Raw genomic sequence first — 115,343 nt, forward strand, 5'->3', positions numbered from 1 at the left:
ACCGGCGTTGACCACGATCTGACGCAGAGGGGCTTCCATTGCGCGCAGCGCAACTTTGATACCCACGTTCTGGTCTTCGTTGTCGCCTTTCAGCGCGGCGATTTTGCCTGCAACGCGGATCAGCGCGACGCCACCGCCGGCAACCACGCCTTCTTCCACTGCAGCGCGGGTCGCGTGCAGGGCGTCTTCAACGCGTGCTTTCTTCTCTTTCATTTCAACTTCAGTCGCTGCGCCAACCTTGATAACGGCAACGCCGCCGGCCAGTTTCGCTACGCGCTCCTGCAGTTTTTCACGATCGTAGTCAGAGGTCGCTTCTTCGATCTGCTGACGGATCTGAGCAACGCGGCCCTGGATGGTCGCTTCGTCGCCCACGCCATCGATGATGATGGTGGTGTCTTTGTTGATGACAACGCGTTTCGCCTGACCCAGGTCTTCCAGGGTGGCTTTTTCCAGCTCCAGACCGATCTCTTCAGAGATAACGGTACCGGCAGTCAGGGTAGCGATGTCCTGCAGCATGGCTTTACGACGGTCGCCGAAGCCAGGTGCCTTAACGGCAGCCACTTTCACGATGCCGCGCATGGTGTTGACCACCAGGGTCGCCAGCGCTTCACCTTCAACGTCTTCAGCGATGATCAGCAGCGGTTTGCCTGCTTTGGCAACGGCTTCCAGCACCGGCAGCATTTCGCGGATGTTGGAGATCTTCTTGTCAGCCAGCAGGATGAACGGGCTTTCCAGCTCAACAGAACCGGTTTCCGGCTTGTTGATGAAGTATGGGGACAGGTAACCGCGATCGAACTGCATACCTTCAACCACGTCCAGCTCGTCTTGCAGGCCGGTGCCTTCTTCAACGGTGATAACGCCTTCTTTGCCCACTTTCTCCATCGCTTCCGCGATCAGTTTACCCACGGTTTCGTCGGAGTTGGCGGAGATGGTGCCGACCTGAGCGATAGCTTTGGAGTCGGAGCAAGGCACGGACAGTTTTTTCAGTTCTTCAACCGCAGCGACAACCGCTTTGTCGATGCCGCGCTTCAGATCCATCGGGTTCATGCCTGCAGCAACCGCTTTCAGGCCTTCGGTGATGATGGATTGAGCCAGTACGGTTGCAGTGGTGGTGCCGTCGCCCGCCGCGTCGTTCGCTTTGGAGGCCACTTCTTTCACCATCTGTGCGCCCATGTTCTCGAACTTGTCTTCCAGTTCGATTTCACGCGCAACGGAAACGCCGTCTTTGGTGATGGTCGGTGCGCCGAAAGATTTATCCAGCACTACGTTGCGGCCTTTCGGGCCCAGGGTCACTTTTACTGCATCAGCGAGAACATTCACGCCGCGGAGCATTTTCACGCGAGCGTCATTGCCGAATTTTACGTCTTTAGCTGCCATTGGTATTTCCCTTCAACTCGTTCAGTTCAGAAGATAAAGCGCAATTACGCTTCAACAATTGCCAGAATGTCGCTTTCGGACATGATCAACACTTCTTCATTGTCGATCTTCTCTGCTTTCACGCCGTAGCCGTCGTTGAAAATCACGATATCGCCAACTTTCACATCCAGCGGTTGGATGTTGCCGTTTTCCAGCACACGCCCTTTACCCACTGCAACCACTTCACCGCGAGTGGATTTACCCGCAGCAGAGCCAGTCAGGACGATGCCGCCAGCAGATTTTGATTCAACTTCTTTGCGCTTGACGATAACGCGGTCATGCAATGGACGAATACTCATTGAACGCTCTCCTGTAAGAAGGTCTCTATCAGATTTAGGGTTGTACACCGGGTGGTTGTTATTACCGGCCTCGTGGCATTTGAGATGGGGGCGTTCCAGCCCCCTTCAAGGGGGCTAGCGAAAAAAATTTCGCATTTTTGGTTCGGCGAGTGCCGCAGAGATGAAAAACGCGGCCTGGGCCGCGTTTGCTTAACGATCGTGAGGTTTGCGATCCTCGTCCGGGCGATGTTCCAGCACCGGGCGCTCGTCGTCCTTGCGCTGGAATTCGCCGTCAAAGGTGTTGCCGTTGGCGGCGTCGCCGCCCGTCCAACCGCCGGGGCGATACACCGACAGATGCGGCATCAGCTTCAGCGTCAGCGATTTTTGCACCGGCGGCAGCAGCAGCAGCAGGCCGAGGAAGTCGGTGAAGAAGCCCGGAATCAGCAGCAGGAAGCCCGCCAGCACCAGCGAAACGCTTTTCACCATTTCCGCCGCCGGGCTTTCGCCGGCCGCCAGTTTTTGCTGCATCTGGACGAAGGTTTTCATGCCCTGATTGCGCACCAGCGAAATGCCGACGCAGGAGCTGAACACCACCAGCAACAAGGTGACAGCCACGCCGAGCACGGCGGCGACTTTGATAAAGATGGATATTTCTATGTAAGCCAGCAGAAATATCAGCAGTAGCGGTAACCAGCGCACCTGGTTCTCCTATCGGTAGGTAAAGCGCGGCCGCCACGGGGGCGACGGCGCGAAAAAAGAGGCCGTAAACGGCCGACACCATTACAATGAGGGCATCCCCCCACCATTTCAACCGAGAGCCGGTTTTTATTGCTAAAGTTCACAAACGTGAAAGAAGTCACAGAACCGGAAAAGGGCATATCCTTAAACGCCATAAGGTGATCTGGATTCAGTCATTTCTTATCAACCAGCATATGATCTGGGCAGCAACGGGCGATTTGGTTAATCGTTTCACGCCCCAAGCCTTCGGCAATATTAATTTAGGCTGTGCCCTTTAGCCTTGACCTGACAAATTATTAATTCGGCAGCAACACATAGAGAAGGTTCTCATGTCAAACAACATTCGTATCGAAGAAGACCTGTTAGGAACACGTGAAGTCCCCGCAGACGCTTACTACGGAGTTCACACTCTGCGTGCGATTGAAAACTTCTACATCAGCAACAGCAAAATCAGCGATGTCCCCGAGTTCGTTCGCGGCATGGTGATGGTGAAAAAGGCCGCGGCGATGGCCAACAAAGAACTCAAAACCATCCCGCGCAAAATCGCCGACGTGATCATCCAGGCCTGCGACGAGGTGCTGGATAAAGGCAAGTGCATGGATCAGTTCCCGGTGGACGTATTCCAGGGCGGCGCGGGCACCTCGCTGAACATGAACACCAACGAAGTGCTGGCGAACATCGGCCTGGAGCTGATGGGCCATCAAAAAGGCGAATACCAGTACCTGAATCCGAACGATCACCTCAATAAATGCCAGTCCACCAACGACGCCTACCCGACCGGATTCCGCATCGCGGTGTACGCCTCCAACCAGAAACTGATCGACGCCATCAACCAGCTGCGCGAAGGCTTCGATCGCAAGGCGAAAGAGTTCGAAACCATTCTGAAAATGGGCCGCACCCAGCTGCAGGACGCGGTGCCGATGACCCTCGGCCAGGAATTCCACGCCTTCAGCGTGCTGCTGAACGAAGAGACCCGCAACCTGCACCGCACCGCGGAGCTGCTGCTGGAAGTGAACCTGGGCGCCACCGCCATCGGCACCGCGCTCAACACCCCGGAAGGCTATCAGCCGCTGGCGGTGCAAAAACTGGCGGAAGTCAGCGGCCTGCCGGTGGTGCCGGCGGAAGACCTGATCGAAGCCACCTCCGACTGCGGCGCCTACGTGATGGTGCACAGCGCGCTCAAACGCCTGGCGGTGAAACTGTCCAAAATCTGCAACGACCTGCGCCTGCTCTCCTCCGGCCCGCGCGCCGGCCTGAACGAAATCAACCTGCCGGAGCTGCAGGCGGGATCGTCCATCATGCCGGCCAAAGTGAACCCGGTGGTGCCGGAAGTGGTCAATCAGGTGTGTTTCAAGGTGATTGGCAACGACACTTGCGTTACCATGGCGGCCGAAGCGGGCCAGCTGCAGTTGAACGTGATGGAGCCGGTGATCGGCCAGGCGATGTTCGAGTCGATCCACATCCTGACCAACGCCTGCTACAACCTGCTGGAAAAATGCATTAACGGCATCACCGCGAATAAAGAAGTCTGCGAACACTACGTCTTCAACTCGATCGGTATCGTCACCTATCTGAACCCGTTCATCGGCCACCACAACGGTGACATCGTCGGGAAGATCTGCGCCGAAACCGGCAAGAGCGTGCGCGAAGTGGTGCTGGAACGCGGCCTGCTGACCGAAGCCGAGCTGGATGACATCTTCTCCGTGGAGAACCTGATGCACCCGGCCTATAAAGCCAAACGCTATACGGATGAAAATGAACAATAACAGACCTACCCGGTAGCCCTGAAAGGCACGCTAAATCCTCTGGATAGCGTGCCTTTTTACTTTTAGGCGCCCACAAAATTTTAACGTTTTATTTTCAATTTACACCCTAAATCATTGGGACTGCATCAAGGCGGCAAGAGCGCAAGTCCCCAGGAGCTTACTCAAGTAAGTGACTGGGGTGAGCGCTCGCAGCCAACACCGATGCAGTTTCAAGGATGACGGGAAATCTCATTTTAAGGAGTAAACACTATGCTAGCCGTAGAATTGGTTATCGTTCTGCTGGCCATCTTTTTAGGGGCCAGGTTGGGCGGTATCGGTATCGGGTTCGCGGGGGGATTGGGCGTTCTGGTCCTGGCGCTGATCGGCGTCAAGCCGGGCAGCATTCCTTTCGACGTGATTTCCATCATCATGGCGGTGATCGCGGCGATCTCCGCCATGCAGGTCGCCGGGGGGATGGATTACCTGGTGCAGCAGACCGAAAAGCTGCTGCGCAAGAACCCCAAACATATCACCATTCTCGCTCCTATCGTCACCTACTTCCTGACCATCTTCGCCGGCACCGGCAACATCTCGCTCTCGGCGCTGCCGGTGATCGCCGAAGTGGCGAAAGAACAGGGCATTAAACCTTGCCGACCGCTGTCGACCGCCGTCGTCTCCGCCCAGATCGCCATCACCGCCTCGCCGATCTCCGCCGCGGTGGTGTACATGTCTTCGGTGATGGAAGGCCACGGCGTCAGCTACCTGCATCTGCTGATGGTGGTGATCCCGTCCACCTTCTGCGCGGTGCTGGTGATGTCGCTGCTGGTGACCTGGCTGTTCGACTCCAAACTGTCTAACGATCCGGTGTACCTGAAACGCCTGGAAGAAGGCCTAATCACCCTGCGCGGCAACAACGCGCTGGCGATCAAACCGCGCGCCAAAACCTCGGTGCTGCTGTTCCTGCTGGGTGTGCTGTGCGTGGTCGCCTACGCCATCATCAACAGCCCGGGCCTGGGCCTGGTGGCCAAGCCGCTGATGAACACCACCAACGCCATCCTGATCATCATGCTGAGCGTCGCCACGCTGACCACCCTGCTGTGCCGCGTCGACACCGACATGGTGCTGAACTCCAGCACCTTCAAGGCCGGCATGAGCGCCTGTATCTGTATCCTCGGCGTCGCCTGGCTGGGCGACACCTTCGTACAGGCCAACATCGACTGGATCAAAGAGACGGCCGGCAGCGTCATTCAGGCGCACCCGTGGCTGCTGGCGGTGATCTTCTTCTTCTGCTCGGCGCTGCTGTACTCGCAGGCTGCCACCGCCAAGGCGCTGATGCCGATGGCGCTGGCGCTGAACGTGTCGCCGCTGACCGCCGTCGCCTCCTTCGCCGCCGTTTCCGGCCTGTTCATCCTGCCGACCTACCCGACGCTGGTCGCCGCGGTGCAGATGGACGATACCGGCACCACGCGCATCGGCCGCTTCGTGTTCAACCATCCGTTCTTCATTCCCGGCACCATGGGCGTGATCTTCGCGGTGGTATTCGGCTTCCTGCTCGGCAGCGTCATGCTGTAACGCTTCGACCGGGGCTGCGGCCCCGGTTTTCCTTTTGGCGATAAACTCGCCTTCTAGCCAATCCGCCTTCAGGGTATAGTGCCCATTCGAACCGATGAGAGGGCTGAAGATGTCTGATTGCGAAGCTGTCGTCATACTCTGTACCGCACCCGATGAAGCCAGCGCCCAGGAACTGGCGGCGCGGGTCCTGGGCGATAAGCTGGCGGCCTGCGCCACGCTGCTGCCCGGCGCCACCTCGCTGTATTACTGGGAAGGGAAACTGGAACAGGAATACGAGGTGCAGATGCTGTTCAAAAGCGATCGCCGCCGTCAGCAGGCCCTGCTCGACACCCTGAAACAACATCACCCCTACCAGACGCCCGAGCTGCTGGTCTTGCCGGTGATGGCCGGAGATAAAGACTACCTGTCATGGATCAACGCTTCATTAAACTGATTTTGCTGCTGTGCAGCCTGTGCTTCCTGCCGCAGGCGGCGCAGGCTTCGCTGTTCGCGCCGAAGGGCGGCAGCCAGTTCGTGCCCGTCGATCGGGCCTTCGCCTTCGATTTCAAACAGCAAGGCGGCCTGGTAACGCTGAACTGGCAGATCCGCCCCGGCTACTACCTGTATCGCCAGCAGATCAAACTGGTGCCGCAGCAGGCAACGCTCGGCGTCTTTACCCTGCCCGAAGGATTGAGCCACAAGGACGAGTTCTTCGGCGAAGTGGCGATTTTCAAACAGCAGTTGAATCTGCAGGTGCCGCTACAACAGGCGGCGGCCAACGCCAGCCTCAGCGTCACCTATCAGGGCTGCGCCGAAGCCGGTTTTTGCTACCCGCCGGAAACCCGAACCATCCCGCTGGACGCGGTCAGCGCCACCGCAGCCGCGCCGCTCTCAGCCTCTGCACCGGCTGAAGCCCCCGCCGTACCGGCCAGCCTGCCGTTCTCGCCGCTGTGGGCATTGCTGATCGGCATCGGCATCGCCTTCACCCCGTGCGTGCTGCCGATGTACCCGCTGATCTCCGGCATCATCCTCGGCCGCGACCGGCCGCAAAGCAGCGGCCGCATTCTGGCGCTGGCGGTGGTTTACGTGCAGGGTATGGCGCTCACCTACACCCTGCTGGGCTTGGTGGTGGCCGCTGCCGGATTGCAGTTCCAGGCGGCGCTGCAGCATCCTTACGTCCTGATTGGCCTGTCGGTGCTGTTCATCGCGCTGGCGCTGTCGATGTTCGGCCTCTATTCCCTGCAGCTGCCCTCGGCGTTGCAAACCCGGCTGGCGAACTGGAGCAACACCCAGCGCGGCGGCTCGCTGACCGGCGTGTTCCTGATGGGCGCTCTGGCCGGATTGATTTGCTCGCCCTGCACCACCGCGCCGCTCAGCGCCATCCTGCTGTATATCGCCCAGAGCGGCAATCTGTGGGCCGGCGGCGGCACGCTGTACCTGTACGCGCTGGGGATGGGCATTCCGCTGGTGATCGTCACCCTGTTCGGCAACCGCCTGCTGCCGCGCAGCGGCCCGTGGATGCAGTACGTGAAAGAAGCCTTCGGCTTCGTCATTCTGGCGCTGCCGGTGTTCCTGCTGGAGCGGGTGATCGGCGATCTGTGGGGCATGCGCCTGTGGAGCCTGCTCGGCCTGGCGTTCTTCGGCTGGGCCTTCGCCCTGAGCCTGAGAAGCGCACGTGGCTGGGCGCGCGCCCTGCAACTGCTGTTGCTGGCGGCGGCGGTGATCGCCGCACGGCCGCTGCAGGACTGGGCTTTCGGCGCCGACCAGGCGCAGCAGGCGACTCAGCCGCACCTGGCCTTTACCCGCATCAACAACGTCGAACAGCTCGATCTCGCGCTGCAACAGGCGCGGGGCAGGCCGGTGATGCTGGATCTGTACGCCGACTGGTGCGTGGCCTGTAAAGAGTTCGAAAAATACACCTTCAGCGACGCCGCGGTGCAGGCAAGCCTGGCCAAGGCGGTGCTGCTGCAGGCGGATGTGACCGCCAACGGTGCGGAACAGGCGGCGCTGCTGAAGCACCTGCAGGTGCTGGGGCTGCCGACGATCCTGTTCTTCGATCCGGCAGGCCGCGAGCTGACGGCCGAGCGTGTCACCGGTTTTATGAAGGCGGAAGCCTTTAACGCGCATTTGCAGAAAGTGATGCGATAACTGACACTGAAGATCGGAAGCGAATGGGAGGAAGCACAAGTGCAACGTGAACACGTCCTTGATACCGCGCTGGGCCTGTTGGAACAACAGGGTCTGGCGACCGCCACATTAGAGATGCTGGCGGAAAAACTCGACGTTCAGCCCGGCGATCTCAAACGGTTCTGGCCGGATCGCGAAGCGCTGCTGTACGACTGCCTGCGCTACCACGGCCAGCAGATCGACACCTGGCGCCGCCAGCTGCTGCTGGATGAAAACCTGAGCCCGCAGCAAAAGCTGCTGGCGCGCTATGACGTACTGGCGGAATACGTGCAGCAAGACCGCTATCCCGGCTGCCTGTTTATTGCCGCCTGCAGTTTCTTCCCAGAAACGGATCACCCGATCCACCAACTGGCAGAGCAGCAAAAGCTGACCTCGCTGGAGCTGACCCGCGAATTGCTGCGTGACATGGACGCCGACGACGCCGACATGGTGGCACAGCAAATGGAGCTGATTCAGGAAGGCTGCCTGAGCAAACTGCTGGTAAAACGTCAGCTCCAGGACGTATCGGTCGCCAAACGACTGGCGGAAGACATCTTGCAGGTAGCACAGTGCCGCCGCAACGGGGCGTTGAGCTGAATCGGCAGGGTTGGCGGCACAGCCAACCCAAGGTGATAGCCTGGACAGGCGCATTTTTTGCGCCCTTTGCCTGAAAAGCCAGCAACCGGAGGCATTTTAACGTCTTTCATGCATAAAGCCGTTGACGGCTTTATGCCAATACGGTTTAATGCTGCCCGTTGCCCGGATAGCTCAGTCGGTAGAGCAGGGGATTGAAAATCCCCGTGTCCTTGGTTCGATTCCGAGTCCGGGCACCATATTTAGAGAACCCAGCCTATGGCTGGGTTTTTGCTTTTCAGAGACAGGACTCTCCATCGAACTGCGTTCGATTATTCGGCCAAGGGCCTCACCCTGCGGGCCAGCGCTAAAGCGCTGTTCAACGCGGCGCCAGCGCCGGTTGTCCGAGTCCGGGCACCCTATTTAGAAGAACCCGCCTATGGCGGGTTTTTCGCTTTCTGGGGGACTGACTCTCCATCGAACTGCGTTCGATTATTCGGCCAAGGGCCTCACCCTGCGGGCCAGCGCTAAAGCGCTGTTCAACGCGGCGCCAGCGCCAGTTGTCCGAGTCCGGTCGCCCTATTTAGAAGAACCCGCCTATGGCTGGGTTTTTGCTTTTCAGAGACAGGACTCTCCATCGAACTGCGTTCGATTATTCGGCCAAAGGCCTCACCCTGCGGGCCAGCGACACAGGACGAATGCTCCCTTCTCTGCTTGCATCCCCCAAGAACGTTGGCTCCAGGGGCAACCGGATTACCGCATTCTCGGCATTAGGCGTGAAAGTAACGGTGCCAGGCGAGCAATATCCAATGTTGTTGAGGCGGATACTCACTCTCTGGTAAAAAACGCTACCTCATACAATGTGCAGCAGCGTCAATGACGCCGCCATGAAGCCAATCGGCGGGAAGAATGGCCGTAGTCTTGAATAGACAACTGCCTTTTCTTCATATGCTGCGCATGCTTATAGAATGAATAAATGCTTAAGCAGAATAAAAACATCGCGAAATAGAACAAACTCACTTCACCTTTCCCTTGGTGTAGATAATACCCAACGTAAATTACGCACAGCTACCATCACTGCCAACGATAATAATTCACCGAACTTATGCTTTGAGTCGGAACAACAGGCTATTTAATCAATAGTCACAAAAAAAGCAGGGAGGATAACCCTGCTTGTCATTTTAAAATCAATATTACTGACATAGCGGCAAATACTTCTTCATAAACGGCGATTCGCAGAACGCATTCATGACTTCGCCTTTATCTTTAGGCTTGGCGCCTGAGTTGGTGTTGCCTGCACATTGCCCGCCATTTTTCCCCTGGCCATTGATGCATTGGCCAAAATCGCTATTGCCGGCGCCGCTGGCGTTGCCATGATTCCCCTGCACATTCTGATTGCCGTTAAAACCGGCGTGCGCATAAGACATCATCATGATGCCAGCGCCAATAAGTAAAGCCGCTGTCGTTTTCATAACTGTCCCTTTGTGTTATTTAGCAAATGAATAAAAAAATACTTAACATTCCCTTGGGGAATGTTAATCACAATTCATGATTTTTTAGCGTTATGAAGATATCAGATGAGAATAATTTAAATTATCCCCCATCACGGTTAGGAATACTCTGCCTCTGGTGATAACAACCAATAAATAAAATCATGGCTGCGGTTTAGCATCAGTTTGCCCATCACCGAACGTTTATGGCTGTGCACCGTTTTAACGCTCACCCCCATCACTCTGGCGGTTTGTGATTGATCCAACCCGCGCCGTAAATAGCCGATAACCTGCCGCTCACGGGGAGTCAACAGCTTAGCGGGAAATCGACATACCGGCTTCGGATTAACCAACGTATCAGACAGCAGCGCAAACAAGCACTGCTGATCGTCGGTGCGGTACAGCACCCGGTTCGCGCGCCCGGAGGCAACGGTCTGCTTTTCCTTAATGGTGACGACATGCGCCCCGGAATAGGCTGCCCAACGCCGGGCACGCCGGGCCGGAGAGGTCAACACGATGTCAGGCCGCTCATCGCTGCCCGACGGCAGAAAATGCGCGATTTTATTATGCTGCTGCGCATATGTCGCAATGCTTAACCGCAAGCCGGCGGCAAAATAGCGGTTTTCGTCATCGATGACGATATTGAGTGGTTTCATTACCCCCTCCTAATTTATCCATCATTCTATTTAGATTAAAAATTTAATAGAAACACGATTGACAGCTGCATTGCTCCGTCATTATCACCTGTTGTTTCAACGCATTTTTATAAACCTAAGTTTATAAATCAGGGAAGGGTCAGCATAATGACCTTATACCCCTGAAAATCGCCAGTACCGCCTCTGTAGCCGCTTAATGTTGACGTCAGCGTGAGAGTTTTCCCTTCAGGGCCAATCCGGTCGAGATAACCAGAACCAATATCGACACCATTTATTTTAAGATGACTGATAATGCCACCTCCAAGAGAGACGGAACCATTTTTATCCACAGCGATGATAGCCAAGCTAAATGCATTATTGCAGGCAACGCGAAATTGCTTCGCTGCAACACTCCCATTAACTGAGTTAGTGTCTATCGTGCCGTGATTCAGCTCGATAAAAGAATCGGCAATGCTGCAATAGGTTGGATCTATTTGTGGTGCAAAGCATTCAAACTCGCCGCCTGGCAAAGGAACATAAGCGTTCGACCCGCCACCACCATATACCGGATAACCCAAACCCAGACAAGGCTCCGGGTATAGGCCGAATTGCGATTTGAACTCCCGATTGATATAACCTTTCCGTGCAAATAGCTGGGCTAACTCTCCCATCGTCTTTAAATCTGACGCCTCAGGCATATCTATTTCGACAAAATTAGAGATAGCATGTGTTCGGTTAGAGTACGTATAAGTCAGCTGACAGGCACCAAAAATCCTGCAATTTTTTAATGGATTCGGCGCAGTATCGTACTCATCCCACCTAATGACTTTCACGATAAACCTCTTTTGAGACGGCGAGTATTGCGCATCCATCACCCAACTGGCAGCTACCTGAGGCACGTGCAACAACAACCATAAAAAGAGTATTTTTTTCATCTTTCCTTCCCGTTATCGAGCTGGCGATTTTCACATTTACATTTCAGAGCGTTGCTGCCCGACGTCAGCGAAAGCGGTTTGCCGCTCACGCCCAGCGCTTTTCCAACAGCAGGTTATCCGCAATGGTCGGCGGCAACCCTATCACGCTGGCCAAACTGAGCTGCGCCCATAAATCGGCCGCTTATTTCCGTATATAGTCGCACTAAACACCTAGCTCACATGATTCTCAGGCGGGTTCTATCACCATAATGGCGCTGCCAAAATAACTTCCGGCATTATTCACGCCAAATAATTTACTTGTTAAATTAAGCACGTTAACACCGGCCAACAGATTAAACACGCCACCAATCGCATAACCATTTACGCTTATATACGCAAGCCCTGCAGGTGAGAGATTGATATAAGGCTCATCATTAATGAATCGCACCCTTACTTTTGTTCCCGTGCTGCATTGAATTGAAACCTTTCCTTCCGCTATGGAGCTCTCAGCTTCTTTAATAGAAAGAGTGCCATGATCAATTTCCACTTTCGGTGTTATAATGTTGCACCATTGCTGGGGGGGAGGCACTATCAGGCACATGCCCGCAGGATAGAGAGTACCGCTCCAGGGTGTTAAAACACGACTCGCGGCAGCCACATACCCCAAACATTCAGGAATATCGCCCCCCAGATAACCGCTGTGAAGAATGGCATTATTTTGTTTCCCTCTATAAACCTCCATAGCAAGATCACTGATTGTTCGCACACCATTACCTGACACATTGCCAAACCCTTCAATTCTTGCAATAGGATTGCTTGACTTAGACTCATAGTGTTTATGCGCAATACCTACGAACCATTTATCAGGTACAACAACATCCCCCGCACTACCGATCTCGATGACTGACTCTGTGTATTCATACTTCATATATCTTGAGGCGCCATTATCCACAATAGTGCTGGAAATAGAGCTCACAATAGGATAAGGGCTGGCGTAGCCATATGAGACAATTAATCCGGCAACGATACCAATAATATGCTTTATAATTGACACCCATCCCCCTTACCGGTCAAAAAACCAAGAGCAAAATAAAATGAATAAAGAGAACGATATAGATCATCCGTGAAGACCCATTCTTCATAGCGAATATGTCAGCAAAATCGACTCATAATAAGCTACTTGAAAATTAAATTTGGCCCACCAATTATCCGGTTTTAATCGTAATTGAGGCTAAAATCCACTGTTGCCCCAAAACTCCCCGCCCGCAAAGGCGCGCCGGTACGTTCAGCCATCACGCTGTAGTTCAACACGTTGCTGCCCGGCGTCAGCCACAGTGGCTTGCCGCGGCTGCCCAAACGAATGTCTTCGCCCTGGGCATCCAGCAGGCGCAGCCCCATACCGCTCACGCCCTGCGCTTTCACCAACTGCGGGTTGTCCGCATCAGCCGGTGCACGGAAGCTCACCCGCACCGCCGGCTGATCCGCCGCCCAGCTCAGCGCACCGGTGCGTTCATCCCGGTTCGCCGCCGGGCTGCGCAGGCAGTCGCGCAACCGCAGCGCAAAGCGCACCGCCGCGCCGCGATCGCCGGTTTGTGTCAATGACCCGGTCGCTACCTCACCCAGCCAAATTTCCTGCCGCAGGCTGTCCATCTCCAACCGGCAGGCGCTTTCGGTCAATGCCCCCCTGACATAAAGCACACCGTTAGCGCCATCCACTTCCCAGTTATCTACCGCCTGCGCCGCCGGCAGCAGCCACATCATGGCCGCCAAACTGAGCGGCGCCATCAGCGCCAGGCCGCCCAGCGAGGCGTAATAGCCCAGTTCACCGCGCAGGTATGCCCAGTCACGCACCGTCTGTTTCCCTGTCATAGTTCTCTCCTGATAAAATGGGGGCTTAGGGCCGTTTGCCGTCACGCTAAACATGCTTACTCATATTCCAGGCCGAAAGTCGCCACGGCGGAAAACGCTCCCAGGCCAATGCTCTTCTGCGCTAGCGCCTGCGGTTCCCCTTGCACATAAACCTGCAGCTGCAGGCTGTTGTTCCCCTTGGCGATCGAATAGCTCTCGCTCGGTTTATTCATCGCCAACGGCTCACCCGTCGCCGTCTCCAGCCCCAAAGCGATCCCGGTCGCCATACTGGCGCCATCCGGTTTTAGCAACCCTGGCAGCGCACCGCTTTCGGCACCGGTGAAGGTCACCTTCACCGTGTTGCCCAGGCTGATGTCACAGTCCTGCAGCACCAGACTGAACGCCTTGCCGGGAGTACGGCCATAGGTATACAGGTACTTATCGATCACCGTACCGAAATCCAGACGGATATCCTCATCACCCGGCCGCAGCGTGCAAGGCTCGGCGACCAATGCGCCGCTGAAATGCATATTGTCAGCGGCGGCCCAACACCCACTCGCGCCGATCAGTAACCCCACGCCGATAACGCCTCGCCACATCGCCGTTTTACTCATCCTCTCCATGCGCTTTTCCTCTTCTTTCTTCCGGTCCGTGGCTCAAAGGTAATTCGCCTGCAGCGTCGCCGTGGCGGCAAACGCACCTTCTTTCAATGGCACACCCGCTTTGGCAACCGGCACCGCTTCCAAACGCGGCGGATTCGCAGGATCGATTTTGATGCTGCTGTTCGGGGCGAACGGTTTGTCATCCCGGTACAAGCGGATACCGAGGTTACCGTTATCGGTTTGCAACGCGGCGTTATCAAAGGAGGCAGCGTTGCCCTTAAAGGTCAATGTCAGCTCCCACGGCAAGGCTCCGGGCAAATCACATTGGATGCGGTAATTCACCGCTTGCCGGTAGTTGACACCATCGACTTTGTTGATACCGACGCGCTGGCCAAACGCCACTTCGATCACGCCGCCATCGTTGATGCGGCAGGGCGGCGGTGCACGCAGCGTCCCTTTCAGGTGCATGGCGACCTCTTCGGCAGCCTGAACGGAATGGCCGAACAGACTACTTGCACACAACAGCATCACGGCAACGCCCTGTTTCATGTTCGCCTCCCGGTTCATTGATAATCGACACGCAACGTGGCGGACGCTGTAAATTCTCCCGTCGGCAGCGTCGCGTTCGCCTGTTTCACGGGCACCGCCTCCAGCTTCGGCAAGACGGGAAAGGTGAAATTCTGCCAACTGTTCAATTCGATACGTGCATCGTTGTTTAAAAACGCAATGCCCAGGCTGCCGACATTGGTCTGGAGCAGCTTGCCATCGAATCCCGCTCCGGTGCCGGCAATCAACAACCGCATGCCGTTCTTTTCCGGTTTGTCGCAGGTCACCGAATAGTCGACGAGCGTGCGATAATTTTCGCCATCGACGCGCGTCGTCATCACCTCATCGCCAAAATTCACCTCGATCGGCTGATTACCGTTGATCACGCAAGGCAGCGGCGCCAGCACGGTCACTTTGACCGATACCGTGGTGGCGGCTTGCGTCACTCCAGCCGCAAACAGGCAGAATGCGCCGGTCAAAAAAAGCATGCATGTTGTGTTAAATAAGCGGTTCACCTTTTTGCCCATTCCCTGTTGTGTACTGCCCATGATGTTCCCCATCACGTCGGGCGATACGATAATGAGGACGTTTTGCCCATCCGCGCCGCAAACGCCCGCCGTAACATCAAGACGCTTTCTTCTCCGGCACCACTTTGCAGACCGTACCCGCACAATTGAAGCTCAACTGCGGGCGGCCGCCGTAGTCGTTGATATAGGTCAACACCGGGCTGTTACCCAAACTCCCGGCACTCACCGCCAGCGGCGCGCTGCCCTTCGGCTCGATCATTAACGGTTCGAACCCCTTGGCGCCTTCAATGCCTTTGCGGCTGGCGGCGTCAATCAGCGTGACGTAAAACGGCGTCGGGTTGTTCACCACATACTTGTCGCCCTGTTTACTGAGGGTGAGCTGCTCCTGCCACGGCGCCGCGTTGCGCTCCGGCGCGATCGCCGCCGGGCGGTAGAACAGCTTGATTCGCGTTTGCAGCGCGATTTGCAGCGAGTTCGGTTTGTTGCTCTTCGGCGGGATCTCGCGCAGGTTGAAGTAGTACAGCGTCTCCCGGTCCTGCGGCAGCATCTTCGCCGCCGGCAGTGCCTGGATCTTCACCTGGCTCGGCTTACCCGGCTCGATGCGCTGCACCGGTGGCAATACCGTCAGCGGACTCTGGATCTTGTTGCCCTGCGCGTCTTCCAGCCAGCCCTGCGCCAGATATGGCAGCTGTTTGTTCTGGTTGCTGACGCTCAGGCTCACCGACTGCACGCCGCCGTCGAAAATCACCCGGGTGCGATCCAGCGCAATAGCCGCCTGCGCGGTTGGCGACAGCGCGCCGGCCAGCAACGACGTGGTGGCCAGCAGGCCGATGGCGTTACGTTTGCTCATCATAAAAAACTCCTTAATTCAGTGTTCGTCGCCGCCCGCACCGGCGCTTAACGCCCGGCACGGCAGCAGTAAATTGGCTGTCAGCATCTCGGCCGGCAGCGGTGTCGGCATGTGCACTTCGCACTGTTCGGTGCCGTTCCAGCGCACCGTCATCCGCTCCCCGGCGTTGATGCCGCTCAGGTAGACGCTGCCGCCGTCGTTGACGATACCGGTCTCCTGTTTACGGGCATTCAACACTGTCGCGCCGAACGGCGGTTCACTGCCGTCCGCCAGCTTAATCACGGCCATCGCCTTCTCCCCGGCGATCACCGCAAACTTGCGGTAACCGATGGCGCCTTCGGTCAGCGTCGCCTGCACCACCGAGGTAGTGGCCTCGGCGTTATCGTCCAGCTTGTCCAGATCGATGCTGGCCTTGTTGCGGTAGTAGCTGTTGACGTCCGTCACCACCGCCTTACCCCAGCGGTTGGTCGCCATCGTGCTGCCGTATCCGCGTACCGGTACCCCGGCCACCCCTTCGGTATCTAACAACAGTCGGGTCCCGCCAGCCATACCGGTACGGTGCAGCGCGCCGCCTTCGGCGGTCAGCGTCATCCCGCCCTGCAACGAACCGCCGATGGCGCTGTACCGGTCCTGTTGGTAGCTGGCGTTGGCGCTCATCCGCGCCAGATCGCCATCGCGGTTGTAGTAGCCGCTCAGGTTGGCACCGCTGCGCGAGCCGCCGGCGCTGATCTGGTAGTTGCTGCGATCGTCGATGCGGTCGTAATACCCCACCCGGTGGGTGCTGTCGTCACGGTTCACCGTTGCGTTGTAGCTCAGCGTGGCGCCGTTGCCCCACGGCACCGACAGCGACAGATACATGCCGTCGTCGTTGGTCTCGTTGTAGCGGTTGCGGTAAGCCGACAGCGACAGACTCAGGTTTTTAAACCGGCCCAGGTCGAAATAGCGCGACATCGTCAGGCTGTAGCGATCGTTGGCCGGCCGATCCCAGTAAGTCTGGTGGCTAACGTTGAGATACGCGCTCAACCCGATATCGCGCAGCTGCTGGTTGTAGGTGATGGTGTACATCTCCTTGCTGTTGCCGAACCGTTGCCCGAACTGGCGCGCGTCCAGATACTCGCTCATGCTCATAAAGTTCTGCTCGGAGAAGCGGTAGCCGGCAAAGGTCACCTGGCTGTCCAGCTCGTCGAAGCTTTTCGAGTAGCTGAGGCGGTACGAGCCACCGCTCAGCGTCTCGCCGTTGTACGGCAGTTTGGCGCGCGACTGGGTGACGTCGAACGACAGCGCCCCCAGCAGCATCAAATCGCGGCCGATACCCAGTGCCGCCGCGTTGTAATCGCCGCCCAGCAGCCCACCGCCGAACAGCGACCAGCCGTTGCTCACCCCCCAGGAGAACTCGCCGGTGCCGAACATCGGCCCCCGGTAGCGGTGATCCATATCCGACGGCTTGCCCGCCGCCAGCTTGTAGCGCAGCGAGCCGGGGCGCGTCAGATACGGGATGCTGGCGGTGCTCATTTTGAATTCCTGCACACTGCCGTCCTGCTCTTCCACCCGCACGTCCAGATCGCCTGTAACCGCATCGTTTAGATCCTGGATACGAAACGGCCCGGCGGCGACGGTGGTCTCATACAGCACCCGCCCCTGCTGGCTGACAGTCACCTTGGCGTTGCTCTTCGCCACTCCGCTGACTTCCGGCGCGTAACCGCGCAGGTTCGGCGGCAACATGTTGTCGTCGGAGCGCAGGCTTACGCCGCCGAAGCGAAAGCTGTCGAACAACCCGGAATCCAGGTAGTCCTCGCCCAGCGTCAGCTTGGATCTCAGCGCCGGGATCGCCCGGTAGGCGTAGTAACGACTCCAGTCCAGTTGCTTATCGGTTGACTGCCCTGAGCCGGTCTGGTGGTTCAGGTTCCCTTGCCAGTCGGCGCGCAGCCGCCAGGCACCCAGGTTGGCGCCCGCCACGCCGTTACCGCTGGCGCTGTAACCCCGTGAACCTGTCTGCAATTGATGCTGGGTCTGCATATTGACGTTGTAATCAAACAGCAATCCCGGTATGCCCTCGTCCCAGCGGGCCGGCGGATCCCAATCCTCAGAGACATAGTCCAGATAAGCCTGGGGGATGCTCAGATACAGCGCCGAGGTGGCTAAATCCCCACGCACTTCCATACCCGGCAGACTGGCCTCGTCCAGACAGGCGCCTTCGCGCCACCAGGTTAACTTTTTCAGCGCCTCAGCCCTGATACCCAGCTGCGCCACCAGCTCCGGCGATAAGCAGGCACGGCTGCCATTGGCATCGTCGTCCGGTGCATAAAACGCCACCGGCTGTTCCGGCAACGTGGCTTTATTGATATGTACCGCCATGCCGTACTGACCGGGCATGATGTAACCGCCACGCGAGAACTGGCTCAGATCGATGTTTTTGCGGTCGTTCACGTCCAGCACGTCGGTATTGAACTGGATGTCTTCCACCGCGCCGGCTTTGCTCGCCAGGCTGCCCAGCACCAGCGCCACGCAGGCGCTGAGAATATGCAAACGAAACGGTTTCCCGGCAGGTAAAAACATCATTTCCAAGACCTTTTAATTTATTGATTTCCCTGACTCATCAGCCGGCTCAGTAATAATCCATTTTGAAGCGCACTGATGAGAAATAGTCCCCGGCCTTCAATGGCCGCTGGTTACTGATTAACGTCATGGCGTAATTCAGACGGTAATTCCCCGGCAATATATTTATCGACGGAAGAGATTTCCCAGGTGTGGCAATATTTCCGTCGGCATCGGTTATTTTCAGTGCAATACCGGAGGCATTACCGCTAACGCCAAACATTTCGCCATCAACATGGCCATCAAATGTAATCTGGAATTGTTTCCAGTCCGGTAAGTTTTTATCGGCGCGTTCGAGCACGCAATTAACCAATTCAATACTAAATGGTACCGACCGACCTCTGCCGTCGCGCGCAATATCTGAGACAGGCATAATATCCATATCGATAATTTGCTCTCGGCTTTCCGTTGCTATTGCACAGGCAGTGTCAATAATAGCCCCTTGCATATTGACGCGCCCTTCACCTTGCACGGCAGAGAACGCCTGCTGGGAAATAAAAAATGGCGCCAGCAATAGGCAAAAAGCCCCTATTTCTTTTATTTGTTCACTCATTGCCATTCCCTGGTGAAATCATGCTGCCTTGAAAATGGCATGCGGGGTGCCCCGCATGCCCGATAATCACACGTATTTCGTCAGGTAACGACTTACTGGTAAGCCAGGGTAAAGTCGGCTACGGACTGGAACTCACCCGGGACGATCACGGCGGTGGAAGCCGAGCTGCCCTGCAGATAAGCGGCGAAGCTCAGGGTGTTGGCACCGTTTTGCAGCTCACGCGCTTTGGAAGGTTTGCCCAACTCGATGTTGGTGCCTGCGCCGTCGGTGATGGCGATGCCAGCGCCTTTAGCGGTACCGGTGATGCCCAGCAGTTTGCTGTCGGCTTCAGAAGCGGAACCGGAGAAGGTCAGCGCAACGCTGTTGTTTTTGCCTGGATCCTTGGCGGTCAGCTCACAGTTTTCCAGTTTGATCTGGAAGTTGCGCGGGGTAGATTTACCGCCGTTTTTCAGCGCCACGTTAGAGATTGCTCCCAGTTCAACAGTCTGATCCAGAGATTCAGGCGCGATTGAGCAAGGAGCGTCAATGATAGAACCGCTGAAGGTCACTTTACCGTGCCCTTGGTCAGCAGCGTGCGCCAGAGAAGAAACACCCAATGCCATAACGGCGGCCAGCATAATTTTATTCAGTTTCATATAAATCCCTTACATTCCTTAGTAAGCAGTGGAGTAAATTAAATCCGTAAGTCACGCATGCAATGCCGCAGCTTTATTCCTGAGCGTTGTATTCGTGGCTAATACATAGCGTTTTTGCGCTCCGTATCAGTGGGAACAAATTTACACCCTCCGATCTCATTTTGAAATGTTATGTCGCAAAAATACAAAAACACAGGATTATTATCGATAAAATAATAATTAAATAGATTTTAACACTAAAAAATAGAATTTAATTATCAATATTTATTTAAAAAAACTTGTAAGCAGATAAACATTTCATATCAATTATACGGATAGAGAGAAAAATCCTATTTACACACAGCGTGAAGGATTGAAAAAAGCCGCATCAGGTCTCAGAATAATCCCTCGACAGGAAAGTTGACGGGTAAATGAAATGATTTTTATCATAAATGAAGACATCCTCTTTAATGAGGATGAGGGCACGCTGTCGCATATTGATAATGCCAGCAATAAAATAGTTTTACTTAAACCGACCGGCAGATTGCTTTCGTTGTTTATTCGCAATAATGATAAGCTGCTGCTGCGAGAGAGGTTGCTTAATGATGTCTGGGTTGAGCATGGGCTCAAAGCCTCCAATAACAACCTGAATAATTACGTTTCCGGCCTGCGTAAGTCATTGGCGCAGTTCGGCGTAGAAGATATTATTGTGACCTACCCCCGCCAGGGGTTTAAATTTAATGCCGCAAGCATTCAACAGATGGATATAAAAACCAATGAGATTAATAATAATGATTATAGCGAAACCGAAATAGCGTCAACGCCGCCGCCGGCAAGAACGCCGAACTTTCGCCGCTCGGTACAGCGCTTAATTATGATCATGGCCGCTTGTTTAGTGCCGTTTGCCGCGATTGTGCTTTACCAAAACAGCACGCGCATCAGCGTTTATCCGTTGGGCAATGAGCAAAATTGCCAAATTTACACCATGCGGTTAGGCAGCGGCGAGCTGGCAAACATTAAGCGAGAGATACGGCAAGCCGGCTTCAACTGCCAATACCGGGCGGATGTCTATTACTATGACAACATTCGCAATGAGGGCACTGAAAAGGACGAACAGTGGTTAACCTATTGCCCGCGGGCGAGCAATAGCCCGTGCATTAACAATTACATAAAATAACGATATCTAAATTCATTTTAAAATAGCACCTGGGTTATGAATCCATCCTTGCCCCTCGGTCGTGCCGGTGCCGGGGGCGCAGGTTGCTGTTATGATGACGTCACGCAGACATAATACGGTGCATGGTTATCCACAAACAGATAATGGCGTGCATCCATGCGTTCAATACGCAGGTGAATCGTCTGCCCTTCGATGGGTAAACTGCGGTTCAGCGCCTCATCTTGTAGCGTGTCCTGCGGTTTTCGGATATTTTCCCGCACCTGAAATTCGTAGTTCCCCCCCCATTTTCGGTAATCGACCCCCATGGATCGTTCAATGATGTAACGCTTGCCATCGTAAAACACACTGCCGTTAAACAGTATGGTGGCATGCCTCACCCCATCAGGGACCACGCTTATCAGCAGCGTTCTCTCCAGCATTTTTCCTTCATATTGGTTGACGAAACGTTCAACCGCCGTACATTCCGGAATTTGTGGTTTAAAAAATAAAAAATAAGCAGAAACGCCGCAAACCAGCACGGCCACCGCCGCGGCAATCGCATAGCCGTGGCGGCATACTGAGCTATAGACCCCTGATTTCATAGTAGTTCTCACATTGTACCTTACCCGAGGTCATGGCCTCCTGCGGACAATAATAGAAATAAGACGCTCTGACCCGCCCGCTGGCATTTGGCACCAGGACCTGGCTGTCATAATAAAGCAACGTCGCCGGCTCGCCGCAGGTTGCCGTTTTCTTCTCTTGCAACATGTTCTTCAGGTGGTTCAGGTCGATCTCGCCAGGGCCGACATTGTGATAGGAAGTGACAAATTGCACATTGCAGCTCCCGATCTTCCCCACCGTCATCAAACTGGCCGAGGGATACCCCGTCTCCTGCCAGGCCAAAATCCCGCTTCCCGCCGCCAGCAGCAGCAACGCGGCCAACCCGAAGCGCTTAAATCGTTGCACTCGCAGCGGCCTGGTCGGCAAGGGGTTTTCTGCAGCCGCCAGGATCGGCATCTCCGGCAAACTCTCCGCCAGGCTGTCCGTCGTCTTCAACGAAGCGGCGGTAAACATGAATCCCTGGCGCGGCAACGTGACGATAATGTCGTCCTCGCCCATGGCGGCGAACATCTTGCGCAGGATGGAAATGGTGTTATTGAGGTTATTGCCGGAGGCCACCTGGCCGTGCGCTTCCCATACCTGCGTCAGCAGGGTATCGCGAGAGATCACAAGGTTATTGTTTCTGACCAACGCGGACAGCAGGCGGTTCAACGTGGCGGTGAGCGGTTGAGGCGGCAGCTCAGCGTTGAGATCCACCAACTCTGATCTATCTTCATGATATTTAATCTTATTATTAATTATGTATCTCATTATTCCCCGCTCAAAAAACTAATTAATAATAATTAGCCCTTGTTAAACATGAGAATAGTAGCACACGGCATGAGTTAAGAAAATTCCTAGAAAAACGCATAAAAAGCTAAATAAACATAAATTATGAAATAACATTGTGCTGTCTCACAGGGTGAAAAATATTTAACTGATGATTGTCGATTTTTATCATGTGGACATTAAAAATGCCGCCCGGCAAATACCGGGCGGCACGAGAAATATCCATTTTCACCAGGCTCAACCGCCACCGGGCTTACGCCTTTAAACGCCGCAGTTGCCGATCCTGCCAGCCACCAAACAGCCATTGGCCGGCTATCGCGCCGAGCAAGGCGCAGAACATGTCGGACTGCGTGTCCCACGGGTCGCCCTGGGTGCCGAGAAACTCATCGGCGCCCTGGCCCAGCGCCAGCGCCGCCCACCACTCGATAAGCTCATACACCGCGCTGATCGCCAGCGCGATACAGCACACCACGAAGCCCAGCATTTTGCGGCCCTGCACATAACCGCCGCGTAGCAGGATCTCGCGCGCCGCCAGCGCCGGCACCAGCCCCTGGAAGAAATGCCCCAGTTTGTCGTACGGGTTGCGGCCAAGATCCAGCCACTGCTGCACCTCAAACCCCAGCGGCACGCGGGCGTAGCTGTACATGCCGCCGAAAATCAGGATCAGCGCGTGGAAGAAAATCAGCGTGTAGAGCAGCGGCGTCAGCGGGTAACGGCGATGGGTCAGCCACAGCAGCGGCAAAACGATCAATACCGGCGCCACCTCCATCAGCCAGGTGGTGCGATCGTAAGGGCTGATGCCGCTGTGGATCAGCGCGGTCAGCAGCAGCAAGGTGATAATGGACAACAACAGCGGAGAGCGTGAGACGGGCATATCCAACGTTCCTTCGGGTCAATAATGCAATCCCCTCTTTATACCGCAGATCGCACGGCGAAAAAAAACAGGCGGAGCGTCGCCGCTTCGCCTGTTCGGTATGCGCTTAACCAGCGAGGGATTATTTCAGCGCTACGCGGATCACGTCGTCCGGCGCGGTCGCTTCTTTCTCGCGGCTGGAAGCCTGCTTGACGCTGACATACAGCGTCTGGCCGTCCGGCGACAGCGCCAGGCTATTCGGGTGGGTCGGCGTCTTGATGGTGTTCAGCACCTTGTAGTTCTTGGCGTCGATCACGCTCACTTCGCCCGCCTGGCGGTGGGTCACGTAAACTTCATTGCGCGCCGGGTTGAACAGCACCGCCAGCGATTCCGGCACGTCGATCTTGCTCAGGATGTTGCCGTTGCGGGTATCCACCACCAGCACCTGCGGCTGCTTGGAATCGGTGATGAAGGCGCGGTGAGTGGCGGTATCCAGGCTGAGGTTCAGGAAGAAGTGCTCTTTAGCCTCATCCAGCTTCTTGCGCGACAGCACCTTGTTGCTCTGGGTATCGATGGTCACCAGCTCGCCGTCGGCGTTGGTGACGTACAGGCGCTTGGCGGCGGCGTCAAGCGCCAGGCCGGTGCCGTATTTGCCGGTGTCGGTCACGGTGGCGCGCAGGGTCAGATCCTTGCCGTCCACCACCCACACCACGCTGGATTCACCCAGCCCGGTAATGTACAGGGTATCGCTGTCGGCATCCGCCACCAGCTCGCGCGGCGCCAGCGGCTTGACGGTCTCGGAGCGCTGGCGCGCGTCCAGCACCAAGCGGCCTTTCACGTCGCCGGTCTTGGCGTCGATGGCAGTCACCGAGTTATTGACGGTGTTGCCGAAGAACAGCGTACCGGTCTTGGCGTTGACGGCTGCGCCAAACGGCTTGATGTCGTTATGGATAATCTGGGTCACGTCCAGCGTGGCCGGATCCAAACGGTAGACGATGCCGCCCTTGTCCAGCTTGCGGCTCTGCGAGGTGGCCAGGTAGAGCGCGTTCTCGCTCGGGCTGTAGGCCATTTCATAGGCGCCCTTGCCGACCGGCTTGCGCAGCACTTCCGGCGCGGTCTGCGCCAGCAAGGTGTTGGAGAACAGCAACGTAGACAGCAGCATCAGCGGAAATGCCGCACGTTTTCCCTTGGTGATCAAAGTATTCATCAAAATCTCCTTATAGAGCCAACAGGGCGGCCGAACGGCCGCCCTCTGCTCGTGATTAAAATCAGGCTTTCTCTTCGGAAAGCAGCGCCCACCAGCTGTCGATGGTCGGGTTGCGCGCCAGCGCGATAAAGTCGATGTCGCTGCGGATCTTGCGCCAACGGGTCGCCAGTTCCATGATGCGCACCGAATCCAGCCCGTAATCGATCAGGTTTTCATCGTTGCCCATGTCTTCGCTGTCTTCGTCCAGCAGCGGCAGGATCTGCTGACGCAGCGCATCGATGCTGGCGATACCGGCCGCCGGCAGCAGAGACGCGGTGGTCACCACCCGGCCGCAACGGCCGGCGGTGTAGCGCAGTGCCATCAGGTGTTCGTCGCGCGAGAAGTCCGCCAGGCCGTCGGCCACCATGAACGGCTGGATGTTGCGCATGAAGGCGTCGATGGCGGTGGTCAGGCAGCCGATGTGCGCATACACGCCGCAGATGATCAGCTGATCGCGGCCGGACTCCTGCAGGATCTCCTGCAACGGCGAGCGATGGAAGGCGCTGTAGCGCCATTTCACCAGCACCGTGTCGTCTTCGTCCGGCGCCAGCGCGGCAGTCACCGCCTGTTGCTCAGGGTGTTTGTTCAGGCCCGGCCCCCACATGTCGTTCAACAACGCGCGATCTTCATCGCTCTGCTGGTTCGGCTGTGCGGTATAAAACACCGGGATGCCCTGCTGCTTGCAGTAGCGGCGCAGGTTGGCGATGTTCTCCACCACCTGTTTAATCAGCGCGCTGTCCTCGCCCCAGAAGTTGAGGAAATACTGCTGCATATCGTGGATCAACAGCGCGGCGCGCTGCGGCTCCACCTGCCAGGTGACTTTATTTTGCGGCAGTTCGTCCGCCGTCGGCAGCGCGTAGTCATTAAGTTTTGGAATGGCCATCGATTAATCTCCCTGAGCCTGAGTCTGTAGTTGCGCGTCGAGCTGCTGGCGCAGCCGTTTTTTGTCCACTTTGCCGACCGGGGTCAGCGGCAGGCTGTCCACCTGAATAAAGCGATCCGGCAGCTTGAAGTCCGCCACGCCCTGCTCACGCAGGTGGCGGCGCAGCACCACCGGCTTCAGCGGCGCGTTGGCGATGATATAGGCACAGCTCTTCTCCCCCATCAGCGCATCCGGCATCGACACCAGCGCGGCGTTGATCACGTCCGGATGACGCAGCAGCAGGTTCTCGATCTCCTCGGCGGCGATCTTCTCTCCGCCGCGGTTGATCTGGTCTTTTTGCCGCCCCTGAACGGTGATGTAACCGTCTTCGCTGATGCTGATCAGATCGCCGGAGCAATAGAAACCGTTGGCGTCGAAGGCGTCAGCGTTGTGCGCCGGGCTCTGGTAGTAACCGCGGAAGGTGTAAGGCCCGCGCGTCATCAACCGCCCAACCTCGCCCGCCGGCAACGGATTGCCGTCGTCATCCGCCACCCACACCTCGTCGTCCGGTGACATCGGCCGCCCTTGCGTCGTCAGGATGTGGCGTTCGTCGTCGTCCAGACGGGTGTAGTTCACCAGCCCTTCCGCCATGCCGAACACCTGCTGCAGTTGGCAGCCAATTTCGTTCTGAATGCGCGCCGCCAGCGTTTCGCCCAGCTTGGCGCCGCCCACCTGCAGCAGTTTCAGGCTGGCGAGCTGGGCATTGCCGCCCCACTCTTCGATCGCCTGCAGCCACAGCGTGACCGCCGGCGGCACCAGCGCCGTCACGTTGATTTGATGCTGTTCGATCAGGCGAAAGCACTGTCCGGCGTCCGGATCGGCGGCGAACACCACCCGCCCGGCGCCATAAAACACGCCCAGCACGCCCGGCGAACTCATCGGGTAGTTGTGCGCCACCGGCAGCGCGCACAGATAGCGGGTCTGCGCGTCGAAACGGCAGATCTCCACGCTGCGGCGAATGCTGTAGTAGTAGTCATTGTGGGTGCGCGGGATCAGCTTCGGCGTACCGGTGCTGCCGCCGGAAAGCTGGAAGAACGCCACCTGGTCGGCCGCGGAAGGCTGCGCGACAAAACCGTCGCTCGCTTCGTCCAGCCAGGCGGCCAGCGCCAGCTCGCCCTCAGGCTGACTGCGCAGCGCCACGACGCGCAGCGAAGGATGCGCAGCGCGGAAGGCGTTCAGGAATTGATCGTCGGCAAACAGCCCGTGCTGGCGATCGGCGATCAGCAGCGCCGGTTTGATCTGCTCGGCATAGGCGTTCAGTTCGCTGCGCTGATGGCTGAACAGCGCGTTGACCGGCGCCACGCCAATTTTCAGCAGCGCAAAGAACACGATATAGAACTCCGCCACGTTGCCCAGCTGCACCAGCGCGGTATCACCGGATTTTACGCCGCGGCGCAGCAGAGCGGCCGCCAGACGATCGGCGCGCTGCTGCAGCTCACGGTAGGTCAGGCTGCCCTGGGCATCGATAATCGCCGGGGCGTCGTTGTCGGCCTGGCGGTCGAGGATCTCGGTCAGCGGCTTGTCTATCCAGTAGCCGCGCTCGCGATAGCGGCTGGCGAACTCCGCCGGCCAGGGGGTAAAGGCAATGCTCATCTTGTCGTTATCCTTGATTTATACCAAAGGCACGCAGAATAGTGCTGAGTTTGGTGCCTGTTTCATGCCATTCAGATTCGGGTGAAGAGTCTTCCACGATGCCGGCGCCGGCGAACAGCCGCACCCGGTTGCCGTCAACGGTGCCGCAGCGGATAGTCACTACCCACTCGCCGTTGCCTTCGTCGTCGCACCACCCGACGATGCCGCCGAACAGGCCGCGATCGAACGGCTCCAGCTTGCCGATCAAGGCGTGCGCCTCGGCCGTCGGCATGCCGCACAGCGCCGGCGTCGGGTGCAGCAGACAGGCCAGCGACAGGGCATTTTCGTCAGGAGACGCCGCCTCGCCGTCGATCGGCGTGGAGAGATGCCACAGCGTCGTGGTGGTCAACAGTTCAGGGGTGTGCGGCACGTTCAGGTAGCGGCAGCGGCCGGCCAGCACGTCACGCATGCTTTCGGTAACGATGCGATGCTCGTGGCGATCTTTCGCCGAGGCCATCAACCGCTCTCCCACTTCGCGATCGCGCTCTGGGTCGGCCTCGCGCCGGGCGGAACCGGCCAGCGGGTTGGAATAGAAACGGCCGCCGTCCTGGCGCAGCAGCAACTCAGGGCTGGCGCCCAACAGCGCGCCCTGCTCCAGCGGCACATGGAAATGGAAACCGTGCGGGTTCTGGGCGATCACGCGCGCCATCAGCGCATGGCGATCCACCGGCTGGCGCGTTTCGATCTCCAGCAGGCGCGACAAGACCACTTTGTCCAACTCACCGGCCTTCATCGCGTCGACGGCGTCGCTGACCATGTTCATGAACGGCTGCTGCGGCGGCAGTTCCGTTACGCCGGCCAGCTCCGGCCCATCCGCAGCCGGCCTAACGCCGGCCATAAAGGCGGCGCGATCGAACCAGCGGCTCTGCTGGGGAATAAACAGCGCCGAAGGCTGCCGGGTATCGAACGGAATGGCGCCGCACAGCAGCGGTTTTTTGATGCCGGCCTGGCGGGCCTCGGCAAACGCCTGCCGTACGCTGCGCTGGAACTCGCCGTTCAGATCGGCGCCGTCCGCGGCCGGCAGGCGAATGCGGCTGAAACAACCGGTGGTGGTCAAGCTGCGGAAAGGGGAGGTAAAGAAGAAGCCCGACGCCGGAGAAAAATCAGCGGCGAACCGGTGTTCTTCGCGCTCCTGCATTTCCTTTCGATTGATGTCGTTCACGGCAGTATCCATCGCTTCGCCCTCAATAATTTGAAGTGATAACCAATATAATAATGATTATCATTTGAGTTAATTCCGCGCTAAATTACTCGCCGATATTTGCTATGTCAATAAACGTAAGCACTTCTTTCATTTCGAAATCATGACATAAACGCTGTGGGTTTTACGCATGCCGATGATAAGCATTGCTATTTGATCCCACAGCGTCGCATTAGCGCATGACGTTACTTTTCGCTGGCTGGTTGCGCCTCGTTATGCGGCTCCGGTTTGTGCAGCGTGACCTGGCGCAAACCGGTCATGGCGAACAGCAACAGGATGCCGAGCAGCGCCGCGCCGAAGCCGAAACCGCTGGCGCTCATCGCCGGCAGCATGAAGGCGCCCATCGCCCCCAGCAGCAACGCGCCCAGCGCATCGCCCACCACGTTTTGCGCCGTCCACAGGCCGTTGATGCGGCCAAGGAAGTTATCCGGCGTCAGGCTCTGGATCAGGCCGTATTGCAGCAGCGAGTTCAGCGCGCTCAGGTAGCCGAACGCCACCAGGCACAGCAACGCCAGGCTGTACCACGGCATCAGACCGAACAGGCCAATAGAGGCGAAAGCCGCGATCGCCGTCAGCAGCATTACCCAACCGGGGCGCGCCACGTGCGCCACGCGCCCGCTGGTGAACGCACCGATGGCCGCGCCGAGCGGCACGGCGGCGTACATATAACCGAGGTGGGCTGCGTCGATGCGCCAGCTTTCCGCCATCGCCGGGTACAGCACGCGCACCGCGCTGGCCATGGTCAGCAACGCGCCGATCAGCGCCACCATACCTATCACCTTGTTCTGGAACAGGAAGGCGAAACCGCCCGCCAGCGCGCGCAGCGGATGTTCCCGCGGCTGCGGCGGCGGCATCAGCTGCGGCAGGCTCAGCAGCGGCAACAGCGTCAGCAGGGTGCCGAACGCCGCCAGGCCGTAGTTCCAGGCGATGCCCATATGAGCGATCACCAGGCCGCCAATCGCCGGGGAAAGAATCGAGCCGAAGCGCACCGTCAGCATGCTGATGGCGCCCGCCTGCACGATGTTTTCGCGGCCCACCAGCGCCGGCGTGGCCGCCAGCAGCGCCGTCACCCCCACCGCGCCGAAGAAGCCGTCCCATACCGCCAGCAGATAAATGGCCGCCAGCGAAGGCGACGGCAACAGGGCGTTGAGGCACAGGCCGACGAAGCCGACGCCGCAGGTGGAGCGCGCAAACAGAATCAGTCGGCGCCGCTCATAGCGATCGGCCAATACGCCCCCCATCAGTAGCCCGGCGAACATGCCGCCGCCGGCCAGCGTCACCGCCAGCCCGACCTGCAGGGTGGAACCGGTCAGCGCCTGGATCTGCACCGGGATGGCGATCGCCATCAACCCCAGCGCCACAATGGAGATAAAGCGCGCGCAGAACACCGCGCGGAAAGCCCGGTTGGTTTTCAGCAGGCTGAAATCAAGCAGGATGGAGGGTTTGCTACTCATCGGTTGTTCACCACATCTTTAAACGGGGATTCTGCAGTTGCGGAGCGCTATGCTAGCACAGATGACGAAATCAATAATGATAATAAAACTCATTGATATTCAATTGTGAGCGACCGCAAGAAACGCCGCCAAACGCGGGACAATCCCCGTGCCTGGCGGCGGGATGAGGGCGTAATTACAGCGTGCGCAAGATCCGGTTCAGCAGCGGCCCCAGCACTTTGAACGACGCCGGCGAAACGATATCGACGTGTGCGCAGTCCAGCTCGTGCGCCTGCAGCGCATCGACGTACTGCGACCAGGTTTGCTGCACGTCCATCCCGTCCTGTAGCGTGCGCTTGGCGACGAACAGCGTCGCCTGGCCGTGGAAACGGGCGGTCCGCGTGTGCGACAGCAACCGCACCGAATCGGCGTAGTTGGCTTCAATGTTGTCGAACATCGCCGTGCGCGCCTCACCCAGCGCCGGATCGAGCGTGTCCTGCGACACCGCCAGGAACTGCTCGCGCTCACGCTGCACTTCCTTCAACACGTTGTCGTCCAGCATCACGTCCCAGTTTTGGGTCTCCGGCGGATAGGTATCCAGCAGGCCGAGGAACGCCACCTGCTCGCCGCGCGCCTGCAGCCGGGCGGCAATGCCCTGCGCCAGCGTGCCGCCCAGCGAGTAGCCGATGAAGTGATACGGCCCGTGCGGTTGCACCTGCAACACCGTCTGCAAGTGGGCATCCACCACCTGATCCATATCTTCGCTCAGCGCCAGCGGGCCGTCCGGCCGCGGCGACTGGATGCCGACCAGCGACCAGTGCTGATCGAGATAGCGTGGCAATACGCTGAACTGCCAGGAGAAACCGGACGCCGGGTGCAGACAGAACAGTGTCGGCCCCTCGGTGACGCGCAGCGGCAATACGCTGTCGAAGCCGCTGCGATCGGCCTCTTCCTGCGTGCGATCTTCCGCCAGCAAGGCAGCCAGTTGCTCAACGCGCGACGCCACCATCACCTGGCCGACGGACACCGCCTTGCCCAGATCGCGGCGCAACTCCGCCGCCAGGCGCATCGCCAGCAGCGAATGGCCGCCAAGCGCGAAGAAATCGTCGTCGGCGAACACCTGCTCGCGCTGCAGCAAACGGGCGAATACCGCAGCGATCTCGCTTTCCAACCCGGCCTGCGGCGGCCGCCCCGCCTTGCGCTCACCGCCCTGCGGCTGCGGCAAAGCCTTGCGATCCAGCTTGCCGTTGGCGCTCAGCGGCAAATCACTCATTTCCACCAACGCCACCGGCACCATGTGCGGCGGCAGGCGGTCGGCCAGCGCCGCGCGCAAAACTTCCGCATCCCAGCTCGCGCCGGGCTGCATCACCAGATAGCCCACCAGCTGGCGCGCATCGCCGCCGGCGTCCACCGGCGTGCCCTGCAACACCAGCGCATGCGTCACCGCCTGGCGCACACCCGGCAGCGACAGCAAGGCGTGGTCGATTTCACTCAGCTCGATACGCTGCCCGCGGATCTTCAGTTGATCATCGCTGCGGCCCAAATATTCCACCGCGCCGTCCGGCAGCCAGCGCGCCACGTCGCCGGTGCGATACATCCGTCCGCCCTCGCCGAACGGGTCGGCGACAAAGCGGCTGGCGGTCAGATCAGGCCGGCCAAGGTAGCCGTGCGCCAGCTGCACGCCGGTCAGATACAGATCGCCCGCCACGCCCGGCGGCACCGGCCGCAGGCGCGCGTCCAGAATGCGCAGTCCGGTGTTCCATACCGGCAGGCCGATCGGCACGTTGGCGCCGGTCACCTTCGCCAGCGCGTCGCCGTAGGCCGGATGCCAGGTCACATCCACCGCCGCCTCGGTCGGGCCGTAGAGGTTATGCAACGGCACTGCCGTGCGGCTTTGCCACAGGCGGCACAGCTCCGCCGGCAGCGCTTCGCCGCTGCAGAACACCTGGCGCAGCGCGGCGCAGTTCGCCACCGCCGCGTCGTCGTCCAGTGCGGCCACGAAAGCCGCCAGCATCGAAGGCACGAAGTGCATCGTGGTAATGCGGTGTTGCGCGATCAGCTGTTGCAGTTGCTGCGGATCGCGGTGCGCCTCCGGCGGCGCCATCACCAGCCGGGCGCCGACCATCAGCGGCCAGAAGAATTCCCACACCGAGACGTCGAAACTGCATGGCGTTTTCTGCAGCACCGCGTCGTCCGCCCCCAGCGGATACTGGTGCTGCATCCACAGCAAGCGGTTGACGATCGCCTGATGGCCGACCAGCACGCCTTTCGGGCGCCCGGTGGAACCGGAGGTAAAGATGATATAGGCCGCATGATCCGGCGTCGGGCCCGCGATCGCCACCCCGGCGGCATGATCGGCCGCCAGCGGCGCGTCATACAGCAAGATTTCGCCCTTGTCGGCGAAGCGCGCCTGCTGTGCCGGGTTGGTGATGACCAGCCGGGGCGCGGCGTCTTCCAGCATCATCGCCAGCCGCTCGTCCGGATAACCGGTATCCAGCGGCAGGTAGGCGGCGCCCGCTTCCACGATCGCCATCAACGCCAGCGACAGGAACACCGAACGCGGCAGCGCCACCGCCACGATGTCGCCCGGCTGCACGCCCTGCGCCACCAGCTGGCGTGCCAGCGCCGTGACCTGCTCGCGCGTTTCGCGGTAGGTGAAGCTGAAATGCGCATCCGCCAGCGCCGGCGCGTTCGGCGTAATTTGCGCCTGCTGCGCCAGCAGTTGGCTCAGCGTGGCCGCCGGCACCGGATGCGCCGTGTCGTTGACCCGCGCCAGCAGAGCATGATCGTCGGCGGTCAGCATGTCAGCTTCGCCGATCGGCAACGTTGCCTGCGCGGCGAACTGCGCCAGCAGCAGCGGCAACCGCTGCAGATGCGCCAGCAGTTCCTGACGGCTGTAACGCTCGGCGTTGGCCAGCAGCTCCACCTTCAGCTGATGGTGTTCGTCGATAAACAGCGCAATCTCCAGATCGCGCACCGGCCCGGAGGCCAGATCGTGGGTAATGCCTTCGATACCGGCGAAATCCAGCTGGTAATCGAACATTTTGAAGTTGAAGACCGTGCCGTACAGCGGTTCGCCGTCGCCGATGCGCCCCAGATCGCGTTGCACCTGTTCGGCGTCGTAGCGCTGATGGCGGCGCACCGTTTTCAGCTCGCGGCTGATGCGGGCGGCGGCCTCATACAGCGTGGCCTGCGGCTCGAGGTGCATCTCCATCGGCAGCACGTTGATCACCGGGCCGGCCGCGCACAGGGCGGCCGATCCGGTGCGGCGCATGAAGATAAAACCGGCGCTGAAGCTCGGTTGGCCGCTCAGACGCGACACCCACAGTGCCACCAGCGCCACCGCCATATCGGCGGCGTTCAGCTTCTGCTGCGCGCCGCACTGCACCAGTTCGGCGAAGGCCTGCGGATCGCAGCGCTGTTCCAATCGATGGATGCGCGGCGTGGGCGTTTGCCCGGCCAGCGGCTGCGGGCAGAGCGTGGCCGGCGGCGGCAGTTGCTGCGCTTTCTCGCGCCAGAAATCGGCGTCGCGTTGCCAGGCCGGCGCTTCCCGGTAAGCCTGGTATTCCGCCACCACGTCGCTGAATGCCGTGAAAGGCGTCGGTTCCAGCGCATCGCCGCGGCAAAGGTGGGTATAAATCGCCGCCACGCGGCGAGCGATGGCGGTGAAGCTGAAACCGTCCACCAGCAGATGGTGATAGCGCTGATACCAGAACCAACGGTCATCCGCCAAACGCATCACCACATGGCGATACAGCGGCGCGCCGCTGCCGGCGCGCAGATCGCTCGCCAGATCGATGTCCATCAGCGCGCGCGCGGCGGCTTCAGGATCCGACGACGTCGTCAGATCGACAAGTTCCGGCTCATACACCGCCAGCGCGTCGTCCAGCCATTGCACCGGCACGCCGTCGCGTTCCGCAAAACGCAGGCGCAGCATGTCCACCTCGCCCAGGCCCTGGATGATGGCCTGCAGCAGAGGCTCCACGGCAATGGGGCCGTTGAGTTCGATGGCGTGGGCCACCGCGTAGGCATTGCGATGCGGGGAGATTTGATCGGCGACCCAGATGCCGGGTTGCGCCGCGACCAGCGGCCATTCGCCCGCAAGCGCCGGGCCGCTGAGAGAGTTAGGGGTGTGTGACACTGCTTATTGCTCCCGTAATTACCTGGCGCCGGTCACGCCTCGCGTGCTGCGACCGGCAGAATATCTTGCCAATGCTGTTCCAGCCACTCGTCGCACGCGGGGCGCGCCGCCGGGCCAAAGACGATCGTCCACTCGGACGGAATGGCGCGGAAATCCGGCCACAAACTGTATTGTTGTTGTACGTTGCGCAGCACCAGGCTGCGCTGCTGTTGATCATCGAACGGATTCAGGCTTTCCACCATGTGTTCCTCGTGCCGTGGCCGTCGCCGATGCCGGATAAGCGGTGGCGAAAGCGGAAGCCCATACCGCCTGCAGCCCATCGGTCAGGCCGCTGCGCCAACACAACGCGTCGTGCCCGCCTTCCACCACCCGGTAGTGCACCCGATGGCCGGCGTCGCTCAGGCGTGCCGCCATTTCGCCGCTGACCCGATGCACCAGCTTTTCCTGCGAACCGGCTTCCATAAAGACCTTCAGCGCGCCGTGGTTGCCCAGGCCGTGCCGTTCTACCTGCTGCATCAGCCAGCAGGCGTCGTCGGGAATGCTCGGCAGCTGCAGCATGTCGCGCCGCGGCCACCAGTAGGAGCCGGACTGGGTGATCACCGCGCCGAAGCGCTGCGGCCAACGCAGCCCGGCGTACAGAGAAGCCAGGCCGCCAAAGCTTTGCCCCGCCACCACCGTATCGGCCGGCTTGTCGCTGTGCGGCGCCCAGTCGGCCAGCTGTGGCATCAGTTCTTCCTGCACCGCCAGCCAGAAATCGTCCTTGCAGGTTAATTCTCGCGCCCGGTGCGGCAGATCGATGATGTCGATCAGCACATACACCGCTTCCGGCAACGCCCCCTCGCGGGTCAGCTGCATCAGCGGCTCCCAAACCGGCATCTGCTTCGCCCAGAACTGGCCGTCGAGCAGGATCGCGAGCGGGCGCTCGGCCGGCTTGCTGTCGCCGGTGGTGTAGATCCAGACGTCGCGGCTGTTGCCCAAGCGTTCGCTCTGCCAGGTATGGCGCTGCAAACGCGCCGGCAGTGGCGGCGTGCAGCGCCCGCTGGCGATCTCATACTCGTCGAACGAGCGCCATACCGGCTGCGGTGGCGCATCCGGCATGTGCAGACCGGAGACGCTGTGGCCGCTGGCGCTTTGCCAGGAGCGATAAGGGTTGAGCAGATCGGGGGTAGCGCTGGCGAACACCTGGTGCCACCAGTGACGCAGGTTGTGCATGTTGGCGTGCGCATCGTCGCCGCTGAACGCCGGCGGCCGTTCGTCAAAGCAGGGGATAAAGCAGTAGCTGCCGCGCCAGGCGCCGCTCAGCTCGGTCTGCCAGTACCACACGTCGGTACCGGCCAAGCGCTGCAGGCTTTGCGGCGGATTCGGCTGATGATGGTCGGTCAGGCAGTTAATGTTGATCCACACGCGACGGTAGGCGGAGGTCAATTCGCATCCCTGAGGATCGCGCCAGAAGAAGGTGGTGCGCCACCGGCCGTTACCCGCCGGTTCTACCCATGGCGTACCGCGTCGTGCCACCGTCAACCACCACCCTGGACTGCCCGCATTGCTGCTGGCCAATAATCTGCTGCTTTCTGACTGTAGTTCTGTATTCACAACGCCTACCCATTTTGTAGTTGGCGGCACCGGGAACGTCGACTTTTCCCTATCGCCGGCCACCGCCCGAACGCACTGTACGCCAAATACTATTGATAATAATTTGCATTTGCAATAGTGTGTAAGGCTTGGAGATCGTGCTGGTATTGCGCGCAACGGACAGGGATCGGGGATACATCAATGGCATCCCTTGCCGCAGCCGATTTTCTATTTCGACTACACAAAAACTACAACCGCCCTTCCCCCCATTCGGCGAGGGATGGCAGCAAGGTAGGACACTCAGATGAAAAGCAAGCTATCACGTTATTCTTTAGCCACTCTTATCGGCTTGGGATTGGGCGCGTCCGCGTTCGCCAACGCCGCGCAGCAGACCGACACCACCACCACGGAAGAGAACAGCGGCGCCACGGAGAAAAAGCCGCGCGGCGAAGACACCATCGTCGTGACCGCCGCCCGGCAGAACCTGCAGGCGCCGGGGGTGTCCACCATCACCGCCGACGAGATCAAAAAACGCCCGCCGGCGCGCGACATCAGCGAACTGATCCGCACCATGCCCGGGGTTAACCTGACCGGCAACTCCACCAGCGGCCAGCGCGGCAACAATCGCCAGATCGATATCCGCGGCATGGGCCCGGAAAACACCCTGATTCTGATCGACGGCAAACCGGCCTCCAGCCGCAACTCGGTGCGTCAGGGCTGGCGCGGCGAGCGCGACTCGCGCGGCGATACCGCTTGGGTGCCGCCGGAAATGATCGAGCGCATCGAAGTGCTGCGCGGCCCTGCCGCAGCGCGCTACGGCAACGGCGCCGCGGGCGGCGTGGTCAACATCATCACCAAGAAGGCCGGCGATGCGCTGCACGGCTCGCTGAACGGTTACTTCAACGTGCCGCAGCACAAGCAGGAAGGCGCCACCAAGCGCACCGACTTCAGCCTGTCCGGCCCGCTGAGCGACACCCTGAGCTTCCGCCTGTTCGGCGGCTACAGCAAAACGCAGGCCGACGCCTGGGACATTAACGAATCGCATAAATCCGAACGCGTCGGCGCCTACGCCAACAGCGTCCCGGCCGGGCGCGAGGGGGTGGTCGATAAAAACATCGACGCCTTGCTGCACTGGGATTTCGCCCATCTGCAGTCATTGGAGTTCGAGTACGCCTATGGCCGCCAGGGCAACCTGTACGCCGGCGATACCCAGAACACCAACACCAACGCCCTGGTGCAGAGCAACTACGGCAAAGAGACCAACCGCATCTACCGTGAAACCTTCGGCCTGACCCACCGCGGCGCCTGGGACAACGGCGTGAGCACCAACAACTACATGCAGTTCGAACGCACCCGCAACACCCGCCTGAACGAGGGCTTGGCCGGCGGCACCGAAGGCATCTTCGACACCAAAAACACCGGTTTCGGCACCACCAAGCTGGACGACTTCCTGGCGCACAGCGAAGTCAGCGTGCCGTTTGAGCTGGGCGTCGCGCAAACCGCCACGCTGGGCACCGAGTGGACCCAGCAGCGGATGAAAGACGGCACCTCCACCAGCCAAACGCTGATGGGCGGCACCATTCCCGGCATGACGACCGGTACGCGCAGCCCTTACGCTTCCGCGCATATCTTCTCGCTGTTCGCCGAAGACAACATTGAACTGACCGACACCACCATGCTGACGCCGGGTCTGCGCTACGATCTGCATTCGGAATCCGGCAACAACTGGAGCCCGGCGCTGAACCTGTCGCAGGAACTGGGCGACTACTTCACGCTGAAGATGGGCATCGCGCGTTCCTATAAAGCCCCGACCCTGTTCCAGACCAACGGCAACTATCTGCTGTACAGCAAAGGCCAGGGATGCGCCGGTAGCGATACCAGAAACGGCTGCTACCTGCTCGGCAACGACGATCTGAAGGCGGAAACCAGCGTCAACAAAGAGATCGGGCTGGAGTTCCATAACGACGGCTGGCTGGCCGGCGTGACCTACTTCCGCAACGATTATCACAACAAGATCGAAGCGGGCAACTCGCGCATCGCCACCAGCAGCACCGGCACGGCGGTCTATCAGTGGGAAAACGTACCGAAAGCGGTGGTGCAGGGGCTGGAGGGCTCATTGAACGTGCCGGTCAGCGAGACCGTCACCTGGAGCAACAACGCCACCTACATGATCGAGAACAAGAACAAGACCACCGGCGATTACCTGTCGGTGATCCCGAAGTTTACCGTCAACTCGACCCTCAGCTGGCAGGCCACGCAGGATCTGTCGATGCAGTCCACTCTGACCTGGTACGGCCGTCAGAAGCCGAAGAAGTACAACTACCAGGGTAAACCGGCCACCGGCGGCGAAACCCGTGAGGTTAGCCCTTACGCCGTCGTCGGCGCCAGCGCGACCTATGACCTGACCAAAAACGTCAGCCTCACCGCCGGCATCGACAACCTGTTCGACAAACGCCAGTTCCGCGCCGGCAACGCGCAGAACGTGGGCGATCCGAACACCGGCGCGATCAACATCGCCGGCGCGGGCGCGGCTACCTACAACGAACCGGGCCGTACCTATTACATGAGCATCAACACCCACTTCTGATGACATGTTCCAACGACAAAGGGCGCCGCGGCGCCCTTTTTTTATATTTATATTCAGCTAGTTGGAATGCAGTTGAATACGCACCACGCTTTCCGGCTTGCCGGCCTTGGTGGAAGCGCCGTCGTTTTTCACCGTCACGAACAGCGCGTCACCTTTCGGATCCAGCGCCAGGCTGTTAGGGTGCGGCGGCAAATCCACGGTCTGCAGACGCTTGAGCGTTTTGGCGTCAAACACCGTTAGCGTCCCGGCGCCGTGATCCACGCGTACCCCTTTGCGGTTGGCGACATACAGCCGCTGGCTGCGCTCGTCGAGCAACAGGCCGATCGGCACCTCATCCGTCAGCTCGCTGGCCAGCACCTTGCCGCTGTCCGCATCCAGCGCAAATACCCGGTGGCCGCTGCTGCGCTTCACGTAGTCGTGCCCCAGATGATGGTTGCGGTAGTCGTCGCGATCGATGCCCTGATCGACGCCCAGCAGGCGATTTCCCGCCGGGTCATACACCAGGTTCAGCAGCTGATCGGCCTGCACTTCGTGCGTGGCGGTGATCGCCAGCGTGTCGGCGTTCAGGGTGATCACCTGCCCCTGCATGTTGGAAACGAATACCCGACGGCCCTTCTCATCCAGCGTGATGCCCACCGCGTTGTAACCGAAGCCCGGGATCACTTTCTCCAGCTTGCCGGCCTTGGTATCGACCACGTACAGCACGCTGTCGACGCCGAAACCCAGGCCCGGCAGGAACAGACGGCCGCTTTGCGCGTCATACTTGATCTCGCGGAGACGATACAGGTAGTCCTCGGTGATTTTAAACTTCTTCAGCTCCGCCAACAGGAAATCCAGACGCTTGCCGCTGATGCCCGCCTGCTTGTAAGCCTGCTCCAGCACCGCCTTGTCCAGCAGCTTGATGCTGCCCAGCGCGTGGTTGGTGGTGGTGTCCACCACCCCGACTTCGCCGTTGAAGGCCTGCGTCAGGTACAGGCGATTGCCAGCGTCGTTCAGCGCCACGCCGAAGCCTTTCACCTGCAGCGGGATCTCCGCCTTGATCGCCAGGGTGTTGGGATCCAGCCGCAGCACGCGGGAGCGCGCCTCTTCCTTCCAATCCGGCGCGCTGACGAACAGCGCCTGTTGCGAGGTGCTGTAGGCCATCTCCACCACCGTCGACGACAGCGCCTGGCGCTTGATGTCTTGCGGTTTGATGCCGGCATCGTCGGCCTGCGCGGCGCCGGCGACCACCAGAGAGGCCGCCACCAGCAGCGACAGTAACGCGCGCGGGGTTGCTAGGGTTCCAGACATCCTTTTATCTCCTTGAAAATCATGCTTTCGGTTAGAGTGAAACAACGTCATGCCTGCGGCCCGGGCGGCAGCGCCGCCAGAGCGATATCGCCAGCGATGTGCTGCGCAAACTGGGTAAAGACGTGCTGAACGCCGTCGGCGATCAGATTGGCCTGCTCCCGGCTGTAGTGATCCTGGCGGTAGGTCATCATCACCCGCAGGGATTTCGCCCCCGCCAGATCGTCTTCCATCACCTCAAACTGCAGGCCGAGCAACGATTCGGCTTTCTCCGGCTCCACCTGACGGTAGGCGATCGCGCTGCCGTCCTGCAGCCGGAACTCGCCGTTCAGCTTGATGCGGCTGTGGATCTGGATAAACACTTCGAACATGTGGTTCTTGCGGTCGGCGTCCACGCCGAACAGCCCTTCCTCCACCAGATCGATCGGAATGTCAGTGTACGGCAGCGAGCCATTGATGGTGTTTTTCACCTGGCTGACCAATCCGGACACCGTCAGCCCCTCGTCGAAGCGCACGCGGTGCACCACCACGGTGGTGAAATAGCCGACGGTATCGAAGAACTCGGCGTCGTTACGGCCGGAAGTCGAGGTGCCCACCAGCAGATCCGCCGGGCCGCCCAGCAGGCGCAGCGCCGAGGTAATCCCGGCATACACCACGTTGAACAGCGACGCGTTGTTGCGGCGGGCAAGCTGATACAGGCCTTCCGCCACGGCAGGATCGACCTCGAACTCCAGCCAGCCGCCGTTGACGTCCGCCGGCGCCGGCACCGCCGGGTGGGTGGACGCTTCTTGCCGGAAGATCGGCTGGCCGACCGGCGCGCCGCGCAGCGCATCGAGCCAGTAGTCCAGATGTTGCTGCTGCACTCCCGAAGCCCGCTGTTGCCGGGCGAAGGTATGGAACTGCGGCGGCTGCCCGCTCCACTGCGGCGCCTGGCCGACGACGCGATGGCGATAGGCGACGCCCAACTCGTCCATCATCAGGTTGAGCGACCATTCATCCAGCACCACATGGTGGAACAGCAGCGACAGCAGCTGTTGGCCGTTGTCCGCATCGCGCAGCAGCGTGGCGCGCAGCGGCAGCTCGGCGGCCAGATCGAACCGATGCTGGCCGGCGTCGGCCAACAGGGCGGCGGCATTACCCGCCGGCGTCTCGTGGGAGAAGCGGAACCACTGATAATCAGGCAATTCTGCGGCCGGCACCACGACCTGCACCACCTCCCCCTGCTGCTCGACGAAGCGTGAACGCAGCACGGTATGACGAGTCATGACGTCGATAAACGCCTGATGCAGCGCCGTTTCATCCACCGCATCGAAGAAGCGCAGAGAGAACGGCAGGTTGAAAATCTCGTCATGGCCGAAGGCTTCATACACCTTCCACAGCGATTCCTGTGCCAGCGACAGCGGCGCCTGTGCCCGATCATGATCGTCGGCGATGGCTAGCGCGGCATTCGGCTGCGCAACGTTCAGACGTTTGGCATAGCCCGCCAACCCGCGCGCCGTCGGATGGCTGAACAAATCGTTAATGTTGATTTCGATCTGATGCAGGCTCAGCAAGCGGCCAATCACCCGGGTAGCGACCAGCGAATGGCCGCCGCGATCGAAGAAGTCTTCATCCAGGGTCATTTCCGGGGCCACCAGCGCCTCACGAAACTCCTGCAAAATCAGCGGCGCAACGCTTTCGTCCGCGTCGCCGTTCGCCGCCGGCGCGGCCATCGCCGGGGAAGCCGCCGGCAATGCGACGGTAATTCGCTGCCCGGCCAGGAACGCGCTGAACTGCTCCAGCAGGAAAGGCGCCGCGTGCGGAGACAGGCGCGGGTCGGTGACCAGCTCCAGCGTCAGCGTTTCTGCCTCCGGCAAGCCCAACAGCAGCGCCAGTTCAAACGGCGTATGCAGCGGCGGCAGCAACAGGCGTTCGGCGTGAACGCCTTCCATGCGCCAGTCCGCAGCCAGATCGTCACGCCAGGCCACCAGCAGCTGCGCCCGCTGCGGATCCGGCTGTTCGGCCACGGTCTGTGCCAGCAGCCGCTGCCCGATGTCGCCCTCGCCATGCAGCACGGTCAGGCGCATCAGCGGTACCGCCGTCAGCCCCAGCTCCAGACCGATGCACTCCGCCGTCTCCGCCGTCGGCACGCACAGCTGCACGGCTTGCCCACCGGCCTGCGCGGCGACGAACTCGGCAAACCGCGCCGCTACCGCCGCCAGCAAGGCCCGCGGTGTGTCGTTGGCGGGTAACAGCGAACGCGCAATGCGCGTGACCACGCGCCCCCCCACCGGCGGCAAGGCTTCAGCACGCTGCGCCGGGCTGCGGTAATCCTGCAGCGAAACCGCCTGGCGCTTCCAGGGCAGTTGCGGCTCCGGGATTTCCGCCGGCTCGACCGGCTCCGCCACGAAAGACAGGGGCATCGCACCCCCGTTATAACGGGCGGACAGCATCGTCGGCAGGTGGCGCCACGGCAACGCTTCCGCCAGAATGTCATGCAATACCACGCCCAAAATCACGTCATCACCCGACGTGAGCAACAGCAGGCAGCGCAGCGGCGCTTCGCTTTCCAGTTCAAATGGCGCCGCCTGCGCTTGCAGCAGGCAACCCATGGCGTGTTGTTCATCCGCCACCTGACGCAGGCTCACCGGCAACGGCGCAGAATCGGCGGCGCGTTTAACCAGACCGTTTTCGTCATCAAAAACGTAACGCACGTTCACGCCCGGCGTTTCCCGCACCAGCGCCTGCAGCGCCGCCGCCAGCCGGGCGATATCCACGTCCCCCGTCAGGCGCCAGGCCAGCGCCCGCTGCCCGTGCGCACCGCCCTGCTGCAGATGGGCGAACCATGCTCGTTCTTCGGCTTCGCTTACCGGCCGATCGCCGTTCGCCGCCCCCGCGCCCAGCGCCTGAAACGCGCTCTCCAGCCGCTGGGCCTCTTCATCGCTCAGAATGCTGTCAAAATCACCGATCACTGCGTTATCTCCTTTGCCCGGCCATGCCGGGATAGCGCATAAAATGGGGGACATTCGTCCCCCGTCACCGCGATAGCGTTAGAAAGTCAGCTCAACCGCTGCGCCGACCAGGCGGCCTCGCTGGAGAGTCGCCGTGTAGATGTCGTTGCTTCTGACCATCTCGCGGCGGTCGGAATCAAACAGGTTTTTCGCATACAGCGTGGCGCGACCGTAGTCGAAGGTGTAAGCCAACTGGGCGTTGGCCGTCCAATAAGAGCCGATGCGCCCGCGCGAGTCGTTGTCGTATTGCGAATAGTAGGAGTCGGTAAACGCCACGTTGCTGCTCAGCTCCCATCCTTTCAGGAACTGATATTTGGCGCCCATGTTGGCGGTGTAAGCCGGTGCGCGCGCCAGCTCATGCCCTTCCACGCCGCTGCCCGAGAACTTCTTGATGTCGGTTTTCAACAGGCCGAGGTTGCCGAACAGTTCGAAGTCCCAGCGCGGCTGCCAGGTGGCGCCGATTTCCGCGCCGTAGGTTTCCACCTTGTCGGCGTTGCGGATCACGCTGGAGTTCTCACCCAGCGAGTACGGAAGCTGCATGTCTTTGTAATCGTTGTAGAAGATGTTACCTGTCAGCACCACGTTGGCGTCTTTCAGGTGATGGCGGGTGTACAACTCGTAGTTCCAGACATACTCAGAACCGTAGGTGTAGCTGACCACCGGCGTGCCGATCGTGATGCCGCCGCCGCCGGCGTTATAGCCGCGGGCGATCTTGGCGCCGTAGGTTTGGGTATCCGTCGGTTTCCAGGCCACGTCCAGCTTCGGCAGGAACACGGTGTAGGTTTCATCGAAATCGATGCGCACCGCCTGGCTGCCGCCGTCGCGGCGACGGTGTTCGCGCTCCAGGCGGCTGGCGGCGGTCACGTCCACCTGCGGCGTCAGCGCATAGGTCAGCTCGGCGAACGCCGAATGGGTATCGGTTTTATCTTTGAAGGTCGATCCGCCGAAGATGTTGACGAACTCATCCTGCGTGCCGTGGAAGTAACGCAGCCCCGCCAGCCCATGCAGGCGGCTGTCCGCTCCGCCGAAGCGCACCACCGGCTCCACGTGAACTTCCTGGCCGTCGATCTCGGCGTATTGGATGTTGTAAGCGGTCGGACGGTTGATGTTGAAATCGGTATAGATAACGCGGTTTTCAAACGTCAGCGCATCGGAGGCCTCCCAGGCCAGATCCCAGATGGTGCTGTTCATGTTGCTTTTGAACACAGCGCGGCGCGGATCGTGGCGCGGGTTGGTCGGATGCGGCTGCGGGTTGAGGCTTTCGTTCTGCGGCGCGGTGCTGCCAAAGTGGTTAAAGGTCAGCTTGGTGGTCAGATCGCGCAGGCCGGCCGGGTTAAACAACAGCTTGGCGCGGGCGGTGGTGGCCTCCACTTCGCGCGGATCGCCCACCGGCGCATAGGCCGGCAGATCGGCTTCGCTACGGCGGCGCTGGCGATCGACGCTGACGCGGAACGCCAGCTGATCTTCCACCAGCGGGCCGGACGCCATGGCGGCCAGCTGTGAAGAGTGCTGGTTGCCGGCCCCGCCCTTGAACGCGCTTTCCCATTCGAAGGTCGGATCTTTACTGGCCATGACGATGGCGCCGGCGATGGCGTTGCGCCCCTGGATGTAGCTTTGCGGGCCGAGGAACACTTCGACGCGATCCAGATCCCACAGCGACTGCGGACCGAACGCCTGTTCGTTATACGTCAGCGAACGGCCGTCCAATGACAGATTGAGGCGCGGGCGGGTGCCGCTGAGGAAAGCGTTGGCGCCGACGTTCGGGCCGGAACCGTCGATACCGCGCACGGTCGGCAGTTCGTTGCCGATGCCCAGATCCACCACGTTGGGGGTCATGCGCAGCAGATCGGGGATCTGCACCGCATCGGGCATCGAGGCGATGCGGTTGCTGTCGAACACCTGCACGCTGGAGCCGGTGTCGAAAATGGAACGTTTGATCTTCTCACCGGTAACCAGCAGCGTTTCCGCGTCCTGGTAGGTTTCGTTGCTCTTCGTTTCCGCCGCGTTGACGTTACCGATCGCCAGTGAACAAACCCCTAAAAATACGGAGGAAAATGCCCCAAGGGCTTTCATCCCCGCCTTTTCCCCGTTTCCTACGCTTTCATGCCGTTGAGCCGCAAAATGCTTGCCCATAGATGTTTTCTCCTTTCATCCCAGAGGTGCACAAAATTTGATTTTTTTTACACAACCTACATCGACACTCACACAGACCATGACGCTGCGGCCTTCCCGGCCTTGCTGTTGCTTATCCCTGCGGCGAACCCATGTCTTTCGCGGCCGAACGGGCGCGGCCCCGTCCACAGCCAAGCCGCCGGCGAAGCGGCCGGCAGCTTGTATAAAAACGTAAAATAGTGTTAAGAATGATAATATTTTGCATTTTTTAATGCAAATCATTATCAACAATGGTGTGAGGCCGGGCGTGTTCGCCGCCAGAAACCCTTATATTTTTGCAGGAAAAACAAGCGCTGCAATAACAAGCAATCATTTCAATGCTAAGAATAATATAGATAAATTATTCACAGCCAACGCCCTGCCGGCCCGGCATCGCTAAAACCCCTTATAGATAGCACCTCTGCGCCAAATGAATCAAATAATAATAATTTTCATTCCTATTAACATTTGGATATATTCTTGCAGTCTCGTTAGCTGAATCAAAATGGATACCCGATGAAAGCTTTGACCACGATGCAGGCCGCCTATTGGGTAGGCCGACAGTCCGCTCCTCCTCTCGGCGGCATGGCCGCCCACCTGTATGCGGAATTCGACAGCGGCGAGCTGAACATCGCCCGGCTGCGCCAGGCCGTCGAGGCGCTGTATCTGCGCCATCCGCTGTTACGCCTGCGCATTACCGACGATGGCAGGCAGACGATCGCACCTCCCGGCCCCCGGCATACTTTGCATCTCGACGACTGGCGACATGCCGATGAAGCGACGCTGGCGGCCGCGCTCGCCGCCAAGCGCCAGGCGAAAAGCACCCAGTTGCTGCCGCTGGAACAGGGCGTTCCCTGCGATATCAGCCTGAGCCTGTTGCCGGCGGGACGCAGCCGCCTGCATGTCGATCTCGACATGATCGCCGGCGATGCCATGAGCTTTCGCCTGTTGATGGAAGATCTGACGGCGTTTTATCACCAGTGCCCGCCGGCCCCTGCCCATGACGCGCCGCCGGCCTACTTCGACCACCTCGAACGACGCGACGCCGACGCGGCGCTGCGCCAACGGCGCGAACGCGGCCAGCGTTGGTGGCGTGAACGCCTGGCGCAGATGCCGCCGGCGCCGCGCCTGCTGCGCACGCCGGACCGCTGCCGCAGCGATCGTTTGGCCATACAGTTGAATGCAGAAGAAAGCCGCGCGCTGGAAAACGTCGCGAAACGGCATCACACCTCTCTCTCGACGCTGTTTCTGGCGCTGTTCGCGCTGGCCGTCGGCCAGGGTTGGAACATGACACGCTTCCGGCTCAACGTGCCGCTGTTCCACCGCGAGAGCGAACGGGAAGACGCACATCGCCTCATCGGCGATTTCTCTAACCTGGTGCTGCTCGGCGTGGAACTGAACCCGACGGAAAACCTGAACGCCTTCTGCCGGCGCCTGATGACGCAGCTGGCTGAGCTGATCGAGCATGCGGATTACCCCGGCGTCAGCGTGATGCGCGATCTGTCGCGCCTGCACGGCAGCCTGCAACCTTCGCCGGTGGTGTTTACCGCCGGTTTCGGCATCCGCGGCAAAACGCTGTTTTCCGAACGGGTCACCGACACCTTCGGCCGTCTCGGCTGGGTGATCTCTCAGGGGCCGCAGGTGGCGCTGGATGCGCAGGTCGCCCATGTCGACGACGGTATTCTGATCAACTGGGACGTGCGGCTGGACGCGTTCCCCGAGCAGGTGCTGCCGCGCCTGCTGGCCTGTTACCGGGCGCTGCTGCACCTGGCCGCGCGGCAAGCGGGGGCGTTCGATCGCCCGCTGTCGCAGCTGCTGGCGCAATGCACGCCCGACGCGCTGGCGCAGCAGGCGCCGGTGCGCCAGGTGCTGCACCGGCTGCTGGCGCGGGTGGCTCCCGAGGCCGACTTGCGCGACAACGACGATATCCGCCGGTTGGCCTTGCCGGATGCCGGGGTGAACGCGCTGCTGACAGTGCTCAACAAGTATCTGGCGGCGGCGCTGACGGCGCAGGATCTGACGGCGCATCCCTCCCCGGCTGCGCTGGCGGCGTTGATCTGCCAACGGTCGCCCGAGGCAGGAAAGCATGCGAAAACGCTGCTCGCCGCGCTGGCGCCGCAGCACTGAGATCGGTTTCCGGGCGCACGGCGCCCGGCTCGTTTTAATCGGTTAGCGACTATAGGGAAGTACCATGGAGACACCATTAACCGCACTGCAGCAGGCCTACCTTCTGGGCCGCAGCGATCGATGGCCGCTCGGCGGCGTGGCGATGCACGACTTTCGCGAATACCGCACCCGGCAGCGGGATGTACCGCGCCTTGAAGCGCGCCTGGCCGAGCTGGTACAGCACTACCCGGCGTTGCGCACCTGCATCGATGTGCAGCGCGCCACGCAGCACGTACGCCCAGAGGTGACGCTGCATCTGGATCGCCACGATCTGCGCTCCCTTGATGACGAAGCGGCGCAGCGCCAGACTGAACAGCTGCGCGATCGCTATTCCCACCAGCGCCACGATCCGAGCCAGCCACTGTGGCGCATCGCCGTGATCCAACTTGCCGAACAGCAGGATCCGACGGGATCGCCGTACGATACGCTGATCTTCACCAGCTTCGATGCCTTGATCCTCGACGGCCAGGGGATCTCCACCGTGATCGCGCGCCTGTTCGACGATCGCCCTCTGGCGCCGACCGCCGCCGCACTGCCGCCCCCCGCCGCATCGGCGACGCAGCGCCAGGCCGATGCCGCCTACTGGCGTGAAAAGCTGCAGGATGTCACCACGCCGTCGGCACTGCCGTGGCGTGCCCCGCTCGCCAATCTCACCTCATCACGCTATCGCCGCGCCACCTTGACGCTACCGCGCGATACGGTAAAACAGCTTGGCCGCCTGGGATCGCCGCATGCGCTGCTGCGCAACAGCCTGCTGTCGGCGCTGATCCTCGATACGCTGGCCCACTGGACCACCGATGGCGAGCTGTGCGTCGGGGTGCCGGTGGCGTTCCCCGCCGCCGACGGCGCCCTGGGCAACGCCTCCAGCTTCGTGGCGGTGCGCTATTCCCGCCACGGCGAAGATTTTATTCAGCGCGCGCAGGCCCTGCAGGACGATGTACTCGGCGCGCTCGACCACCTGGCGTTTTCCGGCGTCGATCTGGCGCGGCAGTTGCTCGGCCAAAGCCAGGGCGGCCCGGCGCTGCCGGTGATCCTGACCAACTGCCTGGGTTGGGAAACGCTGCCGGCCGAGGCGCCGGTGCGCTTCCACGACGGCCTGACCCAAACGCCGCAGGTCGCCATCGACATTCGCCTGACGCTGGACAGCGAAAAAAATCTGCAGCTATGCGTGGACTACGCCGAACAGGCGCTACACGGTGAACAGGTAGAAGCCATGCTGGCCGCGTTGCAGCGACGCATCCTGCACAGTTGCCAACGGGCCGACCTGGCGATCGCACCGCGGGACTTCATCGATCTGGCGCATTACCGCCACAACGACAGCGAAGCGAATTACGCGCCTTACCCTTATCTGGCGCAGCTGGCCGAGCGGCTGTTTGGCGCGCAAAACGGCGGCAATGCGCTGATCTGCGGCGAGCAGAGGCTGACCTACCGCGAACTGGGCCAGCGGATCGCCACGGCAATCGCCAACCTGCAGAGCCGCGGCGTGCAGCCGGGCAACGTAGTGGCGCTGTATCTGCCGCGCAGCCCGGAACTGGTCATCTTCAGCCTCGCCTGCGCCCTGCAGGGGGTAATCTGGGTGCCTGTCGACATCAACTCGCCGCCGGAGCGCACTGCCTACCTGCTGGAGAACTGCCGGCCGACGTTGGTGGTGCACGGCGGCGATCTGGAGACGCCGATCGGCGTGACGCCGGCAACCCTGCTGGCGCCGACGGATCGCACGCCAGCGCTGCCGGATGAACAGACGTTGGTGGAACGCAGCGCCAGCCTGGCCGCAAGCTACTATCTGTATACCTCCGGCACCACCGGCAAGCCCAAATGCGTGGTGCTCAACAACCGCGCCACCGCCAACGTTATCCACCAGACCCAGCTGCGCTGGGCGGTCACTGCTGACGACGTCTTCATTTCCGTCACGCCGCCGCACCATGACATGTCGATGTTCGATCTGTTCGGTTCGCTGTGCGCCGGCGCCACGCTGGTGCTGCCGGCGTCGCATCAGGAAAAGGACGCCATCAGTTGGAACCAATTGGTGGAGAAACATCGGGTCAGTCTGTGGTGTTCGGTGCCGGCCATTCTGGAGATGCTGCTCACCTGTAAAACGGCCGACAGCCTGCGCTCCCTGCGCCTGGTGGCGCAGGGCGGCGACTACATCAAGCCGGCGACGGTGCAAACCCTGCGTACCCTGCGCCCGGATCTCGCGCTGTTCTCACTCGGCGGGCCGACCGAAACCACCATTTGGAGCATCTGGCACCCGATCGCCCCACAGGAGAGCGGCACCGTGCCTTACGGCCGCCCGCTGCCGGCCAACCGCTACTTCATCTGCCATGACGACGGCAGCCACTGCCCGGCGGGCGTGGTCGGCCGCATTCACACCGCCGGGGTCAACCTGGCGTTAGGCTATCTGGAGCAGGGGGAACTGAAGCAGCACGATTTCGTCACCCTCGAAGGGCCGGACGGGCAATCGCTGCGCGCTTTCCGCACCGGCGATCAGGGCTATTACCGTGCGGACGGTAACATCATGTTCGCCACCCGAGTGAACGGCTATGTGAAGATCCGCGGCGTGCGCGTCTCGCTGCCGGAAATCGAAGACGTGCTGCGCCGTCATCCGGCGATCCTGGATATGGTGGTGGTGGATTATCCCAGCGGAGAGAACAACGAGGCGGCGCTCGGCGCCCTGTATCTGACCCGCGACGGCAAACCGCTGCCGCTGTCCGAGATCCGCGCCTTCGCCACCGGCTATCTGCCCTGTACCCATATTCCCACGCGCTTTATCCATGCCGAGGCGCTGCCGCTGTCCGCCAACGGTAAAACCGACCGCCATCGCATCCGCGCCGACCTGAGCCACCAACAAACCGCGCCGGCGTTGAACGCCTGCGCGGCCCCGCCGCCGAACGCGCCGCTGGCGCGCAGCGCCGAGATCCTGGCCATTTACTGGCAGGAAATTGGCGTAACGCCGCGCCCGGAATGGGGGGAAGAGACGGCGTTTATCGCCATGGGGCTGAAGCTGCCGCATATCAAACAGGTGGCGGCACGCCTCAATGACGCTTTCGGCACCCGTCTGGTAAGCAGTTCGCTCTTGCCGTGCAAGAACGCGCGCGAAGTGGCGGCGTTGCTGGCCAGCTGAAGCCATACCACTCGGGCGGGAGCATCCTCCCGCCCGCACTTTCTCAGGCGGGCAACGCCGTCAGGGCCGCCAGCGGTTGCTCCCAGGCTTCCCGCTGCAGCGCACGCAACAGAAATTCTTGCAGCGCCTCGCCATAGTCCAGCGCATCCTCCGTCGGAAACTGCTCCAGATAGATATCGATATCCACCTGCAGATCGCGGGCGTCGGTGCGGCCGCGATAAGTCAGGTTGAAACCGTCGCCCGAGCCGCCGGCCAATACGCTGCGCGTACCGCTGCAGCCGGTAAAACGGGGCGTATCGAAGGGCTGCACGTTGATGAAAGGGGAAATAAAGAAGCGTGAATCCGGATCCACGCCGCGATCGGCGGCCAGTTGGCGCAGGCGGTAGCCGCCGTGGCTGCGCAGCTCGCGCAGCTGCTGCGTCAGCGTGGTGAGAAAGCTCCCCAGCGTCTCCGCTTGCGGCGGTGACACCAGCAGCGGCAGAGTGTTGACCGCCAGCGAAGGCACGTTGGTGGCGGCCTGTCCACGACGATTCAGCGCCGGCATCCACATCGGCAGCGTATCGCCTTGCCGGGTACAGCGCGGCATCACCTGAAACAGCCAGGCCGCCGACAGCGCCACCAGCAAGTCGGGCCAATTGATGCCGCTGCGCTCCGCCAACTGCGCCAGACAGTGCGACACCGCCGCCGGCAGCCGGTAGTGGGCGCTCAAACGCCGTACGCCATAGGCCTCACCGCCCTTGCGCACCGTCGGCAGCGCCTGCGACGGCGGCAGATAGGTCTGCCAAAAGCGCCGATCGCGCGCGCATCGCTCAGAATCAGCGTAGGCCAGTTCAGCCTGTTGAAAGGCGTCAAAGGCACCCAGGGGCATACCCGCGCTGCCCTCACCCAGATAGTGCGCGTATAACGCGGCGCAGCGGTGTTCGATCAGGGCCATGCCGAAGCCATCAACCAGAATATGGTGCGCACGCACGTACCAGAGGTAGCGCTCCGGCCCCAGTTTGAGCAGCCAGGCTGCGGCTAGCGGCTCGCTGTGCAGCGCCCGGCGCTGCGCGATATCTTCGCGCATCAGGCTTTGCGCCGCATGCCAGGGATCGCCGTGCGTTTGCAGATCGATGCGTTGCAATGGCGGTGTGCGCTGTGGATCGTAACGTAACGACGCAGGAGAGTCGCCATGCCGCTCACCAAAGCGCAAGGCAAACGCCTGCGTCTCGGCGAGAGTGGTGACGATCGCCCGGCAGAGCGTCTCTTCCTCTACCGCGCCACACAGTTCGGTGCAATGTGCGACGGTGGACAGAGTCCGCCCAGGGTGCAAAGTGTGTTCTTCCCAGAAATCAAGCTGCGCTGGCGCCAGCGGCAACCATCCAGAGGCCAAAGCGGTGTCCGACATGTTACCTACCTTTGATAAGCCCGAATAAAGACGCCGAACGGGCGTAACCCCACCGTTCAACGGCTTTGCGTGTCTCCATACATCATCAAATGAAAATGATAATAACATCTATTATCATTTCTATTAATTTGGTAACACTTTAGATTCTGTTAAGCGGGGATGCAAGTCGCGCAGTAAGGCAGAGAAAAGAAAGTGGCAGGTTGAAGAGCCATAAAAAACAAAACGCCCCGGCACAACTGCCTGGGGCGTTTTCAACGTCGGCGATACTCGGTGATTAGGCCTGGTTGGCCGGCTTCACCTTCTGCGCCAGGAACTCCGTTTCGTAGGCCAGCGCCTTCTTGCGATCGAACTGGTGCTCCCACTTGGCGATCACCAGTACCGCCAGCGCGTTGCCCACCACGTTCAGCGCGGTGCGCGCCATATCCAGGATACGGTCCACGCCGGCGATGAACGCCAGGCCTTCCAGCGGAATGCCGACGCTGCCCAGGGTGGCCAGCAACACCACGAACGAGACGCCCGGCACGCCGGCGATCCCTTTCGAGGTCACCATCAGCGTCAGCACCAGCACGATCTCCTGCCCCAACGACAGCTCGATGCCGTACAGCTGGGCGATAAAGATGGCGGCAATGCTCTGGTACAGCGTCGAGCCATCCAGGTTAAAGGAGTAACCCGTCGGCACCACGAAGCTGGTGATCGACTTGGGCGCGCCGTAAGCCTCCATCTTTTCGATGATGCGCGGCAGCACCGTTTCCGAGCTGGCGGTGGAATAAGCCAGGATCAGTTCGTCTTTCAGGATGCGGATCAGCGTCCAGATGCGCAGGTTGCACAGCCGGGCGACCGCCCCCAGTACCACCAGGGCGAAGAACGCGATGGCGAAGTACACCAGCACCACCAGCTTGGCCAGCGGCAGCAGCGAAGCGAAACCGAAGTTGGCTACCGTGACCGCAATCAGGCCAAACACCCCGATCGGCGCATAACGCATGATCATGTGGGTGACTTTGAACATGCTCTCGGACACCGCCTTGAACACCTTCAGCAGCGGCTCTTTGGTCTCTTTCGGCAACGACGACAGCCCCAGGCCGAACAGCACCGAGAAGAAAATAATCGGCAGCATGTCGCCCTTGGCCATCGACGAGAAGACGTTCGATGGGATCAGCGACAGAATGGTCGCCACCAGGCTGTGCGAACCGCTTTGCACCTGTTCGGTGGTTTTCTCATACTGCGAAATGTCCACCGTGGTCAGCGTCGACATATCAATGCCGTGGCCAGGTTGGAATACGTTGGCCAACGTCAGCCCCACCACGATGGCGATCGTGGTGATCACTTCGAAGTAAATAATGGTTTTCAATCCGATGCGGCCCAGCTTTTTCGCATCCCCCACGCCGGCAATACCGACGATCAGCGTGGAAATAACGATCGGCACCACAATCATCTTGATCAGACGAATAAAGATATCACCCGCCGGGCTGAGAATATTACTGACCAGCCACTCACGAGATTCGGTCTGGTTGTGCAATACCGCGCCAACAATAATACCCAGTACCAACGCGATCAGGATTTGCCAAGCCAGGCTAATTTTTACACTTTTCATACCCAAAAAGTCCTCAAAGACTCTTTTCGCCGTACAAAGTCGCAACACGACGAAAAGAATACTTAATCATTTATTACAGGCTTATGTTAATTCAGCGGAAGCGTTCACCTGCCCTGGGTGAAACGCAGTATAAATCTGTATCATCCGGGCGGCATGCTCTGCAAGCCTTGATTTGTCAGTGTTGAGCGCTGAATCGAATCACAAAAAATTCGCGTAACTATTTCAAACGGCATAATTGGTTGTTATTAAAAACATAATTTTTCATACAATGAAGTACATAACCGCACCGACGACGATTTTTTGAACGCGATTAAAATGCGTTATTTTTCGCTCATTCTGCATATTTAATCCGCATGATATGTTTATATTTTGTTACTCAAAAGTCAAACAAATGAGAATTGACCGAGTGACACTTTCGCCCATAAATGCAGTGCCACTTTATATTTCGATTAAAAAAAGAACGATATCGCAGGGCGCATACCATAGGGCATTACCCGACCTTTCATCAGGAATTAAAGGTTAATAAAACGTTATTTCACGCTGTGCAGTCCATCGTTATATCGTGCTAATGCCAACTTAGAATATTAATAGCGAAAAATAATCCAAAAAGATTTATAGCGAGAAATAATGGCGGCCCTGATCGTATCTATTAGTTTCTCGGCAGTTGAGCCCGTTTTGGTTTATTCTTTTTTGTTCTTTAGATAAGTGTTTTTGGTTAAAAACGTGGGTTTATGAGGATTTAAGCGCCAAAGAGATAGATACGCCCTGCAAATGCGACAGAATGATTACAAATCAATATCTTTGTTGCGTGATCTGCCGCGCAAAAAAGAAACAAAGAATCATAGCAAACTATACTTAACCTTCAGTTGACATATCATTAACAACTTCAAGGAGAAAAGCTATGAGCCAACTGCATAAACACGCTATTCCTTCTGCAATTGCAGAACGCGCCCTGATTAATCCGGCACAATACCAAGAGTATTATCAACAGTCGGTTCAAGACCCAGAGGCTTTCTGGGGTGAGCATGGCAAAATCCTGGATTGGATCAAACCCTATACCAAAGTTAAAAACACCTCGTTCGATCCGGGCCACGTCAGCATTCGCTGGTTTGAAGACGGCACGTTGAACCTGGCGGCCAACTGCCTGGACCGCCATCTGGCCGAGCGCGGTGACCAGACCGCCATTATCTGGGAAGGCGATGACCCGACCCAATCCAAAAAGGTGACTTACAAACAGCTGCATCACGATGTCTGCCAATTCGCCAACGTGCTGAAACAGCTCGGCGTTAAAAAAGGCGACGTGGTGGCCATCTATATGCCGATGGTGCCGGAAGCGGCGGTCGCGATGCTGGCCTGCGCGCGCATCGGCGCCGTACATTCGGTGATCTTCGGCGGCTTCTCGCCGGAAGCCGTCGCCGGGCGCATTATCGACTCCAACGCCAAACTGGTGATCACCGCCGATGAAGGCCTGCGCGCCGGCCGCGCCGTGCCGCTGAAAAAGAATGTCGACGATGCGCTGAAAAATCCCGGCGTGGTCAGCGTGGCCAACGTCGTGGTGTTCCAGCGCACCGGCAAACCGGGTTACTGGCAGGAAGGGCGCGATCTGTGGTGGCATGAGCTGACCCAAGGCGTTTCCGCCGATTGCCCGCCGGAAGAAGTGAACGCCGAAGATCCGCTGTTTATCCTGTACACCTCCGGCTCGACCGGCAAGCCAAAAGGCGTGCTGCACACCACCGGCGGCTACCTGGTCTACGCTGCGATGACCTTTAAGTATGTGTTCGACTATCACGACGGCGACATTTACTGGTGCACCGCCGACGTGGGCTGGGTCACCGGCCACAGCTATCTGCTGTACGGCCCGCTGGCCTGCGGCGCCACCACGCTGATGTTCGAAGGCGTACCTAACTATCCGGGCGTCAATCGTCTGTCGCAGGTGATAGACAAACACCAGGTCAACATTCTGTATACCGCGCCGACCGCCATTCGTGCCCTGATGGCCGAAGGCGACAAGGCGATCGAAGGCACCCGACGCGATTCGCTGCGCATCATGGGCTCGGTCGGCGAACCGATCAACCCGGAAGCCTGGGAGTGGTACTACAACAAGATAGGCAACGCCAAATGCCCGATCGTCGACACCTGGTGGCAAACCGAAACCGGCGGCTTCATGATTACCCCGCTGCCGGGCGCCACCGAGCTGAAGGCCGGTTCCGCCACGCGGCCTTTCTTCGGCGTACAGCCGGCGCTGGTCGATAATGTCGGCACGCCGCAGGAAGGCGCCTGCGAAGGCAACCTGGTGATCGTCGATTCCTGGCCAGGCCAGGCGCGCACCCTGTTCGGCGATCATGACCGCTTCGAGCAAACCTACTTCTCGACCTTCAAAGGCATGTACTTCAGCGGCGACGGCGCCCGCCGCGACGAGGACGGTTACTACTGGATCACCGGCCGCGTCGATGACGTGCTGAACGTCTCCGGCCACCGTTTGGGCACCGCCGAGATCGAGTCCGCGCTGGTATCTCACCCGAAAATCGCCGAAGCGGCGGTGGTCGGCATTCCTCACAACATCAAAGGCCAGGCGATCTACGCCTATATCACGCTGAACCACGGCGAAGAACCGACGCCGGAGCTCTATGCCGAAGTGCGCAACTGGGTGCGCAAAGAAATAGGGCCGATCGCCACGCCGGACGTGCTGCACTGGACAGACTCGCTGCCCAAAACGCGCTCCGGCAAGATCATGCGGCGTATCCTGCGCAAAATTGCCGCCGGCGACACCAGCAACCTGGGGGATACCTCCACGCTGGCGGATCCGGCTGTAGTCGACAAGCTGTTGGAAGAAAAACAATCAATGAAAGTGCCGTCATAATTTACGCCGCTTCAGGCCGCTCATTCGGGTAACGCGCCGTTGAGCGGCCCTGGCGCGGCGTACTCTATCAATACCTACTGGAGACGCTCTGATGAATGACACCATTTATCAAGGGATTGAAGAAAACCCGCGCTTTAAAGAGCTGGTGAGAAAACGCGGCCGGTTCGCCTGGCTGCTTTCGCTGATTACGCTGGCGCTGTACGTCGGCTTTATTTTGTTGATCGCCTTCGATCCACAATGGCTCGGCACGCCGATCGCCGCCGGATCGACCATCACCCGCGGGATCCCGGTCGGCGTCGGGTTGATCGTGATCTCTTTCGTCTTGACCGGGATCTACGTGTTTCGCGCCAACGGCGAGTTCGATCGCCTCACCGCAGAGATTCTGCGCGAGGTGAAACAATGAAGCGCTTATTGTCCGCCGCCGCGCTGCTGTTACTGCCTGGCCTGGCCTGCGCCGACGCCATTGGCGGTGAGGTGCATCGTCAACCGCTGAACATCCAGGCGATCGTGATGTTTATCCTGTTTGTCGGCGCCACACTCTACATCACCTATTGGGCGTCCAAACGCACCCGTTCCCGTCAGGACTACTACACCGCGGGCGGGCGCATCACCGGCCTGCAAAATGGCCTGGCGATCGCCGGCGACTTCATGTCCGCCGCCTCGTTCCTCGGCATCTCCGCACTGGTCTATACCTCGGGCTATGACGGGCTGATCTACTCCATCGGCTTCCTCATCGGCTGGCCGATCATTCTGTTCCTGATCGCAGAACGCCTGCGCAATCTCGGCCGCTATACCTTCGCCGATGTCGCCTCTTATCGTCTGCAGCAGAAACCGATCCGTACCCTCTCGGCCTGCGGCTCGTTGGTGGTGGTGGCGCTATATCTGATCGCGCAGATGGTCGGTGCCGGCAAACTGATCCAGCTGCTGTTCGGGCTCAACTACCACGTGGCGGTGATCCTGGTCGGTATCCTGATGGTGCTGTACGTGCTGTTCGGCGGCATGCTGGCCACCACCTGGGTGCAGATCATCAAAGCGGTGCTGTTGCTGGCGGGCGCCAGCTTTATGGCGCTGATGGTGATGAAGTCGGTGAACTTCGACTTCAATACCCTGTTCGCCGAAGCGGTAAAGGTGCACCCGAAAGGCATCGCCATCATGAGCCCCGGCGGGCTGGTCTCCGATCCGATTTCCGCGCTATCGCTTGGCCTGGCGCTGATGTTCGGCACCGCCGGTCTGCCGCACATCCTGATGCGTTTCTTCACCGTGAGTGACGCCAAGGAAGCGCGCAAGAGCGTGTTCTACGCCACCGGCTTTATTGGTTACTTCTATATTCTGACCTTTATCATCGGCTTCGGCGCCATCTTGCTGGTCAGCGCCAATCCGGCGTTCAAAGACGCCACCGGCGCGCTGCTGGGCGGCACCAACATGGCGGCGGTGCACCTGGCCAATGCCGTTGGCGGCAACTTCTTCCTCGGCTTTATCTCGGCGGTGGCGTTCGCCACCATTCTGGCAGTCGTCGCAGGCCTGACGCTGGCCGGCGCCTCGGCCGTGTCCCATGACCTGTACGCCAGCGTGATTAAAAACGGCAAGGCGACCGAGCGCGATGAACTGAAGGTCTCCAAGATCACCGTCGTGGTATTGGGGCTGGTCGCCATTGCCCTGGGGATTTTGTTCGAGAAGCAGAATATCGCCTTTATGGTCGGACTGGCCTTCTCCATCGCCGCCAGCTGTAACTTCCCTATCATCATCCTGTCGATGTACTGGTCGCGTTTGACGACCCGCGGCGCGATGATTGGCGGCTGGCTGGGTCTGTTAACGGCGGTGATTCTGATGATCCTCGGCCCGACAATCTGGGTGCAGATCCTCGGCCATGAAAAACCGATTTATCCGTATGAATATCCGGCGCTGTTCTCGATGATCGTGGCCTTTGTCGGCACCTGGCTGTTCTCGATCACCGACAGCTCGCTGGCCGGACAGCAGGAGCGGGAACGCTTCCGGGCCCAGTTTGTCCGTTCGCAAACCGGACTGGGCATCTCTCAGGGCAGCTCGCATTGATCGAATAATAAGTGAAAAAAGCAAACACACCCTAATCAAAGGCCCTTCGGGGCCTTTTCTCTGGCTCGCTGGCGGAGAAGAAGGAGGGGAAAACCGCGCAGCGTAGCTGCGCTTTTTGACGTTTTACGCATAGCAAAAAGCCCTGAACGTCAGTTCAGGGCTTTCGGCTTTGTTTGATGCCTGGCAGTGTCCTACTCTCGCATGGGGAGACCCCACACTACCATCGGCGCTACGGCGTTTCACTTCTGAGTTCGGCATGGGGTCAGGTGGGACCACCGCGCTATTGCCGCCAGGCAAATTCTGTTTCATTCCAACCGCTTCACTTCCATGAATCCATCAGAACCAATCTCGGAACTTCGCTGAAAATCTCTCTAAAAACACCTTCGGTGTTGTAAGGTTAAGCCTCACGGATCATTAGTACTGGTTAGCTCAATGCATCGCTGCACTTACACACCCAGCCTATCAACGTCTTAGTCTTAAACGTTCCTTCAGGGGCCTTAAAGGCCCAGGGAAGACTCATCTTGAGGCAAGTTTCGCGCTTAGATGCTTTCAGCGCTTATCTTTTCCGCACTTAGCTACCGGGCAATGCCATTGGCATGACAACCCGAACACCAGTGGTGCGTTCACTCCGGTCCTCTCGTACTAGGAGCAACCCCTCTCAATCTTCCAACGCCCACGGCAGATAGGGACCGAACTGTCTCACGACGTTCTAAACCCAGCTCGCGTACCACTTTAAATGGCGAACAGCCATACCCTTGGGACCTACTTCAGCCCCAGGATGTGATGAGCCGACATCGAGGTGCCAAACACCGCCGTCGATATGAACTCTTGGGCGGTATCAGCCTGTTATCCCCGGAGTACCTTTTATCCGTTGAGCGATGGCCCTTCCATTCAGAACCACCGGATCACTAAGACCTACTTTCGTACCTGCTCGAGCCGTCACTCTCGCAGTCAAGCTAGCTTATGCCTTTGCACTAACCTCACGATGTCCGACCGTGATTAGCTAACCTTCGTGCTCCTCCGTTACTCTTTGGGAGGAGACCGCCCCAGTCAAACTACCCACCAGACACTGTCCTCACCCCAGATTATGGGGCCGAGTTAGAACATCAAACATTAAAGGGTGGTATTTCAAGGATGGCTCCACGCAGACTGGCGTCCACGCTTCAAAGCCTCCCACCTATCCTACACATCAAGGCTCAATGTTCAGTGTCAAGCTATAGTAAAGGTTCACGGGGTCTTTCCGTCTTGCCGCGGGTACACTGCATCTTCACAGCGAGTTCAATTTCACTGAGTCTCGGGTGGAGACAGCCTGGCCATCATTACGCCATTCGTGCAGGTCGGAACTTACCCGACAAGGAATTTCGCTACCTTAGGACCGTTATAGTTACGGCCGCCGTTTACTGGGGCTTCGATCAAGAGCTTCGCCTTGCGGCTGACCCCATCAATTAACCTTCCAGCACCGGGCAGGCGTCACACCGTATACGTCCACTTTCGTGTTTGCACAGTGCTGTGTTTTTATTAAACAGTTGCAGCCAGCTGGTATCTTCGACTGGCTTCAGCTCCATCCGCAAGGGACTTCACCTACATGCCAGCGTGCCTTCTCCCGAAGTTACGGCACCATTTTGCCTAGTTCCTTCACCCGAGTTCTCTCAAGCGCCTTGGTATTCTCTACCTGACCACCTGTGTCGGTTTGGGGTACGATTTAATGTTACCTGGAGCTTAGAGGATTTTCCTGGAAGCAGGGCATCAACTACTTCTGCACCGTAGTGCATCGTCATCACGCCTCAGGGTTAGTATGCAACCGGATTTACCAGGTCACACCCCCTACACGCTTAAACCGGGACAACCGTCGCCCGGCTAGCCTAGCCTTCTCCGTCCCCCCTTCGCAGTAACACCAAGTACAGGAATATTAACCTGTTTCCCATCGACTACGCTTTTCAGCCTCGCCTTAGGGGTCGACTCACCCTGCCCCGATTAACGTTGGACAGGAACCCTTGGTCTTCCGGCGAGCGGGCTTTTCACCCGCTTTATCGTTACTTATGTCAGCATTCGCACTTCTGATACCTCCAGCAACCCTCACAGGCCACCTTCAACGGCTTACAGAACGCTCCCCTACCCAACAACGCTAAGCGTCGCTGCCGCAGCTTCGGTGCATGGTTTAGCCCCGTTACATCTTCCGCGCAGGCCGACTCGACCAGTGAGCTATTACGCTTTCTTTAAATGATGGCTGCTTCTAAGCCAACATCCTGGCTGTCTATGCCTTCCCACATCGTTTCCCACTTAACCATGACTTTGGGACCTTAGCTGGCGGTCTGGGTTGTTTCCCTCTTCACGACGGACGTTAGCACCCGCCGTGTGTCTCCCGTGATAACATTCTTCGGTATTCGGAGTTTGCATCGGTTTGGTAAGCCGGGATGGCCCCCTAGCCGAAACAGTGCTCTACCCCCGAAGATGAGTTCACGAGGCGCTACCTAAATAGCTTTCGGGGAGAACCAGCTATCTCCCGGTTTGATTGGCCTTTCACCCCCAGCCACAAGTCATCCGCTAATTTTTCAACATTAGTCGGTTCGGTCCTCCAGTTAGTGTTACCCAACCTTCAACCTGCCCATGGCTAGATCACCGGGTTTCGGGTCTATACCTTGCAACTAATCGCCCAGTTAAGACTCGGTTTCCCTACGGCTCCCCTATACGGTTAACCTTGCTACAAAATATAAGTCGCTGACCCATTATACAAAAGGTACGCAGTCACACCACGAAGGTGCTCCCACTGCTTGTACGTACACGGTTTCAGGTTCTATTTCACTCCCCTCGCCGGGGTTCTTTTCGCCTTTCCCTCACGGTACTGGTTCACTATCGGTCAGTCAGGAGTATTTAGCCTTGGAGGATGGTCCCCCCATATTCAGACAGGATGTCACGTGTCCCGCCCTACTCATCGAACTCACGACCTGTGCATTTTAGTGTACGGGGCTATCACCCTTTGCTGCGCGACTTTCCAGACGCTTCCACTAACACACAAGCCGATTCAGGTTCTGGGCTCCTCCCCGTTCGCTCGCCGCTACTGGGGGAATCTCGGTTGATTTCTTTTCCTCGGGGTACTTAGATGTTTCAGTTCCCCCGGTTCGCCTCATGCCACTATGTATTCATGACATGATAGTGTGTCGAAACACACTGGGTTTCCCCATTCGGGTATCGCCGGTTATAACGGTTCATATCACCTTACCGACGCTTTTCGCAGATTAGCACGCCCTTCATCGCCTCTGACTGCCTAGGCATCCACCGTGTACGCTTAGTCACTTAACCTCACAACCCGAAGATGTTTCCATCGTTCGCGCTGCAAACATTTGAGAGACTCTATGACAGGTTACTCTTCATCCCAATACGTCTACGGAGGGATAAATTTCAGCCGTCATGTTTCAATTTTCAGCTTGTTCCAGATTGTTAAAGAGCAAAATACTTCGCAGCATACTGTCGCCAATATACTCTGAAGTATTGAAATACCGGACTATATGGTGGAGCTAAGCGGGATCGAACCGCTGACCTCCTGCGTGCAAGGCAGGCGCTCTCCCAGCTGAGCTATAGCCCCATACAGTCACGCGCAGTACCTTTTCCACTTCGAAGAAGTGGTAGGCCTGAGTGGACTTGAACCACCGACCTCACCCTTATCAGGGGTGCGCTCTAACCACCTGAGCTACAAGCCTATAAAGGTATTTCTGCTCGTTACTTTCTATCAGACAATCTGTGTGAGCACGCCACTCGAACTAATATCTTTAGGTAAGGAGGTGATCCAACCGCAGGTTCCCCTACGGTTACCTTGTTACGACTTCACCCCAGTCATGAATCACAAAGTGGTAAGCGCCCTCCCGAAGGTTAAGCTACCTACTTCTTTTGCAACCCACTCCCATGGTGTGACGGGCGGTGTGTACAAGGCCCGGGAACGTATTCACCGTAGCATTCTGATCTACGATTACTAGCGATTCCGACTTCATGGAGTCGAGTTGCAGACTCCAATCCGGACTACGACATACTTTATGAGGTCCGCTTGCTCTCGCGAGGTCGCTTCTCTTTGTATATGCCATTGTAGCACGTGTGTAGCCCTACTCGTAAGGGCCATGATGACTTGACGTCATCCCCACCTTCCTCCAGTTTATCACTGGCAGTCTCCTTTGAGTTCCCGGCCGAACCGCTGGCAACAAAGGATAAGGGTTGCGCTCGTTGCGGGACTTAACCCAACATTTCACAACACGAGCTGACGACAGCCATGCAGCACCTGTCTCAGAGCTCCCGAAGGCACCAATCCATCTCTGGAAAGTTCTCTGGATGTCAAGAGTAGGTAAGGTTCTTCGCGTTGCATCGAATTAAACCACATGCTCCACCGCTTGTGCGGGCCCCCGTCAATTCATTTGAGTTTTAACCTTGCGGCCGTACTCCCCAGGCGGTCGATTTAACGCGTTAGCTCCGGAAGCCACGCCTCAAGGGCACAACCTCCAAATCGACATCGTTTACAGCGTGGACTACCAGGGTATCTAATCCTGTTTGCTCCCCACGCTTTCGCACCTGAGCGTCAGTCTTCGTCCAGGGGGCCGCCTTCGCCACCGGTATTCCTCCAGATCTCTACGCATTTCACCGCTACACCTGGAATTCTACCCCCCTCTACGAGACTCTAGCTTGCCAGTTTCAAATGCAGTTCCCAGGTTGAGCCCGGGGATTTCACATCTGACTTAACAAACCGCCTGCGTGCGCTTTACGCCCAGTAATTCCGATTAACGCTTGCACCCTCCGTATTACCGCGGCTGCTGGCACGGAGTTAGCCGGTGCTTCTTCTGCGAGTAACGTCAATTGATGAGCGTATTAAGCTCACCACCTTCCTCCTCGCTGAAAGTGCTTTACAACCCGAAGGCCTTCTTCACACACGCGGCATGGCTGCATCAGGCTTGCGCCCATTGTGCAATATTCCCCACTGCTGCCTCCCGTAGGAGTCTGGACCGTGTCTCAGTTCCAGTGTGGCTGGTCATCCTCTCAGACCAGCTAGGGATCGTCGCCTAGGTGAGCCATTACCCCACCTACTAGCTAATCCCATCTGGGCACATCTGATGGCAAGAGGCCCGAAGGTCCCCCTCTTTGGTCTTACGACGTTATGCGGTATTAGCTACCGTTTCCAGTAGTTATCCCCCTCCATCAGGCAGTTTCCCAGACATTACTCACCCGTCCGCCGCTCGTCACCCAGGGAGCAAGCTCCCCTGTGCTACCGCTCGACTTGCATGTGTTAAGCCTGCCGCCAGCGTTCAATCTGAGCCATGATCAAACTCTTCAATTAAAAGCTTGATTTGCTTCCACTCGAGAAGCGATGCTCAAAGATTTACTGCATGAATTTTACTTCAGTTAGTCACTCTTCAAGACTTGATATTTTTTTTGCATCCGAAGATGCTGGATATCGTCTTGTGGAGTGCCCACACAGATTGTCTGATAAATTGTTAAAGAGCAGTGAGTTAGGCGCTTTCGCTTGCTAACTCGAGGTGGCGTATATTACGCTTTCCTCTTTCAGAGTCAACCCTAATTTTCAGGATTTTTTCTCTGCGACCCCCGGATACTCTGTGAAGTTGTTCACATGTTCCGTGTCGATGGAGGCGCATTATAGGGAGTTCCTCGCAGGCCGCAACAGGTATTTTCAGCAAAAACGATCGTTCGCTGCATTCCACAGCAAAACCCCGCCTTATACCCACTTGCACACAGTGTTATCCACAGATGCGATTTGCACGGAAAATTTACGAGCGCCACGCAAACGTTTTCGCTACAATTCCCCGCGACGAAACGATCCCCCTTTTTATGGGGGCGCTATCTGAATATGTGCCTGACCCTCCCTTTATAAGGCAAAAAACCCTTCCTTATAGAGAGAACGAGGTGGACATTCACGTAACGCTCTTTAATTGCGACTCAAAGCCAAGGGATAAAACCATGCAACAACCTCGTCCAATCCGCCGGGCCCTGCTCAGCGTGTCTGACAAAACCGGTATCGTTGAATTCGCCGAAGCGCTTTCCCAGCGCGGCGTTGAACTGCTCTCCACCGGCGGCACCGCTCGTCTGCTGGCAGACGCCGGTCTGCCCGTTACCGAAGTTTCCGACTACACCGGCTTCCCGGAGATGATGGACGGACGAGTTAAGACCCTGCACCCGAAAGTCCACGGCGGCATTCTCGGCCGCCGCGGCCAGGACGATGCCGTCATGAATCAGCATGACATCAAGCCTATCGACATGGTGGTCGTCAATCTGTACCCGTTCGCCCAAACCGTGGCGCGCCCGGATTGCTCGCTGGAAGACGCGGTCGAAAATATCGATATCGGCGGCCCGACCATGGTGCGCTCCGCCGCCAAGAACCATAAAGACGTCGCCATCGTGGTGAAGAGCAGCGACTACGCCGCCATCATTACCGAGATGGACAACAACGACGGCTCGCTGCGCTATGCCACCCGCTTCGATCTCGCCATCAAAGCCTTCGAACACACCGCCGCCTACGACAGCATGATCGCCAACTACTTCGGCGCGCTGGTGCCGGCGTACCACGGCGAGACCGAGCAACCGTCCGGCCGCTTCCCGCGTACCCTGAACCTCAACTACATCAAGAAGCAGGATATGCGCTACGGTGAGAACAGCCACCAGCAGGCCGCCTTCTATATAGAGGAAGAGGTGAAGGAAGCTTCCGTCGCGACCGCCGAGCAGCTGCAGGGCAAAGCGTTGTCCTATAACAACATCGCCGATACCGACGCCGCGCTGGAATGCGTGAAAGAGTTCGCCGAACCGGCCTGCGTGATCGTCAAGCACGCCAACCCTTGCGGCGTGGCGATCGGCGACGACATTCTGGCCGCCTACGAGCGCGCTTACCAAACCGACCCGACCTCCGCCTTCGGCGGCATCATCGCCTTTAACCGCGAGCTGGACGCCGCCACCGCGCAGGCGATCATCAGCCGCCAATTCGTGGAAGTGATCATCGCGCCAAACGTCACCCAGGAAGCGCGCTCCCTGCTGGCCGCCAAACAGAACGTGCGCGTGCTGGCCTGCGGCCAGTGGCAGCAACGCGTGGCGGGGCTGGACTTCAAGCGCGTCAACGGCGGCCTGCTGGTGCAGGATCGCGATCTGGGCATGGTAACCGCCGCCGATCTGCGCGTGGTATCCGAGCGCCAGCCGACCGAGCAGGAACTGCGTGATGCGCTGTTCTGCTGGAAAGTGGCCAAGTTCGTGAAATCCAACGCCATCGTTTATGCGCGTGACAACATGACCATCGGCATAGGCGCCGGCCAGATGAGCCGCGTTTACTCCGCCAAGATCGCCGGCATCAAAGCGGGCGACGAAGGGCTGGAAGTAAAAGGCTCCGCCATGGCCTCCGACGCCTTCTTCCCGTTCCGCGACGGCATCGACGCCGCCGCGGCGGTTGGCATCACCTGCGTGATCCAGCCTGGCGGCTCAATCCGTGACGACGAAGTGATCGCCGCCGCCAACGAACACGGCATCGCGATGATCTTCACCGACATGCGTCACTTCCGCCATTAATTCCTTTTGCCGCGTGCGCTCCGGCGCACGCCATTCGTGGAGCCCCTGATGAACATTTTGATTATCGGCAACGGCGGGCGCGAACACGCGCTGGCCTGGAAAGCCGCCCAGTCTCCGCTGGCGGACAAAGTCTACGTCGCGCCGGGTAATGCCGGCACCGCGCTGGAAGCCAATCTGGAAAACGTGGCGATCGCCGCCACCGACATCCCCGCCCTGGTCGCGTTCGCCCAGAGCCATGACATCGGTCTGACCATCGTTGGGCCGGAAGCGCCGCTGGTGATCGGCGTGGTCGACGCCTTCCAGGCCGCCGGTCTGAAAATCTTCGGCCCATCACAGGCCGCCGCGCAGCTCGAAGGCTCCAAAGCCTTCACCAAAGATTTCCTGGCGCGCCACCGCATCCCGACCGCCGAATATGAAAACTTCACCGAGGTGGAGCCAGCGCTAGCCTATGTGCGCCGCAAAGGCGCGCCGATCGTCATCAAGGCTGATGGCCTGGCGGCCGGTAAAGGCGTGATCGTCGCGATGACGCTGCAGGAAGCGGAAGAAGCCGTGCGTGACATGCTGGCCGGCAACGCCTTCGGCGACGCCGGTCATCGCATCGTAGTGGAAGAGTTCCTCGACGGCGAAGAAGCCAGCTTCATCGTGATGGTCGATGGCGAGAACGTGGTGCCGATGGCCACCAGCCAGGACCACAAGCGCGTCGGCGACGGCGATACCGGCCCGAACACCGGCGGCATGGGGGCCTACTCTCCGGCGCCGGTCGTGACCGACGAAATCCACCAGCGCGCCATGGACCAGGTGATCTGGCCGACGGTGCGCGGCATGGCGGCGGAAGGCAATACCTACGTCGGCTTCCTGTACGCCGGCCTGATGATCTCCGCTGACGGCCAGCCGAAGGTGATCGAATTCAACTGCCGTTTTGGCGATCCGGAAACTCAGCCGATCATGCTGCGCCTGCGCTCCGATCTGGTGGAACTGTGCCTGGCGGGTGCCGAAGGCCGTCTGAACGAGAAAAGTTCTGACTGGGACGAACGCCCTGCGCTCGGCGTAGTGCTGGCAGCCGGCGGTTATCCGGGCGACTATCGCAACGGTGAGGTTATCCAGGGGCTACCGCAGCAGGAAAGCGCCGACGGTAAGGTCTTCCACGCCGGTACGCGCCTGCAGGGCGATGACGTCGTCACCAGCGGCGGCCGCGTGCTGTGCGTGACGGCGCTGGGCGACACCGTGGCGCAGGCGCAGCAACGCGCTTATCAGCTGGCGGAAGGCATCCAGTGGCCGGGCAGCTTCTGCCGTAAAGATATCGGTTATCGCGCGATTGCGCGCGGCAAATAATTTGACCTTTCATGGTCATGACAAGAGGCTCCGCAGCGCGGGGCCTTTTTTATAGTTGGTCTTCTTTCGGTTCCCAGCTGCAGAAATCGTCGTTCGCCACCAGCAGCAGTTCGCTGCCTTCCGGCGCTTCCAGCCAGGCGACGCTCACCGGCCGGCTGCTGCTGCGGGCACGCTTCTCGATCCAGACGATGGAGGCGGCATCCAGTCCCGGTTTCATGCTTTGGCCGTCGCAGGTTTGCACCTCGCCCTGCATCCAACGCCCCTGCAGCAATTTCACCTTGCCGGCGCGCAGCGCATTGCTCACTTCGAGGATCCGTCGCGCCTGATATTGATACAGGGCAATTTCATCGCGGGTCAGCGGTTCGCGGCGTGTCGCCAGTTGGCGCTGCATAAAGCTCACCGTGCCGTCGTCGGCAAAGCGCAGCTGAATAGAATCTCGATCGCCGTCGGCGTCGTTACGTTTGATTTGGCGCAGCACGTCGCCCTGATAAGTGTACAGCGTGGTAATGGTACCCGGGCCGCGGTAAGGGCTGTAGACGCTGACCAACACTTGCGGACGATGTTGCTCATCGTCTTTACGCCACAGACGCATCACGCCCTGATCGGCCACGAAGCCGCTGGCGGTAAAACTGGGGATATCGGAATGGAAACTGCAGGCGCTCAGGCCGACGGCGATGCCAACGGCCATGAGCGCCCGACGAGTAAACAAAAGGGGCGCCATCGCCCCCCTGTTTAATCTTTTCACCGAGGAGCGATCTTATTTAACGGCGTCTTTCAGTGCTTTGCCAGAAACGAACGCAGGCACGTTGGCTGCTGCGATTTTGATTTCTTTGCCAGTCTGTGGGTTGCGGCCAGTGCGCTCGCTACGATGGTTTACTTTGAAAGTACCGAAGCCAACCAATTGTACTGCATCACCTTCTTTCAGAGACTCAGTAATTGCAGCCAGGGTGGATTCCAGAGCCAGTTTAGCTTGTGCTTTGGAAAGGTCAGCCTTGTCCGCGATTACATCAATCAGTTGAGTCTTGTTCATAAGTTATCCTTACAGTGTGTTTATCGTTTGCAAAGCATCGAGTGCGACGGATATGCCGATTGACAGCACTCTCCTGCATACACGCACCGATAGCCACTTTTTTTACGCCCCCCAAATGTAGACCAGACAGGGTGCGGATGTGAAGCCTTAAGGCATGACAAATCAGGCGTTAAATCACGTTTTGTTGCCTTATTGCGCTAAATTTATCCCGATGTTGCTGACACCGGCCTCTCGCAGGTCGGATCGCAGCCCCTTGATCAGGTCTAAATCGCGCTCTTCACAGGCGTCCAACAGGCGGAAAATTTCCCATTGAATGTCCCATTCTTCCTCTACCGCCGGCAAACTTTCCAACTCTTCGTCGGTCATTTCCTTACCGGCTTGGGTCATTTCCAACATCGCCACGGTGCGAATCGATGTTTCGCTGATGGCGATGGCGTGCTCCAGCGTCTCCCCGCCGAGCCGCGAATGGATCAGTTCCCCTAATGCGATACAGGCATCAATTGCCGGGTAAACGCCGTAAAGATCGTAATCTTCCGCCGACGGAATCGCCTCTTCCAACTTCTCGAGCTGGCTGTCGAAGTTGACCTTGGCATCCTTCACCACCAGCGTTTCCCACACCAAATCCAGAATGCGGCGATAAACCGCCGGATCGCCGAACTCGGTCTGTTTGCAGAACATCTGGTAATTCGGGTACATACGCTCGCACAAACTGGCCATAAAGGTCAAATGTTGCCAGCCCTCGAGCCGTTCCAGACGTAAATGAATCGGGTTACGTAGCATGCTTTACTCTCTTACGCGTTATCTGCGGCGCAGTGTACCCGAAATCGCTCATGGCGACACCTCCGGATGCTGCTGCAACCACCGCTGAAACGCCGGACGGCGCGAAGCGATGGCGTCGGCCCAACGGGTCGGCTCCGGCAAACGGTAGCCCGCCATGCAGCGCTGCACCCACGCCAGCGCGCTGTCGGCACCCACGCGGTGACCGGTAGAGATGAACAGCGGGTTGCAACGCGCCTTGCTGCGCCATACCCAACCCAGCTGTTCACCCTTATCTTCCAACGGCGCCAGCGCGCCGACGGCGGCGTCCAGCGGCGCGAATTTGCCGCACAGGCGCTTCTTGGCCACGCCGATGGTCGGTACATCGACCAGCAGGCCGAAATGGCTGGCGACGCCAAGGCGCCGCGGATGTGAAACGCCGTGGCCATCAACGAAGATCAGCCCCGGTTTTTGCCGCAGCTGCGCCCAGGCGGCCAGCAGCGCCGGGTATTCGCGAAACGACAGGAAACCCGGGATATAAGGCATGACGGTAGCGATGCGCGCCACCTGATACTCCACCAGCTCCAGCGACGGAAAGCGCAGGATGGCGATGGCGGCGCGCGTCACCGCGCCCTCTTGCTCGAAGCCCACATCGGCGCCGGCGATGAACGCCGGCGGTTCGGCCGGCAGATCGTCGTAGCGAATGACTTCAGCGGCGCGCCGCAGCTGTTCGGCGCGCAGAGCCGCCATATCGATCACATCGGATCCTTAACGGTGGTATTTCGCCGACTGCGCGTGTACCGCCTCGACGAAGGCCCCGGCGTGCTCCGGCGGCACATCCTGATGGATGCCGTGGCCCAGGTTGAACACATGACCGTTGCCGTGGCCGAAACCGGCCAGAATGGTCTCCACTTCGTCCACGATGCGCGCCGGAGAAGCATAAAGCATCGACGGATCCATATTGCCCTGCAGCGCCACTTTGTCGCCCACGCGCCGACGCGCGTCGGCGATATCGGTGGTCCAGTCCAGCCCCAGCGCATCGCAGCCGGTGGCGGCCATCGCCTCCAGCCACTGCCCGCCGCCTTTGGTAAACAGCGTCACCGGCACGCGGCGGCCGTCATTTTCACGCAGCAGGCCATCGACGATCTTGTGCATGTAGTGCAACGAGAACTCGCGGTAATCGCGCCCGGTCAGCACGCCGCCCCAGGTGTCGAACACCATCACCGACTGCGCGCCGGCCTTGATTTGGGCATTGAGATACAGGATCACGCTGTCCGCCAGCTTGTCCAGCAACAGGTGCAGCGTGGCCGGTTCGGCATACATCATCTTCTTCAGCTTGGTGAAGGCCTTGCTGCTGCCGCCCTCAACCATATAGGTAGCCAGCGTCCACGGGCTGCCGGAGAAGCCGATCAGCGGCACTTCGCCCTTCAGCTCGCGGCGAATGGTGCGCACCGCGTTCATCACATAGCCCAGCTCCACTTCCGGATCGAACACCGGCAGTTTGTCGACGTCGGCGCGGCAGGTGACGGGGGAGCTGAAACGCGGGCCTTCGCCGGCTTCAAAGTACAGGCCGAGCCCCATGGCGTCGGGAATGGTGAGAATATCGGAGAACAGGATGGCGGCGTCCAGCGCATAGCGGCGCAGCGGCTGCAGCGTAACCTCACAGGCCAGCTCCGCGTTCTTGCACAGCGACATGAAATCACCGGCCTGGGCGCGAGTCGCCTTGTACTCCGGTAAATAACGACCGGCCTGGCGCATCATCCATACGGGGGTCACATCCACCGGCTGGCGCAACAGCGCGCGCAGGTAACGATCGTTCTTCAACTCAGTCATTTATGGGGCTCCCTTAATAATCTGCCGGCCATTGTACATTATTCTGCCCGGCACAGCGCCACGGTGTCCTCAATCAACCGGCGCGCCACGGTGCCGGGCGGCGGCAACAGCGGCAGTTGGTCGTAACGATACCAGCCGGCATTGAGCAGCTCCTTGGGATCGTGACGAATCTCACCCTGGTGGTAATCGGCCATAAAGGCCATCATCAGCGAGTGCGGAAACGGCCAGGGTTGTGACGTGACGTAGCGCAGGTTCTTGATTTCAATATTGCTCTCTTCCATCACTTCGCGCGCCACCGCTTGCTCCAGCGTTTCGCCCACTTCGACGAAGCCGGCCAGCACTGTGTGAATGCCGCCGCGATGGCGCACGTGCTGCGCCAGCAGGATCTGATCCTCGCGCCGAATGGCGACGATCACGCAGGGCGCGATCTGCGGGTAGTAGCGTTCTTTGCAATGGCCGCACAGGCAGGCGCTTTCGGTGCGGCTGAGGTGCATCTCATGGCCGCAGTAGCCGCAATAGCGATGGGAGCGGTAGAAGTCCGCCAGCTGCACGCCGCGCCCGGCCAGCTGGAACAGACCGCGATCCTGATCCAACAGCTGACGCACCGACCCCATCTCCCGCGGCATCGCCTGGCGCACCAGCCAGACCGGCGCGCCCTCCCACTCACCGATGACGCGCGCCATATGGCCCTGCAGCCCGAGGGCGGCGGCAGTCCCCGACGGCAATTCACCGTTCGGTAACCAAAGTTTGCTTTCATGGCTGACGATCCACCAGCCGTTTTCATTGCCCGTTAATGCAAGTTCCATATCGTTGTTGCACAACCTCAGCTTCACTGGCACTCTACAAATCGGCTTTGTTACATTTTAATAACTTACCGGTTACTTTTGTTACTTACACGGAGTCAAACATGCTCAACCGTTTGGAAAGGCTGACTCAGCGCGTTGGCGGTAGTAATGAATTAGTTGATCAATGGCTTCAGGCCCGCAAGCAGTTGCTGGTCGCCTACTGCACGCTGGTAGGCCTCAAACCGAATAAAGAAAAGCATACGCCGCTGAATGAAAAAGCGCTGGAGAACTTTTGCCACAACCTGGTGGATTACCTCTCCGCAGGGCATTTTCATATCTATGACAGAATTATCAAACAAGTGGAAGGCGCAGCCAGTCCGAAAATGTCGCTGGCGGTGAACATCTACCCCAAGCTGTGGGCCAATACCGAACAGATCATGGCATTCCACGATCGCTATACTGAAGTGGATATCGATCAGGAAGTTTGTCTGGAATTCCACCAGGCCTTGTCGGATATCGGCGAAACGTTGGCGGCGCGCTTTGCGCTGGAAGATAAGCTGATCCAACTGGAAGCGGAAGCCGCGCAGCAACCGCTGCCGGACCAGACACTGGATCCGGCGCGTTAAAATTTTATAGTTTTTTTTCTTATCCCTCCTATACTGGGGGGCATCTTGTCGGAGTGCCTAGCGCCTGATTTGTTCATCGAATCAGCCAGGCTGAGACCGTTAATTCGGGATCCGCGGAACCTGATCGGGTTAATACCCGCGAAGGGAACAAGAGTAATCTATCGCCACAGGCACGGCCTTCCCCTTGCGGGCGCCCTGCCTTATCGGCCACCATCATTACTCCCTCCGAGCTCCAGACAAGCAACTTTCCCAACCCAACACACTGGTAGGAACTTGCTATGTCTAACGTTAATCCACCGCGCGCCCGTAAAGCGCAACGCGAAGCCGCCCAGCAGTTTATCGACACGCTGCAAGGCATGGCTTTCCCGAACTCACGCCGCATCTATCTCCAGGGCTCGCGCGGCGATATCCAGGTGCCGATGCGCGAAATTCAGCTCAGCCCGACCCTGCTCGGCGGCAGCAAAGATAGCCCGCAGTATGAACCCAACGAGGCGATCCCGGTGTATGACACCGCCGGCCCCTACGGCGATCCGCAGGCCGAGCTCGACGTGCACGCCGGCCTGGCCAAGCTGCGCGCCGGCTGGATCGACGCGCGCGGCGATACCACGACGCTCAGCGGCGCCAGCTCCGGCTTCACCCAGCAGCGGTTGGCGGACGAGGGGCTGGATCACCTGCGCTTCGAGCATCTGCCGCTGCCGCGCAAAGCGCTGCCGGGCAAGCGCGTGACCCAGCTGCACTATGCCCGCGCCGGTATCGTCACCCCGGAGATGGAGTTCATCGCCATCCGTGAAAACATGGGGCGCGAACGCATTCGCGGCGAAGTACTGCGCCATCAGCATCCGGGCCAGGGCTGGGGCGCCAACCTGCCGGACAACATCACGCCGGAGTTCGTGCGCCAGGAAGTGGCCGCCGGCCGCGCCATCATTCCCGCCAACATCAACCATCCGGAAGCAGAGCCGATGATCATCGGCCGCAATTTCCTGGTGAAGGTGAACGCCAATATCGGCAACTCGGCGGTCACGTCGTCGATCGAAGAAGAGGTGGAGAAGCTGGTGTGGGCCACCCGCTGGGGCGCAGACACCGTGATGGATCTCTCCACCGGCCGCTATATTCACGAAACCCGCGAATGGATCCTGCGCAACAGCCCGGTGCCCATCGGCACCGTGCCGATCTACCAGGCACTGGAGAAGGTCAACGGCGTGGCGGAAAACCTCACCTGGGAGATGTTCCGCGATACGCTGCTGGAACAGGCGGAACAAGGGGTCGATTATTTCACCATCCACGCCGGCGTGCTGCTGCGCTACGTGCCGATGACCGCCAAACGCCTGACCGGCATCGTGTCGCGCGGCGGCTCGATCATGGCCAAATGGTGTCTGTCGCACCATCAGGAAAACTTCCTCTATCAGCACTTCCGCGAAATCTGCGAGATCTGCGCCGCCTACGACGTTTCGCTGTCGCTCGGCGACGGCCTGCGCCCCGGCTCGATTCAGGACGCCAACGACGAGGCCCAGTTCGCCGAGCTGCATACGCTGGGCGAGCTGACCAAAATCGCCTGGGAATACGACGTGCAGGTGATGATCGAAGGCCCGGGCCACGTGCCGATGCAGATGATCCGCCGCAACATGACCGAAGAGCTGGAACACTGCCACGAAGCGCCGTTCTACACCCTCGGCCCGCTGACCACCGATATCGCCCCGGGCTATGACCATTTCACTTCCGGCATCGGCGCGGCGATGATCGGCTGGTTCGGCTGTGCCATGCTGTGTTACGTCACGCCGAAAGAGCACCTCGGCCTGCCGAACAAAGAAGACGTCAAACAGGGCCTGATCACCTACAAGATCGCCGCTCACGCCGCCGATCTGGCCAAAGGCCATCCGGGCGCGCAGATCCGCGATAACGCCATGTCCAAGGCGCGTTTCGAATTCCGCTGGGAAGATCAGTTCAATCTGGCGCTCGATCCGGCCACCGCGCGCGCCTATCACGACGAAACCCTGCCGCAGGAATCCGGCAAGGTCGCCCACTTCTGCTCGATGTGCGGGCCGAAATTCTGCTCGATGAAGATTTCGCAGGAGGTGCGCGACTACGCCGCCGCCCAGGAGGTCGCCAAGCCGATCGAAGTGCAGCTGACCGGCATGGAGAAAATGTCCGCCGAGTTCCGCGTCCGCGGCAGCGAGCTGTATCACAGCGCCGGCACCCTGCAAGAGGAGACAAGCAATGACTGATATCACGACCCCCTTCCCGGCGACGCCCTACAAACTGGGGCTCTACCCGGTCGTCGATAGCGTGGAATGGATCGCTCGCCTGCTTGAGGCCGGCGTCACCACCATCCAGCTGCGCATCAAGGATTTGCCTGACGAGCAGGTCGAAGAGGATATCGCCGCCGCCATCGCGCTGGGCCAGCGTTATCAGGCGCGGCTGTTCATCAACGACTACTGGCGGCTGGCGATCAAGCACGGCGCCTACGGCGTGCATCTGGGCCAGGAAGATCTTGATACCACCGATCTGGCGGCCATTCACCGCGCCGGGTTGCGGCTCGGCGTGTCCACCCATGACGACGCCGAACTGGCGCGCGCGCTGGCGGTGAAACCGTCCTACATCGCGCTGGGGCACATCTTCCCCACCCAAACCAAAGACATGCCTTCGGCGCCGCAGGGGCTGACGGAGTTGAAACGCCACATCGCCGGCCTGGCGGATTACCCGACGGTGGCGATCGGCGGGATCAGTATCGATCGCGTACCGGCGGTGCTGGCGTGCGGCGTCGGCAGCGTCGCGGTGGTCAGCGCCATCACCCTGGCGCCGGACTGGCGCGCGGCGACGGCCGAGCTGCTGCGGCTGATCGAAGGCGAGGATCCGAACGATGCTTAACGATCAGGAATTCCTGCGCTACAGCCGCCAACTGCTGCTGGAGGACGTCGGCCCGGAAGGCCAGGAGAAACTCAAGCGCGCCACGGTGCTGATCGTCGGTTTGGGCGGGCTCGGCTCCCCGGCTTCGCTGTATCTGGCCGCCGCCGGCGTCGGCACGCTGCTGTTGGCCGACGACGACCAGCTGCACGTCACCAACCTGCAGCGGCAAATCCTCTACCGCAGCGCCGATACCGCCACCGGTAAGGCGGCGCTGGCGCAACGCCATCTGCAGGCGCTGAACCCATTGGTGGAATCCATCCCGCTGGCGCAGCGGCTGCAAGGGCAAGCGCTGCGCGACGCGGTCGCCCGCGCCGATTTGGTGCTGGACTGCTGCGACAATATGGCGACCCGCCATGAGGTCAATGCCGCCTGCATCGCCGCCGCCAAGCCGCTGATCAGCGGCAGCGCGGTCGGCTTCAGCGGCCAGTTGCTGGTGCTCGAGCCGCCCTATGCACACGGCTGTTACGCCTGCCTGTACCCGGAGCAGGAAGAGCCGCAGCGCAACTGCCGCACCGCCGGGGTACTCGGCCCGGTGGTCGGCGTGATCGGCACCCTGCAAGCGCTGGAGGCCATCAAGATGCTGGCCGGCATGCCTTCCTCCCTCAGCGGGAAACTGCGGCTGTTCGACGGCAAGCAGCAGAGTTGGAGCACGCTGCAACTGAGCCAGGCCCGCGCCTGCCCGGTATGCGGAGGCGCGGCATGAAGATCCGTCTTAACGATCAGCCGCTGGAGCTGGCGCAGCCGCTCAGCGTTGCCGCCCTGCTGACCCAGCTGGAACGCCACCAGCCGGGCACCGCGCTGGCGATCAACCAAACCATCATCCCGCGCGCCGACTGGGCCGACCACCAGGTGCAGGACGGTGACGATATTTTACTGTTTCAAGCGATCGCCGGAGGCTGACATGCTGAAAATCGCCGATACCACTTTTACCTCGCGCCTGTTCACCGGCACCGGCAAGTTCGCCACCCCGGCATTGATGCTGGAGGCGCTGGCGGCCTCCGGTTCACAGCTGGTGACCATGGCCATGAAGCGCGTCGATCTGCGCGGCGGCAACGACGCCATTTTGGCGCCGCTGCAGCAGTTGGGCGTCAGGCTGTTGCCCAACACCTCCGGCGCCAAAACCGCCGCCGAAGCGGTGTTCGCCGCCCGGCTGGCGCGTGAAGCGCTCGGCACCCGCTGGGTGAAGCTGGAGATCCATCCCGATGTGAAATACCTGCTGCCTGATCCGATAGAAACGCTGAAGGCGGCGGAAACGCTGGTGAAAGACGGTTTTGTGGTGCTGCCTTACTGCGGCGCCGATCCGGTGCTGTGCAAACGGCTGGAAGAGGCGGGCTGCGCGGCGGTGATGCCGCTCGGCGCCCCTATCGGCTCCAACCGCGGTCTGCGCACCCGTGACTTCCTCGAGATCATCATCGAACAGGCCAAAGTGCCGGTGGTGGTCGACGCCGGCATCGGCGCGCCAAGCCACGCGCTGGAAGCGATGGAGCTGGGCGCCGACGCGGTGCTGGTGAATACCGCCATCGCCGTGGCGCGCGACCCGGTGCAAATGGCGCGGGCGTTTCGTCAGGCGCTGGAGGCCGGCGAACTGGCGCGCAGCGCCGGACTGGGCGCCAGCCAGCGCGGGGCGGTCGCCTCCAGCCCGCTGACCGCCTTCCTCACTCAGCCAGAGGAGGCGCAGTGATGGGCGACGATTTCAGTAGCCGCTGGCAACAGCTGGATTGGGACGATATTACGCTGCGCATCAACGGCAAAACCGCGCGCGACGTGGAACGCGCGTTGAACGCCGACAAGCTGACGCGCGACGACTTTATGGCGCTGATCTCCCCCGCCGCCGCGCCGTATCTGGAACCGCTGGCGCAGCGCGCGCAGCAACTGACCCGTCAGCGGTTCGGCAACGTCGTTAGCTTCTATGTGCCGCTGTACCTCTCTAACCTGTGCGCCAACGACTGCACCTACTGCGGCTTTTCGATGAGCAACCGCATCAAGCGCAAAACGCTGGATGCGGCGGAGATCGCACGCGAGTGCGAAGCCATCAAGGCGCTGGGGTTCGAACACCTGTTGCTGGTCACCGGCGAGCATCAGACCAAGGTCGGCATGGACTATTTCCGCCGGCACATTCCGGCGATCCGCAGCCACTTCAGCTCGCTGATGATGGAAGTGCAGCCGCTGGCGCAGGACGAGTACGCCGAACTGAAAACGCTGGGCCTGGACGGCGTGCTGGTGTACCAGGAAACCTACCATCCGGCCACCTATCTGCAGCATCACCTGCGCGGCCAGAAGCAGGATTTCCATTGGCGCCTGGCCACGCCGGATCGCCTGGGACGCGCCGGGATCGACAAGATCGGCCTCGGCGCGTTGATCGGCCTCTCCAACAGCTGGCGCACCGACTGTTACCTGCTGGCGGAACATCTGTTCTACCTGCAGCAAACTTACTGGCAGAGCCGCTACTCGATCTCGTTCCCGCGTCTGCGCCCCTGCGCCGGCGGCATTGAACCGGCGTCGATCATGAGCGAGCCTCAACTGGTGCAGCTGATCTGCGCCTTCCGGCTGTTCGCGCCGGACGTTGAGCTGTCACTGTCTACGCGTGAGTCGCCGTACTTCCGCGATCATATGATCCCGGTGGCGATCAACAGCGTCAGCGCCGGCTCCAAGACGCAGCCCGGCGGCTATGCCGATGACGTGCCGCCGGAGCTGGAACAGTTCGAACCGCACGACGGCCGCACGCCGCAGCAGGTCGCCGAGGCCATCAGCAACGCCGGGCTGCAGCCGGTGTGGAAAGACTGGGACGGTTATCTGGGACGCGGTGCGCAATAAGCGGCAACGTTTGCCGCCGCGTGAAGAAAACGCTGGAGCGGCCGCGCAATGCTGAACGCCGATGCTGGCGTCGGCAAGCCCCCCGCTTATAGTGACCTTGCCGACCGCCAAACCCGGCGTCGGCCGGGGCCGTCTCCCTCTCGATGGCCCCGCCTTATCCCATCCCGGATCGCGCAGAGACTCTCTGCGCGACTCCGGTTCCTCCTTGGATTTGCGGCCGGCGGGGCATGCGGACAGGCCGTTTTGGCGACTCGGCTGACAGGAGAAACTGCGTTCTGCAATAACTCAGAGTGAGATTCAAAGGGCGACGGTTACAACAGAAAGTGGAGAGCGTGGAAAAAGAAGGCACTGCAAAGAAGATGCGCGACAAGAAAAGCTTGAAGGATAATCCCCGGTGCTGCCAATGGCCCTGGTGCTGGCCGCGGATCTTTTTGCCGCCTGCTCCCTGCTTACGGACAAGAGCAGGCGGTTTATTTTGTGAGACTGGCACCCCCCCAGGACGCGAATCACACAGTATGTGCGCTAATTAACCACATAAACGGCGAAATGTGAATGTCTTTTGAGTGTTTTTTTATTCATGATCGAGTGTGTTTTGAGTTTGCCAAGGAAAATCAAACTGATATCACCGCAATACCCGAGGCTTCATCTATAATCCAGCACGGGTCCTCAAACAGGTTTTTCAACGCTCGCGGTTAACATCAAAAAAGCCAAGGTTGTCATGAAGAAAACGCCAAATTACATCGATGCAATCAGCGCGTTGCTCACTCTGAAAGGAGTTGGCGACAGAAAACATGCCTCCACGATGGCCAACATACTGAACCTTCAGTACAACAGCGCCAAACAGAAGCTGGATGGCAAAAGGGGCATCACCCTCGATGAAGTCAAAAAGGTTTTCCAGTATTTCAACGAGCCGTTTGCCGGCCAACGGACACATAACGGCGTGTTTATCATGAACAGCATTCACAAGCGCTGCAACATTGAGGTCGACGAGCGCCCGGTCACGCAAGCGGACAACGACGAAACTTACGCCTACAAAAAGGACGACCTTTTCATCATCAACACCAATCGGGAATATGCAGCCGATGCCCCGCTGTATAAAGTCAACAAGATAGACTTTCTGCCGGCCCCGCGTATCGCGATCCTGGATAATGACGGCGATATTCTCGAACTGTTGAAGAAGATCGCCAGCCGCTACGGCATCGAAACTGAGACCTTTCAGACGGCGGACGCCATGCTGGCCGCGCTGGAGCAGCAGTCCTTTGAGGCGTTTATTTTGGACTGGCTGTTGGACTTCGGCGAGACTTCCGAACGTGTCGTGAAGAAAATTAAAGACGCCCTCGATCCGCACGCCCGCATCATCATTCTGACCGGCCAGCTGAATCACTACGAGAAAAACATCGGCGATATGATCCTGCACTATGACGTGCACCTGGTGGAAAAACCGACCAAGCCGCTGATTATCTCCTCGCTGTTGCTGTCGAACCTATTCTTTAATTAGTTTGATCGGGATGCGGATCAAAAACGATGAGCCAACCCCTTCGACGGATTTGACCTTGATGGCGCCTTTCATCGTCGTGACGTAATTTTTGATAATGGTCAGCCCCAGCCCCAACCCCTGCCGCGTTTCCCTTTCCAGCCCCTGATTGAACGCCTTATATAACCGATCCAGATTATCGACGTTAAACCCGATGCCGGTGTCTTTGACCCGCAAATACAGATTGCCGTGACACACCTTCACATTGAGGACGATCGCGCCGTGGTGGGTAAATTTGTCCGCGTTGCTGAGCAGGTTGGCCAATATTCGGTAGAGCTTGTATTTATCAGAACCAATCAGGCCGGCATAAGACGAACGGTGGATCACGAGCCGATTGCCTCGCCCGGCGCCGATGCCGGTTACGGCATCCTCCACCACCTCATTCAGCCGGAAGGTGGAAATATTGATTTTAACTTCTCCCATCTCAAGCCGAGAATAATCCATCACCTCGCGCGTTTGTTCGGCGATCTTGTTGCCGTGATAGGAGATCAGGCGGGCTTCTTTTTTCAACTCTTCCTGCGCTAGCTCGTGTTCCATGATATCCGCGGCAATGACGATGGCCTGGGTCGAGCCGGCGATCTCGTGGTAGATGGAAGAGATAAAGATGTTCTTGTTCTTGATGATCTCTTTCAACGAGAAGGCATTTCTCAGCACCAGGAACATCATCAGGAACACCAAAATCAGCGAAAAGAGAGCGAACATCTCGGCTTTACTCGAGTTGTCCTGGATGATGCCTTTCACTTCGGTAAAGTTTTTAATCTGTATCCGATAAATAATTTCCTGGATATCGACCAGCGTGCCCTCGATATCATCCATATAAGAGAGAATGTCCGCCTTGTTTTTCTGCCCCACCAGCAAGCCGGCAGAAAGATCGTCCAACGTGCGATACTGCTGCTTCAGCAGCGCAACATTTTTGATGAACTCGTCGTCGTAATAAAAAGAGTCGCTGAAGGTCGAACGGCTCTCCAGGATCTGAATCTTCGAGTAGAAGATTTTCTTTTTGATCTGGAAGGCGTCGTAATCGTTGTTTTCACTGAGCAACAGCGCGGTTTTGGTCCTTTCAAACGCCAGAAACAGGATCTCGGCCACCGAGTAGTTGTCCAGGTTGGGCTCGATCTGCTTATAGCGCTCTTTTACGCCGCCGAAATTAATGGCAATCAACAAAATCAATAAGGAGAAGATGGCAACCAACGCGATAAGAGTACCGATCAGTTTTTTGCTCATCTTATTTCAGCTCCAACCTTTTAACTTGCCAGACGGTTTTCGCATTCACATCCAGGTTATTCAGCTCAGCATAGCCATCGCGCGGATAAATAATGGCGAACGGCCCCAGCTCACCAACGTCGATCGGCTTGCCGCCGCGCTGGTAGGCGACGATCACACGGTATTTAATCATCTCGTCAATCGGCATCGAATAAGAGTAATCATCCCAGGCGAAAGCGCGCACCGACTGGCCTTTCAGGTGATAGGCTTTCACTAACTCCGCAAACTCAACGCCGGTGAACATATCTTCCGGGGTGAAATTGGTCGAGGTTTTAATCGTGTGCTGCGGCATCGCCGCCAGCATCTGCCGGGTTATCTTGATCTTCTCGCCATCGAGCGGTTTCAGGTAAAAATAGTCAACGGCCGCATACAGCGGCGTGCTGAACAGCGAAAGCAGCAGTAACGTCATCAATCCTTTGATTGTCATTATTCACCCTCTTTACGTTTTACCAGTTCGGCCTGGCCAAATTCATCCTGCCCGACCACGACCCAACCGTGATGTTGATAAAAGCCTTCGGCTTTGGAGCCGGGATCGGTGGTTAAGTGGATCGCTTCGGCGCCGCGCTCAAACATCCAGGCGGTGACCCGCATCAACAAGGCGGAGCCGATCCCCTTCGACTGGTATTCCGGCTTCACGAACAGGCCGCCGATCAGCGGTTCAGGGATGAATAACCCGAAGCCAACGCCGGCATAGTCGTCGCCATGCTTGCAGATCCAGCCGCCGCCCTGGTTGATGTCCTCCAGCGCCTGCCTGCGCTGCAGATACTGGATCTGATGCGGGTGCAGCAGATTTTCTTCAACGGAAAAGCGGATCTCATACAGGTAAGGCAGGTGTTGCGCCGTCAATTTTTCGAAGGTAATGAGGCTGTCCATGTTCGCACTGTCCTTGGTTGTCTAGTAAAAAACGCCGGTCAATTTCTGCTGTAACCATAGTAGCAAAGTTTGCTCGGCCCCGGCATGAGGCGAAAAAAAACCGCCCCCGAGGGGGCGGTTTATCTGGCGATGGGCCCGGCATGCCGGGCCCGCGGCGCGGATGACGATTACTCGTCGTCGCTGCCGCCCAGGCCTGCATTGAGCAGCTCGGCCAGGTTAGCCGTCGCTTCTTCCGCGCTGACTTGCGGAACAACCGGCGCTTCACCCTGAGCACGGCGACGCATGCGATCCTGATGATAAGCGTAACCGGTACCGGCTGGGATCAGACGGCCCACGATGACGTTCTCTTTCAGGCCACGCAGTTCATCACGCTTGCCGGCTACGGCAGCTTCGGTCAGAACGCGCGTCGTTTCCTGGAACGATGCGGCGGAGATGAAGGACTCGGTCGCCAAGGAAGCCTTGGTGATACCCAGCAGATCGCGCGAGAAGGTTGCCGCGATTTTACCTTCAGCTTCCAGCTGACGGTTGGCAATCTTGACGCGAGACACTTCAGCCTGCTCGCCTTCCAGGAACTCGGAGCCACCAGCGCTAACGATGGTGCCTTTACGCAGCATCTGACGAACGATAACTTCGATGTGCTTATCGTTAATCTTAACGCCTTGCAGACGGTAAACTTCCTGCACTTCGTTGGTGATGTAGCGGGTAACCGCATGCACGCCACGCAGACGCAGAATGTCGTGCGGAGACTCTGGGCCGTCGGAAACGACGTCACCACGTTCCACCACTTCGCCTTCGAACACGTTGAGCTGACGCCATTTCGGAATCATCTCTTCGTAAGCGTCGCTGCCGTCCAGCGGAGAGATCACCAGGCGACGTTTGCCTTTGGTCTCTTTACCGAACGAGATAATCCCGCTGATTTCAGCCAGGATTGCCGGCTCTTTCGGACGACGCGCTTCGAACAGGTCGGCAACGCGCGGCAGACCACCGGTAATATCCTTGGTACCGCCGGATTCCTGAGGAATACGCGCCAGGGTATCACCCGCACCGATCTGAATGCCATCTTCCAGCTGAACGATCGCTTTGCCCGGCAGGAAGTATTGAGCAGGCATATCAGTACCTGGGATCAATACGTCTTCGCCCTGAGCGTCAACGATTTTCAGTGCCGGACGCAGGTCTTTACCGCTACCGGTACGCTCTGCGCTGTCCAGAACAACCAGAGAAGACAAACCGGTCAGTTCGTCGGTCTGACGAGTAATCGTCTGGCCGTCAACCATGTCCGCGAAGCGAATGAAGCCGCTGACTTCACTGATGACCGGCATGGTGTGCGGATCCCAGTTAGCGACGGTTTCGCCGCCATTAACTTCTTCACCGTCGCCTTTGCCCATCACGGCGCCGTAAGGCACCTTGTAGCTTTCTTTGGTACGGCCGAATTCGTCGATCAGTTTCAGTTCGGTGTTACGCGAGGTGATCACCAGCTTGCCTGCGGCGTTCATAACGAACTTCGCGTTGCTCAGCTTGATGCTACCCTTGTTTTTCACCTGAATGCTGGATTCAGCAGCCGCACGAGATGCCGCACCACCGATGTGGAACGTACGCATCGTCAGCTGTGTACCCGGCTCACCGATGGACTGTGCCGCGATAACGCCGATGGCTTCGCCTTTGTTGATGATGTGGCCACGTGCCAGGTCGCGACCATAGCAGTTTGCACACACACCAAAGTCGGTTTCACAGCTCACTACGGAACGGACTTTAACGCTGTCGACAGAGTTCTCTTCCAACAGGTCACACGCCTTCTCGTTCAGCAGGGTGTTGCGTGGCACCAGAATGTCCGCCGTACCCGGCTTGAGGACGTCTTCTGCCGTCACACGGCCCAGAACGCGTTCACGCAGCGGCTCTTTCACGTCGCCACCTTCGATAACCGGAGTCATCAGGATGCCGTCGTGGGTGCCACAGTCGTCTTCGGTCACCACCAGATCCTGCGCCACGTCAACCAGACGACGGGTCAGATAACCGGAGTTCGCGGTTTTCAGTGCGGTATCCGCCAGACCTTTACGAGCACCGTGGGTGGAGATGAAGTACTGGAGTACGTTCAGACCTTCACGGAAGTTCGCGGTGATTGGCGTTTCGATGATGGAGCCGTCCGGCTTCGCCATCAGACCACGCATACCGGCCAGCTGACGAATCTGAGCGGCGGAACCACGCGCACCGGAGTCGGCCATCATAAAGATGCTGTTGAAGGAAACTTGCTGTTCCACTTCGCCGTCACGGTTAACCACGTCTTCTACCGACAGGTTTTCCATCATCGCTTTAGCAACGCGTTCGTTCGCTGCAGCCCAGATATCGATCACTTTGTTGTAGCGTTCGCCGGCGGTAACCAGACCAGACTGGAACTGCTCCTGGATCTCGGCAACTTCGGTTTCCGCTTCTTCGATGATCTCCGCTTTCTTGGCCGGGATAACCATGTCGTCGATGCCTACGGAAGCGCCGGAACGGGCTGCGTAAGCAAAACCGGTGTACATGATCTGGTCAGCAAAGATAACGGTCGGCTTCAGGCCCAGGATGCGGTAACAGGTGTTCAGCATCTTGGAGATCGCTTTCTTGCCCAAAGGCTGGTTAACGATCGCGTACGGCAGACCTTTCGGTACGATCATCCACAGGATGGCGCGGCCGATGGTGGTGTCGATGATGCTGGTCTGAGAAGTCCATTCGCCTTCGGCGTTTTTGACGTCTTCGGTGATACGCACTTTAACGCGCGCATGCAGAGACGCCAGGCCGGCGCGGTATACGCGCTCAGCTTCTTTGGAACCGTTCAGCACCATGCCTTCGCCCTTGGCGTTAACACAGTCGCGGGTCATGTAGTACAGACCCAGTACAACGTCCTGAGAAGGAACGATGATTGGCTCGCCGTTCGCTGGGGACAGGATGTTGTTGGTGGACATCATCAGCGCACGCGCTTCCAGCTGGGCTTCCAGCGTCAGCGGCACGTGAACGGCCATCTGGTCACCATCGAAGTCGGCGTTGTATGCCGCACAAACCAGCGGGTGCAGCTGGATCGCTTTACCTTCGATCAGAACCGGTTCAAACGCCTGGATACCCAAACGGTGCAGGGTTGGTGCACGGTTCAGCAGTACCGGGTGTTCGCGGATCACTTCGTCCAGGATATCCCAAACGACGGCTTCTTCACGCTCAACCATTTTCTTGGCGGCTTTGATGGTGGTGGCCAGGCCACGCAGCTCCAACTTGCCGTAGATGAACGGTTTGAACAGCTCCAGCGCCATCTTTTTAGGCAGACCGCACTGATGCAGACGCAGGTATGGACCTACGGTGATTACGGAACGGCCGGAGTAGTCAACGCGTTTACCGAGCAGGTTCTGACGGAAACGACCCTGCTTACCTTTGATCATGTCGGCCAAAGATTTCAGAGGACGTTTGTTGGAACCGGTGATCGCACGACCGCGACGGCCGTTATCCAGCAGGGCGTCTACCGCTTCTTGCAGCATACGCTTTTCGTTGCGCACGATGATGTCCGGCGCAGCCAGATCCAGCAGGCGTTTCAGACGGTTGTTACGGTTGATCACGCGGCGATACAGATCGTTCAGATCCGACGTCGCGAAACGGCCGCCATCCAACGGAACCAGTGGACGCAGATCCGGCGGCAGTACCGGCAGCACGGTCAGGATCATCCACTCCGGCTTGTTGCCGGACTGTACGAACGCTTCCAGCAGCTTGATACGCTTGGTCAGCTTCTTGCGCTTGGTTTCGGAGTTGGTTTCGTTCAGCTCTTCACGCAGCTGCTCGCACTCGGCTTCCAGATCCATGTTTTTCAACAGGGCCTGAATAGCTTCCGCACCCATCTTGGCGTCGAATTCGTCACCGAACTCTTCCAGCGCGTCCAGATACTGCTCTTCGGTCAGGATCTGACGACGCTCGAGGTTGGTCATACCGCCTTCGACCACCACATAGGATTCGAAGTACAGTACGCGTTCGATGTCACGCAGCGGCATATCCAGCAGCAAACCGATGCGGGATGGCAGCGATTTCAGGAACCAGATGTGCGCAGTCGGGGAAGCCAGTTCGATGTGGCCCATGCGCTCACGACGCACTTTGGTCTGGGTCACTTCAACGCCGCACTTCTCACAGATCACGCCGCGGTGTTTCAAGCGCTTGTACTTACCGCACAGGCACTCGTAATCTTTTACCGGCCCGAAGATACGGGCGCAGAAAAGGCCGTCACGCTCTGGTTTGAACGTACGGTAGTTAATGGTTTCCGGCTTCTTAACTTCACCGAACGACCACGAACGGATCATGTCTGGCGAGGCCAGAGCAATCTTGATCGCATCAAACTCTTCGGTCTTAGTTTGCGCTTTCAGAAACTTCAATAAGTCTTTCACGGATTGGCTCCTGTCGGAGTTAAACCTGTTGGGCACCCACAACCGCAGTAGGTACCCGTGTGACCTGAACAACCACCCTCAGGCTCCCTTAGGCGGGGAGCCTGAGCCGGAATGACGATTACTCGTCTTCCAGTTCGATGTTGATGCCGAGCGAGCGGATTTCTTTCAACAGTACGTTGAAGGACTCCGGCATGCCTGGCTCCATCCGGTGATCGCCATCCACGATGTTTTTGTACATCTTGGTACGGCCGTTAACGTCATCCGACTTAACGGTGAGCATTTCCTGCAGGGTATAAGCCGCGCCGTATGCTTCCAGTGCCCACACTTCCATCTCACCGAAGCGTTGACCACCGAACTGCGCTTTACCACCCAGAGGCTGCTGAGTAACCAAGCTGTAAGAACCGGTTGAACGGGCGTGCATTTTATCGTCAACCAAGTGGTTCAGTTTCAGCATGTACATATAGCCGACAGTAACCTGGCGCTCGAATTGCTCACCGGTACGGCCATCGAACAGCGTGATCTGACCGGAGGTCGGGATTCCGCCCATTTCCAGCAGCTTCTTGATTTCAGTCTCTTTCGCACCGTCAAACACCGGCGTTGCGATCGGCATACCTTTTTTCAGGTTCTCTGCCAGACGCAGCACTTCGTCGTCGCTGAAGGTGTTCAGGTCAACTTTCTGGCAAACGTCGTCGCCCAGATCGTAGGCCTTCTGGATGAACTCACGCAGCTTGGCCACTTCCTGCTGCTGCTTCAGCATCTGGTTGATCTTCTCACCGATGCCTTTCGCAGCCATACCCAGGTGGGTTTCCAGGATCTGACCGATGTTCATACGTGATGGTACGCCCAGCGGGTTCAGTACGATGTCTACCGGCGTGCCGTTTTCATCGTAAGGCATATCTTCGATCGGGTTGATCTTGGAGATAACACCCTTGTTACCGTGGCGGCCCGCCATCTTGTCACCCGGTTGGATCTGACGTTTAACGGCCAGATAAACCTTGACGATTTTCAGTACGCCCGGCGCCAGATCGTCGCCCTGAGTGATCTTACGACGCTTGGCTTCCAGCTTCTTCTCGAAGTCGGATTTCAGTTCGTCGTACTGCTCAGCCAGCTGCTCCAGCTGGTTTTGCTTCTCTTCGTCGGTCAGGCCCAGTTCCAGCCAGCGATCGCGCGGCAGCTTGCTCAGCTTGTCGGCTTCGATGCCACCGGCAACCAGCACCGCGTGGATACGCGCAAACAGGCCGGCTTCCAGGATCTGCAGTTCTTCAGTCAGGTCTTTCTTCGCCTGCTTCAGCTGCATCTCTTCGATTTCCAACGCGCGCTTGTCTTTTTCCACGCCATCGCGGGTGAAGACCTGCACGTCGATAACCGTACCGGAAACGCCGTTCGGCACACGCAGAGAAGAGTCTTTAACGTCAGACGCTTTCTCACCGAAGATCGCACGCAGCAGCTTCTCTTCCGGCGTCAGCTGGGTTTCGCCTTTAGGCGTTACCTTACCGACCAGAATGTCGCCGCCGGTCACTTCAGCACCGATATACACGATACCGGATTCATCCAGCTTGGAGAGCGCAGCTTCACCCACGTTAGGGATGTCGGCGGTGATCTCTTCAGGCCCCAGCTTGGTGTCGCGAGACACGCACGCCAGTTCCTGGATGTGGATGGTGGTGAAGCGATCTTCCTGCACCACGCGCTCGGAGACCAAGATGGAGTCTTCGAAGTTGTAGCCGTTCCAAGGCATGAAGGCTACGCGCATGTTCTGGCCCAATGCCAGTTCGCCCAGGTCTGTCGATGGGCCATCCGCCAGCACGTCGCCGCGCTCGATTGGCTCACCCAGATTCACACACGGCATCTGGTTGATGCAGGTGTTCTGGTTAGAACGGGTGTACTTGGTCAGGTTGTAAATATCGATACCTGCTTCGCCCGGGTACATCTCGTCTTCGTTAACTTTGATAACGATACGGGAAGCATCCACGTACTGGATCACACCGCCGCGTTTGGCAACGGCGGTTACGCCGGAGTCAACCGCTACGGCACGTTCCATACCGGTACCGACCAGCGGCTTGTCAGCGCGCAGGGTTGGTACGGCCTGACGTTGCATGTTCGCACCCATCAATGCACGGTTGGCGTCATCGTGTTCCAGGAATGGAATCAGTGAAGCACCAACGGAAACGACCTGCTGGGTGGATACGTCCATGTAGTCAACCTGGTCGCGGCTGAACAGGCTTGATTCGCCTTTGCTACGACAGGTGACCAGGTCTTCTACGAAGCGGCCTTCTTCATCCAGGTTGGAGTTCGCCTGGGCGATAACGAAGTTGCCTTCTTCAATAGCAGACAGGTAGTTGATTTCATCGGTCACCACGCCGTCACGCACGCGGCGGTACGGGGTTTCCAGGAAGCCATACTCGTTAGTCTGTGCGTACACGGACAGGGAGTTGATCAGACCGATGTTTGGACCTTCCGGCGTTTCGATTGGGCACACGCGGCCGTAGTGGGTCGGGTGTACGTCTCGAACTTCAAAGCCGGCACGCTCACGGGTCAGACCGCCCGGGCCCAGTGCGGAGATACGACGCTTGTGCGTGATCTCGGACAGCGGGTTGTTCTGGTCCATGAACTGGGACAGCTGGCTGGAGCCGAAGAACTCTTTCACCGCCGCCGAAATCGGCTTGGCGTTGATCATGTCCTGAGGCATCAGGGTATCCAGATCGCCCAGAGACAGACGCTCTTTCACCGCACGCTCAACACGCACCAGACCTACGCGGAACTGGTTCTCGGCCATTTCGCCGACGGAGCGGATACGGCGGTTGCCCAAGTGGTCGATATCGTCCACTTCGCCCTTGCCGTTACGGATATCGATGAGCTTCTTCATCACTTCGATGATGTCGTCTTTGCTCAGGATGCCCGAACCCTCGATCTCGTCACGCAGCAGAGAACGGTTGAACTTCATACGGCCAACCGCGGACAGATCGTAGCGGTCTTCGGAGAAGAACAAGTTCTCGAACAGGCTTTCGGCAGCTTCGCGCGTTGGCGGCTCACCAGGACGCATCATGCGGTAGATTTCTACCAGCGAGCTCAGACGATCGTTGGTCGGATCGACACGCAGCGTTTCAGAGATGTACGCGCCGTGGTCCAGATCGTTGGTGAACAGCGTTTCGATGCGCTTGTGGCCAGACTGGCTCAGCTTGGCCAGCAGATCCAGCGACAGCTCCATGTTGGCTGCGCAGATCAGTTCGCCGGTATTGGTATCGATATAGTCTTTCGCGACCACTTTGCCCGCGATGTACTCTACCGGTACTTCAATGCTCTGAATGTCGTCTTTTTCCAGCTGACGGATATGACGAGCGGTGATGCGACGGCCTTTCTCTACGTAGATCTTGCCGTTGGCTTCGATATCGAACGAAGCGGTCTCACCACGCAGGCGCTCTGGCACCAGCTCCATCTGCAGCTTGTTGTCGCGGATTTCGAAGACGATCTTGTCAAAGAACAGGTCGAGGATCTGTTCAGTGGTGTAGTTCAGCGCGCGCAGAATGATGGTCGCAGGCAATTTGCGGCGACGGTCAATACGCACGAACAGGTTGTCTTTCGGATCGAACTCGAAGTCCAACCATGAACCGCGGTAAGGGATGATGCGTGCGTTGTACAGCACTTTACCCGAGGAGTGGGTTTTACCCTTATCGCTGTCGAAGAATACGCCAGGACTACGGTGCAACTGAGATACGATAACCCTCTCAGTACCGTTGATCACAAAGGTGCCGTTTTCGGTCATGAGCGGAATTTCGCCCATGTAGACTTCTTGTTCCTTGATGTCTTTGACCGTACCTTCAGGCGCTTCGCGCTCATAGATAACCAGGCGCAGTTTTACGCGCAGCGGTGCAGAGAACGTCACACCACGGATCTGGCACTCTTTGACGTCGAAGACCGGCTCACCAAGACGGTAGCTAACGTATTGCAGCTCCGAATTGCCACTGTAGCTCTGGATAGGGAAAACAGAACGGAATGCGGCTTCAAGGCCGTACTGCCCTTCTGGATCTTGCTCGATAAACTTCTGGAACGAGTCAAGCTGGATAGAAAGGAGATATGGTATGTCCAGCACTTGTGGACGTTTACCAAAATCCTTACGAATACGTTTTTTCTCGGTATAGGAGTAAACCATAGGGTTCCTCAGCTCGCTGATCAGTGACCCAATCTGTCCGTCCGATTAGGGACAGTTCATGCAACACCGTTTTGTCGACCGGAAAGCGGGAACACTTTCCGCAATATCTCTTGCTATCACGCTTAAACCATTTCATCGCGCCTTCCCCCAGAACTCCTGGTAGTGCAAAGACCGCGGTATATTAAGTCGTCGATAGAAACAAACATTGGGAGGCGAAACCAGCAGCCAAACAGTGTGAAACGCTACTGGCGCCCTACAGCGCAAAAAGGCTGGTGACTAAAAAGTCACCAGCCATCAGCCTAAAAGACTAGGCTGCAACCGGAAGGGTTGGCTTATTTAACTTCAACTTCTGCGCCAGCTTCTTCCAGAGATTTTTTCAGAGCTTCTGCGTCATCTTTGCTCACGCCTTCTTTCAGAGCGGCTGGAGCAGATTCAACCAGGTCTTTAGCTTCTTTCAGACCCAGGCCGGTAGCGCCACGTACTGCTTTGATAACAGCAACTTTGTTAGCGCCTGCAGCTTTCAGGATAACGTCGAATTCAGTTTTCTCTTCAGCAGCTTCAGCTGGGCCAGCAGCTACAGCTACAGCAGCAGCAGCAGAAACGCCGAATTTTTCTTCCATAGCGGAAACCAGTTCAACAACGTCCATTACGGACATAGCGGCAACTGCTTCCAGGATTTGGTCTTTAGTGATAGACATAACAATTGTTCCTAAAATTCAGAAATAGTTTAAATACGTTAGCAAAGGCTAAGAAAGAGTGGCTTACGCCGCTTCTTTCTGATCGCGTACTGCAGCCAGAGTGCGAACCAGTTTGCCGGCAGCGGCTTCTTTCATGGTTGCCATCAGGCGTGCGATCGCTTCTTCGTAAGTTGGCAGCGTCGCCAGGCGGTCGATTTGCGCCGCTGGGATCAGCTCACCTTCAAAGGCCGCAGCTTTAACCTCGAATTTTGCATTCGCTTTCGCGAACTCTTTGAACAGACGAGCAGCAGCGCCCGGGTGTTCGTGAGAGAATGCAATCAAGGTTGGACCGACAAACGTGTCTTTCAGGCATTCGAATGGAGTGCCTTCAACTACGCGACGCATCAGGGTGTTGCGAACAACACGCATGTAAACGCCAGCTTCACGACCTGCTTTACGCAGTTCAGTCATTTTATCTACGGTAACGCCGCGGGAATCCGCAACAACCGCAGACAGCGCGCCTTTGGCTACTTCGCTGACTTCAGCAACAATCGCTTGTTTGTCTTGAAGATTTAATGCCATTAGCTTTTTGCTCCTGGATTAGCCGGGGAAAATCCCCCGGAACTCACTTCACTCGGCGCTTTGTAAAACGCCACGCCGAGCGGCTTAACACGGTGAGCAGAATCCAGCAAAGACATTCTTTTATAAAAAAGAAAAATTTTCTTAGGCTCTGTCACCGTCTACGCAGGAAGGATTAAGTATCTTGCGATACACCTGCGGTCTTGGACGGAGGCCTGGATAGGCCAGGCTCCAACCGAAAAATCTTTGTTTTGCCTACGGCATAGCCAATAGCAAAACCTTGGGGCATAAGATTCTAGACAAATCTCGGCCCCAAGTCAAAGCGATAATCGCAAGTGCGATTAGTTCGCTGCGGCAGACAGACCGCTCTGATCGATAGCAACGCCAGCACCCATGGTGGTGGAGAGGCTAACTTTCTTGATGTACATGCCTTTCGCCTGAGAAGGTTTTGCTTTTTTCAGCGCAACCAGCAGGGCTTCCAGGTTTTCTTTCAGTTTGTCTGCGTCGAAATCAACCTTACCGATAGTGGTATGGATGATGCCGTTTTTGTCGTTACGATAGCGAACCTGACCTGCTTTAGCGTTTTTCACTGCTTCAGCAACGTTCGGAGTAACGGTACCCACTTTCGGGTTTGGCATCAGGCCACGTGGACCCAGGATCTGGCCCAGTTGACCAACAACGCGCATTGCATCCGGGGAAGCAATAACAACGTCGAAGTTCATTTCGCCTTTCTTGATCTGCTCAGCCAGATCGTCCATACCTACCAGCTCTGCGCCTGCAGCTTTCGCAGCTTCAGCGTTAGCGCCTTGGGTAAATACGGCAACGCGAACGGAACGACCGGTGCCGTGTGGCAGAACGGTAGCACCACGAACGTTTTGGTCAGATTTACGAGCGTCGATGCCGAGGTTAACGGCAACGTCAACGCTTTCTACGAATTTAGCGGTGGCCAGCTCTTTCAGCAGAGCAACAGCTTCAGTGATGTCATACTGTTTAGTAGCATCAACTTTGTCACGGATCACGCGCATGCGCTTGGTCAGCTTAGCCATCTCTTAATCCTCCACTACCAGGCCCATGGAACGAGCGGTACCTTCGATGGAGCGAGTCATCGCTTCAACGTCAGAACCAGTCATGTCCGCAGCTTTGGTTTCTGCGATTTCACGTACCTGAGCACGGGTCACTTTACCTACTTTGTCTTTGTTCGGCTTACCGGAACCAGACTTGATACCAGCCGCTTTTTTCAGCAGAACTGCTGCTGGCGGGGTTTTGGTAACGAAAGTGAAGGAGCGATCAGAATAAACGGTGATAACAACCGGAATCGGCAGACCTTTTTCAATGCTGTCAGTCTTAGCATTGAACGCCTTACAGAATTCCATGATGTTAACGCCCTGCTGACCCAGAGCTGGACCCACTGGTGGGCTCGGGTTAGCCATACCAGCTGCAACTTGCAGCTTGACGTAGGCTTGTACTTTCTTAGCCATTTAAATTTCCTCGGTTTGGGTAGTATCGCCTCGTGAGAGGCTCCCCGTGTTTAACCTCGCCGGACAAACATCAGGCAAGGCATCTAAAAACAAAAGGCGCGAAATTGTAGTTCAATTTCACGCCTTTGACAAGCGGCAACAGGCCGCTTACTGCTGATTATTCGATCAGCCTTTTTCAACCTGGCTGAAGTCCAGTTCCACCGGCGTTGCACGACCGAAGATGGAAACGGAAACTTTCAGGCGGCTCTTCTCGTAATCGACTTCTTCGACCACGCCATTGAAATCGGCAAACGGGCCGTCGTTGACGCGCACCAGCTCGCCCGGCTCGAACAGCGTTTTCGGACGCGGCTTGTCACCGACCTGTTGCAGACGGTTCATGATCGCATCAACTTCTTTATCGCTGATCGGCGCTGGACGGTCAGACGTACCGCCGATGAATCCCATGACGCGCGGTACGCTGCGCACCAGGTGCCAGCTGGCGTCATTCATCACCATCTGCACCAGCACATAGCCAGGGAAGAACTTACGCTCGCTCTTGCGACGCTGGCCGCCACGGATTTCAACCACTTCTTCCGTAGGCACCATCACTTCGCCGAACAGCTCTTCCATATCGTGCAGTTTGATGTGTTCACGCAGCGATTGTGCTACGCGACCTTCAAAACCGGAAAACGCCTGAACGACGTACCAACGTTTTTTTGGAGCTTCAGACATTTTAGAACCTCAGGCCAGTAATAAACGACACCAGACGGACCAGAATACCATCCAGCCCCCACAGAATCAGTGACATCACGGCGGTTACCGCGGCGACGATCAACGTGGTGTGCAGCGTTTCCTGACGAGTTGGCCAAATCACTTTACGTACTTCGGTACGCGCTTCACGGGCAAACGCAACGGTGGCTTTGCCTTTGGTAGTCATCAGAGCCACTGCACCTGCAACGGCGATGATCAGCACAACTGCCAGCGCGCGCAATGGCAGGCTTAAATCACGGTAGTAATAGTTACCGACAATAGCCACAACCAACAGAACGGCGACGATCAGCCACTTTGCCGCTTCCAGGCCGCGTCCGCTCCCTTGAGCCTCGGTATTCGCACTCATAAACCAACCTGTCACAATGATGATTCATAACAAACAACTTTGCCTCGCATTGCGAGGCAAACCAAACCGATCGGATAGCGCATTAGCGATATCCCGGTGTTTTACGCCATGACGTATTTCAGTCAATACGGTTTAAGAGCCCATCTCACCAATGATTATGACTGCAAAATCGCTGATGAGATAGGTTCTAGTTCACAGCGTAGAAAAAGGGCATCAAATGATGCCCTTTTACCGCGTGTCGCGTCAAACTTTATCAGCGATTAAGCGATAACTTTAGCAACAACACCAGCGCCTACAGTACGGCCGCCTTCACGGATTGCGAAACGCAGACCGTCGTCCATCGCGATTGGGTGAATCAGGGTTACAACCATGTTCACGTTGTCGCCTGGCATTACCATCTCTACGCCTTCTGGCAGTTCGATGGTACCGGTCACGTCAGTGGTACGGAAGTAGAACTGTGGACGGTAGCCTTTGAAGAATGGCGTGTGACGACCACCTTCATCTTTGCTCAGGATGTACACTTCAGATTCGAACTGGGTGTGTGGCTTGATGGAGCCTGGCTTAGCCAGTACCTGACCACGTTCGATTTCTTCACGTTTGATACCACGCAGCAGAACACCTACGTTCTCACCAGCACGGCCTTCGTCCAGCAGTTTGCGGAACATTTCAACGCCAGTACAGGTAGACTTAACGGTGTCTTTGATACCAACGATTTCAACTTCTTCGCCAACTTTGATGATACCGCGCTCAACACGACCGGTAACAACGGTACCACGACCGGAGATGGAGAATACGTCTTCGATTGGCAGCAGGAACGGCTTGTCGATAGCACGCTCTGGCTCTGGGATGTAGCTGTCCAGGGCTTCGGCCAGTTCGATGATTTTCGCTTCCCACTCAGCTTCGCCTTCCAGCGCTTTCAGCGCGGAACCGCGGATTACCGGCAGGTCGTCGCCTGGGAAGTCGTAAGCGGACAGCAGTTCGCGAACTTCCATTTCTACCAGTTCCAGCAGCTCTTCATCATCTACCATGTCGCATTTGTTCATGAATACGATGATGAAAGGAACGCCAACCTGACGACCCAGCAGGATGTGCTCACGAGTCTGAGGCATTGGGCCGTCAGTCGCAGCTACTACCAGGATCGCGCCGTCCATCTGAGCAGCACCGGTGATCATGTTTTTCACGTAGTCGGCGTGCCCTGGGCAGTCAACGTGCGCGTAGTGACGAGTCGGGGTGTCATACTCAACGTGAGAGGTGTTGATGGTGATACCACGAGCTTTTTCTTCTGGCGCGTTATCGATCTGGTCGAAAGCACGTGCAGAACCGCCGTAGGTTTTAGCCAGTACGGTAGTGATCGCTGCAGTCAGGGTAGTTTTACCGTGGTCAACGTGGCCGATAGTACCGACGTTAACGTGCGGTTTTGTACGTTCAAACTTTTCTTTAGACATCGATTGTCCCTCTAAGACACGGATAAATCGGTGGTATCACCACATCAACCAAGCATTTGCTCGTTGAATCCAGAACAGAAAGAAAATCAGGGGGCGAGAAATTAAGAAGTGGTGCTGATAGGCAGATTCGAACTGCCGACCTCACCCTTACCAAGGGTGCGCTCTACCAACTGAGCTATATCAGCACATCTTGGAGCGGGCAGTGGGAATCGAACCCACATCATCAGCTTGGAAGGCTGAGGTAATAGCCATTATACGATGCCCGCATCCTGGAACTCGGCTACCTGATTTTTCTGTAGAATTTTGGGATGGAGCAGGATTGTTCATCACTCGGCTCGCATCCTTCGGGCCGGCTGCGCCTTGCGCTGCACAGCTCGAACCTTGCCGAAGGCTTTCGCCCTCTCCTCCCGCCATCAACCGCTGCGGTATTCATCGCATCTCAGTTAATCGCCGAAGGCAAGATTTGGTGGTGGGGGAAGGATTCGAACCTTCGAAGTCTGTGACGGCAGATTTACAGTCTGCTCCCTTTGGCCGCTCGGGAACCCCACCAGATTTTAACTACTTGTGACTTGAATGGTGCCGGCTACCGGAATCGAACTGGTGACCTACTGATTACAAGTCAGTTGCTCTACCTACTGAGCTAAGCCGGCATCAAGTGCAGCGCATTCTAGGTAGAGCGGGCGACCTATGCAACAAAAAAATTGCTTTACGCGCACTTTCGCTCATAAATCAGTCAATTTTGCATACTGTCATGCAATTTGCAGCCTGCGGCGTGCAAACATTCATCACTCGCGGCAATCATTCTCTACAATTTTATCCACTTTTTGCAAGCCTTGAGCACCGCTTTCTCCGTGTCGGGCTTCTCAAAACACTTAACCCGCGATGGTAAACTGTGAGCGGGATCGATGCACCAAAAAGGGGATCCCTGCCCCGGACTGCGGCGTGGGCTACACTGATCCCTCGCCCTTTTGCCGTCGCTATGCCTTTCGCCGTTGTGGCTCAGTTATTGCTTCTCTTCATTACCCCCATCCCAGGAGGAATGACCGATGAAAATAGTGCCTATCAACGCCGCTACGTTGCCGATTTACCGCGATGAGTTGGCCCGCCTGTTGACCGATGCCGTCACGCACGGCGCTTCTGTCGGTTACGACACCTTAATTCCTCACGAAGACGCCGAGAGCTACTTCCACAGTCTGCGACCGGCCTTGGCCAAAGGTGAACTGCTGCTATGGATTGCCCGTGACGATCGCGGCGTCGTTGGCACCGTGCAACTCGAGCTTTGCCAGAAGCCGAACGGCCGTAATCGTGCGGAGGTGGTGAAGCTGTTGGTGCATAGCCGCGCTCGCCGCAACGGCGTAGGTCAGACTCTGATGAAAACGCTGGAGTACGCGGCACTGCAGCAGCAACGCGGGCTATTGTATCTGGATACGCAGGCCGGTTCGGCGGCAGAAGCGCTTTATCGCAGCTTGGGTTATCGCTGTTTGGGCGAGCTGCCGGATTATGCAGCGGGCCCCGATGGGCATTACCATCCGACCGTCATTTATTACAAACGTCTGTTCACCGTAAATCAACCTTCGCGCGCTATCGCCAGCTAGTCTTCAGGCGGTATCCGGCTCTGATGATACCGCCTTGCAACCCCGCTTTATCAACTGCGCGCAGCTTCGCACAATTGACATAAACTGCTGCCTATCGACAACTTTTGCGAAAAAAGTCTACGCCAAAAACGAAGCTGTCTATAATATGCAGCTTGTTTATTCTCTGGAGTTGGCGTCCGGCGCCTTTCCCAACCTGCGTTAACAGGCAGAATTTGGCTTATGATAAAAAGAGATCAATCTTTAGCAACGCCTTACCTACAGTTCGATCGTACCCAATGGGCTGCGTTGCGAGATTCGGTGCCGCTGACGTTGTCGGAAGAAGAGATCGTTAAACTGAAAGGGATTAACGAAGATCTCTCGTTGGAAGAAGTTGCGCAGATTTATCTGCCGCTGTCACGACTGTTGAACTTCTATATCAGTTCCAACCTGCGCCGACAGGCGGTGCTCGAGCAATTCCTCGGCACCGACGGGCAAAAGATTCCCTATGTCATCGGCATCGCCGGCAGCGTAGCCGTAGGTAAGAGCACAACCGCACGTCTGTTGCAGGCGTTGTTGAGCCGTTGGCCAGAACACCGCAGCGTTGAGTTGATCACGACCGACGGCTTCTTGCACCCTAATAAGGTGCTGAACGAACGCGGCCTGATGAAGAAAAAAGGCTTCCCGCAGTCTTACGATATGCATAGCCTGGTGAAATTCGTGTCGGAAGTGAAATCCGGCGCCAAACGCGTCACCGCCCCGGTTTATTCCCATTTGATCTATGACGTCGTGCCCGAAGGTAATAAAGTCATCGAGCAACCGGATATTCTGATCCTGGAAGGGCTTAACGTATTGCAAAGCGGTATGGATTATCCTCACGATCCGCATCGCGTATTCGTTTCCGACTTTGTCGACTTCTCTATATATGTCGATGCGCCGGAGACGCTATTGCAAAGCTGGTATATCAATCGTTTTCTGAAATTCCGTCAGGGCGCATTTTCCAATCCCGATTCTTATTTCCATAATTATTCAAAATTGCCGGAACCGGAGGCGATTAATATCGCCACGCAATTATGGAATGAAATCAATGGATTGAATTTGCAGCAGAACATACTGCCTACGCGCGAACGCGCGAGCCTGATTATGACCAAAAGCGCTAACCATGCCGTTGAAAGCGTGCGTTTAAGAAAATAAGCCTACCGAAAGATCAAGGGGACGCTGCCGTCCCCTTGTCTTTTCTCACTATTCCGCGCTGCGCAGCGATATCTCTCCGCCGATAAAAGGTTTGATTTCCCCGTCCTGTTCCAGCAACAGTGCGCCCTGCGAATCGATACCCCGGGCGATACCCACAATCTGTCGCTCGCCAATCAGCAGTTTGACCGGTCTGTCGATAAAGTTATCCAAGGTACGCCAGCGACCGATAAAGGGCGCCAGTCCGTCTATCTCAAACTGTTTCAATGACTGACGCAGTTCATTAAGCAGAGTTGCAGCCAGTTCATTGCGATCGATCTGAATTCCCGCTTCCTGTAGGTTAATCCATCCCTGAGTAATGGCGCTGGCATTGGTATCACGCATCGCCAGGTTGATGCCGGCGCCGATGACCAGTTGAGCCGCATCGCCAGTTTTTCCCGTCAATTCGACCAGGATCCCCGCCAATTTACGATCGTTCAGATAAAGATCGTTAGGCCACTTCACGCGTACATCAGCCGCACCGAGACGCTGCAAGACCTCCGCCATCACCATCCCGATCACCAGGCTAAGCCCCATCGCCGCTGCCGGCCCCTGCTCCAGTCGCCAGAACATCGACAGATATAAATTAGCGCCGAATGGCGAGATCCACTGCCGCCCGCGGCGCCCTCGTCCTGCCTGTTGGTATTCAGCGACGCAGGCATCACCAGAGTGCAATTCGTCGATGCGGTCCAGCAAGTATTGGTTGGTGGAATCGACCACCGGCAACACGCTTACACGCTTGTCTTCCAGCAGGCTGAGGATTCGCTTGGCTTCCAACAGCTGGATGGCGCCAGGCAGGCTATAGCCTTTTCCGGGCACGGTAAAGACATCCAGTCCCCATTCGCGAATGGTCTGAATATGCTTATTGATCGCCGCGCGACTCATGCCCAGTGACTCACCGAGGTGTTCACCGGAATGGAATTCGCCGTCAGCCAGCAGCGCGATCAGTTTTAACGGAACCTTGGTATCTTTCATGACAGCACCGCCACGGCATTCAGTTCACCGGTCGCGCCAATAAAACGCACCTCAGGTTCCAGCCACACGCCGAATTTATCGGCCACCGACTTGCGCACGTGGCGCGCCAATGCCACCACATCCTGACTGTGGGCGTTGTCGATGTTCACCAGCACCAGCGCTTGCTGGCGGTGTACCGCGGCGCCACCGATACGATATCCTTTCAGTTCGCATTGATCGATAAGCCATCCGGCGGCCAGCTTCACCTGGCCATCCTGCTGTGGATAATGCGGCATGCCGGGATATTTAGCGATGAGTTCTGCGGCTTTCTCTGCGTTCACCAGCGGATTCTTGAAGAAGCTGCCGGCATTGCCGGTTTCACGCGGATCGGGCAGCTTGCTGCGGCGCATGGCGCATACGGATTCAAATACCTGAAGTGGCGTCACCGTGGCAGGATCCAGCTTGGCCAGATCGCCGTAGCTCAATTTGGGTTGCCACTGTTTGTTGAGACGCAGACCTAACCCGACAATGACATGCCCGGTCTGGAAACGGTGTTTGAAAATACTTTCCCGGTAGCCAAAACCACACTCGGCAGCCGGAATACGATCGATAGCGCCGGTAGAGAAGTCCAGCAGATCGACATACTCGCAGACGTCTTTCAATTCGACGCCGTAGGCGCCGATGTTCTGGATAGGGGCGGAACCGGCCAATCCAGGAATCAACGCCAGGTTTTCCAGGCCGCAGATCCCAGCCTGCAGCGTATATTGCACCAGGTCATGCCAATTTTCACCGGAGCTGACGTGGAGATACCAGGCATCGTTATCTTCCCGAACATCAATACCCTTCAACTGATTGACCATTACTGTGCCAGAAAAATCCTCCAGGAACAGCACGTTGCTACCTTCACCGAGAATCAGCAACGGCTCCTGACGCTTGCGCGTTTGTTGCCACACCTTGAGCATCAGCTCAATTCTATCGGCCATGATCAGGTGCGCTGCGTTGACCGGGAGCGCAAACGTATTGTGGTTTTTTAAAGACGCGCTTTCAGTAGACATAACGTTCAGTACCCATACGGAAATAATCTTTCGCCTAGTCTACTCGATTCGAGGCGTCTGGCTAATATTTGTTTTAATTAACGTGAAACTTATCGACTAATACACTGAAGAATTAAGATTTATCTTTGATATAACCGGATAATTCTCATCAGTCTGTTCATAGATAGCTATTTTTATTATTTAAATAATAATCTGGAACTATCAATTATATATTTAGCTGGCTATTTCTCTAGCAAAGAAACATTATTCTTCATTATAAGAATAAGTTACACATGCCCAAAAAGGCATTTTTCAAAGTAATAGATACTGTCAGGATATTTATTTTACGCATAGCAAAAAGCCCTGAACGTCAGTTCAGGGCTTTCGGCTTAATTTGATGCCTGGCAGTGTCCTACTCTCGCATGGGGAGACCCCACACTACCATCGGCGCTACGGCGTTTCACTTCTGAGTTCGGCATGGGGTCAGGTGGGACCACCGCGCTATTGCCGCCAGGCAAATTCTGTTTCATTCCAACCGCTTCACTTCCATGAATCCATCAGAACCAATCTCGGAACTTCGCTGAAAATCTCTCTAAAAACACCTTCGGTGTTGTAAGGTTAAGCCTCACGGATCATTAGTACTGGTTAGCTCAATGCATCGCTGCACTTACACACCCAGCCTATCAACGTCTTAGTCTTAAACGTTCCTTCAGGGGCCTTAAAGGCCCAGGGAAGACTCATCTTGAGGCAAGTTTCGCGCTTAGATGCTTTCAGCGCTTATCTTTTCCGCACTTAGCTACCGGGCAATGCCATTGGCATGACAACCCGAACACCAGTGGTGCGTTCACTCCGGTCCTCTCGTACTAGGAGCAACCCCTCTCAATCTTCCAACGCCCACGGCAGATAGGGACCGAACTGTCTCACGACGTTCTAAACCCAGCTCGCGTACCACTTTAAATGGCGAACAGCCATACCCTTGGGACCTACTTCAGCCCCAGGATGTGATGAGCCGACATCGAGGTGCCAAACACCGCCGTCGATATGAACTCTTGGGCGGTATCAGCCTGTTATCCCCGGAGTACCTTTTATCCGTTGAGCGATGGCCCTTCCATTCAGAACCACCGGATCACTAAGACCTACTTTCGTACCTGCTCGAGCCGTCACTCTCGCAGTCAAGCTAGCTTATGCCTTTGCACTAACCTCACGATGTCCGACCGTGATTAGCTAACCTTCGTGCTCCTCCGTTACTCTTTGGGAGGAGACCGCCCCAGTCAAACTACCCACCAGACACTGTCCTCACCCCAGATTATGGGGCCGAGTTAGAACATCAAACATTAAAGGGTGGTATTTCAAGGATGGCTCCACGCAGACTGGCGTCCACGCTTCAAAGCCTCCCACCTATCCTACACATCAAGGCTCAATGTTCAGTGTCAAGCTATAGTAAAGGTTCACGGGGTCTTTCCGTCTTGCCGCGGGTACACTGCATCTTCACAGCGAGTTCAATTTCACTGAGTCTCGGGTGGAGACAGCCTGGCCATCATTACGCCATTCGTGCAGGTCGGAACTTACCCGACAAGGAATTTCGCTACCTTAGGACCGTTATAGTTACGGCCGCCGTTTACTGGGGCTTCGATCAAGAGCTTCGCCTTGCGGCTGACCCCATCAATTAACCTTCCAGCACCGGGCAGGCGTCACACCGTATACGTCCACTTTCGTGTTTGCACAGTGCTGTGTTTTTATTAAACAGTTGCAGCCAGCTGGTATCTTCGACTGGCTTCAGCTCCATCCGCAAGGGACTTCACCTACATGCCAGCGTGCCTTCTCCCGAAGTTACGGCACCATTTTGCCTAGTTCCTTCACCCGAGTTCTCTCAAGCGCCTTGGTATTCTCTACCTGACCACCTGTGTCGGTTTGGGGTACGATTTAATGTTACCTGGAGCTTAGAGGATTTTCCTGGAAGCAGGGCATCAACTACTTCTGCACCGTAGTGCATCGTCATCACGCCTCAGGGTTAGTATGCAACCGGATTTACCAGGTCACACCCCCTACACGCTTAAACCGGGACAACCGTCGCCCGGCTAGCCTAGCCTTCTCCGTCCCCCCTTCGCAGTAACACCAAGTACAGGAATATTAACCTGTTTCCCATCGACTACGCTTTTCAGCCTCGCCTTAGGGGTCGACTCACCCTGCCCCGATTAACGTTGGACAGGAACCCTTGGTCTTCCGGCGAGCGGGCTTTTCACCCGCTTTATCGTTACTTATGTCAGCATTCGCACTTCTGATACCTCCAGCAACCCTCACAGGCCACCTTCAACGGCTTACAGAACGCTCCCCTACCCAACAACGCTAAGCGTCGCTGCCGCAGCTTCGGTGCATGGTTTAGCCCCGTTACATCTTCCGCGCAGGCCGACTCGACCAGTGAGCTATTACGCTTTCTTTAAATGATGGCTGCTTCTAAGCCAACATCCTGGCTGTCTATGCCTTCCCACATCGTTTCCCACTTAACCATGACTTTGGGACCTTAGCTGGCGGTCTGGGTTGTTTCCCTCTTCACGACGGACGTTAGCACCCGCCGTGTGTCTCCCGTGATAACATTCTTCGGTATTCGGAGTTTGCATCGGTTTGGTAAGCCGGGATGGCCCCCTAGCCGAAACAGTGCTCTACCCCCGAAGATGAGTTCACGAGGCGCTACCTAAATAGCTTTCGGGGAGAACCAGCTATCTCCCGGTTTGATTGGCCTTTCACCCCCAGCCACAAGTCATCCGCTAATTTTTCAACATTAGTCGGTTCGGTCCTCCAGTTAGTGTTACCCAACCTTCAACCTGCCCATGGCTAGATCACCGGGTTTCGGGTCTATACCTTGCAACTAATCGCCCAGTTAAGACTCGGTTTCCCTACGGCTCCCCTATACGGTTAACCTTGCTACAAAATATAAGTCGCTGACCCATTATACAAAAGGTACGCAGTCACACCACGAAGGTGCTCCCACTGCTTGTACGTACACGGTTTCAGGTTCTATTTCACTCCCCTCGCCGGGGTTCTTTTCGCCTTTCCCTCACGGTACTGGTTCACTATCGGTCAGTCAGGAGTATTTAGCCTTGGAGGATGGTCCCCCCATATTCAGACAGGATGTCACGTGTCCCGCCCTACTCATCGAACTCACGACCTGTGCATTTTAGTGTACGGGGCTATCACCCTTTGCTGCGCGACTTTCCAGACGCTTCCACTAACACACAAGCCGATTCAGGTTCTGGGCTCCTCCCCGTTCGCTCGCCGCTACTGGGGGAATCTCGGTTGATTTCTTTTCCTCGGGGTACTTAGATGTTTCAGTTCCCCCGGTTCGCCTCATGCCACTATGTATTCATGACATGATAGTGTGTCGAAACACACTGGGTTTCCCCATTCGGGTATCGCCGGTTATAACGGTTCATATCACCTTACCGACGCTTTTCGCAGATTAGCACGCCCTTCATCGCCTCTGACTGCCTAGGCATCCACCGTGTACGCTTAGTCACTTAACCTCACAACCCGAAGATGTTTCCATCGTTCGTGCTGCAAACATTTGAGAGACTCTATGACAGGTTACTCTTCATCCCAGTACATCTACGGAGGGATAAATTTCAGCCGTCATGTTTCAATTTTCAGCTTGTTCCAGATTGTTAAAGAGCAATATCTTAAACATGACTCGGAAGTCATCTTTAAGATATGGTGTATCGTCAGATACTTGAGACCGCCGCTTTCACCGGGTGGGTCGGAAGCTTGGCGTCCCCTAGGGGATTCGAACCCCTGTTACCGCCGTGAAAGGGCGGTGTCCTAGGCCTCTAGACGAAGGGGACACGACACCGTACTTTTATGACGCTTTTGCTCGTTACTTTTTCATCAGACAATCTGTGTGAGCACGCCACGCGAACTAATATCTTTAGGTAAGGAGGTGATCCAACCGCAGGTTCCCCTACGGTTACCTTGTTACGACTTCACCCCAGTCATGAATCACAAAGTGGTAAGCGCCCTCCCGAAGGTTAAGCTACCTACTTCTTTTGCAACCCACTCCCATGGTGTGACGGGCGGTGTGTACAAGGCCCGGGAACGTATTCACCGTAGCATTCTGATCTACGATTACTAGCGATTCCGACTTCATGGAGTCGAGTTGCAGACTCCAATCCGGACTACGACATACTTTATGAGGTCCGCTTGCTCTCGCGAGGTCGCTTCTCTTTGTATATGCCATTGTAGCACGTGTGTAGCCCTACTCGTAAGGGCCATGATGACTTGACGTCATCCCCACCTTCCTCCAGTTTATCACTGGCAGTCTCCTTTGAGTTCCCGGCCGAACCGCTGGCAACAAAGGATAAGGGTTGCGCTCGTTGCGGGACTTAACCCAACATTTCACAACACGAGCTGACGACAGCCATGCAGCACCTGTCTCAGAGTTCCCGAAGGCACCAAAGCATCTCTGCTAAGTTCTCTGGATGTCAAGAGTAGGTAAGGTTCTTCGCGTTGCATCGAATTAAACCACATGCTCCACCGCTTGTGCGGGCCCCCGTCAATTCATTTGAGTTTTAACCTTGCGGCCGTACTCCCCAGGCGGTCGATTTAACGCGTTAGCTCCGGAAGCCACGCCTCAAGGGCACAACCTCCAAATCGACATCGTTTACAGCGTGGACTACCAGGGTATCTAATCCTGTTTGCTCCCCACGCTTTCGCACCTGAGCGTCAGTCTTCGTCCAGGGGGCCGCCTTCGCCACCGGTATTCCTCCAGATCTCTACGCATTTCACCGCTACACCTGGAATTCTACCCCCCTCTACGAGACTCTAGCTTGCCAGTTTCAAATGCAGTTCCCAGGTTGAGCCCGGGGATTTCACATCTGACTTAACAAACCGCCTGCGTGCGCTTTACGCCCAGTAATTCCGATTAACGCTTGCACCCTCCGTATTACCGCGGCTGCTGGCACGGAGTTAGCCGGTGCTTCTTCTGCGAGTAACGTCAATTGATGAACGTATTAAGTTCACCACCTTCCTCCTCGCTGAAAGTGCTTTACAACCCGAAGGCCTTCTTCACACACGCGGCATGGCTGCATCAGGCTTGCGCCCATTGTGCAATATTCCCCACTGCTGCCTCCCGTAGGAGTCTGGACCGTGTCTCAGTTCCAGTGTGGCTGGTCATCCTCTCAGACCAGCTAGGGATCGTCGCCTAGGTGAGCCATTACCCCACCTACTAGCTAATCCCATCTGGGCACATCTGATGGCAAGAGGCCCGAAGGTCCCCCTCTTTGGTCTTGCGACGTTATGCGGTATTAGCTACCGTTTCCAGTAGTTATCCCCCTCCATCAGGCAGTTTCCCAGACATTACTCACCCGTCCGCCGCTCGTCACCCAGGGAGCAAGCTCCCCTGTGCTACCGCTCGACTTGCATGTGTTAAGCCTGCCGCCAGCGTTCAATCTGAGCCATGATCAAACTCTTCAATTAAAAGCTTGATTTGCTTCCACTCGAGAAGCGATGCTCAAAGATTTACTGCATGAATTTTACTTCAGTTAGTCACTCTTCAAGACTTGATATTTTTTTGCATCCGAAGATGCTGGATATCGTCTTGTGGAGTGCCCACACAGATTGTCTGATAAATTGTTAAAGAGCAGTGCCGAGAAACTCATCGGCGCGGGCTGCGTATACTACGCTTTTCGCCCGGAGAGTCAAGCGCTTATTTCGCTTTCTTCTCGCTGACCCGGCGGCTTGTCAGTCGTTGTTCCCGGTCAGTGGAGGCGCATTATAGGGAGTTCTCGGCAGGCCGCAACCCCTAATTGCAAAAAACTTTTCAAGCGCGGATTTTTTCGGCAAAACGCTGACCAAACCCGCATTTTTGTCACTTTTCGTACTGGATCTGGCTAAATTCCTGGGCGAAACGATCGACCTGCTGCCAATCGGTGTACTCCACTTCCTTACTGGTATCCGTTTCGCCGCCCGTCATACGCATAATAAATTGAATCATGATGCGGTCGAACCAGCGATAGCGCGGATAACGCAATGCGCCGGCAAACACCGCACACTGTTTTGGCTGCCACGGCGAGGCCAGCAGGAACTTGCGGGTATAAGCGTTGGTTTGCGGCGAGCGCTTTTCCGGTTTACGCGCGGTCAGGTTCACGGCAAAGAACGCGCTCGGCATTCGATTCAGTTGTTCGGCATGACGTTTGACGAATTTATCCAGCGCCGGGTTAAAGTGCCCGTAACGGATAGAAGCGCCGATCATCACCTGCTGGTACTGGCTAAGGTCGACCTGTTCCGCCTGCAGCAGATCGATCACCTCACATCGCTGCGTGTCCTGCAGCTTGCTTGCTATATAAGAAGCGATAGCACGTGTTTGCCCGTCACGGCTCGAATAAAGTATCAATGCCTTCATGGCGTACTCCTTATATCAGACTTACTCACGCCAAAAAGTTGGCGTGAACAGCACCAGCAATGTAAACACTTCCAGGCGTCCGAACAGCATCGTCACCACCAGGATCCACTTGGCCGCCGCCGGCATCGTGGTGAAGTTATCCGCCACCACGCCCAGGCCGGGGCCAAGGTTATTGAGTGTTGCCGTCACTGCTGCGAACGCGGAAAAATCGTCAACGCCGGTGGCAATGATCGCCAGCATGCTGACGATAAACACCAGCGCATAGGCGGAGAAGAATCCCCACACCGCTTCCAGAATACGTTCCGGCAGTGCGCGATTGCCCAATTTGATGGTATAGACCGCGTTGGGGTGCACCAGCCTTTTCAACTCTCGCGAACCCTGCAGGTACAGAAGCAGGATACGGATCACCTTCAGGCCGCCGCCGGTCGAGCCGGCACAACCGCCGATGAACGCTGAGCACAGCAACAACATCGGCAGGAACAGCGGCCACTTGGCGATGCTGTCGGTCGTAAAACCAGCCGTGGTCGCCATCGATACCACCTGGAAGAACGCCTGATTGAGCGTTTCCATACCGCTCTTATAGACGCCATGTCCCCAGAGCACCAACGTGCATACCACCACCAGCGTCAACTGAACGAAGATGAACATGCGGAATTCAGGATCGCGCCCGTACACCTTCAGACTGCGGCCGCTTAGCAAAGCGAAGTGCAGGCCGTAGTTACAGCCGGAAATCAGCAGGAACACGGCAATGATGGTGTTGATGGTCGGGCTGGCGTAATAACCGATACTGGCATCGTGGGTAGAAAACCCGCCGATGGCGATGGTCGAGAAACTGTGGCCGATGGCGTCGAACACCGACATCCCGGCCCCCCAGAGCGCCAGCGCACAGGCAACGGTCAGCAACACATAGATTAGCCACAGGGTTTTGGCGGTTTCGGCAATGCGCGGACGCATCTTGTTATCTTTCAATGGCCCTGGCATTTCCGCCCGATACAGCTGCATGCCGCCGACGCCAAGTATCGGCAGTATCGCCACCGCCAACACGATGATCCCCATGCCGCCCATCCATTGCAGCATTTGGCGATAGAACAGGATGGCCTTCGGCAACGAGTCCAGCCCCACCAGCGTCGTTGCGCCGGTGGTCGTCAATCCCGAGAAGGATTCAAAGAAGGCGTCGGTCAGCGACAAATTGGGCCGTTCCGAAAACAGGAATGGCAATGCCCCCACGCTGCCCAGCACGGTCCAGAACAACACGACAATCAGGAAGCCTTCACGGGGCTTCAACTCGTGTTTCTGTTTGCGGTTCGGCCACCACAGCATCAGACCGATGGTCAGCGCCACGAAGAAGGTTTGGCTGAACGCGCGCCCCGCCCCATCGCGGTAAATCAATGCCACCAGGCCGGGAATAAACATCGTCCCGGAGAACAGGATGACCAGCAGACCAACGATACGGGTTATGGCGCGAAAATGCATTTCAGCACGATCCTTAGCAATTCAATTGGGAGGAATTATTGCGAAATGGGGGTTAATTGCAAATTACCGCGACTGAGATCACGCAATTTATTCCCAAACAGTTCGACCTCGGTTGCCGGCAACGCCAGATGCAGCACGACGGCGGCGCCGTATTCGCCCTGCAGGATCCGACCTGCGGTTTGCTGCAGCAAGTTCTCCACCAACGCCAACTGCGCATAGTCGCACTGCAAGATATATTCGGCTTCCGGCACCTTTTGTGCCAACGCCAACTGCTTCAACGCCTGTTGAACACCGTTGCCATAGGCTTTCACCAGCCCGCCGGTGCCCAGCTTGACGCCGCCATAGTAACGAACGACCACGGCGGTCACTTCACCGATACCGCTACCCATCAGCTGCGCGAGGATCGGTTTGCCGGCGGTGCCCGACGGTTCTCCGTCGTCTGAGAACCCCAGTTGCTGCGAGTCATCGGGGCTGCCGGCGACGAATGCCCAACAATGGTGTCGCGCCGCCGGATGCTCATCCCGCACCTGCTGAATAAACGCCTTTGCCGCTTCTACCCCGCTGGTCGGCGCCAGCAGGGTGATAAAACGGCTCTTCTTTATTTCTTCGGTAAAGCGGGTTGCTTCCGCCGGTATCGGGTAAGGCCGCATCAGGCCAGGTTCAGATCGCGCGTCATGTTCTCGATGCGCTTTTCGTGGATCACGATGTTGTCTTCGATACGGATGCCGCCATACGGCTTCAGCGCATCGATGCGATCCCAGGCGAAGTGCTGCTTGAATTCACCGCTGCGCCACGGCGCCAACAGAGATTCGATGAAGTACAGACCTGGCTCGATGGTCAACACCATGCCCGGCTGCAACACGCGGGTGCAACGCAGGAACGGATACTTGGACGGCGCCGGCAGATGGGTGCCTTGTTCGTCCTGCATAAAGCCGGCGGCGTCGTGCACCTGAAGGCCCAGCGGATGGCCCAGCCCGTGCGGCAGGAACGGCGTGGTAATACCCGTTTCAACCATCGCCTCTTCGCTGAGGCCGTTCACCAACTTGTGATTCTTGAGCAGCTTGGCGATGCGCTGATGCATTTGCACATGGTAGTCGGTATAGCGCACGCCGGGCTTGATGGTGTCGATCAGCGCCAGCTGTTCACCATTGAGATCTTTCACCAGGTGGGCGAACTCGCTGCCGCTTTGCGCCGCATAGGTACGCGTCAGATCGGCGGCGTAGCCGTTATATTCCGCGCCGGCGTCGATAAGGAAACTCAGGGACTCGGCCGGCGGCTGATGATCCAGCTTGGTGTAGTGCAGTACTGAAGCGTGCTCGTTCAGCGCCACGATGTTGTCGTAAGGCACGTCGGTATCACGGTGGCCTGTCGCCGTCAGATAGGCCAGGTTGATATCGAACTCGCTCATGCCGGAGAGGAACGCCTCATGCGCCGCACGATGGCCGGTTACCGCCGTCTTCTGCGCTTCGCGCATGCAGGCCAGCTCGTAGCCGGTTTTGATAGAACGGTGGAAATCCAGGTAGTTCAACACCGCTTTCGGGTTGATGTGTTCAGAAGAAATACCGAGATCGCGTGCGCGCTGTTGCGCATAACCGATATAGCCCACACGCTCGCGCTGCGGCGGAAGCTGCTGGGCGATAGCGTCGGCGTTGGCCAACGGCATCAATTCAAGGGATTTGGTCCAGAAACTGTCCGGCAGCGGTTCTACGCTGTGCCAGTAGTCGACCGGGGAGTAGAACCACAGCTTCGGCTTATTGACACCGTCGATCCACAACCAGCAGTTCGGCACCGACGTCACCGGCACCCAGGCTTTGAAATGCGCATTCACTTTGAACGGATAGCTATGGTCGTCCAAAAATACCTTTTGCAGTTCACCGGAGTGAATCAGCAGCGCATCCAACTTGTTGCGCTCCAGCACTTCGCGCGCGCGTTTTTGCAGCTCTGCCAAGTGGTCGTTATACAAAGAAGCCAGCGTTTCCATCACAGTACCCTTATGCCTTAGCACGAAAGAAGTCATCTTAACACAGCGCTCCGGCGCACCAACCTTATCGCGTTGGGCATGCGGAGCAGCTCGCAATTCCCTGCAAATGCCGTTACATCCGCAGTTTAACCATTAGCCAGCCGGCCAGGCCGAGCAACGCTATCGCCAGCGCCCATAGGCCGTGGTGCTCCAATAACACCGCGCCGGCCGCGGCAATGCCCGCCAGACACTGCTGCAGAAAGCCACACAGCGCCATCGCATAGGCACCGTGCTCTTTGGCGTCGCTGACCGCCATCGCCATGCTGTTGGGAAACAACACCGCCTGGCCAAAAATGGTCAGGCAATACAGCACGATGAACAGCGCCATACCGGAAAGGCCGGCCAGAATGCCGCTCCACCACAACAGCAGGATCGCTACCGTCGCCAGAGCGACGATGCCGCTACCGGTTTGCATCAGTTTTTTCCCGCCGACACGCGCCACCGTGCGGTTCACCGTCAACGCGCCGCTAAAGTAGGCGATACCTATCACCAACCCCAGCGCGCCGAACGCCGTAACGTTGAGGCCAAAACCCTGCTGCATGACGAACGGGCTCACCTCCTGCAATGTCACCGTGGTGGCGAAGCCCAATCCGCCGACGCAGGCCGGCCAGAAGAACCCCGGCCGCCGCAGGATGGCGAAGTAGGTGGCCGCCATCGCCGGGCGTGGCCCGCGTGTGCGCCCCGCCTCAAGCGGCAGCGTCGCCATCAGCGCCAGAATGGCCAAACCGGTGGCGCCCATCAGGACGAAGCCCATCTGCCAGTGCGAATATTGGCTGAGCAGGCCGCCGACAAACTGACCACCGCCCAGCGCGGTGATAAAAGCGATGGAGAGCACCGATAACCGACGCGCCAACTCGTCACCGCTCCAGTTATCCCGCACGATGATACGCGCAATGATCGCCGCACCGCCGGCGCCCACACCCTGCAGCGCACGCAGCGCCAGCAGCTGGGCGCCGTTGCTGCACAGCGCCAACAGCCCGCTGCAGCCAATGAAAAGAAACAAAGACAGCGTCAGGGGCGCACGGCGGCCAAAGCGATCGGCGGCCGCGCCCCAGAACAGCACCGGCAAAGCGGCGCCGATGACGAAGATCGAAATGGACAGCTCGGTGGCGCGTCGGCTCATCGCCAGCTCCCGCATCACCGTCGGCAGCGAAGGCAAATACACGGTCGTCGCCATCTGTGCCATAAACACCAACAGACATGCCAGCGTCATGGTTCTGGCCGGAATGCTCCATAAGCCGCTGCGTTTGACACAAGCCGCCTTAGTCATGCGTAACCTCGTCTGAATGTTCATTCGCTGCGAGCAAGTGTATGAGTGCCGATACACTCCAGCAAATGCCGATAGCACATAAAATATAACTTCGTTTCAAATCAAAAAACTAACTTGGCGACATGTGATCCGACCAGCAAATATGCAATCTCTCATTTGCATATTTTTAACATAAAAACCACACTCCTCTTCATCTGGTCATACCAGATCATACGCTGATTCAGGAGATAGACATGCTCTACCAAGGCGAAACATTACAACTGCACTGGCTCGATAACGGCATCGCCGAGCTGGTGTTCAACGCACCGGGCTCGGTCAACAAGCTGGACACCCGCACCGTCGCCAGCCTGGGCGAAGCGCTCACCGTGCTGGAAAACCAGCCTGAGCTCAAGGGGTTGCTGCTGCGCTCCTCCAAAGCCGCGTTTATCGTCGGCGCCGATATCACCGAATTCCTTTCTCTGTTCGCCGCACCGGCTGAAAAGCTGCACGAGTGGCTGGTATTCGCCAACAACGTCTTTAACCGGCTGGAAGATTTGCCGGTACCGACCATTTCGGCCATTAACGGCTATGCGCTCGGCGGCGGTTGCGAATGCATTCTGGCGACCGATTTCCGCGTCGCCTCGCCGGACGCGCGCATCGGCCTGCCGGAAACCAAATTGGGCATCATGCCGGGCTTCGGCGGTTCCGTCCGTCTGCCGCGCCTGCTGGGTAACGACAGCGCGCTGGAAATCATCGCCGCCGGCAAAGACGTCAGCGCCAAAGACGCGTTGAAAGTCGGCCTGGTGGATGCGGTGGTGACACCGGAAAAACTGGCCGAAGCGGCGCTCAACATGCTGCAACAGGCGATCGACGGCAAGCTGGACTGGCGCGCCGCGCGTCAACCTAAGCTGGAGCCGCTGAAACTCAGCCCGATTGAAGCGGCGATGAGTTTCACCACCGCCAAAGGCATGGTGCTGCAGACCGCCGGTAAACATTACCCGGCGCCGATGACCGCGGTGAAGACCATTGAAGCCGCCGCCAAGCTGGGCCGCGATGAAGCGCTGAAACTGGAAACCGCCAGCTTCGTGCCGTTGGCCCGCTCCAACGAAGCGCGCGCGCTGGTCGGCATCTTCCTTAACGATCAGTTCGTGAAGGGCCAGGCGAAAAAGCTGGCCAAGAATGTGGATGCGCCGAAACAGGCGGCGGTGCTGGGCGCCGGCATCATGGGCGGCGGTATCGCCTACCAATCGGCGCTGAAAGGCGTGCCGGTGATCATGAAAGACATCAGCGACAAGTCGCTGACGCTGGGCATGAGCGAAGCGGCCAAGCTGCTCAATAAGCAACTGGAGCGCGGCAAGCTGGATGGCCTGAAAATGGCGCAGGTGCTGTCGACCATTCAGCCGACGCTGGACTATGCCGGCATCGAGCGCGCGCAGGTGATCGTTGAGGCGGTCGTCGAGAATCCGAAAGTCAAAGCCGCCGTGCTGTCGGAAGTGGAAAACCTGATCGGTGAGGACACCGTTCTGGCGTCGAACACCTCGACCATTCCGATTAATCACCTGGCAAAATCGCTGAAGCGCCCGCAAAACTTCTGCGGCATGCACTTCTTTAACCCGGTGCACCGCATGCCGCTGGTGGAAATCATCCGCGGCGAACAGACCAGCGACGAGACCATTGCCAAAGTGGTGGCCTACGCCAGCCGCATGGGCAAAACGCCGATCGTGGTGAACGACTGCCCGGGCTTCTTCGTCAACCGCGTGCTGTTCCCGTACTTCGCCGGCTTCAGCCTGCTGCTGCGCGACGGCGCCGACTTCCGTCAAATCGATAAAGTGATGGAGAAACAGTTCGGCTGGCCGATGGGCCCGGCCTACCTGCTCGACGTCGTGGGCATCGACACCGCGCACCACGCGCAGGCGGTAATGGCCGCCGGCTTCCCGGATCGCATGAGCAAAGACTATCGCGACGCCATTGACGTGATGTTCGACAACCAGCGCTTCGGTCAGAAAAATCAGCTGGGCTTCTACCGCTACAGCCAGGATAGCAAAGGCAAACCGCGCAAGGACAACGACGAGCAGACCGATGCGCTGCTGGCCGAAGTGAGCCAACCGCGCCAGACCATCAGCGACGAAGAAATCATCGCGCGCATGATGATCCCGATGATCAACGAAGTGGTGCGTTGCCTGGAAGAAAAGATCGTCGCCAGCCCGGCCGAAGCCGATATGGCGCTGGTCTACGGCATCGGTTTCCCTCCGTTCCACGGCGGCGTGTTCCGCTACCTGGATACGCTCGGCACCGCCAACTACGTTGAGCTGGCCCAGCGTTACGCACACCTCGGCGCCCTGTACCAGGTGCCGGCCGGTCTGCGCGCCAAGGCCGAACGCAATGAAAGCTACTACCCGGTGGCAACACCGCTGTCCGACGTCGCTACCCGCCAACCGGCATGAGGTCATAAAGATGGAAAACGTAGTTATTGTTGATGCCGTACGCACGCCGATGGGCCGCTCCAAGGGCGGCGCCTTCCGCCAGGTGCGCGCCGAAGATCTCTCCGCTCACCTGATGCGTGAAGTGCTGAGCCGCAACCCGGCGCTGGACGCCGCCGAGATTGATGACATTTACTGGGGCTGCGTGCAGCAAACGCTGGAACAAGGCTTCAACATCGCCCGCAACGCCGCGCTGCTGGCCGAGATCCCGCACCGCGTGCCGGCGGTGACTGTCAACCGCCTGTGCGGCTCTTCGATGCAGGCGCTGCACGACGCGGCGCGCGCCATCATGGTTGGCGACGCGCACATCAGCCTGATCGGCGGCGTGGAACACATGGGCCATGTGCCGATGAATCACGGCGTGGATTTCCATCCGGGCCTGAGCCGCAGCGTGGCCAAAGCCGCCGGGATGATGGGGCTGACCGCCGAAATGCTGGCCAAGATGCACAACATCAGTCGCCAGATGCAGGATGAGTTTGCCGCCCGCTCCCACCAGCGCGCACATGCGGCGACGCTGGCGGGTTACTTCAAAAACGAGATCATACCGACCAACGGTCACGACGCCGACGGCGTGCTGACCCGTTACGATTTCGACGAAGTCATTCGCCCGGAAACCACCGTCGAAAGTCTGTCGGCCCTGCGTCCGGCGTTCGATCCGGTCAACGGCACCGTCACCGCCGGCAGCTCCTCCGCCCTGTCGGACGGCGCTTCCGCCATGCTGCTGATGAGCGAATCGCGCGCCAAAGCGCTCGGTTTGAAGGCCCGCGCCCGCATCCGCTCGATGGCGGTGGTCGGCTGCGATCCTTCCATCATGGGCTACGGCCCGGTGCCGGCCAGCAAGCTGGCGCTGAAACGCGCCGGTCTGGGCGTGCAGGACATCGATCTGTTCGAGCTGAACGAAGCGTTCGCCGCCCAGTCGCTGCCATGCATCAAGGATCTGGGGCTGATGGACAGCATCGACGACAAGATTAACCTGAACGGCGGCGCCATCGCGCTCGGCCACCCGCTGGGCTGTTCTGGCTCCCGCATCTCGACCACCCTGTTGAACAACATGGAACGTCGCGACGCGCAGTTCGGCCTGGCGACCATGTGCATCGGCCTGGGCCAGGGCATCGCCACCGTCTTTGAACGCGTTTAGCTGTGTCTATCTTGGGATGACCGCGTCACTACTTCAAATCGCGGCATCCCGCCAAGTTTAGTTGCCGTTCTTCCCGCCTGTCAGGGGCGGGTTTTTTATGCCTGAAGTTTGCCGACGCCCAAATAAAAACGGGGCGACCCTCGGCCACCCCGTTCACCGCGCATCGCATCGGTCAGATAAACGAAAACGCGTCGCCAAACATATGCGCTTCCAGCGCGCCGCGCTCGGCGCAGAAACGCTCGCGGGCGATTTTCGCCATCTCGAAACGCCCGGCGATGTAAATATCATGCTCCGCCAGCGTGCCGAAATCCTGCAGCACCGCGCTGAGCACGGTGCCGCTGCGGCCGCGCCATTCGGCTTCCGGCTGCTCGACCACCGGGATCACCTTCAGATTCGGATGCTGCAACGACAGCGCTTCCAGCTCGCTCAAATCGTACAGGTGCTTCAGCTCACGCCCGCCCCAGTAGATTGAAATGTCGCGATCCGGCTGCTGCTCCAGCGCGGTCAACAAGATTGAACGCGCGTAAGAGAAACCGGTGCCGCCGGCGATCAGCACCAGCGGACGGCTGCCCTCTTCCCGCAGCCAGGCGTCGCCGTGCGGCACGTCAACGGTGATCGCCTGCTCTTTCAGGATGCGATCCATCACCGCCATGGCATACAGATTCAGTTCCGAAGCGCCAATGTGCAGCTCGATATAATCTTGCTGCGTCGGGGTTGATGCCAGTGAGAACGGACGCTTGTCGCGCTCATCCATCACCACCATCAGATATTGCCCTGCCTTGAAAGAAAACGGCTGCTCGGGCACCAGACGTACCCGATAAACCGTATCGGTAATGGCCTCTACCGAGGTCACTTTACAGCTCAATATTGTCATGCGTTCCCTCTGTCGGGTCATCAATGCAAAGCTGAGAACAGAGCCTGACGCTATAACGTCGGTTCCCTGTCACTGAAGATTGCGAGCTCATCCCAGATTTCGTCGACGCGCGCACGTACCTTTTCATCCATCTGAATCGGACGGCCCCATTCGCGATCGGTTTCACCCGGCCATTTATTGGTGGCGTCCAGCCCCATCTTCGAACCCAGGCCGGAAACCGGCGAGGCGAAGTCCAGATAGTCGATCGGCGTATTCTCCACCAGAACGGTATCCCTTGCCGGATCCATTCGTGTGGTGATCGCCCAAATCACATCGTTCCAGTCGCGCGCATTGACGTCATCGTCACAGACGATAACAAATTTGGTGTACATAAACTGCCGCAGGAACGACCAGACGCCCATCATCACGCGTTTCGCGTGGCCGGCGTACTGTTTTTTCATGGTCAC

General features: G+C 58.0%; 84 protein-coding genes, 8 tRNA genes, 6 rRNA genes, 1 other RNA gene and 1 riboswitch (2 of these 100 cut by a window edge). Of the genes, 27 read left to right on the forward strand and 72 right to left on the reverse strand.

The features are described 5' to 3' along the window. From groL to CRO23_RS22145, 3 genes are all read right to left on the reverse strand, one after another. Positions 1-1,377, reverse strand: the 5' portion of a protein-coding gene (gene groL / locus CRO23_RS22135; protein WP_004929662.1) for a chaperonin GroEL. Its footprint begins 270 nt before the window's first position; the window shows 1,377 of its 1,647 coding nt (coding positions 1-1,377); it begins with the start codon at positions 1,375-1,377; its stop codon lies beyond the left edge, outside the window. A 44-nt stretch (positions 1,378-1,421) separates the two neighbouring features. Continuing rightward, positions 1,422-1,715: a co-chaperone GroES gene (locus tag CRO23_RS22140; RefSeq protein WP_004929661.1), complete on the reverse strand. Its 294-nt coding sequence runs from the start codon at positions 1,713-1,715 to the stop codon at positions 1,422-1,424. 189 nt (positions 1,716-1,904) lie between these two features. Next, entirely contained in the window at positions 1,905-2,393 is a 489-nt protein-coding gene (locus CRO23_RS22145; RefSeq protein ID WP_004929660.1) for an FxsA family protein, read from the reverse strand. Between the two features lie 368 nt (positions 2,394-2,761). Here CRO23_RS22145 and aspA point away from each other — a divergent pair, with 368 nt between their 5' ends. The 6 genes from aspA to CRO23_RS22180 all read left to right on the forward strand — a co-directional run bounded on the left by aspA (position 2,762) and on the right by CRO23_RS22180 (position 8,727). Next, positions 2,762-4,198, forward strand: a complete 1,437-nt coding sequence (gene aspA / locus CRO23_RS22150; protein WP_004929659.1) for an aspartate ammonia-lyase — start codon at positions 2,762-2,764, stop codon at positions 4,196-4,198. 249 nt (positions 4,199-4,447) lie between these two features. Next, positions 4,448-5,749, forward strand: a complete 1,302-nt coding sequence (locus tag CRO23_RS22160; RefSeq protein ID WP_016929379.1) for an anaerobic C4-dicarboxylate transporter — start codon at positions 4,448-4,450, stop codon at positions 5,747-5,749. A gap of 109 nt (positions 5,750-5,858) precedes the next feature. Further along, positions 5,859-6,182, forward strand: coding sequence for a divalent cation tolerance protein CutA (gene cutA / locus CRO23_RS22165; protein ID WP_015376376.1), 324 nt, complete (start codon positions 5,859-5,861; stop codon positions 6,180-6,182). Further along, the gene (locus CRO23_RS22170) at positions 6,158-7,876 is read left to right on the forward strand and encodes a protein-disulfide reductase DsbD (protein ID WP_097102933.1); all 1,719 of its coding nucleotides are present in this window, start codon (positions 6,158-6,160) and stop codon (positions 7,874-7,876) included. Before cutA ends, CRO23_RS22170 begins: the two co-directional genes overlap by 25 nt. Positions 7,877-7,915: 39 nt before the next feature. Next, on the forward strand, positions 7,916-8,491 hold the full coding sequence (dicD, locus tag CRO23_RS22175; RefSeq protein WP_015376374.1) for a division control transcriptional repressor DicD: 576 nt from the start codon (positions 7,916-7,918) through the stop codon (positions 8,489-8,491). Positions 8,492-8,651: 160 nt separating this feature from the next. Then, positions 8,652-8,727 (forward strand) — tRNA-Phe (locus CRO23_RS22180). Positions 8,728-9,660: 933 nt separating this feature from the next. Here the strand turns inward: CRO23_RS22180 and CRO23_RS22185 are convergent. The 12 genes from CRO23_RS22185 to CRO23_RS22240 form a co-directional block, all read right to left on the reverse strand. Beyond that, positions 9,661-9,939 carry a hypothetical protein gene (locus CRO23_RS22185; protein ID WP_139375559.1) on the reverse strand — a complete coding sequence of 93 codons (279 nt, stop codon included), beginning with the start codon at positions 9,937-9,939 and terminating at the stop codon, positions 9,661-9,663. Positions 9,940-10,076: 137 nt separating this feature from the next. Beyond that, the gene (locus tag CRO23_RS22190; RefSeq protein WP_016929383.1) at positions 10,077-10,613 is read right to left on the reverse strand and encodes a helix-turn-helix domain-containing protein; all 537 of its coding nucleotides are present in this window, start codon (positions 10,611-10,613) and stop codon (positions 10,077-10,079) included. Between the two features lie 128 nt (positions 10,614-10,741). Further along, positions 10,742-11,527, reverse strand: a complete 786-nt coding sequence (locus CRO23_RS22195; protein ID WP_097102937.1) for an MrpH family fimbial adhesin — start codon at positions 11,525-11,527, stop codon at positions 10,742-10,744. A 226-nt stretch (positions 11,528-11,753) separates the two neighbouring features. Beyond that, complete coding sequence (locus tag CRO23_RS24970) at positions 11,754-12,560, reverse strand: hypothetical protein (RefSeq protein ID WP_141398628.1); 807 nt, start codon at positions 12,558-12,560, stop codon at positions 11,754-11,756. Between the two features lie 161 nt (positions 12,561-12,721). Then, on the reverse strand, positions 12,722-13,375 hold the full coding sequence (locus tag CRO23_RS22205) for a fimbrial protein (RefSeq protein ID WP_097102941.1): 654 nt from the start codon (positions 13,373-13,375) through the stop codon (positions 12,722-12,724). 56 nt (positions 13,376-13,431) lie between these two features. Next, the gene (locus tag CRO23_RS22210) at positions 13,432-13,977 is read right to left on the reverse strand and encodes a fimbrial protein (RefSeq protein ID WP_255253518.1); all 546 of its coding nucleotides are present in this window, start codon (positions 13,975-13,977) and stop codon (positions 13,432-13,434) included. Positions 13,978-14,010: 33 nt separating this feature from the next. Continuing rightward, on the reverse strand, positions 14,011-14,505 hold the full coding sequence (locus CRO23_RS22215) for a fimbrial protein (RefSeq protein WP_016929388.1): 495 nt from the start codon (positions 14,503-14,505) through the stop codon (positions 14,011-14,013). A gap of 14 nt (positions 14,506-14,519) precedes the next feature. Further along, positions 14,520-15,050 (reverse strand): fimbrial protein, encoded by a 531-nt coding sequence (locus tag CRO23_RS22220; protein WP_255253519.1) that lies wholly within the window; start codon positions 15,048-15,050, stop codon positions 14,520-14,522. 76 nt (positions 15,051-15,126) lie between these two features. After that, complete coding sequence (locus CRO23_RS22225) at positions 15,127-15,879, reverse strand: fimbria/pilus periplasmic chaperone (RefSeq protein ID WP_033634298.1); 753 nt, start codon at positions 15,877-15,879, stop codon at positions 15,127-15,129. Positions 15,880-15,897: 18 nt separating this feature from the next. Next, a complete protein-coding gene (locus CRO23_RS22230) occupies positions 15,898-18,438 on the reverse strand; it encodes an outer membrane usher protein (protein WP_097102942.1) in 2,541 nt (846 codons plus the stop codon). 46 nt (positions 18,439-18,484) lie between these two features. Beyond that, on the reverse strand, positions 18,485-19,027 hold the full coding sequence (locus CRO23_RS22235) for a fimbrial protein (protein WP_016929392.1): 543 nt from the start codon (positions 19,025-19,027) through the stop codon (positions 18,485-18,487). 92 nt (positions 19,028-19,119) lie between these two features. Next, positions 19,120-19,662: a fimbrial protein gene (locus tag CRO23_RS22240; protein ID WP_016929393.1), complete on the reverse strand. Its 543-nt coding sequence runs from the start codon at positions 19,660-19,662 to the stop codon at positions 19,120-19,122. A 415-nt stretch (positions 19,663-20,077) separates the two neighbouring features. Here CRO23_RS22240 and CRO23_RS22245 point away from each other — a divergent pair, with 415 nt between their 5' ends. Continuing rightward, positions 20,078-20,818, forward strand: a complete 741-nt coding sequence (locus CRO23_RS22245) for a winged helix-turn-helix domain-containing protein (RefSeq protein WP_016929394.1) — start codon at positions 20,078-20,080, stop codon at positions 20,816-20,818. A gap of 89 nt (positions 20,819-20,907) precedes the next feature. Here the strand turns inward: CRO23_RS22245 and CRO23_RS22250 are convergent, their stop codons facing one another. The 11 genes from CRO23_RS22250 to fes all read right to left on the reverse strand — a co-directional run bounded on the left by CRO23_RS22250 (position 20,908) and on the right by fes (position 35,207). Next, positions 20,908-21,399 (reverse strand): hypothetical protein, encoded by a 492-nt coding sequence (locus CRO23_RS22250; protein WP_080033353.1) that lies wholly within the window; start codon positions 21,397-21,399, stop codon positions 20,908-20,910. Beyond that, complete coding sequence (locus CRO23_RS22255; protein ID WP_228988497.1) at positions 21,380-22,114, reverse strand: winged helix-turn-helix domain-containing protein; 735 nt, start codon at positions 22,112-22,114, stop codon at positions 21,380-21,382. Before CRO23_RS22255 ends, CRO23_RS22250 begins: the two co-directional genes overlap by 20 nt. A gap of 325 nt (positions 22,115-22,439) precedes the next feature. Continuing rightward, entirely contained in the window at positions 22,440-23,060 is a 621-nt protein-coding gene (locus CRO23_RS22260; RefSeq protein WP_097102944.1) for a DUF2238 domain-containing protein, read from the reverse strand. Between the two features lie 121 nt (positions 23,061-23,181). After that, positions 23,182-24,201 (reverse strand): 7-bladed beta-propeller protein YncE, encoded by a 1,020-nt coding sequence (yncE, locus tag CRO23_RS22265; RefSeq protein WP_391564977.1) that lies wholly within the window; start codon positions 24,199-24,201, stop codon positions 23,182-23,184. A 106-nt stretch (positions 24,202-24,307) separates the two neighbouring features. After that, on the reverse strand, positions 24,308-25,168 hold the full coding sequence (locus CRO23_RS22270) for an isochorismatase (protein ID WP_016929399.1): 861 nt from the start codon (positions 25,166-25,168) through the stop codon (positions 24,308-24,310). A gap of 3 nt (positions 25,169-25,171) precedes the next feature. Continuing rightward, positions 25,172-26,800, reverse strand: coding sequence for a (2,3-dihydroxybenzoyl)adenylate synthase (locus tag CRO23_RS22275; RefSeq protein ID WP_097102946.1), 1,629 nt, complete (start codon positions 26,798-26,800; stop codon positions 25,172-25,174). 7 nt (positions 26,801-26,807) lie between these two features. Next, positions 26,808-28,013, reverse strand: coding sequence for an isochorismate synthase (locus tag CRO23_RS22280; protein WP_042706404.1), 1,206 nt, complete (start codon positions 28,011-28,013; stop codon positions 26,808-26,810). A 212-nt stretch (positions 28,014-28,225) separates the two neighbouring features. After that, positions 28,226-29,494, reverse strand: coding sequence for an enterobactin transporter EntS (gene entS / locus CRO23_RS22285; RefSeq protein ID WP_016929402.1), 1,269 nt, complete (start codon positions 29,492-29,494; stop codon positions 28,226-28,228). 175 nt (positions 29,495-29,669) lie between these two features. After that, on the reverse strand, positions 29,670-33,614 hold the full coding sequence (locus tag CRO23_RS22290; RefSeq protein WP_097102948.1) for an enterobactin synthase subunit F: 3,945 nt from the start codon (positions 33,612-33,614) through the stop codon (positions 29,670-29,672). A 32-nt stretch (positions 33,615-33,646) separates the two neighbouring features. Further along, a complete protein-coding gene (locus CRO23_RS22295; protein WP_028127805.1) occupies positions 33,647-33,853 on the reverse strand; it encodes an MbtH family protein in 207 nt (68 codons plus the stop codon). Continuing rightward, positions 33,828-35,207 (reverse strand): enterochelin esterase, encoded by a 1,380-nt coding sequence (fes, locus tag CRO23_RS22300; protein ID WP_079449972.1) that lies wholly within the window; start codon positions 35,205-35,207, stop codon positions 33,828-33,830. The genes CRO23_RS22295 and fes overlap by 26 nt, the downstream gene beginning before the upstream one ends. Before the next feature lie 283 nt (positions 35,208-35,490). Here fes and CRO23_RS22305 point away from each other — a divergent pair, with 283 nt between their 5' ends. Then, the gene (locus CRO23_RS22305) at positions 35,491-37,773 is read left to right on the forward strand and encodes a TonB-dependent siderophore receptor (protein ID WP_097102949.1); all 2,283 of its coding nucleotides are present in this window, start codon (positions 35,491-35,493) and stop codon (positions 37,771-37,773) included. 57 nt (positions 37,774-37,830) lie between these two features. Here the strand turns inward: CRO23_RS22305 and CRO23_RS22310 are convergent, their stop codons facing one another. From CRO23_RS22310 to CRO23_RS22320, 3 genes are all read right to left on the reverse strand, one after another. Continuing rightward, entirely contained in the window at positions 37,831-39,063 is a 1,233-nt protein-coding gene (locus CRO23_RS22310; protein WP_016929407.1) for a YncE family protein, read from the reverse strand. Positions 39,064-39,110: 47 nt separating this feature from the next. Next, complete coding sequence (locus tag CRO23_RS22315) at positions 39,111-42,011, reverse strand: condensation domain-containing protein (protein WP_097102951.1); 2,901 nt, start codon at positions 42,009-42,011, stop codon at positions 39,111-39,113. Positions 42,012-42,089: 78 nt separating this feature from the next. Beyond that, positions 42,090-44,183, reverse strand: coding sequence for a TonB-dependent receptor (locus CRO23_RS22320; protein WP_016929409.1), 2,094 nt, complete (start codon positions 44,181-44,183; stop codon positions 42,090-42,092). 534 nt (positions 44,184-44,717) lie between these two features. Between CRO23_RS22320 and CRO23_RS22325 the strand changes: the two genes are divergently transcribed. Together CRO23_RS22325 and CRO23_RS22330 are read left to right on the forward strand one after the other, a co-directional pair. Then, positions 44,718-46,328, forward strand: coding sequence for a condensation domain-containing protein (locus CRO23_RS22325; RefSeq protein WP_097102953.1), 1,611 nt, complete (start codon positions 44,718-44,720; stop codon positions 46,326-46,328). Positions 46,329-46,392: 64 nt separating this feature from the next. Then, positions 46,393-49,488 (forward strand): amino acid adenylation domain-containing protein, encoded by a 3,096-nt coding sequence (locus CRO23_RS22330; protein ID WP_097102955.1) that lies wholly within the window; start codon positions 46,393-46,395, stop codon positions 49,486-49,488. Positions 49,489-49,531: 43 nt separating this feature from the next. Here the strand turns inward: CRO23_RS22330 and CRO23_RS22335 are convergent, their stop codons facing one another. After that, positions 49,532-50,875: a condensation domain-containing protein gene (locus tag CRO23_RS22335; protein WP_097102957.1), complete on the reverse strand. Its 1,344-nt coding sequence runs from the start codon at positions 50,873-50,875 to the stop codon at positions 49,532-49,534. A 274-nt stretch (positions 50,876-51,149) separates the two neighbouring features. Next, on the reverse strand, positions 51,150-52,466 hold the full coding sequence (gene gltP / locus CRO23_RS22340) for a glutamate/aspartate:proton symporter GltP (protein WP_016929412.1): 1,317 nt from the start codon (positions 52,464-52,466) through the stop codon (positions 51,150-51,152). Positions 52,467-53,367: 901 nt separating this feature from the next. Here gltP and acs point away from each other — a divergent pair. The 3 genes from acs to actP all read left to right on the forward strand — a co-directional run bounded on the left by acs (position 53,368) and on the right by actP (position 57,378). Beyond that, the gene (gene acs / locus CRO23_RS22345) at positions 53,368-55,326 is read left to right on the forward strand and encodes an acetate--CoA ligase (RefSeq protein WP_079449966.1); all 1,959 of its coding nucleotides are present in this window, start codon (positions 53,368-53,370) and stop codon (positions 55,324-55,326) included. Between the two features lie 91 nt (positions 55,327-55,417). After that, complete coding sequence (locus tag CRO23_RS22350) at positions 55,418-55,729, forward strand: DUF485 domain-containing protein (protein ID WP_004930047.1); 312 nt, start codon at positions 55,418-55,420, stop codon at positions 55,727-55,729. Beyond that, positions 55,726-57,378, forward strand: a complete 1,653-nt coding sequence (actP, locus tag CRO23_RS22355; RefSeq protein WP_004930048.1) for a cation/acetate symporter ActP — start codon at positions 55,726-55,728, stop codon at positions 57,376-57,378. The genes CRO23_RS22350 and actP overlap by 4 nt, the downstream gene beginning before the upstream one ends. A 178-nt stretch (positions 57,379-57,556) precedes the next feature. Here actP and rrf (CRO23_RS22360) read toward each other — a convergent pair. From rrf (CRO23_RS22360) to CRO23_RS22380, 5 genes are all read right to left on the reverse strand, one after another. Continuing rightward, positions 57,557-57,672 (reverse strand): 5S ribosomal RNA (gene rrf, locus CRO23_RS22360). Between the two features lie 99 nt (positions 57,673-57,771). Then, positions 57,772-60,678 (reverse strand): 23S ribosomal RNA (locus CRO23_RS22365). Between the two features lie 207 nt (positions 60,679-60,885). Further along, positions 60,886-60,961: transfer RNA gene (locus CRO23_RS22370), tRNA-Ala, on the reverse strand. A 38-nt stretch (positions 60,962-60,999) separates the two neighbouring features. Then, positions 61,000-61,076: transfer RNA gene (locus CRO23_RS22375), tRNA-Ile, on the reverse strand. A 74-nt stretch (positions 61,077-61,150) separates the two neighbouring features. After that, positions 61,151-62,692 (reverse strand): 16S ribosomal RNA (locus CRO23_RS22380). The 16S, 23S and 5S rRNA genes sit together here with 2 tRNA genes alongside, the layout of an rRNA operon. A gap of 638 nt (positions 62,693-63,330) precedes the next feature. Between CRO23_RS22380 and purH the strand changes: the two genes are divergently transcribed. After that, positions 63,331-64,920, forward strand: a complete 1,590-nt coding sequence (gene purH / locus CRO23_RS22385) for a bifunctional phosphoribosylaminoimidazolecarboxamide formyltransferase/IMP cyclohydrolase (RefSeq protein ID WP_015376332.1) — start codon at positions 63,331-63,333, stop codon at positions 64,918-64,920. A gap of 48 nt (positions 64,921-64,968) precedes the next feature. Further along, the gene (gene purD / locus CRO23_RS22390) at positions 64,969-66,252 is read left to right on the forward strand and encodes a phosphoribosylamine--glycine ligase (RefSeq protein WP_015376331.1); all 1,284 of its coding nucleotides are present in this window, start codon (positions 64,969-64,971) and stop codon (positions 66,250-66,252) included. A gap of 49 nt (positions 66,253-66,301) precedes the next feature. On the opposite strand, the gene CRO23_RS22395 is transcribed toward purD, so the two are convergent. The 6 genes from CRO23_RS22395 to nudC all read right to left on the reverse strand — a co-directional run bounded on the left by CRO23_RS22395 (position 66,302) and on the right by nudC (position 70,677). Then, positions 66,302-66,973, reverse strand: a complete 672-nt coding sequence (locus CRO23_RS22395) for a DUF1481 domain-containing protein (protein WP_097102958.1) — start codon at positions 66,971-66,973, stop codon at positions 66,302-66,304. A 36-nt stretch (positions 66,974-67,009) separates the two neighbouring features. Next, positions 67,010-67,282 (reverse strand): nucleoid-associated protein HU-alpha, encoded by a 273-nt coding sequence (gene hupA / locus CRO23_RS22400; RefSeq protein WP_004929874.1) that lies wholly within the window; start codon positions 67,280-67,282, stop codon positions 67,010-67,012. 189 nt (positions 67,283-67,471) lie between these two features. After that, positions 67,472-68,062, reverse strand: coding sequence for a YjaG family protein (locus CRO23_RS22405; protein ID WP_015376329.1), 591 nt, complete (start codon positions 68,060-68,062; stop codon positions 67,472-67,474). A gap of 48 nt (positions 68,063-68,110) precedes the next feature. After that, positions 68,111-68,797: a deoxyribonuclease V gene (nfi, locus tag CRO23_RS22410; protein ID WP_097102960.1), complete on the reverse strand. Its 687-nt coding sequence runs from the start codon at positions 68,795-68,797 to the stop codon at positions 68,111-68,113. 9 nt (positions 68,798-68,806) lie between these two features. Beyond that, entirely contained in the window at positions 68,807-69,871 is a 1,065-nt protein-coding gene (gene hemE / locus CRO23_RS22415) for a uroporphyrinogen decarboxylase (RefSeq protein ID WP_097102962.1), read from the reverse strand. A 38-nt stretch (positions 69,872-69,909) separates the two neighbouring features. After that, positions 69,910-70,677: an NAD(+) diphosphatase gene (nudC, locus tag CRO23_RS22420; RefSeq protein WP_028127642.1), complete on the reverse strand. Its 768-nt coding sequence runs from the start codon at positions 70,675-70,677 to the stop codon at positions 69,910-69,912. A gap of 101 nt (positions 70,678-70,778) precedes the next feature. Between nudC and CRO23_RS22425 the strand changes: the two genes are divergently transcribed. From CRO23_RS22425 to CRO23_RS22460, 8 genes are all read left to right on the forward strand, one after another. Beyond that, positions 70,779-71,282, forward strand: a complete 504-nt coding sequence (locus CRO23_RS22425; protein WP_016929420.1) for an Rsd/AlgQ family anti-sigma factor — start codon at positions 70,779-70,781, stop codon at positions 71,280-71,282. A 39-nt stretch (positions 71,283-71,321) separates the two neighbouring features. After that, positions 71,322-71,446, forward strand: a riboswitch (TPP riboswitch). A 114-nt stretch (positions 71,447-71,560) separates the two neighbouring features. After that, positions 71,561-73,504, forward strand: coding sequence for a phosphomethylpyrimidine synthase ThiC (thiC, locus tag CRO23_RS22430; RefSeq protein ID WP_097102964.1), 1,944 nt, complete (start codon positions 71,561-71,563; stop codon positions 73,502-73,504). Further along, entirely contained in the window at positions 73,497-74,147 is a 651-nt protein-coding gene (thiE, locus tag CRO23_RS22435) for a thiamine phosphate synthase (RefSeq protein ID WP_097102966.1), read from the forward strand. Before thiC ends, thiE begins: the two co-directional genes overlap by 8 nt. Beyond that, positions 74,140-74,889, forward strand: a complete 750-nt coding sequence (locus CRO23_RS22440) for a HesA/MoeB/ThiF family protein (protein ID WP_004929883.1) — start codon at positions 74,140-74,142, stop codon at positions 74,887-74,889. The genes thiE and CRO23_RS22440 overlap by 8 nt, the downstream gene beginning before the upstream one ends. Further along, positions 74,886-75,086 (forward strand): sulfur carrier protein ThiS, encoded by a 201-nt coding sequence (thiS, locus tag CRO23_RS22445; RefSeq protein WP_016929423.1) that lies wholly within the window; start codon positions 74,886-74,888, stop codon positions 75,084-75,086. The genes CRO23_RS22440 and thiS overlap by 4 nt, the downstream gene beginning before the upstream one ends. A 1-nt stretch (position 75,087) precedes the next feature. After that, a complete protein-coding gene (locus tag CRO23_RS22450) occupies positions 75,088-75,867 on the forward strand; it encodes a thiazole synthase (protein ID WP_097102968.1) in 780 nt (259 codons plus the stop codon). Beyond that, the gene (gene thiH, locus CRO23_RS22455) at positions 75,867-77,000 is read left to right on the forward strand and encodes a 2-iminoacetate synthase ThiH (RefSeq protein WP_016929425.1); all 1,134 of its coding nucleotides are present in this window, start codon (positions 75,867-75,869) and stop codon (positions 76,998-77,000) included. Before CRO23_RS22450 ends, thiH begins: the two co-directional genes overlap by 1 nt. Before the next feature lie 718 nt (positions 77,001-77,718). Then, positions 77,719-78,498, forward strand: coding sequence for a helix-turn-helix domain-containing protein (locus tag CRO23_RS22460; protein WP_028127641.1), 780 nt, complete (start codon positions 77,719-77,721; stop codon positions 78,496-78,498). On the opposite strand, the gene CRO23_RS22465 is transcribed toward CRO23_RS22460, so the two are convergent. The 17 genes from CRO23_RS22465 to CRO23_RS22545 form a co-directional block, all read right to left on the reverse strand. Next, complete coding sequence (locus CRO23_RS22465) at positions 78,484-79,758, reverse strand: sensor histidine kinase (protein ID WP_016929427.1); 1,275 nt, start codon at positions 79,756-79,758, stop codon at positions 78,484-78,486. The two genes, CRO23_RS22460 and CRO23_RS22465, sit on opposite strands and share 15 nt — an antisense overlap. 1 nt (position 79,759) lies before the next feature. Further along, on the reverse strand, positions 79,760-80,224 hold the full coding sequence (locus tag CRO23_RS22470; protein ID WP_016929428.1) for a hypothetical protein: 465 nt from the start codon (positions 80,222-80,224) through the stop codon (positions 79,760-79,762). Continuing rightward, the gene (locus CRO23_RS22475; protein WP_097102969.1) at positions 80,224-80,670 is read right to left on the reverse strand and encodes a GNAT family N-acetyltransferase; all 447 of its coding nucleotides are present in this window, start codon (positions 80,668-80,670) and stop codon (positions 80,224-80,226) included. The genes CRO23_RS22470 and CRO23_RS22475 overlap by 1 nt, the downstream gene beginning before the upstream one ends. A 167-nt stretch (positions 80,671-80,837) precedes the next feature. Then, complete coding sequence (gene rpoC, locus CRO23_RS22480; RefSeq protein ID WP_004929899.1) at positions 80,838-85,061, reverse strand: DNA-directed RNA polymerase subunit beta'; 4,224 nt, start codon at positions 85,059-85,061, stop codon at positions 80,838-80,840. Between the two features lie 118 nt (positions 85,062-85,179). Beyond that, on the reverse strand, positions 85,180-89,208 hold the full coding sequence (rpoB, locus tag CRO23_RS22485; RefSeq protein WP_004929900.1) for a DNA-directed RNA polymerase subunit beta: 4,029 nt from the start codon (positions 89,206-89,208) through the stop codon (positions 85,180-85,182). A gap of 332 nt (positions 89,209-89,540) precedes the next feature. After that, a complete protein-coding gene (rplL, locus tag CRO23_RS22490; protein WP_004929903.1) occupies positions 89,541-89,906 on the reverse strand; it encodes a 50S ribosomal protein L7/L12 in 366 nt (121 codons plus the stop codon). A 63-nt stretch (positions 89,907-89,969) separates the two neighbouring features. Then, positions 89,970-90,467, reverse strand: a complete 498-nt coding sequence (gene rplJ / locus CRO23_RS22495) for a 50S ribosomal protein L10 (protein WP_004929905.1) — start codon at positions 90,465-90,467, stop codon at positions 89,970-89,972. Between the two features lie 338 nt (positions 90,468-90,805). Then, positions 90,806-91,510, reverse strand: coding sequence for a 50S ribosomal protein L1 (gene rplA / locus CRO23_RS22500; protein WP_004929908.1), 705 nt, complete (start codon positions 91,508-91,510; stop codon positions 90,806-90,808). A 3-nt stretch (positions 91,511-91,513) separates the two neighbouring features. Next, positions 91,514-91,942 (reverse strand): 50S ribosomal protein L11, encoded by a 429-nt coding sequence (gene rplK, locus CRO23_RS22505; RefSeq protein WP_004929911.1) that lies wholly within the window; start codon positions 91,940-91,942, stop codon positions 91,514-91,516. A gap of 165 nt (positions 91,943-92,107) precedes the next feature. Further along, positions 92,108-92,653: a transcription termination/antitermination protein NusG gene (nusG, locus tag CRO23_RS22510; RefSeq protein WP_004929914.1), complete on the reverse strand. Its 546-nt coding sequence runs from the start codon at positions 92,651-92,653 to the stop codon at positions 92,108-92,110. Position 92,654: 1 nt separating this feature from the next. Then, positions 92,655-93,038, reverse strand: a complete 384-nt coding sequence (gene secE, locus CRO23_RS22515) for a preprotein translocase subunit SecE (protein WP_004929916.1) — start codon at positions 93,036-93,038, stop codon at positions 92,655-92,657. Positions 93,039-93,298: 260 nt separating this feature from the next. Continuing rightward, positions 93,299-94,483: an elongation factor Tu gene (gene tuf / locus CRO23_RS22520; RefSeq protein WP_015376315.1), complete on the reverse strand. Its 1,185-nt coding sequence runs from the start codon at positions 94,481-94,483 to the stop codon at positions 93,299-93,301. Positions 94,484-94,592: 109 nt separating this feature from the next. Further along, a tRNA-Thr gene (locus CRO23_RS22525) sits at positions 94,593-94,668 on the reverse strand. Between the two features lie 6 nt (positions 94,669-94,674). Beyond that, positions 94,675-94,749: transfer RNA gene (locus tag CRO23_RS22530), tRNA-Gly, on the reverse strand. Positions 94,750-94,785: 36 nt separating this feature from the next. After that, positions 94,786-94,901, reverse strand: a non-coding RNA gene (locus tag CRO23_RS22535) — RtT sRNA. 46 nt (positions 94,902-94,947) lie between these two features. After that, a tRNA-Tyr gene (locus CRO23_RS22540) sits at positions 94,948-95,032 on the reverse strand. Between the two features lie 25 nt (positions 95,033-95,057). Beyond that, positions 95,058-95,133, reverse strand: a tRNA-Thr gene (locus CRO23_RS22545). 396 nt (positions 95,134-95,529) lie between these two features. On the opposite strand from CRO23_RS22545, the gene CRO23_RS22550 reads away from it, so the two are divergent. After that, positions 95,530-96,078, forward strand: coding sequence for a GNAT family N-acetyltransferase (locus tag CRO23_RS22550; RefSeq protein WP_016929433.1), 549 nt, complete (start codon positions 95,530-95,532; stop codon positions 96,076-96,078). Positions 96,079-96,297: 219 nt separating this feature from the next. Then, positions 96,298-97,248, forward strand: coding sequence for a type I pantothenate kinase (gene coaA, locus CRO23_RS22555; RefSeq protein WP_025304936.1), 951 nt, complete (start codon positions 96,298-96,300; stop codon positions 97,246-97,248). Positions 97,249-97,296: 48 nt separating this feature from the next. On the opposite strand, the gene birA is transcribed toward coaA, so the two are convergent. From birA to CRO23_RS22610, 11 genes are all read right to left on the reverse strand, one after another. Then, positions 97,297-98,259 carry a bifunctional biotin--[acetyl-CoA-carboxylase] ligase/biotin operon repressor BirA gene (birA, locus tag CRO23_RS22560; protein ID WP_004929427.1) on the reverse strand — a complete coding sequence of 321 codons (963 nt, stop codon included), beginning with the start codon at positions 98,257-98,259 and terminating at the stop codon, positions 97,297-97,299. Then, positions 98,256-99,293, reverse strand: coding sequence for a UDP-N-acetylmuramate dehydrogenase (gene murB, locus CRO23_RS22565; RefSeq protein WP_016929435.1), 1,038 nt, complete (start codon positions 99,291-99,293; stop codon positions 98,256-98,258). The genes birA and murB overlap by 4 nt, the downstream gene beginning before the upstream one ends. Positions 99,294-99,671: 378 nt before the next feature. After that, positions 99,672-99,787: ribosomal RNA gene (gene rrf, locus CRO23_RS22570) — 5S ribosomal RNA — on the reverse strand. A gap of 99 nt (positions 99,788-99,886) precedes the next feature. Then, positions 99,887-102,793 (reverse strand): 23S ribosomal RNA (locus CRO23_RS22575). A 239-nt stretch (positions 102,794-103,032) separates the two neighbouring features. Beyond that, positions 103,033-103,108, reverse strand: a tRNA-Glu gene (locus tag CRO23_RS22580). A gap of 88 nt (positions 103,109-103,196) precedes the next feature. Beyond that, positions 103,197-104,738, reverse strand: a 16S ribosomal RNA gene (locus CRO23_RS22585). A gap of 391 nt (positions 104,739-105,129) precedes the next feature. Next, positions 105,130-105,663 carry a menaquinone-dependent protoporphyrinogen IX dehydrogenase gene (gene hemG / locus CRO23_RS22590; RefSeq protein ID WP_028127640.1) on the reverse strand — a complete coding sequence of 178 codons (534 nt, stop codon included), beginning with the start codon at positions 105,661-105,663 and terminating at the stop codon, positions 105,130-105,132. Between the two features lie 21 nt (positions 105,664-105,684). Continuing rightward, positions 105,685-107,136 carry a Trk system potassium transporter TrkH gene (gene trkH, locus CRO23_RS22595; RefSeq protein ID WP_004934492.1) on the reverse strand — a complete coding sequence of 484 codons (1,452 nt, stop codon included), beginning with the start codon at positions 107,134-107,136 and terminating at the stop codon, positions 105,685-105,687. 35 nt (positions 107,137-107,171) lie between these two features. Then, the gene (locus CRO23_RS22600; RefSeq protein ID WP_079450412.1) at positions 107,172-107,786 is read right to left on the reverse strand and encodes an IMPACT family protein; all 615 of its coding nucleotides are present in this window, start codon (positions 107,784-107,786) and stop codon (positions 107,172-107,174) included. Further along, on the reverse strand, positions 107,786-109,117 hold the full coding sequence (gene pepQ, locus CRO23_RS22605; RefSeq protein WP_016929438.1) for a Xaa-Pro dipeptidase: 1,332 nt from the start codon (positions 109,115-109,117) through the stop codon (positions 107,786-107,788). The genes CRO23_RS22600 and pepQ overlap by 1 nt, the downstream gene beginning before the upstream one ends. A 112-nt stretch (positions 109,118-109,229) precedes the next feature. Then, complete coding sequence (locus tag CRO23_RS22610) at positions 109,230-110,426, reverse strand: MFS transporter (RefSeq protein ID WP_028127639.1); 1,197 nt, start codon at positions 110,424-110,426, stop codon at positions 109,230-109,232. Between the two features lie 233 nt (positions 110,427-110,659). Here CRO23_RS22610 and fadB point away from each other — a divergent pair, with 233 nt between their 5' ends. Beyond that, positions 110,660-112,849 carry a fatty acid oxidation complex subunit alpha FadB gene (fadB, locus tag CRO23_RS22615; RefSeq protein ID WP_016929440.1) on the forward strand — a complete coding sequence of 730 codons (2,190 nt, stop codon included), beginning with the start codon at positions 110,660-110,662 and terminating at the stop codon, positions 112,847-112,849. Positions 112,850-112,859: 10 nt separating this feature from the next. Next, the gene (gene fadA, locus CRO23_RS22620) at positions 112,860-114,023 is read left to right on the forward strand and encodes an acetyl-CoA C-acyltransferase FadA (protein ID WP_033638974.1); all 1,164 of its coding nucleotides are present in this window, start codon (positions 112,860-112,862) and stop codon (positions 114,021-114,023) included. 172 nt (positions 114,024-114,195) lie between these two features. On the opposite strand, the gene fre is transcribed toward fadA, so the two are convergent. Next, complete coding sequence (fre, locus tag CRO23_RS22625) at positions 114,196-114,897, reverse strand: NAD(P)H-flavin reductase (RefSeq protein ID WP_004934474.1); 702 nt, start codon at positions 114,895-114,897, stop codon at positions 114,196-114,198. Between the two features lie 50 nt (positions 114,898-114,947). Next, a protein-coding gene (gene ubiD, locus CRO23_RS22630; protein WP_015376309.1) for a 4-hydroxy-3-polyprenylbenzoate decarboxylase crosses the window boundary here: on the reverse strand, positions 114,948-115,343 show its final stretch. The gene runs 1,125 nt beyond the window's last position; the window shows 396 of its 1,521 coding nt (coding positions 1,126-1,521); its start codon lies off the right edge, out of view; its stop codon occupies positions 114,948-114,950.

The organism is Serratia sp. JKS296, assembly GCF_900215445.1.
GTDB classification, from domain to species: domain Bacteria; phylum Pseudomonadota; class Gammaproteobacteria; order Enterobacterales; family Enterobacteriaceae; genus Serratia; species Serratia marcescens.

Excerpts from the sequence above, each read along its gene's own strand:
- CRO23_RS22260 (WP_097102944.1), bottom strand. The coding sequence starts at position 23,060 with ATGCCCGTCTCACGCTCTCCGCTGTTGTTGTCCATTATCACCTTGCTG.
- CRO23_RS22475 (WP_097102969.1), bottom strand. The coding sequence starts at position 80,670 with ATGGACAGCCTCATTACCTTCGAAAAATTGACGGCGCAACACCTGCCT.
- CRO23_RS22215 (WP_016929388.1), bottom strand. The coding sequence starts at position 14,505 with ATGAAACAGGGCGTTGCCGTGATGCTGTTGTGTGCAAGTAGTCTGTTC.
- nusG (WP_004929914.1), bottom strand. The coding sequence starts at position 92,653 with ATGTCTGAAGCTCCAAAAAAACGTTGGTACGTCGTTCAGGCGTTTTCC.
- CRO23_RS22440 (WP_004929883.1), top strand. The coding sequence starts at position 74,140 with ATGCTTAACGATCAGGAATTCCTGCGCTACAGCCGCCAACTGCTGCTG.
- CRO23_RS22320 (WP_016929409.1), bottom strand. The coding sequence starts at position 44,183 with ATGGGCAAGCATTTTGCGGCTCAACGGCATGAAAGCGTAGGAAACGGG.
- CRO23_RS22280 (WP_042706404.1), bottom strand. The coding sequence starts at position 28,013 with ATGGATACTGCCGTGAACGACATCAATCGAAAGGAAATGCAGGAGCGC.
- CRO23_RS22230 (WP_097102942.1), bottom strand. The coding sequence starts at position 18,438 with ATGATGTTTTTACCTGCCGGGAAACCGTTTCGTTTGCATATTCTCAGC.
- CRO23_RS22160 (WP_016929379.1), top strand. The coding sequence starts at position 4,448 with ATGCTAGCCGTAGAATTGGTTATCGTTCTGCTGGCCATCTTTTTAGGG.
- trkH (WP_004934492.1), bottom strand. The coding sequence starts at position 107,136 with ATGCATTTTCGCGCCATAACCCGTATCGTTGGTCTGCTGGTCATCCTG.
- CRO23_RS22270 (WP_016929399.1), bottom strand. The coding sequence starts at position 25,168 with ATGGCCATTCCAAAACTTAATGACTACGCGCTGCCGACGGCGGACGAA.
- yncE (WP_391564977.1), bottom strand. The coding sequence starts at position 24,201 with ATGCTGCTGTCTACGTTGCTGTTCTCCAACACCTTGCTGGCGCAGACC.
- rplA (WP_004929908.1), bottom strand. The coding sequence starts at position 91,510 with ATGGCTAAGCTGACCAAGCGCATGCGCGTGATCCGTGACAAAGTTGAT.
- purD (WP_015376331.1), top strand. The coding sequence starts at position 64,969 with ATGAACATTTTGATTATCGGCAACGGCGGGCGCGAACACGCGCTGGCC.
- thiE (WP_097102966.1), top strand. The coding sequence starts at position 73,497 with ATGACTGATATCACGACCCCCTTCCCGGCGACGCCCTACAAACTGGGG.
- CRO23_RS22195 (WP_097102937.1), bottom strand. The coding sequence starts at position 11,527 with ATGAAAAAAATACTCTTTTTATGGTTGTTGTTGCACGTGCCTCAGGTA.
- thiH (WP_016929425.1), top strand. The coding sequence starts at position 75,867 with ATGGGCGACGATTTCAGTAGCCGCTGGCAACAGCTGGATTGGGACGAT.
- coaA (WP_025304936.1), top strand. The coding sequence starts at position 96,298 with ATGATAAAAAGAGATCAATCTTTAGCAACGCCTTACCTACAGTTCGAT.
- hupA (WP_004929874.1), bottom strand. The coding sequence starts at position 67,282 with ATGAACAAGACTCAACTGATTGATGTAATCGCGGACAAGGCTGACCTT.
- CRO23_RS22235 (WP_016929392.1), bottom strand. The coding sequence starts at position 19,027 with ATGAGTGAACAAATAAAAGAAATAGGGGCTTTTTGCCTATTGCTGGCG.
- rplL (WP_004929903.1), bottom strand. The coding sequence starts at position 89,906 with ATGTCTATCACTAAAGACCAAATCCTGGAAGCAGTTGCCGCTATGTCC.
- CRO23_RS22140 (WP_004929661.1), bottom strand. The coding sequence starts at position 1,715 with ATGAGTATTCGTCCATTGCATGACCGCGTTATCGTCAAGCGCAAAGAA.
- CRO23_RS22205 (WP_097102941.1), bottom strand. The coding sequence starts at position 13,375 with ATGACAGGGAAACAGACGGTGCGTGACTGGGCATACCTGCGCGGTGAA.
- CRO23_RS22170 (WP_097102933.1), top strand. The coding sequence starts at position 6,158 with ATGGATCAACGCTTCATTAAACTGATTTTGCTGCTGTGCAGCCTGTGC.
- CRO23_RS22425 (WP_016929420.1), top strand. The coding sequence starts at position 70,779 with ATGCTCAACCGTTTGGAAAGGCTGACTCAGCGCGTTGGCGGTAGTAAT.
- pepQ (WP_016929438.1), bottom strand. The coding sequence starts at position 109,117 with ATGGAAACGCTGGCTTCTTTGTATAACGACCACTTGGCAGAGCTGCAA.
- CRO23_RS22460 (WP_028127641.1), top strand. The coding sequence starts at position 77,719 with ATGAAGAAAACGCCAAATTACATCGATGCAATCAGCGCGTTGCTCACT.
- CRO23_RS22470 (WP_016929428.1), bottom strand. The coding sequence starts at position 80,224 with ATGACAATCAAAGGATTGATGACGTTACTGCTGCTTTCGCTGTTCAGC.
- CRO23_RS22350 (WP_004930047.1), top strand. The coding sequence starts at position 55,418 with ATGAATGACACCATTTATCAAGGGATTGAAGAAAACCCGCGCTTTAAA.
- CRO23_RS22330 (WP_097102955.1), top strand. The coding sequence starts at position 46,393 with ATGGAGACACCATTAACCGCACTGCAGCAGGCCTACCTTCTGGGCCGC.
- CRO23_RS22405 (WP_015376329.1), bottom strand. The coding sequence starts at position 68,062 with ATGCTACGTAACCCGATTCATTTACGTCTGGAACGGCTCGAGGGCTGG.
- CRO23_RS22335 (WP_097102957.1), bottom strand. The coding sequence starts at position 50,875 with ATGTCGGACACCGCTTTGGCCTCTGGATGGTTGCCGCTGGCGCCAGCG.
- CRO23_RS22190 (WP_016929383.1), bottom strand. The coding sequence starts at position 10,613 with ATGAAACCACTCAATATCGTCATCGATGACGAAAACCGCTATTTTGCC.
- CRO23_RS22240 (WP_016929393.1), bottom strand. The coding sequence starts at position 19,662 with ATGAAACTGAATAAAATTATGCTGGCCGCCGTTATGGCATTGGGTGTT.
- CRO23_RS22465 (WP_016929427.1), bottom strand. The coding sequence starts at position 79,758 with ATGAGCAAAAAACTGATCGGTACTCTTATCGCGTTGGTTGCCATCTTC.
- fadA (WP_033638974.1), top strand. The coding sequence starts at position 112,860 with ATGGAAAACGTAGTTATTGTTGATGCCGTACGCACGCCGATGGGCCGC.
- CRO23_RS22250 (WP_080033353.1), bottom strand. The coding sequence starts at position 21,399 with ATGAAATCAGGGGTCTATAGCTCAGTATGCCGCCACGGCTATGCGATT.
- CRO23_RS22245 (WP_016929394.1), top strand. The coding sequence starts at position 20,078 with ATGATTTTTATCATAAATGAAGACATCCTCTTTAATGAGGATGAGGGC.
- hemE (WP_097102962.1), bottom strand. The coding sequence starts at position 69,871 with ATGACTGAGTTGAAGAACGATCGTTACCTGCGCGCGCTGTTGCGCCAG.
- aspA (WP_004929659.1), top strand. The coding sequence starts at position 2,762 with ATGTCAAACAACATTCGTATCGAAGAAGACCTGTTAGGAACACGTGAA.
- cutA (WP_015376376.1), top strand. The coding sequence starts at position 5,859 with ATGTCTGATTGCGAAGCTGTCGTCATACTCTGTACCGCACCCGATGAA.
- CRO23_RS22210 (WP_255253518.1), bottom strand. The coding sequence starts at position 13,977 with ATGGAGAGGATGAGTAAAACGGCGATGTGGCGAGGCGTTATCGGCGTG.
- purH (WP_015376332.1), top strand. The coding sequence starts at position 63,331 with ATGCAACAACCTCGTCCAATCCGCCGGGCCCTGCTCAGCGTGTCTGAC.
- acs (WP_079449966.1), top strand. The coding sequence starts at position 53,368 with ATGAGCCAACTGCATAAACACGCTATTCCTTCTGCAATTGCAGAACGC.
- CRO23_RS22325 (WP_097102953.1), top strand. The coding sequence starts at position 44,718 with ATGAAAGCTTTGACCACGATGCAGGCCGCCTATTGGGTAGGCCGACAG.
- secE (WP_004929916.1), bottom strand. The coding sequence starts at position 93,038 with ATGAGTGCGAATACCGAGGCTCAAGGGAGCGGACGCGGCCTGGAAGCG.
- actP (WP_004930048.1), top strand. The coding sequence starts at position 55,726 with ATGAAGCGCTTATTGTCCGCCGCCGCGCTGCTGTTACTGCCTGGCCTG.
- CRO23_RS22310 (WP_016929407.1), bottom strand. The coding sequence starts at position 39,063 with ATGTCTGGAACCCTAGCAACCCCGCGCGCGTTACTGTCGCTGCTGGTG.
- thiS (WP_016929423.1), top strand. The coding sequence starts at position 74,886 with ATGAAGATCCGTCTTAACGATCAGCCGCTGGAGCTGGCGCAGCCGCTC.
- murB (WP_016929435.1), bottom strand. The coding sequence starts at position 99,293 with ATGTCTACTGAAAGCGCGTCTTTAAAAAACCACAATACGTTTGCGCTC.
- nudC (WP_028127642.1), bottom strand. The coding sequence starts at position 70,677 with ATGGAACTTGCATTAACGGGCAATGAAAACGGCTGGTGGATCGTCAGC.
- rplJ (WP_004929905.1), bottom strand. The coding sequence starts at position 90,467 with ATGGCATTAAATCTTCAAGACAAACAAGCGATTGTTGCTGAAGTCAGC.
- CRO23_RS22185 (WP_139375559.1), bottom strand. The coding sequence starts at position 9,939 with ATGAAAACGACAGCGGCTTTACTTATTGGCGCTGGCATCATGATGATG.
- hemG (WP_028127640.1), bottom strand. The coding sequence starts at position 105,663 with ATGAAGGCATTGATACTTTATTCGAGCCGTGACGGGCAAACACGTGCT.
- entS (WP_016929402.1), bottom strand. The coding sequence starts at position 29,494 with ATGAGTAGCAAACCCTCCATCCTGCTTGATTTCAGCCTGCTGAAAACC.
- birA (WP_004929427.1), bottom strand. The coding sequence starts at position 98,259 with ATGAAAGATACCAAGGTTCCGTTAAAACTGATCGCGCTGCTGGCTGAC.
- CRO23_RS22220 (WP_255253519.1), bottom strand. The coding sequence starts at position 15,050 with ATGGGCAGTACACAACAGGGAATGGGCAAAAAGGTGAACCGCTTATTT.
- fadB (WP_016929440.1), top strand. The coding sequence starts at position 110,660 with ATGCTCTACCAAGGCGAAACATTACAACTGCACTGGCTCGATAACGGC.
- CRO23_RS22275 (WP_097102946.1), bottom strand. The coding sequence starts at position 26,800 with ATGAGCATTGCCTTTACCCCCTGGCCGGCGGAGTTCGCCAGCCGCTAT.
- fre (WP_004934474.1), bottom strand. The coding sequence starts at position 114,897 with ATGACAATATTGAGCTGTAAAGTGACCTCGGTAGAGGCCATTACCGAT.
- CRO23_RS22600 (WP_079450412.1), bottom strand. The coding sequence starts at position 107,786 with ATGCGGCCTTACCCGATACCGGCGGAAGCAACCCGCTTTACCGAAGAA.
- CRO23_RS22395 (WP_097102958.1), bottom strand. The coding sequence starts at position 66,973 with ATGGCGCCCCTTTTGTTTACTCGTCGGGCGCTCATGGCCGTTGGCATC.
- rpoB (WP_004929900.1), bottom strand. The coding sequence starts at position 89,208 with ATGGTTTACTCCTATACCGAGAAAAAACGTATTCGTAAGGATTTTGGT.
- CRO23_RS22450 (WP_097102968.1), top strand. The coding sequence starts at position 75,088 with ATGCTGAAAATCGCCGATACCACTTTTACCTCGCGCCTGTTCACCGGC.
- thiC (WP_097102964.1), top strand. The coding sequence starts at position 71,561 with ATGTCTAACGTTAATCCACCGCGCGCCCGTAAAGCGCAACGCGAAGCC.
- CRO23_RS22305 (WP_097102949.1), top strand. The coding sequence starts at position 35,491 with ATGAAAAGCAAGCTATCACGTTATTCTTTAGCCACTCTTATCGGCTTG.
- CRO23_RS22610 (WP_028127639.1), bottom strand. The coding sequence starts at position 110,426 with ATGACTAAGGCGGCTTGTGTCAAACGCAGCGGCTTATGGAGCATTCCG.
- CRO23_RS22225 (WP_033634298.1), bottom strand. The coding sequence starts at position 15,879 with ATGAGCAAACGTAACGCCATCGGCCTGCTGGCCACCACGTCGTTGCTG.
- rplK (WP_004929911.1), bottom strand. The coding sequence starts at position 91,942 with ATGGCTAAGAAAGTACAAGCCTACGTCAAGCTGCAAGTTGCAGCTGGT.
- gltP (WP_016929412.1), bottom strand. The coding sequence starts at position 52,466 with ATGAAAAGTGTAAAAATTAGCCTGGCTTGGCAAATCCTGATCGCGTTG.
- CRO23_RS22550 (WP_016929433.1), top strand. The coding sequence starts at position 95,530 with ATGAAAATAGTGCCTATCAACGCCGCTACGTTGCCGATTTACCGCGAT.
- tuf (WP_015376315.1), bottom strand. The coding sequence starts at position 94,483 with ATGTCTAAAGAAAAGTTTGAACGTACAAAACCGCACGTTAACGTCGGT.